General features: G+C 45.3%; 114 protein-coding genes, 1 pseudogene and 1 other annotated feature (2 of these 116 cut by a window edge). Of the genes and pseudogenes, 3 read left to right on the top strand and 112 right to left on the bottom strand.

Going from position 1 to position 115,343, the window contains the following annotated elements; translation table 11 throughout:
- The 54 genes and pseudogenes from M3N64_RS02685 to M3N64_RS02950 all read right to left on the bottom strand — a co-directional run.
- Nucleotides 1-441: the beginning of a PolC-type DNA polymerase III gene (locus M3N64_RS02685; protein ID WP_249097081.1), read on the bottom strand. The gene continues 3,873 nt to the left of window position 1, outside the view; the window shows 441 of its 4,314 coding nt (coding positions 1-441); its start codon is at nucleotides 439-441; its stop codon lies off the left edge, out of view.
- Between the two features lie 409 nt (nucleotides 442-850).
- On the bottom strand, nucleotides 851-2,494 hold the full coding sequence (locus M3N64_RS02690; RefSeq protein WP_249097082.1) for a proline--tRNA ligase: 1,644 nt from the start codon (nucleotides 2,492-2,494) through the stop codon (nucleotides 851-853).
- A 40-nt stretch (nucleotides 2,495-2,534) separates the two neighbouring features.
- Nucleotides 2,535-3,797, bottom strand: a complete 1,263-nt coding sequence (gene rseP, locus M3N64_RS02695; protein WP_249097092.1) for an RIP metalloprotease RseP — start codon at nucleotides 3,795-3,797, stop codon at nucleotides 2,535-2,537.
- 21 nt (nucleotides 3,798-3,818) lie between these two features.
- Nucleotides 3,819-4,967 (bottom strand): 1-deoxy-D-xylulose-5-phosphate reductoisomerase, encoded by a 1,149-nt coding sequence (locus tag M3N64_RS02700; RefSeq protein WP_249097095.1) that lies wholly within the window; start codon nucleotides 4,965-4,967, stop codon nucleotides 3,819-3,821.
- Between the two features lie 11 nt (nucleotides 4,968-4,978).
- The gene (locus M3N64_RS02705) at nucleotides 4,979-5,770 is read right to left on the bottom strand and encodes a phosphatidate cytidylyltransferase (protein WP_249097097.1); all 792 of its coding nucleotides are present in this window, start codon (nucleotides 5,768-5,770) and stop codon (nucleotides 4,979-4,981) included.
- Entirely contained in the window at nucleotides 5,767-6,552 is a 786-nt protein-coding gene (gene uppS, locus M3N64_RS02710) for an undecaprenyl pyrophosphate synthase (protein WP_249097098.1), read from the bottom strand. The genes M3N64_RS02705 and uppS overlap by 4 nt, the downstream gene beginning before the upstream one ends.
- A gap of 88 nt (nucleotides 6,553-6,640) precedes the next feature.
- Entirely contained in the window at nucleotides 6,641-7,201 is a 561-nt protein-coding gene (gene frr / locus M3N64_RS02715) for a ribosome recycling factor (protein ID WP_249097100.1), read from the bottom strand.
- Between the two features lie 3 nt (nucleotides 7,202-7,204).
- Complete coding sequence (pyrH, locus tag M3N64_RS02720; protein WP_249097107.1) at nucleotides 7,205-7,930, bottom strand: UMP kinase; 726 nt, start codon at nucleotides 7,928-7,930, stop codon at nucleotides 7,205-7,207.
- Between the two features lie 161 nt (nucleotides 7,931-8,091).
- Entirely contained in the window at nucleotides 8,092-8,973 is an 882-nt protein-coding gene (gene tsf, locus M3N64_RS02725; RefSeq protein WP_368389885.1) for a translation elongation factor Ts, read from the bottom strand.
- A 90-nt stretch (nucleotides 8,974-9,063) separates the two neighbouring features.
- A complete protein-coding gene (gene rpsB / locus M3N64_RS02730; RefSeq protein WP_249097109.1) occupies nucleotides 9,064-9,831 on the bottom strand; it encodes a 30S ribosomal protein S2 in 768 nt (255 codons plus the stop codon).
- Between the two features lie 150 nt (nucleotides 9,832-9,981).
- Nucleotides 9,982-10,554, bottom strand: a complete 573-nt coding sequence (locus tag M3N64_RS02735; protein ID WP_249097111.1) for a DUF2802 domain-containing protein — start codon at nucleotides 10,552-10,554, stop codon at nucleotides 9,982-9,984.
- Nucleotides 10,555-10,572: 18 nt separating this feature from the next.
- Entirely contained in the window at nucleotides 10,573-11,343 is a 771-nt protein-coding gene (locus M3N64_RS02740) for a FliA/WhiG family RNA polymerase sigma factor (RefSeq protein ID WP_249097112.1), read from the bottom strand.
- Between the two features lie 24 nt (nucleotides 11,344-11,367).
- Nucleotides 11,368-11,850 carry a chemotaxis protein CheD gene (locus M3N64_RS02745; protein WP_249097113.1) on the bottom strand — a complete coding sequence of 161 codons (483 nt, stop codon included), beginning with the start codon at nucleotides 11,848-11,850 and terminating at the stop codon, nucleotides 11,368-11,370.
- Complete coding sequence (locus M3N64_RS02750; RefSeq protein ID WP_249097114.1) at nucleotides 11,847-12,461, bottom strand: chemotaxis protein CheC; 615 nt, start codon at nucleotides 12,459-12,461, stop codon at nucleotides 11,847-11,849. Before M3N64_RS02750 ends, M3N64_RS02745 begins: the two co-directional genes overlap by 4 nt.
- A 3-nt stretch (nucleotides 12,462-12,464) precedes the next feature.
- Nucleotides 12,465-12,935, bottom strand: coding sequence for a chemotaxis protein CheW (locus M3N64_RS02755; protein WP_249097115.1), 471 nt, complete (start codon nucleotides 12,933-12,935; stop codon nucleotides 12,465-12,467).
- Nucleotides 12,936-12,948: 13 nt separating this feature from the next.
- The gene (locus M3N64_RS02760; protein ID WP_249097118.1) at nucleotides 12,949-15,015 is read right to left on the bottom strand and encodes a chemotaxis protein CheA; all 2,067 of its coding nucleotides are present in this window, start codon (nucleotides 15,013-15,015) and stop codon (nucleotides 12,949-12,951) included.
- Nucleotides 15,016-15,017: 2 nt separating this feature from the next.
- On the bottom strand, nucleotides 15,018-16,103 hold the full coding sequence (locus tag M3N64_RS02765) for a protein-glutamate methylesterase/protein-glutamine glutaminase (RefSeq protein WP_249097120.1): 1,086 nt from the start codon (nucleotides 16,101-16,103) through the stop codon (nucleotides 15,018-15,020).
- Nucleotides 16,100-16,987 (bottom strand): AAA family ATPase, encoded by an 888-nt coding sequence (locus M3N64_RS02770; protein WP_249097121.1) that lies wholly within the window; start codon nucleotides 16,985-16,987, stop codon nucleotides 16,100-16,102. Before M3N64_RS02770 ends, M3N64_RS02765 begins: the two co-directional genes overlap by 4 nt.
- Nucleotides 16,968-18,083 carry a flagellar biosynthesis protein FlhF gene (locus M3N64_RS02775; protein WP_249097122.1) on the bottom strand — a complete coding sequence of 372 codons (1,116 nt, stop codon included), beginning with the start codon at nucleotides 18,081-18,083 and terminating at the stop codon, nucleotides 16,968-16,970. Before M3N64_RS02775 ends, M3N64_RS02770 begins: the two co-directional genes overlap by 20 nt.
- Nucleotides 18,080-20,113, bottom strand: coding sequence for a flagellar biosynthesis protein FlhA (gene flhA / locus M3N64_RS02780; RefSeq protein ID WP_249098542.1), 2,034 nt, complete (start codon nucleotides 20,111-20,113; stop codon nucleotides 18,080-18,082). The genes M3N64_RS02775 and flhA overlap by 4 nt, the downstream gene beginning before the upstream one ends.
- Before the next feature lie 21 nt (nucleotides 20,114-20,134).
- Nucleotides 20,135-21,223, bottom strand: coding sequence for a flagellar biosynthesis protein FlhB (gene flhB, locus M3N64_RS02785; RefSeq protein ID WP_249097130.1), 1,089 nt, complete (start codon nucleotides 21,221-21,223; stop codon nucleotides 20,135-20,137).
- Nucleotides 21,224-21,227: 4 nt separating this feature from the next.
- Nucleotides 21,228-22,001, bottom strand: a complete 774-nt coding sequence (fliR, locus tag M3N64_RS02790) for a flagellar biosynthetic protein FliR (protein WP_249097132.1) — start codon at nucleotides 21,999-22,001, stop codon at nucleotides 21,228-21,230.
- Between the two features lie 17 nt (nucleotides 22,002-22,018).
- Nucleotides 22,019-22,288, bottom strand: a complete 270-nt coding sequence (gene fliQ, locus M3N64_RS02795) for a flagellar biosynthesis protein FliQ (RefSeq protein ID WP_249097134.1) — start codon at nucleotides 22,286-22,288, stop codon at nucleotides 22,019-22,021.
- 15 nt (nucleotides 22,289-22,303) lie between these two features.
- Complete coding sequence (gene fliP / locus M3N64_RS02800) at nucleotides 22,304-22,978, bottom strand: flagellar type III secretion system pore protein FliP (RefSeq protein ID WP_249097140.1); 675 nt, start codon at nucleotides 22,976-22,978, stop codon at nucleotides 22,304-22,306.
- The gene (locus M3N64_RS14165) at nucleotides 22,971-23,642 is read right to left on the bottom strand and encodes a flagellar biosynthetic protein FliO (RefSeq protein WP_249097142.1); all 672 of its coding nucleotides are present in this window, start codon (nucleotides 23,640-23,642) and stop codon (nucleotides 22,971-22,973) included. Before M3N64_RS14165 ends, fliP begins: the two co-directional genes overlap by 8 nt.
- Before the next feature lie 6 nt (nucleotides 23,643-23,648).
- Nucleotides 23,649-24,011 (bottom strand): response regulator, encoded by a 363-nt coding sequence (locus tag M3N64_RS02810; protein WP_249097146.1) that lies wholly within the window; start codon nucleotides 24,009-24,011, stop codon nucleotides 23,649-23,651.
- Between the two features lie 82 nt (nucleotides 24,012-24,093).
- A complete protein-coding gene (fliY, locus tag M3N64_RS02815) occupies nucleotides 24,094-25,269 on the bottom strand; it encodes a flagellar motor switch phosphatase FliY (protein ID WP_249097153.1) in 1,176 nt (391 codons plus the stop codon).
- Entirely contained in the window at nucleotides 25,262-26,260 is a 999-nt protein-coding gene (gene fliM, locus M3N64_RS02820; RefSeq protein ID WP_249097155.1) for a flagellar motor switch protein FliM, read from the bottom strand. The genes fliY and fliM overlap by 8 nt, the downstream gene beginning before the upstream one ends.
- Nucleotides 26,261-26,290: 30 nt before the next feature.
- On the bottom strand, nucleotides 26,291-26,527 hold the full coding sequence (locus M3N64_RS02825) for a flagellar basal body-associated FliL family protein (RefSeq protein ID WP_368389890.1): 237 nt from the start codon (nucleotides 26,525-26,527) through the stop codon (nucleotides 26,291-26,293).
- Nucleotides 26,528-26,532: 5 nt separating this feature from the next.
- Nucleotides 26,533-26,790 (bottom strand): annotated as a pseudogene (locus tag M3N64_RS02830) (FAD-dependent oxidoreductase); the annotation flags it as partial.
- A 31-nt stretch (nucleotides 26,791-26,821) separates the two neighbouring features.
- On the bottom strand, nucleotides 26,822-28,903 hold the full coding sequence (gene topA / locus M3N64_RS02835) for a type I DNA topoisomerase (RefSeq protein WP_249097162.1): 2,082 nt from the start codon (nucleotides 28,901-28,903) through the stop codon (nucleotides 26,822-26,824).
- 381 nt (nucleotides 28,904-29,284) lie between these two features.
- Nucleotides 29,285-30,157: a DNA-processing protein DprA gene (dprA, locus tag M3N64_RS02840; protein ID WP_249097164.1), complete on the bottom strand. Its 873-nt coding sequence runs from the start codon at nucleotides 30,155-30,157 to the stop codon at nucleotides 29,285-29,287.
- A 205-nt stretch (nucleotides 30,158-30,362) separates the two neighbouring features.
- Nucleotides 30,363-30,647, bottom strand: a complete 285-nt coding sequence (locus M3N64_RS02845; RefSeq protein WP_249097166.1) for an EscU/YscU/HrcU family type III secretion system export apparatus switch protein — start codon at nucleotides 30,645-30,647, stop codon at nucleotides 30,363-30,365.
- A 2-nt stretch (nucleotides 30,648-30,649) separates the two neighbouring features.
- Nucleotides 30,650-32,185, bottom strand: coding sequence for a hypothetical protein (locus M3N64_RS02850; protein WP_249097168.1), 1,536 nt, complete (start codon nucleotides 32,183-32,185; stop codon nucleotides 30,650-30,652).
- 12 nt (nucleotides 32,186-32,197) lie between these two features.
- The gene (rnhB, locus tag M3N64_RS02855; protein WP_249097170.1) at nucleotides 32,198-32,971 is read right to left on the bottom strand and encodes a ribonuclease HII; all 774 of its coding nucleotides are present in this window, start codon (nucleotides 32,969-32,971) and stop codon (nucleotides 32,198-32,200) included.
- Between the two features lie 53 nt (nucleotides 32,972-33,024).
- A complete protein-coding gene (ylqF, locus tag M3N64_RS02860; protein ID WP_249097177.1) occupies nucleotides 33,025-33,906 on the bottom strand; it encodes a ribosome biogenesis GTPase YlqF in 882 nt (293 codons plus the stop codon).
- A 147-nt stretch (nucleotides 33,907-34,053) separates the two neighbouring features.
- A complete protein-coding gene (gene rplS / locus M3N64_RS02865; protein ID WP_249097179.1) occupies nucleotides 34,054-34,395 on the bottom strand; it encodes a 50S ribosomal protein L19 in 342 nt (113 codons plus the stop codon).
- A 139-nt stretch (nucleotides 34,396-34,534) separates the two neighbouring features.
- A complete protein-coding gene (gene trmD / locus M3N64_RS02870) occupies nucleotides 34,535-35,275 on the bottom strand; it encodes a tRNA (guanosine(37)-N1)-methyltransferase TrmD (RefSeq protein ID WP_249097181.1) in 741 nt (246 codons plus the stop codon).
- Nucleotides 35,265-35,792, bottom strand: a complete 528-nt coding sequence (gene rimM / locus M3N64_RS02875; protein ID WP_249097188.1) for a ribosome maturation factor RimM — start codon at nucleotides 35,790-35,792, stop codon at nucleotides 35,265-35,267. The genes trmD and rimM overlap by 11 nt, the downstream gene beginning before the upstream one ends.
- Before the next feature lie 98 nt (nucleotides 35,793-35,890).
- On the bottom strand, nucleotides 35,891-36,121 hold the full coding sequence (locus M3N64_RS02880; protein WP_249097189.1) for a KH domain-containing protein: 231 nt from the start codon (nucleotides 36,119-36,121) through the stop codon (nucleotides 35,891-35,893).
- 19 nt (nucleotides 36,122-36,140) lie between these two features.
- Nucleotides 36,141-36,413: a 30S ribosomal protein S16 gene (rpsP, locus tag M3N64_RS02885; protein ID WP_249097190.1), complete on the bottom strand. Its 273-nt coding sequence runs from the start codon at nucleotides 36,411-36,413 to the stop codon at nucleotides 36,141-36,143.
- 39 nt (nucleotides 36,414-36,452) lie between these two features.
- Nucleotides 36,453-37,793: a signal recognition particle protein gene (ffh, locus tag M3N64_RS02890; RefSeq protein ID WP_249097191.1), complete on the bottom strand. Its 1,341-nt coding sequence runs from the start codon at nucleotides 37,791-37,793 to the stop codon at nucleotides 36,453-36,455.
- Nucleotides 37,794-37,805: 12 nt separating this feature from the next.
- A complete protein-coding gene (locus M3N64_RS02895) occupies nucleotides 37,806-38,141 on the bottom strand; it encodes a putative DNA-binding protein (protein ID WP_249097192.1) in 336 nt (111 codons plus the stop codon).
- Between the two features lie 99 nt (nucleotides 38,142-38,240).
- Entirely contained in the window at nucleotides 38,241-39,248 is a 1,008-nt protein-coding gene (gene ftsY, locus M3N64_RS02900; RefSeq protein WP_249097201.1) for a signal recognition particle-docking protein FtsY, read from the bottom strand.
- Between the two features lie 138 nt (nucleotides 39,249-39,386).
- Complete coding sequence (smc, locus tag M3N64_RS02905) at nucleotides 39,387-42,959, bottom strand: chromosome segregation protein SMC (RefSeq protein ID WP_249097202.1); 3,573 nt, start codon at nucleotides 42,957-42,959, stop codon at nucleotides 39,387-39,389.
- A gap of 99 nt (nucleotides 42,960-43,058) precedes the next feature.
- The gene (gene rnc / locus M3N64_RS02910) at nucleotides 43,059-43,787 is read right to left on the bottom strand and encodes a ribonuclease III (RefSeq protein ID WP_438270988.1); all 729 of its coding nucleotides are present in this window, start codon (nucleotides 43,785-43,787) and stop codon (nucleotides 43,059-43,061) included.
- Between the two features lie 513 nt (nucleotides 43,788-44,300).
- Nucleotides 44,301-44,543 (bottom strand): acyl carrier protein, encoded by a 243-nt coding sequence (gene acpP, locus M3N64_RS02915; RefSeq protein ID WP_249097203.1) that lies wholly within the window; start codon nucleotides 44,541-44,543, stop codon nucleotides 44,301-44,303.
- A gap of 145 nt (nucleotides 44,544-44,688) precedes the next feature.
- Nucleotides 44,689-45,435, bottom strand: coding sequence for a 3-oxoacyl-[acyl-carrier-protein] reductase (gene fabG / locus M3N64_RS02920; RefSeq protein WP_249097205.1), 747 nt, complete (start codon nucleotides 45,433-45,435; stop codon nucleotides 44,689-44,691).
- 4 nt (nucleotides 45,436-45,439) lie between these two features.
- On the bottom strand, nucleotides 45,440-46,384 hold the full coding sequence (gene fabD, locus M3N64_RS02925) for an ACP S-malonyltransferase (protein WP_249097207.1): 945 nt from the start codon (nucleotides 46,382-46,384) through the stop codon (nucleotides 45,440-45,442).
- A 64-nt stretch (nucleotides 46,385-46,448) separates the two neighbouring features.
- A complete protein-coding gene (fapR, locus tag M3N64_RS02930) occupies nucleotides 46,449-47,015 on the bottom strand; it encodes a transcription factor FapR (protein ID WP_249097209.1) in 567 nt (188 codons plus the stop codon).
- Nucleotides 47,016-47,176: 161 nt separating this feature from the next.
- Nucleotides 47,177-49,225 carry an ATP-dependent DNA helicase RecG gene (gene recG, locus M3N64_RS02935; protein ID WP_249097211.1) on the bottom strand — a complete coding sequence of 683 codons (2,049 nt, stop codon included), beginning with the start codon at nucleotides 49,223-49,225 and terminating at the stop codon, nucleotides 47,177-47,179.
- Nucleotides 49,222-50,124 carry an L-serine ammonia-lyase, iron-sulfur-dependent, subunit alpha gene (sdaAA, locus tag M3N64_RS02940; protein WP_249097213.1) on the bottom strand — a complete coding sequence of 301 codons (903 nt, stop codon included), beginning with the start codon at nucleotides 50,122-50,124 and terminating at the stop codon, nucleotides 49,222-49,224. The genes recG and sdaAA overlap by 4 nt, the downstream gene beginning before the upstream one ends.
- 30 nt (nucleotides 50,125-50,154) lie before the next feature.
- Nucleotides 50,155-50,817 (bottom strand): L-serine ammonia-lyase, iron-sulfur-dependent subunit beta, encoded by a 663-nt coding sequence (sdaAB, locus tag M3N64_RS02945; RefSeq protein ID WP_249097216.1) that lies wholly within the window; start codon nucleotides 50,815-50,817, stop codon nucleotides 50,155-50,157.
- Nucleotides 50,818-50,832: 15 nt separating this feature from the next.
- Nucleotides 50,833-51,219, bottom strand: coding sequence for an Asp23/Gls24 family envelope stress response protein (locus M3N64_RS02950; RefSeq protein WP_249097217.1), 387 nt, complete (start codon nucleotides 51,217-51,219; stop codon nucleotides 50,833-50,835).
- 240 nt (nucleotides 51,220-51,459) lie between these two features.
- Between M3N64_RS02950 and rpmB the strand changes: the two genes are divergently transcribed.
- Nucleotides 51,460-51,648: a 50S ribosomal protein L28 gene (rpmB, locus tag M3N64_RS02955; RefSeq protein ID WP_249097218.1), complete on the top strand. Its 189-nt coding sequence runs from the start codon at nucleotides 51,460-51,462 to the stop codon at nucleotides 51,646-51,648.
- Nucleotides 51,649-51,787: 139 nt separating this feature from the next.
- On the opposite strand, the gene spoVM is transcribed toward rpmB, so the two are convergent.
- The 55 genes from spoVM to M3N64_RS03225 form a co-directional block, all read right to left on the bottom strand.
- Complete coding sequence (gene spoVM / locus M3N64_RS02960) at nucleotides 51,788-51,868, bottom strand: stage V sporulation protein SpoVM (protein ID WP_010023251.1); 81 nt, start codon at nucleotides 51,866-51,868, stop codon at nucleotides 51,788-51,790.
- A gap of 89 nt (nucleotides 51,869-51,957) precedes the next feature.
- Entirely contained in the window at nucleotides 51,958-52,605 is a 648-nt protein-coding gene (locus M3N64_RS02965) for a thiamine diphosphokinase (RefSeq protein ID WP_249098549.1), read from the bottom strand.
- 124 nt (nucleotides 52,606-52,729) lie between these two features.
- On the bottom strand, nucleotides 52,730-53,617 hold the full coding sequence (gene rsgA / locus M3N64_RS02970) for a ribosome small subunit-dependent GTPase A (protein ID WP_249097223.1): 888 nt from the start codon (nucleotides 53,615-53,617) through the stop codon (nucleotides 52,730-52,732).
- A 24-nt stretch (nucleotides 53,618-53,641) separates the two neighbouring features.
- On the bottom strand, nucleotides 53,642-55,624 hold the full coding sequence (gene pknB, locus M3N64_RS02975) for a Stk1 family PASTA domain-containing Ser/Thr kinase (protein ID WP_249097224.1): 1,983 nt from the start codon (nucleotides 55,622-55,624) through the stop codon (nucleotides 53,642-53,644).
- A complete protein-coding gene (locus M3N64_RS02980) occupies nucleotides 55,621-56,370 on the bottom strand; it encodes a Stp1/IreP family PP2C-type Ser/Thr phosphatase (RefSeq protein WP_249097225.1) in 750 nt (249 codons plus the stop codon). The genes pknB and M3N64_RS02980 overlap by 4 nt, the downstream gene beginning before the upstream one ends.
- Before the next feature lie 19 nt (nucleotides 56,371-56,389).
- Nucleotides 56,390-57,733 carry a 16S rRNA (cytosine(967)-C(5))-methyltransferase RsmB gene (gene rsmB / locus M3N64_RS02985; protein WP_249097230.1) on the bottom strand — a complete coding sequence of 448 codons (1,344 nt, stop codon included), beginning with the start codon at nucleotides 57,731-57,733 and terminating at the stop codon, nucleotides 56,390-56,392.
- Nucleotides 57,730-58,674 (bottom strand): methionyl-tRNA formyltransferase, encoded by a 945-nt coding sequence (gene fmt / locus M3N64_RS02990; protein ID WP_249097231.1) that lies wholly within the window; start codon nucleotides 58,672-58,674, stop codon nucleotides 57,730-57,732. Before fmt ends, rsmB begins: the two co-directional genes overlap by 4 nt.
- Before the next feature lie 64 nt (nucleotides 58,675-58,738).
- Complete coding sequence (gene priA, locus M3N64_RS02995) at nucleotides 58,739-61,159, bottom strand: primosomal protein N' (RefSeq protein WP_249097233.1); 2,421 nt, start codon at nucleotides 61,157-61,159, stop codon at nucleotides 58,739-58,741.
- A complete protein-coding gene (coaBC, locus tag M3N64_RS03000; RefSeq protein WP_249097235.1) occupies nucleotides 61,156-62,352 on the bottom strand; it encodes a bifunctional phosphopantothenoylcysteine decarboxylase/phosphopantothenate--cysteine ligase CoaBC in 1,197 nt (398 codons plus the stop codon). The genes priA and coaBC overlap by 4 nt, the downstream gene beginning before the upstream one ends.
- 112 nt (nucleotides 62,353-62,464) lie before the next feature.
- A complete protein-coding gene (gene rpoZ, locus M3N64_RS03005) occupies nucleotides 62,465-62,659 on the bottom strand; it encodes a DNA-directed RNA polymerase subunit omega (RefSeq protein ID WP_249098552.1) in 195 nt (64 codons plus the stop codon).
- Nucleotides 62,659-63,282: a guanylate kinase gene (gene gmk, locus M3N64_RS03010; protein ID WP_249097238.1), complete on the bottom strand. Its 624-nt coding sequence runs from the start codon at nucleotides 63,280-63,282 to the stop codon at nucleotides 62,659-62,661. The genes rpoZ and gmk overlap by 1 nt, the downstream gene beginning before the upstream one ends.
- 36 nt (nucleotides 63,283-63,318) lie before the next feature.
- Nucleotides 63,319-64,203, bottom strand: a complete 885-nt coding sequence (locus M3N64_RS03015; RefSeq protein WP_249097239.1) for a YicC/YloC family endoribonuclease — start codon at nucleotides 64,201-64,203, stop codon at nucleotides 63,319-63,321.
- A gap of 80 nt (nucleotides 64,204-64,283) precedes the next feature.
- Nucleotides 64,284-66,011 (bottom strand): Rqc2 family fibronectin-binding protein, encoded by a 1,728-nt coding sequence (locus M3N64_RS03020; RefSeq protein WP_249097240.1) that lies wholly within the window; start codon nucleotides 66,009-66,011, stop codon nucleotides 64,284-64,286.
- A gap of 336 nt (nucleotides 66,012-66,347) precedes the next feature.
- Nucleotides 66,348-67,055, bottom strand: a complete 708-nt coding sequence (locus M3N64_RS03025) for a VanZ family protein (RefSeq protein ID WP_249097242.1) — start codon at nucleotides 67,053-67,055, stop codon at nucleotides 66,348-66,350.
- On the bottom strand, nucleotides 67,039-67,161 hold the full coding sequence (locus M3N64_RS14080) for a hypothetical protein (protein ID WP_283163280.1): 123 nt from the start codon (nucleotides 67,159-67,161) through the stop codon (nucleotides 67,039-67,041). Before M3N64_RS14080 ends, M3N64_RS03025 begins: the two co-directional genes overlap by 17 nt.
- Nucleotides 67,162-67,273: 112 nt before the next feature.
- Nucleotides 67,274-67,948: a DUF3139 domain-containing protein gene (locus tag M3N64_RS03030; protein WP_249097243.1), complete on the bottom strand. Its 675-nt coding sequence runs from the start codon at nucleotides 67,946-67,948 to the stop codon at nucleotides 67,274-67,276.
- A gap of 171 nt (nucleotides 67,949-68,119) precedes the next feature.
- Nucleotides 68,120-68,764: an orotate phosphoribosyltransferase gene (gene pyrE / locus M3N64_RS03035; protein ID WP_249097244.1), complete on the bottom strand. Its 645-nt coding sequence runs from the start codon at nucleotides 68,762-68,764 to the stop codon at nucleotides 68,120-68,122.
- Nucleotides 68,746-69,474, bottom strand: a complete 729-nt coding sequence (gene pyrF, locus M3N64_RS03040; RefSeq protein ID WP_249097245.1) for an orotidine-5'-phosphate decarboxylase — start codon at nucleotides 69,472-69,474, stop codon at nucleotides 68,746-68,748. The genes pyrE and pyrF overlap by 19 nt, the downstream gene beginning before the upstream one ends.
- Complete coding sequence (locus M3N64_RS03045) at nucleotides 69,471-70,379, bottom strand: dihydroorotate dehydrogenase (RefSeq protein WP_249097247.1); 909 nt, start codon at nucleotides 70,377-70,379, stop codon at nucleotides 69,471-69,473. Before M3N64_RS03045 ends, pyrF begins: the two co-directional genes overlap by 4 nt.
- Nucleotides 70,373-71,155: a dihydroorotate dehydrogenase electron transfer subunit gene (locus M3N64_RS03050; RefSeq protein WP_249097248.1), complete on the bottom strand. Its 783-nt coding sequence runs from the start codon at nucleotides 71,153-71,155 to the stop codon at nucleotides 70,373-70,375. Before M3N64_RS03050 ends, M3N64_RS03045 begins: the two co-directional genes overlap by 7 nt.
- On the bottom strand, nucleotides 71,152-74,391 hold the full coding sequence (carB, locus tag M3N64_RS03055) for a carbamoyl-phosphate synthase large subunit (RefSeq protein ID WP_249097256.1): 3,240 nt from the start codon (nucleotides 74,389-74,391) through the stop codon (nucleotides 71,152-71,154). The genes M3N64_RS03050 and carB overlap by 4 nt, the downstream gene beginning before the upstream one ends.
- Nucleotides 74,384-75,475 (bottom strand): glutamine-hydrolyzing carbamoyl-phosphate synthase small subunit, encoded by a 1,092-nt coding sequence (carA, locus tag M3N64_RS03060; RefSeq protein ID WP_249097266.1) that lies wholly within the window; start codon nucleotides 75,473-75,475, stop codon nucleotides 74,384-74,386. Before carA ends, carB begins: the two co-directional genes overlap by 8 nt.
- 20 nt (nucleotides 75,476-75,495) lie before the next feature.
- Entirely contained in the window at nucleotides 75,496-76,431 is a 936-nt protein-coding gene (locus tag M3N64_RS03065) for an aspartate carbamoyltransferase catalytic subunit (protein WP_249097268.1), read from the bottom strand.
- A 208-nt stretch (nucleotides 76,432-76,639) separates the two neighbouring features.
- Entirely contained in the window at nucleotides 76,640-77,197 is a 558-nt protein-coding gene (gene pyrR, locus M3N64_RS03070) for a bifunctional pyr operon transcriptional regulator/uracil phosphoribosyltransferase PyrR (protein WP_249097271.1), read from the bottom strand.
- A 299-nt stretch (nucleotides 77,198-77,496) separates the two neighbouring features.
- On the bottom strand, nucleotides 77,497-78,417 hold the full coding sequence (locus M3N64_RS03075; RefSeq protein WP_249097272.1) for an RluA family pseudouridine synthase: 921 nt from the start codon (nucleotides 78,415-78,417) through the stop codon (nucleotides 77,497-77,499).
- Nucleotides 78,417-78,872: a signal peptidase II gene (gene lspA / locus M3N64_RS03080; RefSeq protein WP_249097281.1), complete on the bottom strand. Its 456-nt coding sequence runs from the start codon at nucleotides 78,870-78,872 to the stop codon at nucleotides 78,417-78,419. Before lspA ends, M3N64_RS03075 begins: the two co-directional genes overlap by 1 nt.
- A gap of 339 nt (nucleotides 78,873-79,211) precedes the next feature.
- A complete protein-coding gene (locus tag M3N64_RS03085) occupies nucleotides 79,212-79,898 on the bottom strand; it encodes a TraR/DksA C4-type zinc finger protein (RefSeq protein WP_249097283.1) in 687 nt (228 codons plus the stop codon).
- A 113-nt stretch (nucleotides 79,899-80,011) separates the two neighbouring features.
- Nucleotides 80,012-82,783 carry an isoleucine--tRNA ligase gene (ileS, locus tag M3N64_RS03090; protein ID WP_249097304.1) on the bottom strand — a complete coding sequence of 924 codons (2,772 nt, stop codon included), beginning with the start codon at nucleotides 82,781-82,783 and terminating at the stop codon, nucleotides 80,012-80,014.
- A 362-nt stretch (nucleotides 82,784-83,145) separates the two neighbouring features.
- Nucleotides 83,146-83,372: a binding site (T-box leader), on the bottom strand.
- 93 nt (nucleotides 83,373-83,465) lie between these two features.
- Nucleotides 83,466-83,987 (bottom strand): DivIVA domain-containing protein, encoded by a 522-nt coding sequence (locus tag M3N64_RS03095; protein WP_249097307.1) that lies wholly within the window; start codon nucleotides 83,985-83,987, stop codon nucleotides 83,466-83,468.
- A 37-nt stretch (nucleotides 83,988-84,024) separates the two neighbouring features.
- Nucleotides 84,025-84,798 (bottom strand): YlmH family RNA-binding protein, encoded by a 774-nt coding sequence (locus M3N64_RS03100; protein WP_249097324.1) that lies wholly within the window; start codon nucleotides 84,796-84,798, stop codon nucleotides 84,025-84,027.
- Between the two features lie 9 nt (nucleotides 84,799-84,807).
- Nucleotides 84,808-85,071 carry a YggT family protein gene (locus M3N64_RS03105; protein ID WP_249097327.1) on the bottom strand — a complete coding sequence of 88 codons (264 nt, stop codon included), beginning with the start codon at nucleotides 85,069-85,071 and terminating at the stop codon, nucleotides 84,808-84,810.
- A 19-nt stretch (nucleotides 85,072-85,090) separates the two neighbouring features.
- On the bottom strand, nucleotides 85,091-85,516 hold the full coding sequence (locus M3N64_RS03110; RefSeq protein WP_249097332.1) for a cell division protein SepF: 426 nt from the start codon (nucleotides 85,514-85,516) through the stop codon (nucleotides 85,091-85,093).
- Between the two features lie 6 nt (nucleotides 85,517-85,522).
- On the bottom strand, nucleotides 85,523-86,212 hold the full coding sequence (locus M3N64_RS03115; protein ID WP_249097335.1) for a YggS family pyridoxal phosphate-dependent enzyme: 690 nt from the start codon (nucleotides 86,210-86,212) through the stop codon (nucleotides 85,523-85,525).
- A 3-nt stretch (nucleotides 86,213-86,215) separates the two neighbouring features.
- Entirely contained in the window at nucleotides 86,216-87,049 is an 834-nt protein-coding gene (gene pgeF / locus M3N64_RS03120) for a peptidoglycan editing factor PgeF (protein WP_249097353.1), read from the bottom strand.
- Nucleotides 87,050-87,131: 82 nt separating this feature from the next.
- Nucleotides 87,132-87,398: a YlmC/YmxH family sporulation protein gene (locus tag M3N64_RS03125; RefSeq protein ID WP_249097356.1), complete on the bottom strand. Its 267-nt coding sequence runs from the start codon at nucleotides 87,396-87,398 to the stop codon at nucleotides 87,132-87,134.
- A gap of 211 nt (nucleotides 87,399-87,609) precedes the next feature.
- On the bottom strand, nucleotides 87,610-88,389 hold the full coding sequence (gene sigG, locus M3N64_RS03130; RefSeq protein WP_249097360.1) for an RNA polymerase sporulation sigma factor SigG: 780 nt from the start codon (nucleotides 88,387-88,389) through the stop codon (nucleotides 87,610-87,612).
- Nucleotides 88,390-88,556: 167 nt separating this feature from the next.
- The gene (gene sigE, locus M3N64_RS03135; RefSeq protein ID WP_438270989.1) at nucleotides 88,557-89,267 is read right to left on the bottom strand and encodes an RNA polymerase sporulation sigma factor SigE; all 711 of its coding nucleotides are present in this window, start codon (nucleotides 89,265-89,267) and stop codon (nucleotides 88,557-88,559) included.
- A gap of 27 nt (nucleotides 89,268-89,294) precedes the next feature.
- The gene (gene spoIIGA, locus M3N64_RS03140) at nucleotides 89,295-90,218 is read right to left on the bottom strand and encodes a sigma-E processing peptidase SpoIIGA (protein WP_249097377.1); all 924 of its coding nucleotides are present in this window, start codon (nucleotides 90,216-90,218) and stop codon (nucleotides 89,295-89,297) included.
- 415 nt (nucleotides 90,219-90,633) lie between these two features.
- Entirely contained in the window at nucleotides 90,634-91,806 is a 1,173-nt protein-coding gene (ftsZ, locus tag M3N64_RS03145; RefSeq protein ID WP_249097380.1) for a cell division protein FtsZ, read from the bottom strand.
- Between the two features lie 36 nt (nucleotides 91,807-91,842).
- On the bottom strand, nucleotides 91,843-93,129 hold the full coding sequence (gene ftsA, locus M3N64_RS03150; protein ID WP_249097397.1) for a cell division protein FtsA: 1,287 nt from the start codon (nucleotides 93,127-93,129) through the stop codon (nucleotides 91,843-91,845).
- A 392-nt stretch (nucleotides 93,130-93,521) separates the two neighbouring features.
- Complete coding sequence (locus tag M3N64_RS03155) at nucleotides 93,522-94,307, bottom strand: cell division protein FtsQ/DivIB (protein ID WP_249097412.1); 786 nt, start codon at nucleotides 94,305-94,307, stop codon at nucleotides 93,522-93,524.
- Nucleotides 94,308-94,487: 180 nt separating this feature from the next.
- Nucleotides 94,488-95,588, bottom strand: coding sequence for a stage V sporulation protein E (spoVE, locus tag M3N64_RS03160; RefSeq protein WP_249097416.1), 1,101 nt, complete (start codon nucleotides 95,586-95,588; stop codon nucleotides 94,488-94,490).
- Nucleotides 95,589-95,653: 65 nt separating this feature from the next.
- Entirely contained in the window at nucleotides 95,654-97,015 is a 1,362-nt protein-coding gene (murD, locus tag M3N64_RS03165; protein ID WP_249097449.1) for a UDP-N-acetylmuramoyl-L-alanine--D-glutamate ligase, read from the bottom strand.
- A complete protein-coding gene (mraY, locus tag M3N64_RS03170) occupies nucleotides 97,012-97,989 on the bottom strand; it encodes a phospho-N-acetylmuramoyl-pentapeptide-transferase (protein WP_249097452.1) in 978 nt (325 codons plus the stop codon). The genes murD and mraY overlap by 4 nt, the downstream gene beginning before the upstream one ends.
- 73 nt (nucleotides 97,990-98,062) lie before the next feature.
- On the bottom strand, nucleotides 98,063-99,433 hold the full coding sequence (locus M3N64_RS03175; RefSeq protein WP_249097457.1) for a UDP-N-acetylmuramoyl-tripeptide--D-alanyl-D-alanine ligase: 1,371 nt from the start codon (nucleotides 99,431-99,433) through the stop codon (nucleotides 98,063-98,065).
- A 39-nt stretch (nucleotides 99,434-99,472) separates the two neighbouring features.
- A complete protein-coding gene (locus M3N64_RS03180; RefSeq protein WP_249097478.1) occupies nucleotides 99,473-100,933 on the bottom strand; it encodes a UDP-N-acetylmuramoyl-L-alanyl-D-glutamate--2,6-diaminopimelate ligase in 1,461 nt (486 codons plus the stop codon).
- A gap of 173 nt (nucleotides 100,934-101,106) precedes the next feature.
- Nucleotides 101,107-103,047, bottom strand: coding sequence for a stage V sporulation protein D (locus M3N64_RS03185; RefSeq protein ID WP_249097497.1), 1,941 nt, complete (start codon nucleotides 103,045-103,047; stop codon nucleotides 101,107-101,109).
- 134 nt (nucleotides 103,048-103,181) lie between these two features.
- Complete coding sequence (locus M3N64_RS03190) at nucleotides 103,182-105,350, bottom strand: penicillin-binding protein (protein ID WP_249097518.1); 2,169 nt, start codon at nucleotides 105,348-105,350, stop codon at nucleotides 103,182-103,184.
- A 13-nt stretch (nucleotides 105,351-105,363) separates the two neighbouring features.
- A complete protein-coding gene (gene ftsL, locus M3N64_RS03195) occupies nucleotides 105,364-105,720 on the bottom strand; it encodes a cell division protein FtsL (protein WP_249097532.1) in 357 nt (118 codons plus the stop codon).
- Nucleotides 105,717-106,673, bottom strand: a complete 957-nt coding sequence (gene rsmH / locus M3N64_RS03200; protein ID WP_249097551.1) for a 16S rRNA (cytosine(1402)-N(4))-methyltransferase RsmH — start codon at nucleotides 106,671-106,673, stop codon at nucleotides 105,717-105,719. Before rsmH ends, ftsL begins: the two co-directional genes overlap by 4 nt.
- Before the next feature lie 42 nt (nucleotides 106,674-106,715).
- Nucleotides 106,716-107,147 (bottom strand): division/cell wall cluster transcriptional repressor MraZ, encoded by a 432-nt coding sequence (mraZ, locus tag M3N64_RS03205; protein ID WP_249097572.1) that lies wholly within the window; start codon nucleotides 107,145-107,147, stop codon nucleotides 106,716-106,718.
- A 382-nt stretch (nucleotides 107,148-107,529) separates the two neighbouring features.
- Complete coding sequence (locus M3N64_RS03210) at nucleotides 107,530-108,102, bottom strand: hypothetical protein (RefSeq protein WP_249097575.1); 573 nt, start codon at nucleotides 108,100-108,102, stop codon at nucleotides 107,530-107,532.
- Between the two features lie 201 nt (nucleotides 108,103-108,303).
- Nucleotides 108,304-108,477: a 50S ribosomal protein L32 gene (gene rpmF, locus M3N64_RS03215; RefSeq protein ID WP_249097578.1), complete on the bottom strand. Its 174-nt coding sequence runs from the start codon at nucleotides 108,475-108,477 to the stop codon at nucleotides 108,304-108,306.
- A 25-nt stretch (nucleotides 108,478-108,502) separates the two neighbouring features.
- Complete coding sequence (locus M3N64_RS03220) at nucleotides 108,503-109,018, bottom strand: YceD family protein (RefSeq protein ID WP_249097581.1); 516 nt, start codon at nucleotides 109,016-109,018, stop codon at nucleotides 108,503-108,505.
- 232 nt (nucleotides 109,019-109,250) lie between these two features.
- Nucleotides 109,251-110,630 carry an ISLre2 family transposase gene (locus tag M3N64_RS03225; RefSeq protein ID WP_249097585.1) on the bottom strand — a complete coding sequence of 460 codons (1,380 nt, stop codon included), beginning with the start codon at nucleotides 110,628-110,630 and terminating at the stop codon, nucleotides 109,251-109,253.
- Between the two features lie 288 nt (nucleotides 110,631-110,918).
- On the opposite strand from M3N64_RS03225, the gene M3N64_RS03230 reads away from it, so the two are divergent.
- Nucleotides 110,919-112,148 carry a nucleotidyltransferase gene (locus tag M3N64_RS03230; protein WP_249097587.1) on the top strand — a complete coding sequence of 410 codons (1,230 nt, stop codon included), beginning with the start codon at nucleotides 110,919-110,921 and terminating at the stop codon, nucleotides 112,146-112,148.
- 49 nt (nucleotides 112,149-112,197) lie between these two features.
- Here the strand turns inward: M3N64_RS03230 and M3N64_RS03235 are convergent, their stop codons facing one another.
- Entirely contained in the window at nucleotides 112,198-113,211 is a 1,014-nt protein-coding gene (locus M3N64_RS03235; protein WP_249097590.1) for a SepM family pheromone-processing serine protease, read from the bottom strand.
- 203 nt (nucleotides 113,212-113,414) lie between these two features.
- On the opposite strand from M3N64_RS03235, the gene ylbJ reads away from it, so the two are divergent.
- Nucleotides 113,415-114,620 (top strand): sporulation integral membrane protein YlbJ, encoded by a 1,206-nt coding sequence (gene ylbJ, locus M3N64_RS03240; RefSeq protein WP_249097607.1) that lies wholly within the window; start codon nucleotides 113,415-113,417, stop codon nucleotides 114,618-114,620.
- On the opposite strand, the gene coaD is transcribed toward ylbJ, so the two are convergent.
- Together coaD and rsmD are read right to left on the bottom strand one after the other, a co-directional pair.
- Nucleotides 114,605-115,108 (bottom strand): pantetheine-phosphate adenylyltransferase, encoded by a 504-nt coding sequence (gene coaD / locus M3N64_RS03245; protein ID WP_249097625.1) that lies wholly within the window; start codon nucleotides 115,106-115,108, stop codon nucleotides 114,605-114,607. The two genes, ylbJ and coaD, sit on opposite strands and share 16 nt — an antisense overlap.
- A 45-nt stretch (nucleotides 115,109-115,153) precedes the next feature.
- Nucleotides 115,154-115,343: the 3' end of a 16S rRNA (guanine(966)-N(2))-methyltransferase RsmD gene (gene rsmD / locus M3N64_RS03250; RefSeq protein WP_249097646.1), read on the bottom strand. Its footprint extends 380 nt past the window's final position; 190 of the gene's 570 nt are visible here — the last part of the coding sequence; the start codon falls outside the window, past its right edge — the gene reads right to left on this strand; its stop codon occupies nucleotides 115,154-115,156.

Genomic DNA, 115,343 nt, shown 5'->3' on the forward strand with positions numbered 1-115,343 from the left:
AAGTTTGCGTTTTAACAGCCCTGCTTCCGTTTCGCTGCTGGCGTTCAGTACAAGTTGCTGATCATCCAGACTCGGATGCTGCTGCTTGAGACAAAGCTTCAGCGCGGGAAACTCTTCAATCAGCTGCTTGTTTACTACCGACTGCCAATAGTCTGTAAAATATTGATTTTTACTATCGGTATTCTTTGCCTGAATCGAAAAAGTCACCTTGGAAACAACGGATTGAAAATGCTTCTGAAGCGCGGTTTCAAGCCATTCGTATACCTTATAAGGCAGAATATCGGTCATACGCAAATCTAAATGCCATCGCTTTTCCGAACGGTAAACAGTAAGTTTCTCAATTTCACCTTGAGCAAAATACTGTTCAATCCATTCTCGTGGTGCATGGATATGTTCAAGAAGCATTCTGAGTCGCTCCGATTTTGAACTTGCTCTGTCCATCAGGCCTCGTCTCCTTTTTCTATAATTCTACTAAAACTGATCGTGAAATGCATCCGCCTATCAGTTTCAATCTACACCTGATTCCGCCATATGTTAGAAGAGGCTGTCCTAAAGGTACCGAACTTTATACTGTGATCAACATGAACGCTCCGCCAGCGTCCCGCGCCTCCTCTTTGATGCTTTGCAAAGCCACCGTTTTGTTTATTTGGATGCTGGCAGATTTATCATGAGTAAGCTAATCCGTGCGTCAACAAATAACATGAGCCTTTAACATAACCCCTTGTAAAAAAAGAACAACCGGAAAGAATCCGGTCGATTGGAAAATTACTTTTGATTTATTGTCCGAATCACTGGTCCGGCACCTTTTGAAGCAGCCGCATGATCATCGCCGGTTAAAAATAGCATCAAATTAGTCTGCCTGGTCCAGCAATTGAACAATGGATAATGGAAGCTCCTTGATTGATATTTCAATGCGTTCCTTTTCTTTTCGCGAAGCCAGTTCAACGATTTGGTCAGCTGCCTTTTTGCCGACAATCACCTGGACCGGACAGCCAATTAATTCACTGTCAGCAAATTTTACCCCTGGCCGTTCTTTGCGATCATCCCAAAGCACGTCATAACCCTGATCAGTGAATTGCATGTAAAGCTTTTCTGACAGATCGTACTGGTCTTTGTTTTTTGGATTTACAGTAATCAGATGGATGGTAAATGGGGCAAGTGATTTAGGCCAAATCATACCATCTTCATCATGGTACTGTTCACAAATCGCGGATAAAGTTCGGGACACACCGATCCCATAACAACCCATGATCAGTGGCCTTGCCTTTCCCTCAGCGTCTAAATAAGTCGCATTCATGGCTTCGGAATATTTTGTTCCAAGCTTAAAAACCTGTCCGATTTCAATGCCATGTGCAAATTTAATTCGTCCTTTACCGTCTGGAGAAGGATCGCCCTCTTTGATAAAACGCAGATCCTCATACCGTTCAACAGGCAGATCCCGCTTCGGATCAATGAAATTATAAGTCGCAGCCTCAGGTTCAGAATAAAAAGAGGCCTGTGCAATATGTTTTAATCCGTTGTCAGCCAATACACGCACTCCTTTTTCAGGATGGAGGGGGTTGCCTGACTCTGGATTAATGGATTCAATCAAATCCGTCCCCAGTACATTTTTGACTTTGACGTCATTAATCTCATCGGATGATTTTACAAAAACAACCACCGTTTCCTCTCGCGTTTTAAACCAATAGGCACTTATCGAAACAGCACCGGAAGCAATTGCTTTACCTGCCGTTTTCTCAAGCGGCAGAGACTCTCCCTTATCAGTTATATCTGTATCCAAGACAGCAGCCATTTCCAGATTAGCAGCATAGTCGGAGCTGTCCGAATAAGCAATAATGTCCTCACCGATCTCGGCAAGAGCCTGAAACTCATGCGTATCTTTTCCTCCGATAGCTCCCGAATCCGCGAGAACAGCCCGGAACTTCAGCCCGCAGCGTTCAAATATCCGGCAGTAGGCATGATACATTTCCCAGTAGGATTGATCAAGGCTTTCCGCGGAATCATGGAAAGTATAAGCATCCTTCATGATAAATTCTCTTCCGCGCAGCAAGCCAAATCTCGGACGTTTCTCATCCCGATATTTTGTCTGGATCTGATACAGACTCATTGGAAGTTTCTTATATGAATTCAAGTAGTCGCGGACTAAACTTGTAATCACTTCTTCTCCAGTGGCACCTAAAGCAAAAAAACGTCCATGACGGTCTTTCAACCGCATCAGCTCTGGTCCATAGACGTCCCAGCGGCCTGTTTCATGCCAGAGTTCCGCAGGCTGCATTGCAGGAAGCAGCAGCTCCTGCGACCCAATTCGATCCATTTCTTCTCGAATAATGACTTCAATTTTTTTAATAATCTTATAACCGAGCGGCAGATAGGAATAGACACCAGCAGCGACCTGACGGATAAAACCGCCGCGAAGTAACAGCCGATGGCTCGCCGATTCCGCATCTGCAGGCGTTTCTTTCATCGTAGGTATAAACATCTGGCTTTGTTTCACAAAAGGACACCTCAATTCATACTATTCGTTAATTTAACGGTCATCGCGAAAACAAATTTTGCAAGTCATTCCATGTTACGAGCAGCATCAGGAGCATAAGAAAAGCAAAACCAATAAAGTGAACCAGCGCTTCTTTTTGAGGCTCTACCGGTTTGCCTCTGAGCGCTTCAATAATCAGAAACAACAGGCGGCCGCCATCTAGCGCCGGAAGCGGCAACAGGTTGATGACCGCAAGGTTGACACTTAAAAAGGCGGTCCAATTCAGAACAAAAAACAGTCCCTGGGCAACAACTTCCCCGGTCGCATTATAAATGCCGACAGGCCCGGCAAGCTTATTCAGATCAAAGCCGCCGGTAACAAGCATTTTCAGGCCTGTAAGTTCCATTTTTATCCAATAATAAGTCTGGCTGAATCCGGCGCTAACCGATTCGATAAACGAATGACGTGTTGGCTGATAGACACCGATGACGCCTTCAAGTTTCCCGTTCTCTCCCTTGCGCTGACCGGTTACTAAATTGATCTGGCGTTGATTTTCGTCACGTATTACCGTCAATTGAATCTGTTCTTTTGGATGTTTGCTGACATAGGAAACAATATCACGCCAGCTGCCTGTCGTTTTTCCGTCAATGGCCACAATTCGATCGCCCTGCATCAGCCCAGACTTTTCTGCGGGGTAGCCATGAATCACTTTGCCAAGCAGTGGTGCATTTGACGGGACACCCTGAATACTAAAATAGATGACAAAAATGAGCACCGCCAGGACCAGATTCATAAATGGTCCGGCAAAAATGGTCAAAAAACGTGCGGGCAGCGACTGGGACGCAAATTGACGGTCACGCGGTGCAATTTGGAAATCCTGATTGTCCACAACATAGGTTGCATCCCGTTCAATAGCATAGCGAAGCAACGGCCCGTCTTCATCCTCATAACCGGACAGAAAAAGTTGATCTTCGAAATCACACTGTTCAACCGTCATAAAATGCGCATCAGGATATTTCTCCAGATGATCGCTTACAATTCGATACACTCGACCATAATCATTCAGGTAAAAACCGATGCTCTGTCCCGGTTTTATTTCAAAGGATTCAGGATCCTCACCAGCCATACGGACGTATCCTCCAATTGGGAGCAGACGTACCGTATAAACCGTTTCTCCTTTTTTGATGGCAAAGATCTTCGGGCCGAATCCGATCGCATACTCACGGCAAAGTATGCCGGAACGCTTTGCAACGATCAAGTGTCCGAATTCATGGATCGAGACGAGCAGTCCGAATATGATCATAACGATAATCAATGTTTCCATGAGTAAGACACCCACCTCTGCTTAATTTATTAGGTCCGCAACAAAAACTCTTGTTTCTTTATCGACCGCTTCAATTGTTCTCAAGTCAGGATTATGAACAGTCTGATGATGTTCCAAAGCCTTTTCCACGTAACGCTCAATATCCAGAAATGCAATTTTCTTTTTCAAAAAAGCGTGCACTGCAACCTCGTTCGCCGCATTCAGAACAGTCGGCATTGTCCCGCCTTCTTTGCCTGCCTGATAGGCTAATGATACGCTTGGATAACGGCACGTGTCCACTTTTTGGAAGTGAAGGTTTCCAATTTCTGATAAATGCAACGGTTTTGTCAGTCTCGATTTCATTCGGGACGGATAAGATAACGCATATTGAATCGGAACAAGCATACTTGGAAGCCCCATCTGTGCCATAACGCTATGATCAGCATATTCAACAAGTGAGTGGACAATGCTTTCTCTATGTATCAGCGTTTCAATTTTCTCATAAGGCATATGGAACAGCCAGTGGGCTTCAATGACTTCTAATCCTTTATTCATCATTGTTGCCGAATCAATCGTTATTTTTGCACCCATCGACCAATTTGGATGCTTCAGTGCATCATTAACTGTAACTTTCTCCAGATCTTCACGTTTCAGATCTCTGAAACTGCCACCGGATGCCGTAATGATGAGTTTTGAGATTGCCGAGCGGTCCTGCCCCTGAATGGACTGAAAGATTGCTGAGTGTTCACTGTCGATTGGCAGTACAGAAACACCAGATTCTTTTGCACGCTGCATCACAATATGCCCCGCTGTAACCAGTGTTTCTTTATTCGCAAGACCAATCGTTTTGCCGGCCTCTATGGCTGCAAGTGTCGGCTCAAGTCCGATGCTGCCGAGCACAGCATTCACCAGCATATCGGAATCCGTAGCTGATGCCACTTCGATCATGCCTTCAACGCCATATACAAGCTTGATTCCAGAATCTATCTGAATGCGTAACTGATCTGCAACTTGCTTGTTCTTAACCGATACTAATCGGGGCCTGAATTCATGAATGATTGGCAGTGCTGCATCAATATTCTGACCAAATGCCAGCGCCGCAACTGAGAATTGATCCGCGTGTTCGCGTATGACTTCAAGTGTTTGTGTACCAACCGAACCGGTTGCCCCCAGCAAACTTATTTTTTTCAAAATCATTCCCCCTAAGCAATGAAACCCAAAACGTACAGAAGCGGAAGCACGAAAATTAAACTGTCAAATCGATCAAGCAAACCACCATGTCCCGGAAGTATCTTGCCTGAATCCTTAACTCCGTAAAATCGTTTAATTGCGGATTCAACGAGATCTCCAACCTGGCCGAATATGGATATAAGCAAAGCCGCACCCAAAAGCTGCATCCAGGAATCAAACAGCGGTTGCCCGATGATCCACTGAAAGACGAAGGCTGCCGCCAATGCCGCAATCACCGCCCCTGCAGACCCTTCCTGTGTTTTATTAGGACTGATGTATGGAGCGAGTTTATGTCTGCCCAGCCGGCGGCCGATAAAATAAGCACCGCTGTCTGTTGTCCAGATCAGAATCTGTATAAATAAAATCAGAGCAAGGCTTTCCATCCGCACGCGGACAAGTAAATGAAAAGGAATGCCTATGTAAAAAACCGAAAGAAACAGATATGCAGAATGTGCAAATGAAAAACGATTCTTCGTCATAACATTAAACAGAACGAGAAGTAATGCAAGTAAGGTGACTAACCTGGGCCAGACAGGCCCAAGAACGCTCGGTGAAAACAGCGCACTGCATACAATAAACAGAACAGCAACCGCACCAAGAAGGACTTCCGGTGACGTTGCCGACATCTTGTTCATGACTGCAAGCTCGATATAACTGATTACAGCAATAGCTGCTGCCAGAAATGCAAAAGGAAATGAGCCGATCCACAGTAAGGCAAGGTATAAGACACCCGCAAGCAGCCCGGTGATCACTCTCTGTTTCAATTTTCTTCACTTCCTTCCATTAACCCGCCATATCTGCGCTGTCTGGAAGCAAAGATAGATACTGCTTTCTGAAGACTTTGTTCATTAAAATCCGGCCAGTATTCATCCGAAAAATACAGTTCTGTATATGCAAGCTGCCAGAGCATGAAATTACTAAGCCGAACTTCTCCGCCTGTACGAATCAAAAGATCCGGATCTGGGAGCGCAGGACTCATCAAATGCCGGGCAACTACCTCTTCCGTAACAGCTTCAGCATCAAGCCGATTGTCGCCCACTTCCTGAATAATTGCTTTCATTGCACGAACAATCTCAAGATGGCTTCCATAATTCAATGCGAAATTCAAAATCAGGCCGGTATTTTTTTGAGTACGCGCTACCGCATGTTCAACAGCCTGTAATGTATGCGACGGAAGACGCGATAAATCGCCCATTGTCCTTACCTGGACATTCTGTTCAATCAATTCATTCAAATAGGAATTCAGGAATTGCTGCGGCAATTTCATCAGAAAGTCAACTTCAGGCTTCGGACGCTTCCAGTTCTCTGTTGAAAATGCGTAAAGTGTCAGGACTTTGATTCCAAGCCGATCTGCTTCTTTTGTCACTCGTTTTATCGTTTTCATTGCTTCGCGATGGCCAGCAATTCTTGGCAATCCTCTTCTCTTTGCCCATCGTCCGTTACCGTCCATGATAATTGCGACATGCACCGGAATTTTATTGACTTTGTGGCTTGCCAGACTCGGCTCGTCCGTTTTTCCTGTTTTAAAGGAAAATTTTTCGAACATTGATGTTCCCCCAATGCTGATACTGAACATCCTGAATGCAGCAGATCTGCAAAATTGGATATGGTATCCGTTTGGTCATAGTCCTTATTTAAATATCCATCATTTCTTTTTCTTTTTCCGAAGCAATCCGGTCAATGTTTTTTACAGTACTGTCTGTCAGTTTCTGCACGTTGTCTTCTGCTTCACGGACATCATCTTTTGTCAGTTCGTTATTCTTGGCCATTTTTTTAATTTGGTCATTGGTATCACGACGCACATTACGGACAGCAACCTTTGCTTCTTCTGCCATCTTTCGCACCATTTTTACCAGTTCCGCACGTCTTTCCTCTGTCAACGGCGGAATAGCAATTCGGATCACAGAGCCGTCATTCGTTGGTGTAATTCCCAAATCTGATTTCATGATCCCCTTTTCAATGTTTGCAAGCGCGCTGCGATCATAGGGTTGCACGAGCAACAGACGGGCTTCCGGAACCGTAATCGAAGCAACCTGATTAAGCGGCGTCTCTGCGCCGTAGTATTCAACCGTAACTTTATTGAGCAAAGACGGATTTGCGCGTCCGGCACGAACGGTCACCAATTCGCGTTGAAACGCTCTCACCGCCTTTTCCATACGATCTTCAGCATTTTTTAAGAGTTCTGACTGAGCCATCTGTTATCGCCCCTTTACTACTGTACCAATGTTTTCGCCGAGAACGGCACGCCTTATATTTCCTTCTTCAGAGAGCGAGAAAACAATCAGCGGAATATCGTTGTCCATACTGAGTGATGATGCAGTGGAATCCATTACCTGAAGTCCTTCATTCAGAACACGAAGATAGGAAATTTCTTTATATTTCTTCGCAGACTTATCTACTTTCGGGTCTGCCGAATAGACACCATCTACATTATTTTTTGCCATTAAAATGACATCGGCCTCAATTTCAGCTGCGCGCAATGCAGCAGTTGTATCGGTTGAAAAATACGGATTGCCGGTGCCGGCTGCAAAAATAACAACACGTCCTTTTTCGAGATGGCGAATGGCCCGTCTGCGGATATAAGGTTCGGCAACCTGACGCATTTCGATTGAAGTCTGCACACGTGTTTCTACTCCGATGCTCTCCAGGCAATCCTGCAGGGCAAGCGCATTCAGTACTGTGGCCAGCATGCCCATGTAATCCGCCTGTGCACGGTCCATCCCCATTCCACTGCCGGCCTTGCCGCGCCAAATATTACCGGCGCCACAAACGATTGCGATCTCAACACCAAGGTCGACGACTTCCTTCACTTGTTTCACAATTGATCGAATTATACTCGGTTCGATACCGAACCCGCTCTCTCCTGCAAGCGCCTCTCCGCTCAATTTAAGAATGACACGCTTATATTTCGCCTTTGCCGGCATATCTTCATGCACCTCTCAATAGATTGATTTTAAAAAATGGGGCACGTGACCCGTGCCCCATTGGAATTCCTTGCTCTGTTTCATCGGGTGTTGAAAACCGCATAGCGGTCCATGACGGTTTCTGTCGATATCGTCTTTCAACATTCACCTTACAGGCGCTATTATTGTTTCAACTGTGCTTTAACTTCATCAGCAAAGTTTTCTTCTTTTTTCTCAATACCTTCGCCAACCTCAAAACGTACAAAATCAAGAACGTCAGCGTTTTGGCTTTTCAAATATTCTTTTACAGTTACATCGCCGTCTTTGACAAATGGCTGATCTACGAGACAGATTTCCTTAAAGAATTTTTTCAGCCTGCCGATAACCATTTTCTCAACAATATTTGCCGGTTTGCCTTCACTAAGCGCCTCCTGAGTCAGTACTTCTTTCTCATGGGCAACGACATCGGCCGGAATATCATCTTCTTTTAAATATTGCGGCCGGATCGCTGCAACATGCATGGCAATATCCTTGGCAACTGCTTCATCCGAACCGGAGAGCTTGGTGAGCGCAGCAATTCTGCCGCCCATGTGAAGATAGGAGCCGAATACTTCTGCATCTGTTTTTTCAATGATTGAAAAGCGGCGCAGAGAGATTTTTTCACCGATTTTGGAGATGGCAGCGGTGATCGTCTCAGCAACCGTCTCACCGGATTCCATCTTTTGTTCAAGCGCCTGTTCCACATTGTCAGGCTGATTTTCCAGCAGATGATCTGCTATTGTATTAATTAACGCTTTGAATTCAGCGTTCTTTGCAACAAAGTCGGTTTCGGAGTTTACCTCCAGCGCCACCGCCCTGTTCCCTGCGATCTTAATTTCGGCAAGACCTTCGGCAGCGATTCGTCCTGATTTTTTCGCTGCTTTTGCCATACCTTTTTCACGAAGTACATCAATCGCCTTTTTAATGTCGCCATCAGCTTCGGTAAGGGCACGCTTGCAGTCCATAATACCCGCACCTGTCAATTCGCGTAACTCTTTTACTTGTTTTGCATTAATAGCAGCCACTTGGGCATCCTCCTTCTTGTCTTCCAAAATTTCGTGAAAAGAGTGATAAGGGCCAGCCCCTTATCACCCCGTTCCATGCATTGTTTCTTTTTATTCGGCCTTAACCGGTTCTTCAGTTTGCGCAACGGCGGCTTCATCCTGCTGAACCGATTGTGCAGCGGCTTCATCGTTTTCTTCGCCCTGATTGGCCTCCAGCACCGCATCGGCCATTTTCCCGGTCAGCAATTTAACCGCACGGATTGCATCGTCATTACCAGGAATAATGACATCGATTTCATCAGGATCGCAGTTCGTATCAACAATTGCAATGATTGGAATATTGAGCTTATGCGCTTCAGCAATCGCAATTCTTTCTTTGCGTGGATCAATAACGAACAACGCTTGTGGAAGGCTTTCCATATCTTTAATGCCGCCCAGAAACTTTTCAAGACGGGCTAACTCCTTTTTGAGTCCAACCACTTCTTTTTTTGGAAGCACATCAAAAGTTCCGTCTTCCTGCATCTTCTCAATATCTTTCAGTCGTTTAATTCTCTTACGGATGGTTTCAAAGTTGGTCAGCGTACCACCGAGCCAGCGCTGGTTCACATAGTACTGTCCCGAACGCTCCGCTTCAGCTTTAACTGAATCCTGGGCCTGCTTCTTTGTGCCGACAAACAGAATTTTTCCTCCGTCCGCCGCAATATCTCTTACGAAATTGTACGCTTCCTCGACTTTTTTAACGGTCTTTTGCAAATCAATAATATAAATACCGTTTCTTTCCGTAAAAATGTACGGCTTCATTTTTGGATTCCAGCGACGTGTTTGATGACCAAAATGCACGCCAGATTCGAGTAGTTGCTTCATTGAAATAACTGCCATGAAAAAAATTCCTCCTAATTGGTTTTATTCCTCCGTTTGCATCATGTTCACGAGTAACTGATTAAACATTCAGCACCTGCCCGTAAATTAACAAACGTGTGTTATTGACACCATTCGTTAATATACCATACTCCAAACCGTATAGCAAGACTACGATTGAACTTTTCCATGTAATTTAAGCAGCAGTTCAACCTCGCCTTCTCCGCGATTCATTTTTTTAGCGATTTCAGTCAGTGAATAACCTTTCTCCTGCAGTTTGACAGCCTGCAGGTAAGGTGATTGTTCAACCTGATCCTGAATATCATCGATTGGAGGTACCCACTCCTCTTTGTTTTTCAGGTTCTGATTTAATGACTGCTTCTTCTCTTTTTTTTGCAGCTGCTCTTTTTCCGAATCAAGTGTTTCAGCAAATGTAGAAGCCGGTCCGGACTGTGTTCTATTTGTTTCAATTGAATGCTCGGTGTTTTTTCCCGAATGCACAGTCCTATTTTTACTTGACTGCTGACTGTTATATTCAGTAAGCAGTGTGTTCAACTGTTCTAATAATTGCTGGTTTTCAAGGCGGACAGCTTTAATATGCTCTGAAAGAAGCCGGTCCGCATTTACAGCGGGATCATCCGAACGATTTTTTTCAAGAATGCGGATCCTTTGATAGAGGTGCAAGATTAAATAAAATACCAGGAGTAGCATAACAAAATTTAAGGTAATCCAAAATGCTGACAAGGGGGCCACCTCTTTAACTTATGTAGATATTGTTTCATTTGAACTGAGATACTGTCTCAGTTTAAAAAGTGCCTTGCTGTGGATCTGAGAAATGCGTGATGTTGATAAATTTAAAATTTGACCGATTTCCGTCAATGTAAGCTCTTCGAAATAGAAAAGTGAAACAACCAGGCGTTCTTTTTCGTTCAGTTTATCAATTTCTCTCGCCAGCTGTTCACGGTTTTCTTCATCAATCAGCTTCTTTTCAGGCTGTACAGCCTGAATATCTTCAATTGCCGAGGAAGAGAATTCTGCTCCCTTTCCTGAGGAACTGTCATCAAGTGAAAGGAGATTGGAAAGCAGACTCTCTGACAGTACCTGTGACACTTCTTCCGGCTGCATCCCGCAAGCATCCGCAACTTCTTCAAGTGTTGCAGTCCGCATTTTTTGATGTTCGATCTGTTCAGCGGCCTTCTCGATTTTTTTGCTTTTTTCGCGCGTCGATCGCGGCATCCAATCTTCTTTGCGCAATCCATCTAAAATAGCACCACGTACCCGAAAAGATGCATATGTATCAAATTTTAAATCTCTGTGCGGATCAAATTTTTCTAATGCGTCATAGAGACCGAGCATCCCAAAACTCTGCAGCTCGCCGCGGTCAATATTTCTCGGCAGTCCTGAGCTGATACGCTGAACATGATATTGAACAAGGGGCAGATAGATTTCAAGAAGACAATTTGCAGCTTCTGGATCACGGTTCTGAATCCAGCGATCCCAATACTTTGATTCCAAATGTTCTGATTTGCCCAATTGCCTTCCCCTCCTTCTTGACCTTTATATAACTGCGCTCCCTTTAAATATAGCATGAATCGCCAATTCACATGTAGCAGTAAAAAATTCAATGGTGCGTCCATAATCGGCACCCGTATCTTCGGAGACAAGCGGAATTTGAAAAGCAGCTAGCTGCGCTTTCACTGCATAAACGTTTCTTTTACCGATACTTGGTACGAGATGCGCCCGTGTTGTCTTAAACATTTCTGCACCACCTGCTATTTTGGCTTTAAGCTGGAGACGCGAACAACGGAAATCTTCAGTCAGTTTTTTTATCAAAGCAGGAATTGCTGTATCGGCATATTTTCCAAGCGGATAACTTGAAACTCTGGCAAGTTCCGAATCAGGAAGCATCACGTGGGCCATTCCCGCAATTTTACTCTCTTCATGATAAATGACAACGCCGACGCATGATCCGAGTCCAAGCGTTTTTAATGTTTCCGGATTGAGGGCAAATTTTATCTCAGAAAGTCCGACATGGATCAAGGAAACGACTTCCCTTCCGCTTTATCAAAGAAGACATCAAGTGAATCAGGAAATGGCAGAAACAGAAATTCACCGTTCAGCTTGTCTCCCTTTTCACGGTCTGATAATACAGCATCGATAATCAGTGCTGAGTCATCATAAAAAGACAGTTCAATCAACCCTTCACTTAAAATTGCCCCTTCCATATCCACTGCATAGTTCGGCGGAGATTGTGTCAAAGAAATACCGAGAAAACCAGCGAGTGCAGACAAATATGATCCACATAAAATATTGCTGATTTCACAGAAAGCAGAGTTGCCCATCCCGTTATCCAGTACATTGCCGTCTGGAACCAGCTCACTGATCAGAGCATTAGCCTGATGGATGTCAAACATCATGAAAAAGAGTCCATGCAGGCCTCCATCAACCTGTATAAACGATGCTGCAACATTATTTTCCGCATCAGCACCCATTGCTTCCGCGATTGGCAATACACGCACCGATGGAATCTCCATATCAATCGGTTTGTTCAATAACATGGATAACGCTGAAGCTGCATGCGCTGCGCCAATATTTCCCGACTCTTTAAGCAGATCAAGATGCTGCGGCTGCAAATCACTTATCCTATACATCTTTTATACCTCAAGACTTCGCAAGTCATCGACATCTTCATGGCTGAGGACTCGGTCAAGATTCAGAAGCAGAAGCAGCTTGTTTTCATCAATCTGAACCACACCTTTTAAATAACCGGCCGATGGTCCGCCAACCATCGCAGGTGCCGGTTCAATGCTTGATTCCTGAATGTCCGTCACTTCTTTTGACAAGTCCACAAGAAGCCCGACTTTCATCTCGTCAGTATCCACAACAATGATCCGGCTCTCTTCTGTAATTTCAGATTTTCCCATTTGCAAACGGTCCCGAACGTCCACAACCGGAATAATTAAGCCGCGAAGATTCATTACACCTTTAACAAACGAGGCAGCATTTGGAAGTCTTGTAATCGCATCAACCTTTTCAATTGATAGAACCTGATCAACGGGCACTCCATAAGTTTCGTTGTTCATTTCAAATAAAATGACCTTTATACTGTTTTCATGTTCCGCCATGGGTCACGCCTCCTCAAATATTTTCCTTTCGAGATGGGATTGTCTGGTTTTTCATCACTGTTTGACAGTCAATAATTAATGCAACGTTACCGTCTCCAAGTATCGTCGCACCGGAAAATCCGGAGACATTTTTTAAATAGTTTCCAAGAGGCTTGACAACAATATCCTGATAACCGATCAAGTGATCAACGATTAATGCGGCGTATTTACTTCCATGATGGACAATAACGACTGAATGCCCCCGCTCTTCATGATCAGCGTACCCGGGAACTGAGAGATAATCGCCAAGATCAATAATGGGAACAATCTGTTCATGATACTGTGCAACGGTTTGTTCATGAATGTTCATCATTTTAACATGCCGTTTAAGCGCAGTCTCTGCAATCGATGTGATCGGTATGGCATAAATTTCATCACCGCACTGCACGAGGAGTGCATTAATAATCGATAGTGTAAGTGGCAGTTTCACCGTAAACTTTGTTCCCTTCCCTGGTGCGGAATCCACTTCCACAGATCCGCTAAGGGAATGAATTTTGCTTTCAACAACATCAAGCCCCACACCTCGGCCGGAAATATCCGATATTTTATCCGCCGTACTGAATCCTGAAGCAAACAGCAGGTGATATACTTCTTTGTCACTCAATTCACTTGCTGATTCCTCAGGAACAATTTTCTTCTCAACAGCTTTGGCAAGCACTTTTTCGCGATTAATGCCCGCCCCGTCATCTTCAATTTCAACGAAAACATGATTGCCGCTGTAATAAGCGGCCAATGTCAGCGTTCCTTGAGGATCTTTCCCCTTTTCTTTGCGCACATCAGGATGTTCAATGCCATGGTCCATTGAATTTCGAATCATATGCATGATCGGGTCTCCCAGTTCCTCAATGACGGTGCGGTCAAGCTCAGTTTCAGATCCCTTAACGACAAAGTTTACTTTTTTATTCAGTTCTTTGGCTAAATTTCGCACTAATCGCGGGAAGCGGTTGAACACTTGTTCAATTGGTTCCATACGCAGATTCAGAATCGTTTCCTGAAGCTGGTTTGAAACACGCTTGATTGTGCTTACGGTGTCATTCAAAGTTGCATTGCCAATTTCTGAAGCAATTTTTTCCAGACGTCCACGGTCGATGATCAATTCTTCAAAAAGATTCAATAATTGATCAATACGGTTAAGGTTCACGCGGATCGTTTTAGCGACAACGACAGGACGATGTGCCTCCGCCTTTTTGCTCTGTTTTCCTGACTTATCCTGCTGGCTTGTACCATCTTCCCGTGCCGGTTGGCTCTGTTCAGATGATGCTCTGTCTTCTAAACTGTGAATGTGCGTTACTTTGACATTGGCAATTTCAGAAATACTATTAATCGTCTCTTGAATCTGTTCCGCTTCGGAAGTTGATGCAACAATAAATATGAGCCTCTGATTAAATGCTTCCTTCTCAATCTCTTCTGTGGCCGGTCTTGTGCCAATAATGGTTCCCAACTCTTCCAGAGCGTTAGAAACCATTAATGCTCTTGCCGCTTTAAGTACGCAATCTTTATTCAGATCAACCGTTACTTCATAAGCGGTAAGGTTCTGATCCGCCGCCTGTTCAGCAAATAGTTTCTCATAGTCCGTCAGTTTAACTTGCTGGTCACGTTGAGGCAGCTGATCCTTTGTCTCCTGCTGTTTTTTGGACGGATCATCATTCTGTGTCGACTGTTTGCCTGAAGTGATTGCCTGAAGTTTCTTTTTCGTATCCGAAACATCAGATGCATCATTGCCATTCTGTTCAATTTGATCGGCCATGCCTTCAAGATGATCCAGCCCTTCAAAGAGGACATCAATCATCTCTGAATTGACTTGGATCGTATGGTGGCGGAGGGCATCGAATACATTCTCCATAATATGCGTTAATTCCATCATATTCTGAAAGCCCATCTGCCCGGAACTGCCCTTTAAAGTGTGAGCAGATCTGAAAATACTGTTAATCAGTTCTGGGTCATCTGCGTTCTCTTCTAAAATCATTAGCTTATCATTTAAATTCTGTAGATGTTCACGCGCTTCATCAAGGAATACACCCAGATATTGACTCATATCCATGGTCACTCATCTCCCCGTAATCCAAATTGACTGCAGACTGCCTTAGCGACTTGATCCAATGGCTGAACTTCATTCACGTAACCAGTTTCAATAACTGCTTTGGGCATGCCAAAAACGGTGCATGTTTCTTCGGATTCTGCAATGACATGTACGGGCTGCCCGGTATCATACAAGGCACCCACTCCTTTGGCTCCGTCTTTTCCCATTCCTGTTAATATTGAGATGATATAACAATAATCATGCAGTGCGGCAAGCGATTGCAAAGTAACATCAATCGACGGCCGGACCGCATTAACCGGGGGCGCATCGCTCAGTCGAACAATTAATTTCTTTTGTGCATCCTCTTCGACACACAAATGTCTTCCTCCCGGAGCAACGTAGCCTCGCCCGTTCATGAGAAGCTCGCCATCCACTGCCTCTGTTACGGTTATTTCCGACATTCGGTTAAGCCTCTCGGCCAGAGACCTTGTAAATCGTGGTGGCATATGTTGTACTATCAAAATTGGTGCTGGTAACTGACTGCTGAGACTCGGGACAACGGATTGCAATGCCTTGGGGCCACCGGTGGAAGTCCCGATCAGGATGATTGGCTTACAGGTCTTTGAATCATTCTGTGACACCTTATGTTGTGCCGGACTCTGCCAATCATGCTTCTTAAAAATTTCTTTCTCATTAACCGGCCGCCGCTTTGATATCACGGCCTGCTTGATTTTCTGCTGCAATTCATGTTCAATCTCTGCTACGTTATGAAGCTTACCCGATGGTTTGAAAATAAAGTCAAAGGCACCGCTGCTGATTGCCTCAATGACATAGTTTGCATTCTCATCCGATGCTCCGCTGACCATAATTGTCGGCGTTGGCTGCAACTTCATGATTTCATGCAATACATCCAGACCGTCTTGATCACCGGGCAAAATGATGTCCAGTGTGACAACATCCGGTTGAAAACGGAGCAGCTTGTCTATGGCATCTTTGCCATCACGTGCAGTGGCAATGACCTGCAGCATCGGATCTTCTTCAATCATCGCTTTTATGGTCTGTCGCATAAAGGCAGAATCATCAACAACAAGTACCTTGATCGGATTCATTTTTTGTTCCTCCTGATCAAATGCAAATATTTTTTGACTTTATCCGAAAAAGACATATTTTCTTTCGCTTTAAGCTGTTGTCCGCACTGAACGATGAAGGCACGTACAAGGAATCGCATCGTCATACAATACGTTGCCTTTGGCGAATAAAGCATACATGGTCTCTGCTTTCGAACCGACATCACCAAATTCTGATCCCTGGGTAACGAAGCCAGCCATGAAGGTGAAGCACCCAGAAATTTTTCAGCAACCAGAGACAGGCGCTGCCATGCATCCGTACCTTCACGGCGATTGAACGTTTGATTCACGACACATGAAATTTCCAGATCCCGTTTCATTGTATACACTAGTTTCATTAAGGAGTAGCTGTCCGAAATCGCCGTAGGGTCGGGTGTTGTAATCAGGATTAAACGATTCATTGCAAGCATAAAATGCAGCATATCTTCAGATGCACCTGCACCAAAATCAAACAATATAAAATCAAATTCAGATTTGACAGAATCAAGCTGTGTTAAGAATACATGCAGACTACGGTCATCAAGCCGAAACTGTTTTGATAAACCCGTACCGCCTGCAATAAAAGAAAGATTTGGTGATACCTCCGTTTTGATCTCTCGGAAGCTGAACTGATTTTTTAAGGCATCTGCAATATGTTCGGTTGCATGCATTCCGAAAAGCTGCTCAATATTACCCATACCGACATCAAGATCGATAATCAATACTTTTTTGCCCAATTCCCCGAGCGCCAGAGAAAAATTCACACAGAACGCAGATTTCCCAACGCCTCCCTTGCCACTGGCAATGCCGATAACCTGCGCTTGTTTTGCAACATCCTTTTTACGTTCAATGCGTATTCTCAGTTGTTCAGCCTGATCCCTTTCCATTTATATCACCTATCAACAAGTTAATCAGTTCTCTAAGATTGGGTACGGATAAATCATCTGGGACATCCTGCCCATTCGTTATGTATGCAACGTTATATTGCCTGTATTTCAAAAGAATGCTGATAACCGCGCCATAAGACAATGTTTCATCAACTTTTGAGAGAATCAGCCGCTTAATATGCAGCGATTCAAACTGCTGAATCAGTGAATCCATATCCTCAAATTTTGATGTAGCGGATAACACAAGATAGATTCCGATCCGTTTGTCCTGACTGATTAAATGGACCAAATCATTAATGTATTCACCGTTTTGAAAATTTCGGCCTGCCGTATCAATGAACACATGATCATAATGCTCAAATTTTTTTAACAGTTCCTGAAAATCGCGTGCTGTATATGCAGTTTCGATTGGCGCGCTGAGAATATCCGCATACATTCTTAACTGATCGATTGCGGCGATTCGATAGGTGTCCGTCGTAATGAACGCTATTTTCTTTCCTTCATCCAATACGGTTCTCCCCGCCAGTTTGGCCAGTGTCGTAGTCTTGCCGACTCCGGTCGGTCCGGCAAGCATCACGTACTTATCACTGAACATGTTTCCCTGGAAACGTGCGGGATCGAGAGCCTGAATCAATTGCTCCCTGAGCACATGCATCATTTCATTCCGTGTCATCTGTTCATCACTCTGAAACCATTTCTTTACCAGATTGCGGATTAAAAAGCCGACTTCCTGTCTCGCCAGCCCCTGATCCAAAAGCTGTTCTTGAATTTCTTCGATCACATGCGGAGGCGAAACAAGCCTGTCCACCTTTTCATAAACATGTCGAAACGGCATATCCGCATTGTTTACTGGATGATCAATCTGCACAGGCTCCTTAACTAGTTCATCGGATTTTTGGCGCGTTTTATTTAATGGTGCACTAGTCTCCGAATCGCTGGCTGCCAGCACTTCGACCTGCTCTTTTTTAAGAAAGTTAAAGAAACGTCCGGTCGTCACTTTTTTTGTATGAAAAATAACCGCATCATTACCGAGTTCTTGCTTCACTTTCTCAATCGCCATTGCCATAGTTGGCGCAATGATTTTTTTCATTTTCATGCTGCATTCAGCACCCCAATGCTTTGTACTTCAACATTTGATTCCAACTCATTATAAGACAGAACTCGAATTGTCGGAAAATAGCGTTCCGTAAGTTGACGAACATACATGCGCACGGCAGGCGAACAAAGGATAACCGGATCACTCTCCAGATCTGTCCACTTCTCAACAAGAGAGGAAAGATTCTTCAATACAAGCGAAGTCGTCGCTCCATCCATAGCAAGGAAATTGCCATGCTCCGTTTTTTGTACCGAGTCACTGATCTTGCGCTCCAGATCGGGACTGAGTGTTAATACCTTGAGTGTCTCTCCGGGCTTTGTCATTTGTTCCGTAATCTGGCGTGACAGCGCCTGACGGACATATTCAGTTAAAAGCCCGGTTTCTTTCGTCATTTGCCCATAGTCTGCCAGCGTTTCGAAAATAACCGGCAGGTTTCGAATTGACAAACCTTCCTTAAGTAAATTGACCAGAACTTTTTGAACATCGCCAACCGAGAGCGGATCAGGAATCACCGCCTCAACAAGTGCCGGATACTGTTCTTTTAAATGATCGACAAGTTGCTGCGTTTCCTGTCTGCCCACCAGTTCATACGCATGCTTGCGCATCACTTCTGTCAAATGCGTCGATACTACGGAAGGCGGATCAACTACGGTATAACCTGCAAATTCAGCCTGCTCTTTCGTTTGCTCGTCAATCCAAAGCGCCTTCAGACCAAAGGAGGGCTCAACCGTTTCAACGCCCTTGATCGACTCGTCCTCCACTCCAGGACTCATTGCTAAATAGCGATCTGGCATTAATTCACCTTTTGCAACTTCGCTTCCATTGATTTTTATACGATAACTGTTCGGCTCAAGCTGTATATTGTCACGTATGCGAACAACCGGAAGAACAAAACCGAGTTCCAGTGCAAGCTGTCTCCGAATCATGATAATTCGATCCAGAAGGTCGCCGCCCTGAGAGCTGTCAGCTAGCGGAACAAGCGCGTAACCGAATTCAAACTCAACTGGATCCATATGTAGTAAATTCATGACATTTTCCTGACGCTTAAATGTATCTTCCGCTTTCTTGTCCTCCTCCTTCGCTACATCTTTCTCCTTCGCCTGATTCCTTCTGCGAATAAGCAGGCCCGAAATAATGAGAACCAAAGCCATCGGAAGAGTCGGGAGAAGGCCAATCGGTGTTAAGCCGAGAACGAAAATGACACAGCCAGCAATAATCAGCAGAATCGGGTAAGAGAGAAGCTGGCTTGATACCTCTTTCCCCATATTGTTTTCCGATGACGAGCGCGTCACGATAATGCCTGTCGCCGTTGAAATGAGCAGTGCGGGAATTTGGCTCACAATGCCGTCACCAACTGAAAGAAGGCTGAAATTCTGCGCAGCATCAGCAAAACTCATTCCTTGTTGAAGTACACCGATAATCATTCCTACGATTAAGTTAATCGCAACAATAATCATACTGGCAATAGCGTCACCTTTGACAAACTTGCTTGCACCATCCATTGCACCGTAAAAATCTGCTTCACGAGTGATTTTTTCTCTGCGTTTCTTTGCTTCCTGATCATTGATCAAGCCTGCGTTCATATCTGCATCAATACTCATTTGCTTCCCGGGCATCGCATCCAAAGTAAATCGAGCGGCCACTTCCGCCACACGCTCAGCACCCTTTGTAATCACGATAAATTGGACAATGATTAAAATCAGGAAGACCACTAAGCCAACAATAATATTCCCTTCAACAACGAATTGCCCGAATGCTTCAATCACACGTCCCGCATCGCCTTCTGTAAGGATCAGACGCGTTGTAGAAACATTCAGGGCAATTCTGAATAAAGTCATAATAAGCAGCAAAGACGGGAAAACAGAGAATTCCAGTGATTCTGTCACATTTAGTGTGACAAGAAGGATGACAAGGGCGAGCGAAATATTCATGATAATTAAAAAACTCAGCAGAGAAGCGGGCAGCGGAATGATCAGCATCATAACAATCAGAACAATGCCAATCATGACAATATAATCTCTCGTTTTCATCATTATCATCCTCCTTTCTGATCAGACTTTTCCTTTTAATCGATAAACGTAAGCCAAAATCTCGGCAACGGCCTTAAAAAATTCCTCCGGGATACTCTCGCCAATCTCCAATTGATGATAAAGCGCACGGGCGAGCGGCTTTCTTTCAACAATGATAATTTGATTCTCTTTCGCTATTTCCTTGATACGTAAAGCAATCAGATCCGCACCTTTTGCAATCACTTTCGGCGCACTCATTTTGTCATCATCATATTGTAGAGCGACCGCAAAATGTGTCGGGTTTGTAATTACCACATCTGCATGAGGAACCTCCTGCATCATGCGGCTGAGCGCCATTTGTCTTTGACGTTCCTTAATCTTTGATTTAATTTGCGGATTTCCTTCAATCGTTTTGAACTCATCTTTAATATCCTGCTTCGACATGCGCATGTTCTTTTCGTAATCATATTTCTGATAAAGATAATCAAGTAAAGATAAGGCAATCAGTGCAACAGATGCGGCAATGCCCATGTTCAGCATAATATCGGCCATTACACGCACGCCTTCTGTAACCGGTTCACTTGCCGACTGTGCAATCGCCTGACGATTAAGCCATAAAATTGCAAAAGTGACGATGCCGATGAATATGATTTTCAGCATAGACTTGAGCAGTTCAACTACCGCTCGTAATGAGTAGGTTCGCCTCAACCCCTTCAGCAGGCTAATCCGTTCACCCTTAAATTGCAGCAGCTCAGGCAGAAAAAGAAAACCAACCTGAAAAACCTGTGTTGCAATACCGACAATTAACGCAATGATGAATACAGGAAGTAACAGCTTCATCGACTGAAGTGATAAATCAGCAAACATTTTTTGGACATTGTGCTCCGAGACGGTCATATTTATATTCATCACGTAAAACTGGCTCATAAACTTTGTCAATTGCTGCACGATGCCGCCGCCAGCTAGTCGAAGATAGATAAAGAAGGCAAACATGCTGATTGCGGAACATAGATCGATACTTTTAAATACTTGTCCCTTTTTCCTGCTTTCTTCGCGTTTATGCGGAGTGGCTTTTTCTGTTTTTTCACCCGCAAAAAACTGCAGGTCAACCGAATAGTGCAGATCATTCATTGGCTTAACTCCCTAATAGCCGCATAAAGTCAGAAAAAATAGTGGTCATCGACTCAAAAATAATGCGAAACAGCCCCATAAATGAAGGAAGAACGACAAGTATCACAGCAAATCCGGCAAGCAGCTTCAAAGGGAGCCCGACTACAAAGACATTGATTTGCGGAACAGTTCGCGCAATGAGTCCTACGGCAACATCAACAAGAAACAGACAGCCGACAATGGGAATGGCAATCTGTGCAGCAATCAAAAACAATTGCGCAGTCACTTTTGCAACGAATTCAGCGGTTGAACCTGATGAAAATGAAACACTCAGTTCATTCGCCGGAATTACCTGAAAGCTAAAGAGGATACCGTTGATTAACATGTGATGCGCATTGACGCCAAGGAAAAAAAGCATCTGCAATACGTAAAGAAACTGTCCGGTCAACGGCGATGGAATGCCACTTTCAGGACTGATTACGTTGGCAATCGCAAAGCCAATCTGCATATCAATAAACGCACCTGCAAGCTGCACCGCATAGGTGATGATTCCTGCCACAAACCCCAGCATCAGCCCGACGATCACTTCTTTAATGATCAGAAAAATAAATCGATCATCAATCGGTACCGTCATTCGATTAAGAAAAGTCACATCGACTAACAGAGCAAGCACGGCCGCCAGGCCGATTTTCACCGGAGCCGGTATCGTTCGATAAGAAAATATGGGCATGGTCACAATAAAACTCGTTGTGCGTGCCAGAATTAATAAGAATAAAGGGAGCGCATTAACTAATGACAAGTTCCTCGAGTCCTTTTCTATCGAATGAAGTTCGGCAGATTCGCAAATATGTTCTGGGTAAACGACAGCATTTTAGATAACATCCATGGGCCAAACAGAATCAGGCCAAACAGTACAGCAACAATCTTTGGAATAAATGCCAGCGTCTGCTCCTGAATTTGCGTTGCTGCCTGGAAAATGCTGACAATTAATCCGACTACCAACGATATAATGAGCAAAGGACCGCCGATCATCAAGACTGCCATGACACTTTGATCCGCAATAGATAAAATCATTTCAGAACTCATGGCGCTCTAACCTTTCTAAAAGCTCTTAAGCAGGGATTCGACGATCAGATACCAGCCATCGACCATAATAAAGAGCAGAATTTTAAATGGAAGTGAGATCATGACAGGCGGAAGCATCATCATCCCCATCGCCATCAATATACTTGCAACAACCATATCAATCACGAGAAAGGGAATAAAGATCATAAATCCCATCTGAAACGCCGTCTTTAATTCACTGATTGTAAAGGCAGGAACCAGAGCGGTTAATGGAATATCGCTAATCTTTTTCGGCTGTTTGTATTTCCCGTAATTTAAAAATAACTGCAGATCTTTTTCTCTCGTCTCTTTGGCCATAAATTCTTTAATTGGAATCTGTGCCCTGTTCACTGCCTGTTCCTGGGTGATTTTCTTATCCATATATGGCTGCACTGCCTGGCTGTTGATCTGGCCGTATACAGGTGCCATGACAAAAAAGGTCAGAAACAAAGCAAGTCCAATCAACACTTGATTCGGAGGCATCTGCTGTGTTGAAAGTGACGTTCGAACAAATGAAAGGACAACAATAATTCTTGTGAAACAGGTCATCAGAACCAGAATGGCCGGCGCCAGCGATAATACAGTTAAAACGAGAAGTAATTGAAGTGTCGTCGCAACATCTTGAGGCTGACTCGTGAAAAAATCAGCAGGAATTCCCGGTATACTATTCATTTTTCACGCCCCTCCGTATCAGTGCCTGAAGCTGCTCTGAACGTTCTCTGTTAACTGATTCCAGCTGTTCCCTAAAATCCGTACCCGTTTTCTTCTGACCTGGCACAGGCTGAGCGCCTTTACTGCGAAATGCATGATCCGCCGTCCATTTGAAAGCTTTCATGACATTGTCTTCAATCAAATCCTGTGTATCTGATTTTTTTGTCAATGACTCAATGATTTCCGGGTCACTGATGTTTTTCAGTAACTGCACGTTTTCACCGACGCCCACGATTAATATCTCGCTGCCAACCATAATCATCTGAACAGATCGATTACCGCCAAGTGAAACGCCACCCATATTTTTCAAATTAGCGACCTGCGTGAAACGTCCGGTACGTTTAATGACAAAGTGATAAAGCAAGTAAATCAGGGCCAGAACAACCAAAAGGGCAGCAAATAATTTGACCGATGTAACCAACAAATTTGTTCCTTGATCTGATGAAGAAACCGCCTTTTTTGATTGATCTGACGATGGCGCTTTTTGTTCCTTCTGACTATTTTCGAGCCAATCCTTTACCGTACCACTCTCATCGTCTGCATAGGAGACAAGGCTTTGACTGAAGAAAACAAGCACGGCAGCAAGCAGCACAGCTATTATTTTCAGCCATTTTGTTTTCTTCACTGAAACTCATCCAATCGCTTTTTTTATCGCTTCAATAACACGGTCAGGCTGAAAAGGTTTAACAATAAAATCCTTTGCGCCTGCTTGAATAGCGTCAATAACCATTGACTGCTGCCCCATAGCCGAGCACATGATCACCCTGCAATTCGGATCAATGCTTTTTATTTTCTTCAGCGCATTAATACCATCCAATTCCGGCATGGTGATATCCAAAGTCACCAAATCCGGTTTGTATTCTTCATACTTGGCAACGGCTTCGTTTCCGTTTGCACCTTCACCGCAAACTTCATATCCGTTTTTCGTTAAAATGTCCTTCAGCATCATGCGCATAAAAGCTGCGTCATCAACAACAAGTATACGTCCTGCCATGTAGATCCCTCCAAATTCAGTGGTTAAACAAAGATACGATCAAACAGTAAGATCGATTAAAGCACCTTCCGCTGAACATCACTTATAATTTTTTTAAACGTTCTTTTTGATCCAGTATTTCAGTGATGCGTATACCAAAATTCTCATCGACAACAACAACTTCACCTTTGGCAATGAATTTGTGATTAATTAAAATGTCGATGGCTTCACCTGCCAGCTTGTCAAGTTCAATAATTGAACCCGGGCCCAGTTCGAGCACTTCTTTGATCGTTTTTTTTGTACGCCCGAGTTCAACGCTGACATCAAGTGGAATATCCATCAGCAAATCCAGATTTCTTGGCATCTTTTTTTGATCAGGCACCTCTTCTTCAAAAGCAGAAAATTGTACTGGATGAACGTCCGATCGCGGCTGTACCTGTTCTGATTCCCGAACGGGTGCATCCGCCGCAAGTGCTGCAGCCGTTTCATGATGGATTGATGCATCAGCCGTTGCCTCATGATGCACATCGGAGTGCTGTTCTTGTTTATCCTTACGTGCTTCTTCCGTTACAGTAACGTGTCCGCCGGTTTCCTGCATAAGAAGAGAAACAAGCTGTTTGCCGAAGTCAATCGGAACAAGCTGCATAATATGAGAATCCACCAGATCGCCAATTTTCAGCTGAAAAGATATTTCAAACATGGTCTCATCTTTGGGCAGATTTTCAATGCCCTGTTCTGATTTTACATCCATGAGACTCAATGTCGGCGGGGATATATCAATCCGGCGGTTAAAAACGGTCGACATGGCCGTAGAGGAGGAGCCCATCATTTGATTCATCGCTTCCTGGACCGCACTCATTTCCATATCATTAATCTGATCCGTTGCTTTTGTACCGTCTCCGCCCATCATTAAATTAGCAATGACGCTTGCATCATGTGTTTTAATAACAAGCATGCATGAGCCTTGAAACCCTTGTGTATAATTCACAAGTACCGAGACGTGCGGAACCGGGAATTCTTCAGAAAGTTTGCTATGGTCGACAAGATGTACTCTCGGCGTCGTGATCTCCACTTTTTTGTTCAATATTGTTGAAAGCGCAGTGGCTGCACTGCCAAAAGAAATATTTCCAATTTCCCCAAGAACATCCTGATCAACATCTGAAACGTTCGCAGGCACTTCGCCCGGCGTATGATTCACTTGCTGAGGTTTTCCTGCTTCGTTCGTTTTTTTACCGAGAAGCGCGTCAATTTCTTCTTGCGAGAGTTGTCCGTCATTCATCGACGTCATCCTCCTCTGATATATTTTTGATGATTTGGACAGCAATCTGCTTTTGACGTCTCCCCGGCTGGGCCAAAAATTTAGGGAGACCGTCGATATTTACGACAATAGGCTGATCTAAATGCTGGTCCAATTTGATGACGTCCCCAGCCCTCAAGTTTAATAATTCACCAATGGTAATCTGTGAATTTCCAAGATTCGCGATCACTTTGATATACGAATGCTCAACACTGTTCTTCAGCGCTTTGTATTCCTCAGTAGTCACGTCATTCTTTTTCTCGTTCATCCAATAATGCATCGATAATTTTGGAATAACGGGTTCCAGAACGACATGTGGCAGACAAAGATTGATCATCCCGCTTGATTTGCCGATCATTGCAGACAGTGAGATAACGATAACCGTTTCATTCGGTGACACGAGCTGAAGAAACTGCGGATTCGTTTCGAGTTCAATCAATGTCGGATTGATCTCGTGTTCAACAGAAGACCAGGCATCCTTTAATGCCTGCAGACCGCCTTCGAACAATCCTTTCATTAAATCCGTCTCGATTTCAGTCAGATTTTCAATTTTGTTCATGCTTTCACCGTTGCCCCCGAGCAGCCGATCCAGCATCGCATAGGCGATATTCGGATTCACTTCGATAATCAGGTGGCCCTCAAGCGGTGGTGCTTCAATAACGTTCAACACAGTTGCAGACGGGATTGAGCGAATGAATTCCTCATAAGGCAGCTGGTCAACAGACGCCACGGATATCTGCACATAAGTTCTTAATTGCGCAGAAAAATATGAGGTTAAGAGACGCGCATAATTTTCATGAATGCGGGTCAGACTTCGGATCTGATCCTTTGAAAAGCGAAGCGCACGTTTAAAATCATAAGTGCGAATCCGCTGCTTCTTCTCTTCATCCTTTAATTCTTCTGCATTCATTTCTCCAGTTGACAATGCGGAGAGCAGCGCATCAATCTCGGATTGTGAAAGTATGTCGGCCATTGTGATCACCCCCTCCACATTTTCTTTTCATCATTGCACAATTTTTTCTGTGGTGTATACGTGGACAACATTTCCGCTTTCAAGAAAACCGTTAATCTTATTTTTCAACATGTTTTCCAGGTTCGAAATGCCCTCCTGATCCTGTACATCATCAGGCTCCATGCCAGAAACCGTATAAATCACTGCATTTTTTACTTGAAAAGACCGTTTTTCAAGTTCTTCTTTTGCGTCTTTATTTGAGACACGGATATTAAAGCTGACTTTAATATAGCTGTATCCGCTGCTTTCATGATCAGTGAATCCAGCCGCCGCATCTCTTCCTTCAGAATACCAACCGCATTCGCCATGCTATTCGATCTTAATGAATTGGTACACACAAGCTCCGCAAACTGGTCGGTATGATGCGCTGCTGTTTGTTTTTTGGGTCTCATTTCATACAGGGTAACCGGCAGGCCTCGTTTGGCAATTTGCCACGCTGCTTCGCTTCCTGCAAGTCCAGCACCGATTACATTTACGTTCAGTACTGCCATAAATATTCCTCATTTCTGATCAGCAAGTGAATCATTGTGGTTCTTCTTTGTAATCACATTTAGGACACTCAACGACTTTTCCATTTTTCGATTTTTTTTCAACAAGGTAGGATGAACACTTCGGACAAATACGCTGAATCGGTTTATCCCACGAAACAAAGTCACATTCCGGATACCGATCACATCCATAAAAAATCCGGTGTTTTTTGCTGCGTCGTTCCACAACTTCCCCTTTGCCACATTTAGGACATGGCACACCTGTCTTTTTTAAGATCGGTTTCGTATTGCGGCATTCAGGAAAATTGGAGCAAGCCAGAAACTTCCCGAAGCGCCCCATTTTATAGACCATTTCATGGCCGCATTTTTCACATTTGATTCCTGCCAGTTCATCTTTAATTGAAACGGACTGCATCTCTTTTTCAGCTTTGGACAGTCTTTTGGCGAAGTCGCTATAAAAACTGTCGATCAGTGCGATCCAATTGCGCTTTCCTTCTTCAATTTCATCAAGGTCCGTTTCCATCTGCGCTGTAAAATCGATATTGATGATCTCAGGAAAGAATTCGACGATCAGATTCAGAACGACTTCACCTAATTCCGTTGGTACAAAGCGTTTTGCATCCATTGAGACATAATTACGCCTTTGAATCGTATCTATCGTCGGCGCGTAGGTAGACGGGCGCCCGATGCCAATTTCCTCCATTGCTTTAACAAGTGTTGCCTCTGTATATCGAGGCGGCGGCTGTGTAAAATGCTGTTTCGGATCGGGTTGTTCCTGAAATGCGGTCATTCCGTCCTTAAGATCGGGAAGCATACTCTCTTTTGATCCATCCGATTTTTTCTGATCGTCGCTTCCTTCAATATATACTTTCATAAATCCCTGAAATTTGACCTTCGATCCCGCAGCTCTGAATATTACGCCATTTTGCTCTAAATCTGCGCGTATGGTATCCAGAATCGCCGGTGCCATCTGACTTGCGACAAATCGTTCCCAGATGAGTTTATAAAGCTTAAACTGATCCCGGTTTAGATAATCTTTAACATCTTTCGGTTGCCGAAATACAGAAGTTGGCCTTACGCCTTCATGGGCATCCTGCGCATTCTCAGACTTTTTTGTCTTTTGCGGCTTATCATTGTAATAACGTTCCCCATAATTTTCAACAATAAAGCTCTTAGCTTCTGTTTTTGCTACTTCCGAAATACGCGTTGAATCCGTTCGCATATATGTTATTAATCCAGTGCTTCCCTGTTTGCCAAGTGTAATTCCTTCATAAAGCTGCTGAGCAACCATCATTGTCTTTCGTGCTCTGAAATTCAGCTTTCTGGCTGCTTCCTGCTGAAGTGAAGAGGTGGTAAATGGTATAACCGGGTTTTTTAACCGTTCTTTTTTTCTGACATTCTGAATATTAAATTGATTACTCTGAATTTTTTCCAGCACAGCTTTAACGTCATCCGCTGTTTTAAGCGTTTGCTTTTTACCGCCAACTCCATAAAATAAGGCATCGAATGATTCATCATTGACGCGAAATTTGCTGCTGATTGTCCAGTATTCTTCCGGAACAAATGCTTTGATTTCTCGCTCACGTTCAATAATCATCCGTAAAGCTACTGACTGGACACGGCCCGCACTCAGACCCTTTTTAACTTTTTTCCATAAAAGCGGACTGATATTGTAGCCTACAAGGCGATCAAGCACACGTCGCGCCTGCTGCGCATCAACAAGATCCATATTTATTTTCCGGGGTGTTTTAAAAGCAGCTTTAATTGCTGGCTTGGTAATTTCATTAAAAACAACGCGACACAATGAATGATCGTCAATATCAAGACTATGTGCCAGATGCCATGCAATTGCTTCTCCCTCACGATCAGGGTCGGCTGCAAGATATACTTTTTTCGCTTTTTTTGCCGCACTTTTTAAATCCTTCAGCACAGGGCCTTTCCCTCTAATTGTGATATACCGAGGCTGAAAATGGTTGTTTATGTCGATACCCATCTGGCTTTTCGGCAGGTCGCGCACATGCCCCATCGACGCTTTTACCTCATACTTGGGACCGAGATAGCGTTTAATTGTTTTTGCTTTAGCGGGAGATTCTACAATGACCAAATAATCATTCATGTTGTGTCTCCCCCTTTCTGTAAATATTCAAATCCTCACTAATATTAATGATTGATGATTGCTTTGTCAAACATTAACAAATACAGTATTCGGACCTGCTCATTGATTTGTGGAAAGGTCTGGAAAGAAAATAAAGAATTCCTTTCTTCAGATCTTCAGAGACTTGCCATTTAAGAAAGCTGTAATCATCTGAGAAAACGTTCGCCAGAAACTCTGATAAGGACAACCTTCCGTTGTCTGCAGAAGATGTATCTCCCGCAGGAAGTGTTTACCTCCGCGCGCTGAGTAGACATTCTATTCATCGTTCCTTCATGTCAACAGGTTAATGCAAGCCGCACGATCATTCCAAAAATTTTATACTTTCCCGAATACAGCAATATATTATGCCCAGTTTAGTTCCTGGACAATGTCCTGCCAGTCACAGACAAGTTTAGCACCTTGCTGTATCAATCGATTCGTCCCTGCGCTCATTACGTTTAAAATAGATCCTGGCACTGCAAAAACTTCACGTCCCTGCTCCAGTGCCTGATCGGCAGTAATTAAAGACCCGCTTCGTTCCCTGGCCTCAACAACCAGTGTACCCAATGCCATCCCGCTTATTATACGGTTTCGTTCCGGAAATCGCCAACGTTCTGGTGGAGCAGAAGGCGGATATTCGCTGATCACCAGCTGCTCTTCACATAATTGCTGAAACAATCGACGATTTTGAGACGGATACGGATGCCACAATCCTGAACCAAGTACAGCGATCGTCCGTCCGTGTAATGCCAGCCGATGCGCCATTCCATCGATTCCTGTCGCCATTCCGCTGATGATCGTCCATCCGTCGCTAATAAGTGGACCGATGAGGCCCCGCAGAACTTTTCCTGCCTCGACACTTGGATAGCGTGTCCCGACGACGCTCAATATTTTTTTATCGTTTAATAAAGCAATATTTCCTTTCGTGTAGAGCAAGTAAGGCGGGTCATAAATATTTTTTAACAACGATGGATAATTGGGATGATGGAAAGGAATAATAGAAATTTCTTCGGCTTGATAAGCTTCGAGCAGCCTGATTAAATCGATATGACTGCGATCTTCCATAAATAACTGGATTTGAGCTTCGGAAAGATGAAAAATTGAGCGCAATTCGGCTCGTGTACACTTGTGGAGATCACACAAACGGGGATTAGCCTGAATCATTTGCCAAACTGTTCTTCGCCCGATTCCTCTGCAATGATTAAGAAACGCGAGCTGATGAGTCAATGTATCCATAGACGCCCTCTCTCCATTTTATTTAATTGGCGATGCAAAGAATGACGGAGTCTCTCATTTTCAAGTGCTAAAAAAAGCACCAATTAGCCCGTTAAACATAAATTTGGAAACAATGAATGTAAAAATTATTGAAGATCATGTGAAATGTGTTAAAGAAGAGAAAATTAGGACGTGTATATCTGTGTCATACGCGGGCCTTAAAAAGCTATTTACGTAGCAATTGTCCTGCTTCTTCATCAATATTATAAATGAAGGCAAAAATTTCAGCAACCGTCTGATAAAGCTCCGGCGGGATCATCTGGTTCAGATCCAGCTCACTCAGCATCGAAACCAGTGCCGGATCTTCCTGAATCGGAATATCATGCTGTTTTGCCTGGGCAATAATACGCTCCGCAATTTTTCCTTTTCCCTTTGCGGAAACACGTGGCGCCTGATCTGTACCATTGATATAGGTCAGCGCAACGGCCTGTTTTTTCTTTTCTGAATCCATGGTCACACCTTCACATCTACTCGATAATTTGTCTCGGCCAGCGGCTGGGTCGCCTTTTTTTTGAGATTCCGGTTAATCTTTTCCGATTGCGAAAGAGAGAGCAGTTCATAGCCTATTTGTTCCAGACGTCCTTTGAGCATCGGTTCATTTTTGGCAAGCAGCGCGCGCAGATCCGCACTGCTGTTTTGAACCGTAATGGCTATGGCATGATTTTGTACATGTATATTGACTAATGTTTCTTTCAAATGTGTCAACTCAAGCCAGAGTAAGATCGTGCACGCATTGGGATCAAGTGCCCCGTTTCTCTGCCTTTTTCCTTCCCAGTATACAGAGACTTCAGTCAATCCGTCTTGATAGGGAACCGGAATCTGCAATGAGAATTGAGCGACATAAGGATCTGCTGATGCTAATTGCAGCTGTTCTCCTGTAATCTTTGCCGCCATTTCCTGTGCCATGTGTCTTAAAGCATGGGGCGCACTCTGATCCTGAACAACCGCAAGCAGACGGCCTTTTAAGGAATTCATCATTTCATCCGTATCCGCCCCTTGATTTAAAGCCTCAGCAATTTGATGTTCATAGCTGAAACCAATCTGTTTAAAAAGATCAAGCAGCAGATTTCGATTGGACAACAAAGGAGCCTCATTGGAATTATTGACAGCACTCTGCTCCCGAACGAAGCTGTTAAACGCTTTAAGCAAAGCCTGTGGTGAACTTTCAATATTCATTTTTTTCATCAATTCAGTGGCTTCTTTCAAGGGCAGAGCGCCGATCAGCCAATCAGCTATCTGTTGCCGGCTGGTTTTGTCAAGATTCGGAAGCTGGGCATTAATAAATGATTTAAGCAGTTCGCCCGTTCGCCCGGCACTCTCCATCTGGGGTTTCGAAGCATTGTTTTTCTCGATTCCCGATTCCATATTCTGTACGGCAAATTTACTTAGAATCTCTTTCAGCCGCGCAACTGATTCACTTTGGCCCCTGGTTTGCTGAATCAATTGGAGGAGCGCATCCGCATGCGTGCTGAGCGGGCCAGAAGTCTTCAAAGTCTGAGCGATATGAAAAAAATGTTCATTCAACGGCAGCTGACGGTTCACCATCCAGCGGATCGTCTGCAGATCACCAGTCACGTCACTGCTCATTCTTAATAAAACTTTAGCATTAAGAATGTTTTCCCGTGATAATGGATCACCGTGATCAAGAAAAGACTGGACGATTTGTTTGCCGAGAGCATCCTCTTTTAATTGAAGCGCGCGAAAAGCATCATCAAGCATTGATTGTTTCAATGGCTGATCCGTCTGTTTCCGCTCGACAAGTTTAGCCGTTAAAGGCAATGTACCCTGCTGAATCTGGAACAAGTACTCCTGGCCGACTTTTAACGGCGGATTTGCCGCGACAACTTTTGCAACCACTTGCTTTGCGCCTAACTGGACAAGTGCTGTTCTGTCTGGCAGAATATCAAGTACCTTTCCTCGCAAAATCTGTTCCGGGGCATAGGTGCCGATTAACTGGCTCTGACTGATCGCGTAGGGTTGGAATCCCAAGAAATCACCTCCTTATGCGTTCTCCAATGTTTTCAGGGGCGCAAAAGTCATACGGTGCTCCGGACAAATGCCCAGTTTTCTGATTGCTTCGAGATGTGCTTTGGTTCCATAGCCTTTATGTGCGGCAAAATTGTAGCCTGGATACACGTGATCCAAATGGCGCATCAAACGATCCCGGGTTACCTTGGCCAGAATGGAGGCTGCTGCAATTGAATTGCTGCGTGCATCACCTTTAATCAATGACCTTTGTTGCACATCAAGCGGGAGCTCCATCGCATCAATAAGCAAATAATCCGGCTGTATCTTCATTTTCTTTACAGCGAGCACCATCGCCTTTTTTGCTGCCTGATAAATATTTATCTCATCAATTTCTCTGGCTGATACAATACCGATTCCAAACGCATCCGCAGACTCACAGATTCGATCAAACAGGTCGTCACGTTTCGCTGATGATAACTGCTTGGAATCATTGATACCCGGTATAACCGCATCATGCCTCAGGATCACACTGGCTGCAACGACCGGGCCCGCGAGCGGTCCCCTGCCCGCTTCATCTATTCCCGCAATGTGCCTCCTGCCTGACAATCGAAGGTCGTCCTCAAACACGTTCATCTGTTGATATTGATTCCTCAATTGCCGAAGCCGATCCTGACGTTTTTCCCATATCTTTAGCAGACGCTGGACACCGACCCGCGTGTCGGTCTGTAAACTGTCCAATTCATTCTCAGACAGATCTTGAGCAACGCTCAGTTTTTCTCTAATTTCAGCTATGGTCATTGGTTTCATGTGATCTTCCCCTATATACACTATATCGGCTGGCCAAATAATTCCTTAAATCTTCACGAATTCATTGAAGGCCACTCCAGTGTCATCGGTCCGAATTTCTGCCCACGGTAGTCACGAATAATCAGCTCCGACACGCGCTCATAATCAATGCGTCCGCCCCCCATCAGGCATCCTCTCTTTCTGCCAATGGCATCGAACAGGGCAATGACTTTCTCCTGATCTTTATCAGATCCATTCAATTCGGGCAGCTCATCCAATTCGTACCGGGTCCTCAATATTTCCGGATAGTGGTCAATCATGATCTTCAAAATAAAAAAAGCAATTTCCTGAAAATCAAACAGTTCCTCTTTAATCGCACCAGTCGCAGCTAAACACAGACCAATGTGCGAATCATCAAATTTTGGCCAGAGTATCCCTGGAGTATCCAATAATTCCATAGACGTACCAACCTTGATCCACTGCTGTGCCGTCGTCACTCCCGGACGATTTCCCGTTTTAGCGATCTTCTTGCCGGCCAGACGATTAATCAATGTCGACTTGCCTACATTGGGGATCCCTAAGATCAACGCACGGTCAGCATGGGGCTGAAACCCTTTATCCTCCAGCTTTTTTCGTCTGGAAGCGGTCAATCGGTGGACGGCCGCAGGCAGTGTGGCTACTCCTTGACCCGTTTGACTATTTACAAGATGGACAGTCAACCCTTCCTGTTCAAAACTTTTTTTCCATAATTGCGTCGCCTGTCGATCCGCCAGGTCAATTTTGTTCATCACTAATAGACGCGGTTTTCCACTCGAAATTTCTTCGACGAGTGGATTTCTTGAAGACGCAGGGCTTCGGCCATCCACAAGTTCAATGACAACATCGATCTGTCTGATTTTTTCAATCATCTGTCTTTTGGCCTTCGCCATATGCCCGGGATACCATTGAATGGTCATCGTGACTCCTCCAGTCAGTGCTGTCTGTTTGTATGGATACTGTATGTATAACGGATATTCTTCCTTCACTTAAAAACAGGAGAGGCCTGGTCATCCCAAGCCCCTCCTTTTCATTACCATGTTCATTTAATTGCGTACTCTGTTTTTTTACCTGCTCTTGATACGTGCTTTCTTGCCGCGTAAAGCGCGCAGATAATAGAGTTTTGCACGACGTACCTTGCCATAGCGTACTACTTCAATTTTGTCGATCTTCGGCGAATTCACAGGGAATGCACGTTCAACACCGACACCATAAGAAATTTTTCTTACCGTAAACGTAGCACTGATGCCACTGCCATGACGTTTAATGACCACGCCTTCGAATACTTGGACACGTTCGTGTGAACCTTCAATAATCTTGACGTGTACTTTCACCGTATCACCGGGTCTGAAATCGGGAATATCCGTACGCAGTTGTTCTTTTGTAATTTCATCGATAATATTGGACATTTAGAATGGCCTCCTTCCGTACAAATGCTCATACCTTCTTTACAAGGGCAGCGGAACATCGTATTCACTGGCAATTGCCACAAAAAATATCATACCATAATTAAAAACAGATAAGCAAGTATTCTCAGGCTGCATTACATTATTTTTCTTTCTGATGTTCAAATTCTGTGAGCCACCGGGATTCCTGATCCGTCAAAATTCGTCCATTCAGTAAATCAGGTCTTCGATTATATGTGCGTCTGAACGATTCCCGATGGCGCCATTCGGCAATTTTTTCGTGATTGCCCGAAAGCAGAATATCCGGAACTTTCAAGCCACGGAAATCTGCCGGCCGTGTATAATGAGGGTGTTCCAGCAATCCTGTGGAAAATGAATCAGTAACTGCTGACGTTTCGTTGCCGAGCACTCCGGGAAGCAGACGGACAATGCTGTCAATCATAGCCATTGCCGCAAGCTCTCCGCCTGTCATCACAAAATCACCGATCGAAAATTCATCGGTTACTAAATGTTGAGGAATGCGCTCATCAAATCCCTCATAATGACCGCATATAAAAATAAGACCGCTTTCTTTTGCAAGATCTTCTGCATCATGCTGTTGAAACGGTTTTCCTTGCGGAGACGTAAGAATAATACGCGGTTTTTGTCTGTGCGTTTGACGCATTGCTTCAACAGCGTCAAAAAGCGGTTGTGGCATCAACACCATCCCCGCACCTCCGCCAAACGGATAATCGTCAACTTTATTGTGCTTGTTTGTCGTAAACGATCGAAAATTCGTGACCTTAAAAGTGACTGCGCCTTTCTCAGAGGCCTTGCCCATGATCGAACTTTTCAGCACACCATCGAACATTTCGGGAAAGAGAGAGAGAATGTCAATCTTCATCGTCAATCAACCCCGGAATCAAGTGTACGGTCACCTTTTTCTCCGCAACGTCAACGTGTTTGACTACATCATTGATATAGGGAATCAGAATGTCCTTTTTCCCTGTGTCAACGACCCACACATCGTTCGCGCCCGGAGACAGAATTTCCCGCACTTTACCAAGCAGGCGATCTGTGTCCGTCACCACTTTGGAACCAATGATCTCATGATAATAGAAATCGCCCTGTGCAAGTTCAGACAATTGTTCTTTTGTTATAAACAGCGTGCTTCCTTTATACTTTTCAACATCATTAATCGAGTTATGTCCTTCAAAGGTTAAACAGTCAAATTGTTTATGCCGGCGATGGGTTCTTACCTTCAGCGGTTCGTACGCACCGCTTTTCATATCGCGCATATACAAAATGGCTCCTTTTGCGTACCGCTCTTCAGGAAAATCGGTACTGCTGACTACACGCACCTCACCCTTGATTCCTTGTGTGTTTACTATTTTACCAACGTAAAGCCATTGATCCGTCATCACTCCGCCTCCTGTTTTTGCGCAAATGGTGTTGAAATTCATTCCTTTGTATATGGAGAAAAAAGAGAAGGGCAACCGAACCCCTTCTCTTTTTCATGTTATTCTCTAACCAGAAATTGCGCTCGGACACCTCTGGTATTTCCTACAGCTTCAACAATTGTTCGCACGGCATCGGCCACTTGCCCATGCCGACCGATCACTTTCCCCATATCCTTCCTGTTTACCGTCAGAACATAGATCGACTGATCAGCTTCTGTCTCATGCTCGATAACCACATGTTCATGATCGTCAATGAGCGGGTTCACAATGGCTTTGATTAACTCTTCCATTCGTTTTCCGCCCAAATCATCATTTTTGCAGTTTAGAAAGGTGGAATTTCTCCATGATGCCTTGTTTGGAGAACAGGTTGCGCACGGTATCTGATGGTTGCGCGCCCTTGGACAGCCAGTCTAAAGCTTTTTCTTCATCGACCGTAAATGTTTTTGGCGTTGCGACCGGATTGTAGGTACCGATTTCTTCAATAAAGCGACCATCACGCGGCGCGCGAGAATCAGCAACCACTACTCTGTAAAACGGACGCTTTTTAGCACCCATGCGTTTGAGACGAATTTTAACTGACATAATCAACAACTCCTGTACTTAATAAATTTCATAAAATTTTCATTGCATAAATGGTAAATTAAAAGGATTGCGCTTTTTGCCTTTGCCCATAAATTGTTTCATCATTTTTTTCATGTCTTTGAACTGCTTCAGCAATCGGTTAACGTCAGCGACCGATGTGCCGCTTCCAAGCGCAATACGCTTTTTGCGACTCGCATTGATAATATCCGGATCCGTTTTTTCACCTGGGGTCATGGAGCGAATGATTGCCTGGATCTGATCAATTTTTTTCTCATCGACCTGCATATTTTTCATGCCCTTGAAGCGATTGGCTCCAGGCATCATCGCCAGCAAATCTTCCAATGGCCCCATGTTGCGGACCTGACCGATTTGTTCGAGAAAATCGTCGAGTGTAAAAGTGACAGAGAGCAGTTTCTGCTGCATGTCGCGCGCCTTTTCTTCATCGATCGTTGCCTGGGCCTTCTCAATCAAAGACAGCACATCACCCATTCCGAGAATCCGGGAAGCCATACGGTCAGGATGGAATGGCTCAAGAGCGTCCATTTTTTCGCCCATTCCGACAAACTTGATCGGTGTTCCTGTAACTGAACGAATCGATAATGCCGCCCCGCCCCGCGTGTCACCATCCAGTTTTGTCATCACAACACCGGTAAGTGACAGGCGATCATTAAAAGCGGTTGCCACATTAACAGCATCCTGTCCAGTCATCGCATCAACAACAAGGAACACTTCATCCGGATGGCTGACTTCTTTAATCTGCTCAAGTTCATCCATAAGTCCCTCATCAATATGAAGACGTCCGGCAGTATCAATGAGTACCAGATCATGATGATTTGCTCTTGCCTGCTCCATTCCCTGGCGAACAATTTCTACCGGGCTGACTTTGTCGCCGAGAGAAAAAACCGGTATGTTCAGCTGCCCGCCTAAGGTTTGCAGCTGCTTGATCGCCGCCGGCCGATAGATATCGGCGGCAATCATCAAAGGATTCTTATTATGGGTTTTGCGAATATAATAAGCAAGCTTGGCTGCGGAGGTTGTCTTGCCTGCACCTTGCAGCCCAACAAACAGCAAGACGGTTGGCGGCTTCAGGGCAAAGTTAATCTTTGTCTGCGTTCCGCCCATCAGATCGGTCAGTTCCTCCTGCACTACTTTAATAACCTGTTGTCCGGGAGTCAGACTTTTTAGAACTTCCTGACCGACAGCGCGCTCCTGAATGCTCTTGACGAATTTTTTAACTACTTTAAAGTTCACATCCGCCTCAAGCAGTGCCAACCGAATCTCACGCGTCATCTGTTTCACATCTGCTTCGCTAACTTTTCCCCTGCCGCGAATTCGCTTCATCGTAGCCTGCAATCGGTCCGAAAGACTTTCGAATGCCATACTTCTCACTTCCTAATCTAAATTCTCTAATTCATAAATAAAAGAATCTAGTTTTTGTTTTTCTTTACTATTTAAACGCCCAGCCAGTTGCTTCATTTTTGAAAGTACAGTAACACGGATTTCATACTTGCGAAAAAGTCCCAGCCGCTGTTCGAAATCTTCAAGTGCGTGCTCAGCTCGTTTCAGATTATCGTAAACGGCCTGCCTTGTCACCTGTTTCCGTTCTGCAATTTCGCCAAGTGAAAAGTCGTTCAGGTAGTAAAGATTAAGATAGTCCTGTTGTTTTGGGGTGAGAAGCGGCTGATAAAAATCATATAGGGCATTAACTCTTAAAACCTTCTCAAGCATAGCAAATCCCCTTAGATGTAAAGGCATTTTACTTTACACGGGAAATCATACAGGTTTTTCTTCCAAATGTCAAGTAACCCTTGGGCACAGAACCGTTCACTAATTAAGTGACTCAGGATCTGCCCCGTCTTCAGATTGAAACCATTCGGAAAAAAGTCCATAAAGAAATGCGTCCGCATCGAATGTCTGGAGATCATTCAGTTGTTCACCTAAGCCGACCAGCTTAACCGGAATATCAAGTTCATTGCGGATAGCCAGCACAATGCCGCCTTTCGCGGTCCCATCGAGTTTAGTCAGCACAATGCCGGTCACTTCAGACGCCTGTCGGAACAACTTTGCCTGGTTCAGCGCATTTTGACCGGTTGTCGCATCCAGCACAAGCAAAACTTCATGGGGAGCGCCAGGGCACTCCCGCGTAATGACACGTTTTATTTTTTCAAGCTCTTTCATCAGGTTAACTTTATTTTGCAGCCTTCCCGCCGTATCACAAAGCAGGACATCGGTTTTGCGTGACTTTGCTGCCTGGAGCGCATCGAAAACAACCGAAGCGGGATCCGAGCCTTCCTGATGTTTAATGACATCAATGCCCGTCCGATCCCCCCAGACCTGTAGCTGATCAATAGCACCGGCTCTGAATGTATCCGCCGCAGCAAGCAGGACGCTTTTGCCTTCGCTTTTCAATCGATTGGCCAGTTTGCCGATTGTCGTTGTCTTCCCTGCTCCATTTACACCAACCAGCAGTATCACACTAAGCCCTGAAGGGTTCAGATTAAGTTCCGTATCTTCCTTGCTTCGGATCAGAAAATCGGAAAGCACTTCAATGATTACGTCTTTAAGTAAAGCAGTCTCTTTAATATTCCGAGTGCGCGCTTCATCTTTCAGCCGATCAACCAAGTCCATGACCGTCGTCATGCCGACATCGGACTCAATCAGTAATTCCTCTAATTCATCAAAGAAATCCTCATCAACTCTGCGATATTTTTTGACCAGATTATTCATCTGCTCCGCCAACGAGTGCCTTGTTTTTGACAATCCGTCTCTGAATTTATCAGTCACCGAATGAGTTCGTCCTGTAAGCCGGTTTTTCATATTATTAAAAAAGCCCATGTCGAACGCTCCTGTCTTTTATCGTTAAGTTCTGTTAACCATTATATTGCTGGTTTTTCGGCTCATTTTTCACCGTTTTGCGCGAATAATAGCTTACTTGAGTTTCAAGTTGAGTTGAGATAAAAAGCGTCTCGAGTCTTACTCTTTTCCCGCAGCAAGTAATTCTTCAGTTTCTTCAAGTTTTACCGATACCATTTTTGATACACCGGATTCCTGCATGGTGATACCATAGAGGACATCTGATTTTTCCATCGTTCCATGTCTGTGTGTGACAACAATAAATTGTGTATCAAAACTGAATTTTTTCAGAAAAGCTGCGTATCGATCAACATTGGCATCGTCAAGAGCCGCCTCGACTTCGTCCAGAACACAGAAAGGTACCGGTCGCACCTTTAGAATGGCAAAAAGCAGGGCGATCGCTGTCAGCGCACGTTCCCCTCCGGATAACAGCGACAGGCGCTGAAGTTTTTTACCGGGAGGCTCAGCAAGAATTTCAACACCGCTTGTCAGCAGCTGGTCAGGATCGATAAGCTGAAGATCGGCTCGCCCGCCACCGAAAAGTTCGCGAAAAACATTTTGAAAATGCGTTCGGATTTTATTAAATGTATCGATAAACCGTTTTTCAACGACTTCATCCATTTCAGACATGACGTGAGCTAAAGTTTCCCGGGCTTTCAGCAGATCTGCTCGCTGCGCGGACAAAAACTGCTGACGTTCGCTCACCGTTTCATATTCTTCAATAGCGCCCAGATTGACCGTGCCTAATTCCTCAATGGCACGTTTAATCAATTTCACTTTTTTTCGCGCATCAGCCACATCCATATTCAGCTTGTGCTGATCCCTTGCTGCTTCAACGGTCAGTCCGTATTCTTCTCTTAATGTGTTTAAAAGGTGATCCAGCTGAACATCTAAGCGGCCAAGAACTACTTTCTTTTCCTGGAGTTCCGTGCTGATTTGCTCCAGTGCACTGCGCTGTCTTGCTATTCGTTGTTCTTCATCGGCAAGTTCCTTCTGTTTCATGCGCCGTGATTCACGCAACTTCGCCAGCTCATTCATCAGACCATCTTTCACCGTTTTCGCTTCGTCAATTAAACCGTCCAGTTTTTCTGCATTGACATGCTGATCTTCTATTTCCGAATCGATTCCCGTTGCCGAGTGACGAAGTAAATGGATTGATTTTTCAAGTTCCTGTACACGTTTTTCCGATTGAGCCGCTTTTTCTTTTTGATGAGCTACGATCTGGCCCTGCTCCGCTATTTTCACCTTGAGCGCTGTAATCTCAGACTGAATATCTCGTTTTAATGAATCAATGTCTTCCCGGCTCTTTGTCAGTTTTTCGATTTGCTCCGTCAGTGCAGCGCCCTTTTTTTCAAAAACGCTCAGATCGATATCTATCTGCTTCAGCCGATCAGAAATTTTCTTTTGTTCAGCATTAAAATCACCATTTTCTCGCGTAAGCAGATGATATTTCTCAAGACAGGCTTTTTCCTCTGCTTCCGCCTCACGCTTCTTGGTTTCAAGCATGCGGTACTGCGTCAGGGCATCCTGAACTGCCTGGCGTGTTTTCTCACACTCAAGTTCATCTGCGGCAATCTGATTTTTCAGCTGCGTAAAATCATTTTGCAGTTGCGTTCTTTTAGTCTGCATTTCTTTGATTTGACGGCTTAATTCATCGATTTCCGTTTTTCGGCCGATTAAACCTGTCTGATGCTGCTTGACGCTGCCGCCGGTCATCGCTCCGCCTGGTGCAACAACATCACCCTCAAGAGTTACGATTCGATAATGATAGTTGACCAGCCTCGCCAGTTCGCTTGCGCCCTCCAGATTTTTGGAAATAATCACCGTTCCCAGCAAAAAGTTTATAACCGGCCGGTAGGTCGGTGCATACGTCAGCACTTCAGAACCTGTACCCATAAAAGCAGGATTTTGACGCAATCGCTGATAATCTGCCGCCGGAACTGCTTTCGGACGAATGGTTGAGAGCGGAAGGAAGGTCGCTCTGCCTGCTTTATTTCGACGCAGAAACTGAATGGCTTCCCTGCCTGTCGCTTCATCGGAAACAACAATGTGCTGGGCTGCCCCGCCGAGTGCCGTTTCAATTGCTGTGCCATACTTTTTCTTCACCTGAATTAATTCGGCGACTGCGCCATGTATGCCTGCAAGTTTTTTACGATTTTTCAATACTGCTTTGACGCCCTGAAAGTAACCTGCATAGTCTTCCTTAAGTGACTTCAGCAAATCTTTTCTTGACTGTGCCTGATCAATATAGCTGCTTATTTTGAGAATCGCGTCTTTTTCTTTCGTATAGTGCTTTTGTTCCTTATCCAGTCGCTGGCGGACCGTGTCAAATTGATTCTGCAGCTGCGTTCCATCAGCGCCTGCCTGATTCAGACGTTCAGCCAAAGCAGCTTTCTTTGTTCCTGCCGCCTCTGCTGCCGCTTTAATATCCGCTGTGTTGGACTGAATACGCACCTTTTTCGATTCGAGTGATTTTACCTGTTCTGATAAATAGCGGTGTTCATTGCGCATTGATGCTTGCTGGTTCAAAATTTCAATATAGTTACTTTTGAGTTTTTCTATCCGTTCATCCAGATTTTGCTCAAGGCCCTGGTATTCGCTCTGCTTGTTTGCAAGATTCTGCCGCAACTCTGCCAGAGCCACCTGCTCCGTCTGATTTTTTTCATGCGTCTGATCAAGCATCTGCCGCTCTTGGACTAACTGCTGCTCCAATCGGATCGTTCGCTCTTTCAATTCCTCAGCATTGCTCTCGGCATGTTTTTTCCGTTCGTTAAGGACCTGTTTCTGGCCAATTAGCTTCTCAAGCTGTTCGCCGGATTGCGCCCATTCCGCCTGTTTTATTTCAATACATTGATCCATTGCTTCAAGCTCGGATCTTCCGGAGCGAAACTGCCGCGCGAGCACTTCCGTTTCATCGGCGTGCTCCGCCTTGACTTGTTGAAGTTGCTGAACTGCTTTCTTTAAGTGCTCCCATTTGCCGTGCACTTCGTTAATGTCATGAGCAAGCAAAGCAATGTCCACTTCTTCTAGTTCACTTTTTTTCTGAAGATATTCTCGAGCAATTGAAGCTTGCTGCTCAAGGGGACTGAGCCGATCATTCAATTCATGCAAAATATCTTCCACACGGTTTAAACTGTCTTCCGATTCGTTCAATTGCTTTTCGGCAGCCTGTTTTCTTAATTTATATTTAAGGACACCTGAGGCTTCCTCAAATATTTTTCGTTTTTCTTCGGCTTTGCTGTTTAAAATCTCGTCAATTTTTCCTTGTCCGATAACCGAGTATGCCTCTTTACCGAGACCGGAATCCATGAACAGATCAACAATGTCTTTCAATCGACAGCTTTGCTTGTTCAACTGGAATTCACTTTCGCCTGAACGAAACACTCGCCGCGTGACGCTGATTTCACTAAAGTCCATAGGAATATATTGATCGCTGTTATCAAGCGTTAGCGTCACTTCAGCCATATTGACGGCTTTTTTTGCATCACTTCCGGAAAAAATGATGTCTTCCATTTTTGATCCTCGAAGCGATTTGGCTGATTGCTCACCAAGAACCCAGCGGATGGCTTCCGTAATATTGCTTTTACCGCTTCCGTTTGGGCCAACAACAGCCGTTACGCCCGGAACAAACTCTACAGATGTTTTATTCGCAAATGATTTAAAACCTGAAACGTCCAGACGTTTGAGGAACATACTGATCCCTCCATTTCCTGCCAATCATTCATCTTAACTTAATCTTTTTAACGCATCCGTTAGGTAACAAAAACAGCCGAGCGTACCCGGCTGCTTTTGTTACCCGGCGAGGTTCTTAAGCGCTTTGCGCGCAGCACTTTGTTCCGAATCTTTCTTGGAATGTCCCTTGCCTACACCAATAATTTCTCCATTCAGCAGTACGTGAGACATAAACTCCCGATGATGCGCAGGTCCTTTTTCAGAAACGAGCGCATAATCAAGTTCGCCAAGATTTTTTCTTTGAATTGTCTCTTGCAGCTGGCTTTTATAATCCATCACATGGGAAAAAGAACCGTCGCTGATTCTTGGGTATACGACTTTTTTCAGGAAACGCTCGACCTCGCCAAGTCCCTGGTCAAGATAAAGCGCGCCGATAAACGCCTCAAAAACATCGGCCAACAATGAAGGGCGCTGCCGTCCTCCGGTCACCTCTTCTCCTCGACCGAGAAAAATTTTATCCTCAAATGAGAGAGAGGACGCGAACTGAACCAATCCCGTTTCACAGACAATGGCCGCACGCAGTTTTGTCATATCTCCTTCTGTCAAATGCGGATAGTTTTTAAACAAATGCTGCGAGATAAGCAGCTCTAAAACCGCATCTCCAAGAAATTCAAGCCGTTCATAATCGGTCTGCGATTTGCGACGATGCTCATTCACATAGGATGAATGAGTAAAAGCTTCTTTCAATAGATCTTCATTATTAAACGTGAAGGAAAATTCATTCAAAAACTGATGCAATCTGTCTGTCGTCTCTTTTTCCTGAACACGTATTTTTTTTGAACCCGACACGTGTATCACCTCCTTAAGGTATCTGTTTTTGTATTATACCCATTCATGGCAGGCTGGCAATGACCTGCTTGGACGCAAATTTCTCTCGTTCTGCTTTTAAGCCGGAGCTGCCTTGCCCCATGGACTTTTCAAATGGCTTTGTTAAAGTCTGCGATTGTTTTTAATCGTCTATTTCCCTGTGCTTACTTAACGCCGTCGCACTTATAATCCGTTGAACTTCAAACCTTCTTAGTAGTATTAGAAAAGCCAGGCTGATTCCAGATCTTTTCCGCTGATCTTGTGCCTGACGGACACTCCAGCTGCTCGCATACCGCGGGCGCACCGCGAGCCTCCCCGGGCAAGCTGTAATCTGCGCGATCTCGCTGGCACGCATCAACTGGGACAATCCCGCAGGCGTCTCACCTTTCGCATCTGGCTTACACTTTTATGCTCAGCTAAAATCTTATACTTTCTTATACAAGAAATCCCGCCTTTATAAACGGGTTTATAAAAACGGGACTCACGGTTAGAATGTCAGGATTTATGGCTCTCTATGTAAGATACGACGTCACCAACGGTCTGAATTTTTTCCGCATCTTCATCGGAGATTTCCAAATTAAATTCATCTTCAAGCTCCATGACAAGTTCTACGATGTCAAGTGAATCGGCGTCCAGATCGTCTTTAAATGAAGCTTCAAGCTTAACATCCGCTTCATCTACGCCTAAGCGATCGACAACGATTTTCTTGACACGTGTCAGAACATCTTCTTCTGCCATGTCGTCACCTCCTCTCGAGGGCATTCACAAATTATTCGGCTCTCCGTCCCGAATATCGGGAGAAAAGGAAATACCCTGAAAGCTTTCTCAGGAGTACATCTGGTACTGACTGATTTTCATTCTTTTTCAGCATGCCTAAATCATTTTATTGCATTGCCATACCGCCGTCAATACTTAATGTCTGTCCCGTCATATAGCTGCCGTCATCAGAAGCAAGAAACGCGACGACACCAGCAACATCTTCTGGAGTTCCAAGCTTGCCGAGCGGAATTTCCTGTTTCATTTTTTCTTTCACGTCTTCAGAAAGCTGATTGGTCATATCGGTGACAATGAAGCCAGGAGCTACGGCATTGACAGTAATTCCTCTTGATGCAACTTCACGGGCAGTCGCCTTTGTTAAACCGATAACGCCTGCCTTAGCTGCAACATAATTGGCCTGTCCCGGATTGCCTAAAATACCAACGACAGAAGCTATATTGATAATTCTTCCCGATTTTTGCCGCATCATCGGTCTCAGCACAGCTTTTGTGACATGAAACACGCCCTTTAAATTCGTATTGATAACGGCATCCCAGTCCTCTTCTTTCAGACGCATCAGCAAGCCATCACGCGTAATTCCAGCGTTATTGACAACGATGTCGATTTTTCCAAAATGCGCAAGAGACTGTTTCACCATCGCCTGTACCGCACTTTCATCCGAAATATCGCATTGACAGATCAATGCATCGCTGCCATAAGCACGAATTTCCGCCGCTGTTTCCTCGGCACGCTCCTGATTTCCGGAATAATTCACAATTATTGATGCACCAAGCCGTGCCAGCCTGAGCGCCACTGCGCGGCCGATTCCTCTGGATGCTCCGGTAACAAGTGCGACCTTGCTTTCAAGACTCATCTTATTATGCACGCTCCTTTAACTTCTCAGACACATCCGTAAGACTTGGGACGTCATGCACTTGATAAACGGTCAGCTTCCTATTGATTTTGCGAATCAGTCCGGAGAGAACCTTGCCGGGCCCGACTTCTACAAATGTATCAACACCTAAGTCAACAAGCCGCTCGACTGACTCAGTCCAACGGACCGGTGAATAAAGTTGCTCAATTAAATGTTCACGGATTTCATCAATTCCTGTTTCCACCTGTGCCGAACTGTTGGCAATTACTGGTATCACCGCATTCTGGATCTTGCAAGTATCCAGAACTGCCCGCATTTTTTCAGCAGCGGGTTTCATCAGAGATGAGTGAAACGGCCCACTGACAGATAAAGGAACGACTCGGCGGGCACCTGCTTCCGTTGCCCGTTCCGATGCTTTTTTTACACCGGCAACGGTCCCGGAAATGACGATTTGTCCGGGACAATTAATATTCGCTGTCTGCACCGGATCGCCTTCCTGTGAAACGTTTGCGCATATTTCCGTCAATTGATCAGCATCCATGCCAAGGACCGCGGCCATTGTTCCCTGCCCCTCGGGGACGGCTGCTTCCATCAGAAGTCCTCTTTTGCGTACTGCCTGGACAGCATCCTCGAAACTGAATACACCAGCAGCATACAGGGCACTGTATTCGCCCAGACTGTGTCCGGCTACATAATCTGGCTTGATGCCACGGTTCCGGAGAAGTGCATGAAGCACAGCACTGACTGTAAGAAGAGCAGGCTGGGTATTTTCTGTTTTTGTTAACTCTCCGGACGGGCCGCTCAGAATAAGATGCGTCAGTTGAAAGTCCAAATACCCGTCTGCTGCTCGAAACATTTCTCTGGCTTCCGAATAACTTTCGATTAAATCGGCTCCCATGCCGACTTCCTGAGAACCCTGCCCAGGAAAAACAAATGCAACTTTACTCAATAGACCAACCTCCGACATAGCTGTGCCCGATCCAATCGGTTCCAATTGTTCATTACGTTTCTGTTCAACCGTTTTTTCCTCCATGTGCGCGGTACATGGTGAACACACCTTTAAAAACATGATCATGCCCTGAGTAACTGTCTACCGCAACAATTGTACGTACACGCTCCTTGCGTGTGACTCTTGCCTTTGCGACAACGCGTTCCCCTGATTTTACAGGTCGGATAAATTGAATGTCCGCCTTGGATGTCAGCGCTAAGTCATCGTTAATTACCGCCACGGCAAGGGAATTAGCCTGTGCAAACAAATGATGTCCGCGCGCAATTCCGGTTCTTGAAAAGACGAATTCAGGCTCTATTTCAAGTATGGAAATCGCGCTGGAATCCAGCTGTAAATCGAGAATATCACCGATGACTTCTTCTTTATGCAGTGCCTTGACGTCGTCAAACTGCCGTTTTGCTACATGTTTAATCCGTTCCCTTAACTCCGGAATCGACAACTCAAGCCGGTCCAGCCGAATGGTCTGCACACTGACTGCAAATTTTTTCGCCAGTTCATCATCAGTAATAAACGGATTGTCATCAATTGTCTGTTTCAATGATGCCTGCCTGTCCTTTTTACTTTTTCTCATTTGCGAGACACCGCCATTTTAGTACTCTCTTGTGAAGGTTCACGTTAAGACTAGGTAATAATAGTTAGTATACCATAACTAACCTGCGGCGGACAGATGGCGCAACGATCCTTATTTTATTTTTCGCATAAACTACGTGATTGCCTCCATTTTGGTTTCATTTAATCTAAATGAACGGTCTGTGTCAGGCCCGATTCAGCTAGCGTTTCTCTGAGAGGTGCGTAACAGTCCGCATGCCAGAATTCATGACTTTTGACCAGTCGCGACGCATCGTCACGAGCAACGGTAAGCGTACGATAATCATGAATCATATCGGCAAGTCTGAAATTTGGAAGCCCGCTTTGTTTTGATCCAAAAAAATCTCCGGGACCACGAAGCTTGAGATCATAGCCGGACAGCTTGAATCCATCCGTTGTTTCTGCCATCAGCCTCATTTTTTCTTTACTCGTTTCAGACTTTGCATCTGCAAGCAGTATACAGTAAGATTGTACATTTCCTCTGCCCACGCGCCCCCGAAGCTGGTGCAGCTGTGACAATCCGAATCGATCTGCATCGTAAATGATCATCAGTGATGCATTGGGCACATTGACACCCACTTCTACAACGGTCGTAGAGACAAGCACCTGTACCTCTTTCTTTTTGAATGCATCCATCGCCGCTTCTTTTTCCTCAGGCGTAAGCCTGCCGTGCATTAATGCCACTTTGAATTCCGGAAGTGCCTGAGAGAGATGTGTGTATACATCAATTGCATTCTGAACATCCAGCTGCTCCGATTCCTCAATCAGAGGACAAATGACATAAGCTTGTCTGCCCTGTTCCAGTTCGTTCCGCATAAAATGGATCACGCGGTCAATAATCTTTTCCTGAACCCAGTACGTCTTAATCTTCTTTCTCCCGCCCGGAAGCTGATCAATGGTCGATACATCCATATCACCAAATACGGACAAAGCAAGCGTACGCGGAATCGGTGTCGCGGTCATGTATAAAATATCCGGCTCTTTTCCCTTAAGACGAAGTGCACCACGCTGGCGGACACCAAAACGATGCTGTTCATCCGTAACGACAAGTCCGAGTTTCCGAAAAATGACTTCCGGTTGAATCAACGCATGCGTTCCGACCAGAACATTGATTTTCCCTTCTGCCAGGCCACGAAGCAATGTGCCCCGTCGTTTACCACGGACACTGCCTGTCAGCAGGCCCGTCGTAATTCCATAAGGCGCAAACAGTCCATCCAGCTGATCGGCATGCTGTTCAGCGAGTATTTCAGTCGGTACCATGAGCGCCCCCTGATAGCCACTGACTGCAGCCGCATAGAGAGCAATGGCTGCCACGATGGTTTTCCCTGATCCGACATCACCCTGCAGCAGCCGGTTCATCGAAAAAGCGGCACCCATGTCAGATAAAATTTCATTGACCACCCTTTCCTGTGCAGCTGTGAGTGCAAATGGAAGTGCCTCAATAAATTTTTGCACAGCAGGACGGTCTATATTCATCTGCACACCATTCTGTGAAACACGTTTTAACTGTTTATAAGCATGCAGTTTTAATTCATACAGCAAAAATTCTTCATAAACAAGCCTTCTTCTCGCCTGACGAAGCTGTTCCTGATCCTCTGGAAAATGGATCGTGCGAACTGCTTCACGTTTACCGGTTAATCGATAGCGTTCAATAAATGCAGCCGGTAAATTTTCTTTTATACAATCGGGGTACTGAATAAATGCCTGTTTTACAAGCGCTCGAAGCTTTCTTACAGATATTCCTGAGCATGCAGTGTACACTGGTGACCATTTTGAGCCTGGATCCGGCTCACCGGCATGAATTTCCGATGCGGTCAGCATTGCCCGATTACGATCCCATTTACCCGTGACAGTCACAACGCTGCCAAGTGTCAATGTTCTCTTTAAAAAGGGTCGATTGAAAAGAACGACCTGAATCAAATATTTGCCGGAAAGGATGCGTACTGTCAACCGAGATTTCTTTTTCCCATAATAGTGAAGTAACGGCTCACTCTGGATTTTTCCAACAATGGTCGTCTGTTCCTGATCATTTACTTCAGCCAGGTCCTTCAACTCATATTCGTCATACCGATAAGGATAGTATGCAAACAGATCATCGATTGTTTTAATGCCCAAGTGTTCTAAATCGCCAGCAAGCCGAGGACCAACACCCTTTAAATAATGAATGGGTATATGTAACCGGGGTGCTTTCATTGCTCCTTAACTCCGGATGATGAAGGCGCACTGCCAAAAATGCGTTTTTTCAATTCGCGACCGGTCTTTGTGTCAGCAAGACCTCCTAATGCTGTTTCTCTTAGAGCAGTCGGCATCATTCTTCCGACACGATACATGGCATCAATCACTTCATCACAAGGAATAATGCTCTTTATTCCTGCCAGAGCCATATCTGCCGCAACGATTGCATTGGACGCACCAATTGCATTGCGCTTGACACAGGGGGCCTCAACCAGTCCGGCAACAGGGTCGCAGATCAGGCCAAGCATATTTCCCAGTGCAATGGCCATTGCATGTGCCGACTGCTCAGGCGTCCCTCCGGCCATTTCCACGGCAGCGGCGGCAGCCATGCCGGTCGCAGAGCCGATTTCAGCCTGACAGCCGCCGGCAGCCCCTGAAATCGACGCATTATTTGCAATAACAAAGCCAAAAGCACCTGCGGTAAAAAGAAAGTTGACCATTGCTTCGTGCGTTGGATTCAGCTTGTTTTTCAATCCGAACAAAACTCCCGGTACGACGCCGGCAGAGCCTGCAGTTGGTGTCGCGCAAATCGTCCCCATTGCCGCGTTCACTTCATTTGTCGCCATCGCATTGCTCACCGCACCAAGCAAAACAGACCCTGACAGCATCTGCCCGCCTTCGATGTAGCGCTTTAAAAGCCGAGCATCCCCGCCTGAGAGGCCTGATCGTGATTTGATGTCTTCATGAATCCCTCGATGAACTGCCTGCTCCATCACCAGCAGCTGATCCGCCATTTTAGACAGAATCGCCTCACGGCTTTTTCCCGTGGTTTCCATTTCCGTTCGAATCATCACTTCAGAAATGCTTAGACGCTGCTCAGAGGCCATTTTGATTAGTTCATCAACGGTTTGAAACATAAGAACACCTCTTTTCTGAAAAATATGACGTTACGATAAAACGGCAACGTTCAATATATTGGGCAGCCCTGAAATTTCAGAAGGAAGTTCTTCGCCAATCTCTTCATCAGTCTGAATGATCATAAGTGCCAGTTGCCCTTTCTCCTGACGTGAAACTTCCATATATGAAATATTCATTTCATGCTGTGCGATCAAGCCGGCAACTTCTGCCACCGCCCCATATTTATCATGGTGAAGCACAAGAAGTGCTGGATTGCTGCCGGACAAGGAGATCGAAAAGCCGTTTACCTCAGTAATTTCGATTTTTCCCCCGCCTATTGAAACACCAACCAGTTCAAGTTGACGTTCTCCGGCCGCAATGCTGATTCTGGCCGTATTAGGCTGGTCTACCGGAGTACGCGTATCTGCTTCAAAACGCACATGCATGCCCACTTGTTCAGCAATTTTCAGTGCCTCCGGAAGCTGCTGACTGCTTTCATCGAAATCAAGCAAACCCGCTGCGATCGCTACATCAGTACCATGCCCTCGATACGTTTCCGCAAAAGAACCGTACAAAGTGACCACAGCCTGTTCGGGTCGAACGCCGAGCAGCTTACGAGCCATTCTCCCAATTTTTGCAGCACCGGCAGTATGCGAACTTGAAGGGCCGACCATGACCGGACCAATAATGTCAAAAACGCTTCGGTACTTCATACATATCCCACCTTTTCAGGAATGTTCTTCAGACGTTTCATCATCGGTAAGGCGGACACCCTGTACGAAAATATTGATCGAAGCTGCATTTAAGCCGAGCGTCTTATTAAGCGTTTCCTTGACCTTAGTCTGTACATTACCCGCTACTTCCGAAATGCGGGTGCCATAGCTGACAATAATATACATATCAATCAATAAATTCTGATTTTCATCGAACCGTACAATGACACCGCGGCTGAAGTTATCTTTCTTCAGCAGCTCTGTGAATCCGTCCTTAATTTGATTTTTTGAAGCCATGCCGACAATACCGTAACAGTCCATTGCCGCACCACCAACAATTTTTGCAATCACATCAATCGATATATCGATTTGTCCATAGCTATTCGTGATGGAAACAGTCATCGATTTCATCTACCTCCCGAATGTATTCTTGTTCCGTATATACGCACCTTTTCCTAAGCAGTTTTCACTTCACTTAACTTTATGCTATTTTACACTAGCTCTCTCTTTTTTTAAAGCTGGTCAGACACAGGCGGGCGAAGCGCGTGGGATTTTTCTATTTGCTGGTTGCACACGTAAATGGCACGTGTTACTATAAAGATATTGCGTAAATTGAATTGCAAGTTCAGGGAGGTTAATTACATGGGACGTCGATGCTTTGTTACCGGCAAAACGACGAAGTTCGGTCAGAACCGTTCATTTGCTGAAAATAAATCAAAAAGAACGTTTAAAGCCAATTTGCAGAAAGTCCGTATCCTTGTTGATGGAAAACCAAAACGCGTGTATGTTTCTACAAAAGCGCTTAAAGCAGGCAAAGTGGAACGCGCTTAAAAACACAGTTATGTGACTTTCCATACGGATCGGCTCATTCGTGAAAAAACAATCATACAGTGATTTGTACAGACTGATTTTTGCCGTAACCAAAAAAGACATCTCCTCTGAGATGTCTTTTTTGATCATGTGAGCCTGCTTACCCCTTCTTAAATGAACCGAGGAGCGCTCTCACAATACTGGCTAAAAAGCGTGGCAGTTTAATCGTATAAAATTTCATCGCACTGCTCCTCCTTGTCTCAAGCGCCGTCATCCTTTATCACGTGCTTCTAGAATATATGAGACAAAAGCCGAAACTATGACCAATCATTAAGTGCCCAGTTGATCCCGGCATCGCATCATTAACAGATAACCCTGATCAAACGCAACGGTAAACACGTCAGACTGCGGTTCATTACTGATACACAAGCTGGAGCCGAGCGGTAAAATTGCGTTTTCAAGCGGGTACTTTACCCCGGATAAATGAAGCCCCTGAACACGTTCTGTCAAAGCAAGGAAAGAAAGATAACGGAAAGACGGATCGTTCTTTATAGCATATGTGCCCGGTGCTAATAAAGTGATCCGATTATTTTTATCAACAATCATTAAATCCGTCTTTCGTTCGACTGATTTCATTAGTAACTGAACTGCAGCCAAGCCATGATCCATTCGTCCTCCTGTTACGCCGCACAGAATACATTGATCGGGATTTTGTTTTAACACCCAGTCAAGTGCCAGTTCAAGATCGGTTTTATCCTTTTCGGGTATATAAGCATGCACTTCAACTTTACTTGCTTCCAGAAAGGCGCGCTCCTCTGGAGAAAGTGAATCAAAATCACCAAATGCACAGATCGGACGGATTTTTTGTTTCATCAACAAAATGGTTCCGTGATCTGCGCCGACCCACAGAATATCTGCAAAATCCGGGCCGGTAAGGTCAGGAATCAGATTTTCCGGGCCGCCAGCGACAATTCCCATTTTCACTTAGATCCTCTCCGATTCTCTGTTCGTTTTGCACCGTTAAACATTGGCTCATTTTTTTCGTGTTGGTTGATTGATGAGAAGCGGCACACCATTTTTACTTGCAATTTAAAATGACATTTTAATATTTATTTCGTTCACGTTCGCTTAATTCATGAAAAAAAAGCCGATAGTGTTCATAGCGTGACTGACTGATTTTCCCCTGAGCGACTGCCTGTTTAACCATGCAATCAGGCTCAGCAAGATGCATGCAGCCTCTGAAACGGCAGCCTTCACGATACTGATCAAATTCGGGAAAACAATCAGCCAGCTGCGAATCAGTCAGCTCAGGCAACGTCAAAGCGCTGAATCCCGGAGTATCAGCGACAAAGCCATGCAGCGAAACTGGCAGTAACTCAACATGTCTGGTCGTATGTTTGCCACGCCCTAGAGCATGTGAAATGGCTTGTGTTTCAATATTCAAAGAAGTATCCAAATGATTGAGAAGAGTTGATTTTCCCACACCGGACTGGCCGGTGACGACACTGATTTTTTCTTGTATCGATGATTTAAGTTTTTCAAGCCCTTCTCCCTGTTTGCACGATGTAAAGATCAAATGATAACCGATCTGTTCATAAACAGCAAACCGGGAGCGAAAGGACACCTGTTCACTCTCAGATAACAAATCCCATTTTGTAAAGCAAATCAACGATTTAATGTTCTGCGTTTCCATTGCAATGAGAAAACGGTCAAGAAGAACACAGTCACAAGCAGGTTCAGCAACAGAAAAAACGAGAACTGCCAGATCCACATTTGCAATCGGCGGACGCTTCAAGGCGTTCTTACGTGCTTTAACTGATAGAATATAACCGTCATTCCCATTTTCAGCTTCATACACGACATGATCACCAACAAGCGGACTGATGCCTTGCTTGCGAAACAGGCCACGCGCGCGGCATTGGATCTGTTTATGACCGTTTTTCACATAATAAAATCCGCTTAACGCTTTGATAATTGTCCCTTCAGGCAATGGGAAAGACTCCTTATAGTTGGTTTAATCCGGATAATCTACCGTTCCTGTTTTTCGTTCGGTCCCGTCAATCAGCACTCTGTATGTTCCCTTTTCATTTGGATTGATCGTGAAAGGGATAGCATACGTTTTTGTCTCGGTTATTTTCTCATCGGCAAACAGTGAATCACTGTGATTTGCGTCTGTGTAATAAATCTGAACATGAATCGGTGTCGGTTCAGACTTACTTGATGGCCCGTTGCCGTTTTGGGACGGGGTATTGCTGCCTGGATAGATCACTTTGATTGGTTGGTCAATCTCTTTCGGCTTAGCCTCGCTCCCTTTGGAAAGGGTCACGGTCACTGAAGCACCGCGTTCCATCAGACTTCCGGCTGCAGGATTCTGATCAAGCACAAGCCCTTTCTCTACTGTGTCCGAGAATTCTGCCTGTGAAAAATCCGCTTTTAAACCGGCATCTTCAAGCAATTTACTGGCCTCACTTTTTGTTTTTTTATCTAAATCGGGAACGGTCACTTGCGGATTACCGGAACTGTATGTAAGTTCCAGGACTGTCTTGGACGGCACTACTTTTTCTCCGGCTTTCGGATTTTGCTTTATGATTTCATCTTCCGGTACGCTGGTGGATTTTTCTTCATGCCAGACAACATCTTTAAATCCGGCATCCTCAAGCACAGAGGAAACGGTTTCCCGGCTGTAACCGACATAATTGTCCACCGAAACGCTTTTTGCCCCTTTGCTGACAACGAGTGCAACCTCGGCTCCGGACTTCACTTCAGCACCCGCTTCCGGGTTCTGGCTGATTATCTTGCCCTTTGCGACCGAATTGCTTACGCGATCCGTTCGTACAACCTTCAGATCTTGATTTTCAAGCATCTTTTTCGCTGATTGGTACGTTTTTCCCGCTACATCTGGTACGCGCACATTAGATACGTAGAATAATCGAGGCAGGAGAGTCATGCCAAGAACCAGGCCTGCTGTTATCAGCAAGAGCAATATACCCGAAGCTGTCAACCATTTCCTGGCTCTCGATTTTTTTTTGCTTTTTTCTGTCGATGGCTGCTTTTTATCCGGTCTGTCTTCTGACGCAGCTGATTTCTTGATTGGTGCCATTTTAATCGTTTTTTCCAGGTCTTCTTCCTGTTCATCGTTCTCCACTGGATCATTCAGTATGAGTCGTAGTTCATGCGCTCTTTCAGGATTAAGAGCCGTTAGAATATCCTGATACATATCGGTGACGTGATTATAACGATCCGATGGATCTTTGGCAAGCGCGCGAATCATTACATTTTCGACTGCCTGCGGGATATCCGCTCGAAAATCACGTGGATACGGCATCGGGGAACTCAGATGCTTCAGCGCGACGGAAACCGGAGAGGTTCCCGGAAATGGCAGTTTTCCGGTCAGCAGTTCGAACATGACAATACCAATCGCGTAAATATCCGATTTTACAGTTGCCTTGCCGCCTTTTGCCTGTTCCGGAGAAAGATAGTGCGCAGAGCCCATAATTGAATGTGTGTAGGTAATGGTTGCTCCGCTGACGGCAAGGGCAATTCCAAAATCTGTAACTTTTACATGCTCCGACTCATCAATCAGTATATTTTGCGGCTTTATATCGCGATGTACAATACCATGTTCGTGCGCATGCGCAATAGCCAGTATAATCTGCTTCATGATGTGAATCGCTTCATCAATCGATACCGGTGAATAGTCTCTGATGAATTCCTTAAGCGTCATGCCTTCAACATATTCCATCACAATATAGTAGCAATCTTCTTCACCGATATCGTAAATCGCAACTATATTCGGATGAGACAGGCTTGTCACCGATTCTGCCTCCCGATGAAATCTGCGAACAAACTCTTCATCATCTGCCAATTCCGGCCTTAGCGTTTTTACGGCTACAAAACGATCTAATATGAGATCCTTTGCTTTATAAACAATCGCCATGCCGCCTTCACCGAGTCGGGATATAATCTGATATCTTCCGCCAACACGTTTTCCAATCATTGTTTCTCACCATCACCATCTTGGGAAATAATGACTACCGAGACATTGTCTTCTCCTCCGGCGCGATTGGCCTCTTGAATCATCATTTCCGTTTTCTCATGCATACTTGCCTGACATTCCATAATTTTACTTAGCTGTCCGTCTGAAAGTTTATTCGTCAATCCATCAGAACATATAAGTATATGTGATCCGCTCCCCCAGTCAATGACAGAGGTGTCCAAAGCAATCGTTGGTTCCGTTCCAAGAGAACGCATTAATATGTGCCGTTTTGGATGGGAGGCTGCCTCTTCCTTCGTGATTTGCCCACTTTTCAGCAGTTCATTAACGAATGTGTGATCTTCGGTAAGCTGTCTGATCGGTTCTCCTTCATGCCATATGTATATCCTGCTATCACCTACTGAAGAAACGGCAATCCACTGATCCGTGCAGAGCGCAACCGCAAAAGTCGTGCCCATGCCGTGACACTCCGCATGATTCTGTGCGTACTCGAACAACTGAAGATTCAAGCTTCGCACCAAGTGATTCAGCCAGGAACTCGCTTCTTTTCTTGTAAAAGTCCCGGCATGTGCTTTCCATCTTTCGGAGGCACAATCAATAGCCATCTTACTTGCCACTTCCCCGGCGGCATGTCCGCCCATCCCGTCAGCAACTATGGCAAGCAGTGCCCCTTCAGCATGAAATACTCCGATGCTGTCTTCATTTTGTTCCCGGATCATTCCGGAATGGGTACTCCACTCAGCTATCACACATATCACCTCTGTTGGATCATCCTTTGCGCCTCAGACAACTGATAAAGAATCCGTCGCTGTGAAACATATACGGCATTACTTGCAGCGTTCCTGCCGGCGAATCCATTTCTTTCCTCGGCATTCGCTCTGAAAACGTCGGTTCCGCCTGAAACTCCGGATGTTTTGCCAGAAAAGCCGAAATCTGCCGTTCATTCTCTTCTTTATGAATTGTGCACGTGCTGTAGATCAGCCAGCCTCCGGGTGTGACAAGTGATGCCGTTTCATCAAGCAGCCTGCGCTGAATGGGGATCAGCCCCTTAATTTCATCGGCGGTTTTACTCCATTTGATCTCAGGTTTCCGCCTGATAACCCCCAACCCTGAACAGGGGACATCAAGAAGCACACGGTCAAAGGTTGCATCAGCGAAATGAGCCCGCGTGCAACGTGCATCCATAGCAAGTGTTTCAATATTGTTCAGACCAAGGCGCGTTGCAGAACGTTCAATGAGCTGCGTTTTATGCGGATGCAAATCAAGTGCAACAACTTTGCCTGTATTTTTCAGTCGTTCAGCCAAATGCGTGGTTTTGCCACCGGGGCCGGCACAGGCATCAAGAATGTGCATTCCCGCTTTTGGCGCTACCGCATCCGCAACAAGCATTGAGCTCTCATCCTGAATGGTGAACAGCCCTTCCTGAAATGCATCCGTACCTGCGGCATGTCCGCCCTTAATGATCAAACCATCACGGGACAGATGCCCGTGAACAGCAGAGACTCCTTCGGCTGCCAACCGTTTCACCAGTTCTTCAGGAGATCCTTTTAATCGATTGACTCTTACGGATACACTTGGCGGAACGTTATCTGCTTCCGCGATGCGCACAGCCACCTCTTGCCCCCACTGCTCTGTCCATAGATGCATCATCCATTCGGGATGGCTATTTTGAATGGCCATGCGTCTTTCTGGTGATTCAATGACCGAGGGATCAGGTAACCCTTCACGCAGCATTTTTCGAAGTACGCCATTGACGAAACCGGCAATTCCCTGATGTCCTCTTTTCTTTGCAATCATTACCGCTTCATTGACCATGGCATGATCCGGTATTCGATCCAGAAAGGCTTTTTGGTAGAAGGACATGTAAAGAAGCATCTCCACCCAGTCATCAATCCTGCGCTTCCGATCAACAAAGTAAGACAAATAGTACGCCAAGGTCAGTTTCCGTTGAAGCACGCCATATACAAGCGTGGTCACCAGAGCTTTGTCACGATCCGAAAGCTGGCCATCATTCAGAGCATCATTCAGCGCGATCTGGCTGTACGCGCCGTCCCTGACAACGGACATCAGTAAATTTAAGGCAGTCTCCCTTGCAGTCTCCCTTCTTTTCATGATCGCTCTCCGAGGACGATGCCCGGTTCTATCTTTGTGCCTCGTAAAAAATCGGCTACAAGCATCCTTTTTTTCCCGGCTGGCTGGCATTCGATCACTTTAAGCGTCTGATCATTGCCCGTCGCAACAACCAATTCATCTTCGGTGCACTGAATTACTGTACCTGGCTTTTCCGTTGTCTTCATGTCTGCCTGTTCTGCCGCAAAAATTTTAAAAATCTGGCCGTTCATTCGTGTGTAAGCCCCGGGGAATGGATTCAAACCACGGATTAAATTGCGAATTGCAATAGCTTCCTTTGTCCAGTCTATCTTTTCGTCTTTATGCTGAATACTTGGTGCAAACGTTGCATCTGCTTCATTCTGAGGCACGGGTTTTAATGAGCCTCCGGCGATTTTCGGAAGTGTATCCATCAATAAATTGCTGCCTGCTATGCTTAATTTATCATGCAGCGTGCCAAACGTATCATTATCATCAATGGGTACACGCACTTGAGACAGGATATCTCCGGCATCAAGCTGCTTGACCATATACATGATCGTCACACCGGTTTCTTTCCGTCCGTCAATGATCGATTGCTGGATCGGTGCTGCTCCCCGATAGGCAGGAAGAAGTGAGGCGTGGACATTCACACAGCCGAGCGTCGGACCTTTGAGCAAAGATTCAGGCAGAATCTGACCATATGCAGCCGTGACAAGAAGCTCCGGCTCATGGGAAAGAATCGCATTGACCGCATCCGAACTTCTTACTTTTTCGGGCTGCAGTACCGGTATCGAGTAACTTTGTGCCAGAACTTTAACAGGCGGTGGCGTTAATTGATGTTTTCTTCCTTTTGGGCGATCTGGCTGGGTCACCACGCAGGCTACCGTATACCTGGGGTCCTCCAGCAGATGCTTCAGGACAGGGACAGCGAAATCTGGTGTGCCCATAAAAACAATTTTCATGAAACCATCCTCTTTTTGTCTTTGATCCCGATGAGAAAAGGCTTTTTTGTGTTGCTTCATTGGATTACATTAAGGCAAGTGGATTCATATCGATCATGACTTGCAATCCGTTCGTTCCGCTCTCCTGAAAATGCTGCATAATTTGCCGCAGAATCGGCAGAAGAGCAGGCTCTCTTTTGTATTTTACCATGCACTGATAGCGATATCTATCTTTTATCTTGGAAACAGACGGTACAACCGGACCCAGAACTTGCGAAGATCCGGATAACTGCTTCTTTAAAATCTGCGTGATCCGTTCTGCAGCGCCGGCAACGTAAGCCGGTTCCGGATGAGACAGACGGATCAATGCCAGGTAAAAAAATGGAGGATAGCCCCATTTCCGGCGCAAGGACATCTCCTGAGTATAAAAACGTTCATAGTTATGTGCAGCGGCATCAGTGACGGCATAGTGCTCAGGAGCATAGCTTTGAATGACGACTTCGCCAGGCAGATCATGTCTGCCTGCCCGTCCGGACACCTGCGTAATGAGCTGGAATGTTTTTTCTGATGCACGAAAATCAGGAAGATGGAGCAGTGAATCTGCAGCAAGCACGCCCACTAACGTTACTTTGGGAAAGTCCAGGCCTTTGGCAATCATCTGGGTGCCAAGCAATATATCCGCCTTTTGTTCACCAAATCGGCGCAGAAGCCGCTCATGACTGCCCTTTTTTCTCGTCGTGTCCACATCCATTCGAATAACACGTGCTTCAGGAATCAGCCGATTTAATTCCGCTTCTACTTTCTGAGTTCCGGTGCCAAAAAAACGCATGGCATCACTGCCGCATGTGGGACAACGTTCCGGAACGCTGCATTCAAAACCGCAATAATGGCATTTTAATCGATTTAAAGTACGGTGGTAGGTCAGTGAAATGTCGCAGTGCGGACAAGTGACCACTGTTCCGCATGAGCGGCACATGACAAAGGTTGAATAGCCGCGCCGATTCAAAAACAGAACAATCTGCTCATTTTTTTGCAGCCGGTCTTTCATCTTTTCAAGAAGCTCCCGTGAAAAAACTGAATGATTGCCCTGCCGCATTTCTTCACGAAGATCGACAATGTGAACAGCTGGGAGCGGCCGATGATTGACACGTTCTTTTAAGCGCAGCAAAGTGTACACTTGCTTTTGCGCACGGGCGAAAGATTCCAAAGAAGGCGTCGCACTGCCAAGCACAACCGGGCAGCAATACTTTTGGGCCCGCCGTATGGCAACATCACGCGTATGATATCGCGGCATATCTTCTTGTTTGTAACTGGACTCGTGTTCCTCGTCAATAATGATGATTCCAAGATTCTGAAACGGCGCAAAAATCGCGGACCTGGCTCCCACGACGACCTGCACCTTTCCTTCACGAATTTTCCGCCACTCATCATATTTTTCTCCCTGACTAAGCCCGCTGTGCAGCACGGCTACCTGAGTGCCAAAACGGCCTTTGAAACGTGAGACCATCTGCGGTGTCAATGAAATTTCCGGGACAAGCACAATTGCTTGTTGCTGCAGAGCCAAAACATGCTGAATCGACTGCAGATAAATTTCCGTTTTTCCGCTCCCTGTCACTCCATGGCACAAGTACACGTGATGCTCCCGGTTCCTGATTGCGCGTACAACTGGGGCTAGCACCTGCTGCTGCTCATCGGTCAGCTTCAGCGGTTCTGTTTGTTTTGCCGATTGTTTATATGGGTCCCGGTATTGTTCGACGCGACGCACCACGAGTACATCTTTTTCGGCCAGAGCAAGGATTGCACTTTTGCTTAAGCCAGCTTGTGTCAATGCCCGCATTTTCGGCTGATATGAAGCAGACTCAGATACATTGATAAAATGCTGCAACACTTTTTTTTGCTGTTTTGCACGGTTATCCAGTTTTTGAAGAACCTCAAGCATACGTACCTTTGAAACACCAGGAACCACCACGGCAATTTTCTTCGTACTTCCCTGACTGCGTACTTGCTGATGAATGGAAAGGTAGCCTTTCCGAAGTGCGTGATTCACGCTGCTCAATGATTCTGGATGCCGTTTCAGAAGATCCGTCCAATTCAGCCTATCAGTCTGGCCAAAAACGTTTGCTAATTCGGGAACGTTTTTTTTCAGGGCTTCCATGTGCTCGACCTGAACAATCTTCCGATAATTCGCTTTCAAAGCAGCCGGAAGCATCGCCTGAAAAGCTGTAACCGTCGGGCACAGCGTCGTATCAGCCAGCCATTTCCCGAGTTCGAGAAGTTCCGGAGTCAGAACCGGGAGATGATCCTCGACAGATTCAATCGTTTTTAAACGCTTGAATTCTGAATGGTCTTTAATTGCCGTAACAAAACCTAAGCGGCGCATGTTGCCGAACGGCACCTTCACACGTACACCAGGAACCAGAATGTCCAAGTACTCGTCCGGTATTTTATAATCAAACGGTCTGTCGACCGGATTTGCCGGAATATCAATGTAAACCTCTGCAATCATTTTGTCTCGCTCGTTTCAAACAGACTGGCTAATGCATTGCAAATTCGTGTTCCAATCTGCTGCTTTGGCATTGTGTCGAACGTTTGTTTTTTTCCGTCTGCATAATAAAACGTTACCTTATTTGTATCCCCGCCAAAACCGTCGGCTGCATGATTGGCAACAAGCATGTCCAAATGTTTTTTCTCAAGTTTTTGCACTGCATAGTCATCCAAATGATCGGTTTCGGCAGCAAAACCAATAAGTAATTGATGCTGCTTCTTCTCTCCGAGCTCCTTTAAAATATCCGGATTCCGAACCATAGTAATCGTCATGGACTCGTCAGTTTTTTTTATTTTTGACCTGCTGATGCGCGCCGGCCGATAATCAGCTACCGCAGCCGCTTTAATTACCGCATCAACACCAGGGTACCAATTCAATACTTCGCGATGCATATCAAGGGCTGTAACAACCTCAATGGTTGTAATGCCAGGGTCTACATTCAATTTTGCGCCTGTGATTAAAATGACTTCGGCACCCGCCCGATAGGCCGCCTCAGCAATCGCGGCCCCCATCTTACCGCTTGAATGATTGCTGAAAAAGCGAATCGGGTCCAGAGCTTCCTTTGTAGGACCGGCGGTCACAAGCACTCTCTTTCCCGCCAGCGATTGGAAAGAAAAATAATCTTCAGCTTCGTGAACAATGTCGCCAGGTTCCGTCATTCTGCCTGCCCCGGTCCATCCGCAGGCAAGGCGCCCTTTCTCCGGACCGATCAAGTGATATCCGTAGCTTTCAAGTATATGCAGATTATGAGAGACCGCGGCATGCGCGTACATATTCACATTCATCGCCGGCGCGATCCAGACAGGCGCATGTGTCGCAAGCACCGAAGCGGTGAGCATGTCATCTGCCATTCCTGAGGCGAGCCTGGCAATCGTATTGGCCGTTGCCGGGGCAATGATGAAAAGATCTGCCTCATCGGCCAAGTCAATATGAGCAATCTGTCCTTCTTTCTCATCGGTAATCACTTGATCATAGACACGGTGCCCGGTGAGCGCCTGAAAAGTTACGGGACCAATAAATTTTTTTGCCGATTCGGTCATCAGTACGTGGACATCGGCACCGCTCTTCACCAAACGACTGGTTAAATCCGCAGCCTTATAAGCAGCAATGCCGCCTGTGATGCCAAGTACTATTTTCTTACCTTTAAGAGCCAACAGAATCACTTCCTCAAACTATTTTCCTTTCGAATGAATCGGAGAGGCACCGCATGCTATACAAAAGGCAACAACCCGCAGAGGTTGTTGCCTTACTGTACAAAAACACGCATCAATATTTATAGGTCAGCAGGCCGGCATTAATCTCTTCAAGTGCCTGGCCAACCTCTTTTACTGAACGCGGATGCTCAACCAATAAATGCGCCGAACCATCCTGAAGCTGACGCGCGCGTTTTGCAGAGAGCGTTACTAACGTATAAGTAGAATTCACCTTTTGCAGCAGATTGTCAATAGACGGGTAAATCATCATGTTTCATCATTTCCTTTCATAACGGTATATTTTTCAATCAGACGATCTACACGGCAATGCTCCGCCAATACAATGGCTTCGATACGATCGCAGGCTTTTTCGACCTGATCGTTCTCCACAACATAATTATAATTTTGCATAAGCTCCATTTCTGATTTTGCAACCATCATTCGGCTTTCAATCAGATCCGCACTTTCTGTGCCGCGCCCGACAATGCGGTGTTTTAATTCCTCTAAATCAGGTGGAGCAAGAAAGATAAAAAGTGCTTCCGGGAACTTTCGCTTCACTTGAAGGGCACCCTGCACTTCAATTTCCAGTATGACATCGTCTCCGGCTTCGATGGATTCGCGCACATAATCAACAGGTGTACCATAACAGTTTCCTACATATTCGGCCCACTCAAGCAGTTTTCCCTGCTCGATCATCTGTTGAAACTGCTCGCGGGTCTTAAAAAAATAGTGAACACCATTCACTTCGCCTTCTCTCGGTTTTCGCGTCGTCGCCGAGATCGAATATTTTAATCGTGTGCCGCGTGTACGCAGCGCTTTGCACACGGTACCCTTTCCAACGCCGGAAGGACCGGAAAGCACGACCAGCAGCCCTTTTTCTTTAAAACTCATCACATTGCCTCCAACTGTTACGAATCCATCTTATTTCTATTCAACATTTTGCACCTGTTCACGCATTTTTTCAATTTCTGTTTTCAGTGAAACAACCGAACGGCTGATCTCAGCGTGATTCCCCTTTGAACCGATTGTATTCACTTCCCGGTTCATTTCCTGTATGAGAAAATCCAACCGGCGGCCTACAGGATCATCTCCGTTTTCCATCAACAGGTTTTCACATTGATTCAGATGACTTTTCATTCGGGTCAATTCTTCGTCCACTGCCGTTTTATTAATAAAAAGTGCGACTTCATTCATCAGGCGCGTCTCATCAATCGACTGGCAGGTCTTCAGAAATTCTTCAATTGAGCGACGAAGTTTTCGTTCATATTGACTTCGAACTTCCGGGATGAATGCTTCCAGTCGGCAAACTTCAGAACGGATAGCCGCAATTTTGGCCAGCAAATCTGTCCGCAAAGTCTGTCCTTCTTTTTCGCGCATCACAACAAGATTTTTGGCGGCGGAATGAACTGCACGAAGTACGGACGTCTCCATCTGTTTAACCGCTTTATAATCCGCTTCACGCAATGAAAAAATGCCAGGCAGTTGAAGAATTGCATTAAGATCCGGCAACGGCAGCCCGCTGCGTACCTGAATGTCTTTAGCCGCATGTACGTACTGATCAACAACTGCCCAGTTGGTTTCCAGCTTCGGCAGAATCACGGAACTTCTGTCTATGGCAAGATTTACTGTAACCGTGCCTCTTTTCATATAGCTGTGAACGGCTTTCCTGATTTTATCTTCCAGGAAAATAAATGGTTTCGGTGCATTAAACGAAAAATCAAAAAAGCGATGATTCACCGATTTAAGTTCGACGCGAATCATGGCTTCACCGGATTGTTCGGCCATGCCGAAACCCGTCATGCTTTTGATCATACGACCACTTCCACTTCTCCATTTTAAACAATTATACCCTGGAGAAGCAAGTGTCTCACTGTGATTACAGGCCGCTCAGCTTATTTTTGTCTGGAAGTCGGTTTTTCCTTCATTTTCAGTACCAGCGATTCATCAGGTGTCACATAGAGTGTGCGCTGATCCGTATAAATGACAAACCCGGGTTTTGCACCGCTCGGTTTTTTTACATATTTAATTTTAGTATAATCCACAGGAACACCGCTGCCCATACGTGATTTACTGAAATAGGCAGCCAGACTGGCCGCTTCCAGAAGGACAGATTCGTTTGGCTCCTGAGCACGGATCACGACATGTGAACCTGGAATATTTTTTGCATGGAGCCAGATTTCTTCGCGATATGCCTCCTTGGTTGTCAAATAATCATTCTGCTTATTGTTTTTGCCAACGAGAATGAGCGTTCCATCCGTAGCGTAATACTGGTCAATGACTGGCTTGCTTTTCTTCTTCCGATCCCTGCCTGAGCGCTTTTTCTTCAAATATCCACCCTCGGCAAGTTCTTCACGCATTTCTTCAATATCCTTTAATGATGCTGATTCGATTTGCTGAGCCAGTCCCTCGAAATAAGCGATTTCGCTCTTGGTCTGTCTCACCTGTTCGGCAACCACCTGCTTTGCTGTTTTGGCTTTATTGTACTTTTTAAAATAAGCCTGCGCATTCTCAGAGGGCGTCCGATTCGGATTAAGTGTGATCGTTACGGTGGTTTGATGAGGATCATAATAATTAATCACATCAACATGCCTGTCTCCACGCTTAAACAGGTGCATGCTCGCAGTGAGCAGTTCACCAGACAGGCGGTATTTGTCCGCATCCTCGGCTTCCTTTAAGGTCTTGGACAACTTTTTAAGTTTCGTCTTGTTTTTCTTCAATTCAAGTGCAATAAAGTGGCCAAGATCGCCTGCCTTTTGCCGGACCGCATCGGTTTGTGCTTTAACCGCGTAAAAACGATCAAGCATTCGATTGATATCGGTAAAAGATTCTGTTTTTCCCTGTTCAAAAGTCAGAGACAGGACATGAAAGTCGTCTTTTCCGTTATCATTAAAATAAATGGCCGGCGCATACAGGTGATGCTCTATTTCCGACTGAATCTCCAGAAAAGCTTTGGCAATTGCTTCCTGATGCGGCAGTTTTGCACGATGCACCATTTCAGATGCAACTTGAGGCGAAAAGCCGCTGATAATATCGACAATTTGTCTGTCGATACGTCCGGCATTCCACTCAATACGGTGGATCAGATCCTGAGCGTCCATCTCTATCGGATCAAGTTTGCCCTGATCAGGCGGTGAAACATAGGTTTCTCCAGGCAGAACGGTACGATAGCGATTGACAGCAGAGGTCAGATGTTTCATGCTGTCAATAATTCGTTTGCTTTCTTTTTCAATTAAAATCACATTGCTGTGCCGCCCCATCAGTTCAATGATCAGCTGCTTTTCCGTTATATCACCGAGCTCGTTACGCGAACGCAGATCAATATGGACAATGCGCTCGAATCCGATTTGTTCAATGCGTTCAATGATGCTTCCCTCCAGATGCTTGCGGAGCAACATGCAGAACATAGGCGGTTCCTGTGGATTGTCCTCTGCCTGTTCCGTCAGATGCATCCGGGCAAACGCCGCATTGATCGAAATGAGTAATTTGCCCCTAGCCTGACGCGAACGCAGATTTAAGATCAGATCCGTCGGTGTCGGCTGATAGATTTTAGCGATCCGCCCGCCGATAAACGCTTGCAGACTTTCAACCGCTGCATGGGTGACAATACCGTCATATGGCATCGCACATCCCTCACTTTCAAAAAAAGCGGGCACCTGGCTGCTCGCTTTTCAACTTCCAATTTAAATACTGGTTTCTATTGTCTCACTACAAATACTGCTGAGTCAAGACAAGTCTCTGCTGTCAATAGGAAGTCTGATACTAAATTAAAGGTAAAAAAGAAGTATCAAAAAATGCGGTTTCTGAATAAACCAGTATGCAAAAATCAGGAAACATAGAATTTCAAATGTTCGTATTGGATATGTAGAACTAAATGTTTTTTCATGCATTTTATATTCCCTGTATCTTCGGTTTCCCCCATCCTTTCCAATTCGCTTTCTATTCAACCGTTGCACGAATCAGTTAGTTTCATTTCTTCGAATGGGCGACTTCTTCTGTACAAAACGGCGACACAGCATCGCTAGTCCAAGATATACCCCGTAGCCTGAAATTCCTAAAGCAGCTCCGGCAGTGTTGAGAATGACGTCATCAATGTCCATTGCGCGGTCTTGGAAAAGGAGCAGGTCGGATAAAAATTGCAGCACTTCGATGGACAATGAATAGAAGAAGATGACGAGAAACACGTGTCTTTTTTTAACACGATTAAAATAGAGTAGAAAAAAACAGAGCGGAGCCAGTACAATTATATTTCCTATGATCTGATGCGTCGCATAATAGGCCGATGGAAAACCGGAAAATTGCGTCACAAGCGTTCGAAAAGGAATCACATTAATCATGAACAGCAGATTTCGATCGAAATGACGCTCAACTAATCCGTACCATAACTGACGTAAATTGATGCCCAGCAACAGAAAAAAGGCAATACACACGTATAACTGAAAAGCCAAGAAAAACAGCATCTGACTGATGCCACGAATCATTATTTTCCTTGTGATGAACAAAAAAGTCAGTGTGAATAGAATAAGATTAAGCAAAATGCTCAGAAATTCAATGACAATGTCACGATCAAATCCCTCTATAAAAATGACAATTGAATAGAACAGGGCAACAGCAACCGAAAAGAAACTGATCACGGTAACGTTTTTCTTTTCAAAATAATTCTTCATCAAAAACTCCTTTCTGGACACCTATTGAGATGAGCCGCTGATTAATTGTACGTTCCGTACCGCGCGTAACCTGAGGGAAAATCAATCCTTTCTTCCAATAGTTCACGCAGATCATCACAATGAATGCAAGCGAAGCAAAATGCCAGTGACAATCTGTAGCATAACATGGGCTATGTACATGAAACGGTCGGTTATGCATAAATTATCTTGTTCTTCGTTCATTCGAGATTCTTAGATCGGTAGAGACCAATGGGATGTTTTTGCGACTCGTGACGTTTTTGCTGTTGAATGTTGCCTGAAACCGGATCTTTTGTCCATTTTCTGTAATCCTTCGCGTCTGTTAGCGAATCCTTCTTTAACTGCATGTACTCTTTTTCATTGTAGACTTCACGAATTTTCGCATCTTTGTAATCTCTGAAATCATTGTCTTTAAAGGCAGTGAAAATCAGAAATTCACGCCCATCAAGATAATAACTGTACGCATATTTGCTGTCCTTTTTAAATTGAACTTCATAATTATATCCGCCCATTTTCAGATCGGGAAAAGCTCTGTATCCGGTGATATCCGCAGTTGAGAGTCCCTGCCTGGCCAGGTAATTTATGAAGGATGGATAGGTTTGAACAGCTGTCCACGGATAAACATACAGCCAGTTCACATAGGGAAGCGCAGAGAAAAGTAAAACGATCAGCCATTTCCAGCATTGCCGTAAGGAACGATAAAAGTAAATCGTCAGGCCGTTAATCAACAAGAAGAGAAGTGTGAAAATAATGGTTGCCGCAAGCATGCTGCTAAAAAGATCAATAAACGAATCCACGCCGATATAATTGTTTAATGTGAAAAAATAAAGGGTGAGCATGAGAAACAGAATGAGAAAGCGTTTTACATGATTCAATTGAAGTACCGTTCCTTCTTTTTCTCTTATTGTAATCTATTTCCCACGATGAAAACCCGCATACTTTATTAAAAAGCCCGCATATTTTCATGCGTGATCACGCATCAACCCGCATGTCAAAAAAAAGAACCTCCTAAATGAAGGCTCTTTTTCGGATCGCTTGAATAAATATTATTGCTTTTGCACGCGCCAGTCTTCTGAAGCCGGATCAGCATACCACTTTTTCAGTTGCTCGAGCTGTGTACCGCTGATTTCCCCCTGCTCTTCAGCCAAATGGATCAGCGTATCAAAGTCTGTCAGTGTAGCTAAAGATACTTTTTCCTTCTCAAAATTAGTGCTTGCCTGAGGTAATTGATATGTAAAAATGGCTGCGACGCCAAGTACTTCAGCCTCAACTGCTTCAACGGCATGAACTGCAGTCAGTACACTGCCCCCGGTCGAAATCAGGTCATCAATGACAACGACTTTTTGTCCGGGATTAATAACGCCTTCAATCTGCTTTTTTCGTCCATGCGATTTTGCAGACGACCGAATATAGGCCATCGGCAAACCCATGCGATCAGCAATCAATGCCGCATGCGGAATGCCTGCCGTTGCTGTTCCGGCAATCACTTCTGCATCCGGATAATTCTTCTTAATGAGTGCGACAAATGCATTGATCACATCAGCACGGACATCAAGATAAGCCAGTGTCAGCCGATTGTCGCAGTATACCGGTGATTTGATTCCTGAAGCCCAAGTAAAAGGATCTTCAGGGCTCAGCACCACTGCATTTATTTTCAAAAGATGTTCTGCGATTAATTTCTTGTAGTCCATGTCTGCTTCCTCCAATCATTAAGTACCCGTTCATAGGCTTGTGCCGGATCAGAAGCAGCCGTGATACTCCTGCCGACAACGATATAGTCACTTCCAAGGCTGCGCGCTTGCGCTGGTGAAGCCACACGTTTCTGATCACCCGCATCGTCATGTAAAAGGCGAATTCCTGGTGTCACTGCCAAAAAATCCTCTGCAGTACAGCTTTTGATCTTTTTTGCTTCCCAGGCAGAGCATACGACACCATCAAGTCCGGATGTATAAGCAAGCGACGCATAGCTGGCAATTGCTTCATCAATCGGTCGGTTAATCAGCAGCTCGTTTTCAAGCATTGCCTGATCCGTACTGGTCAGCTGAGTAACAGCCAGACAAATCGGCCGGTGTGATCTTGCACCTTCACCTAAACCCTGCACAGCTGCCTGCATCATTTCGACGCCCCCCGCCGCATGGACATTGATCATATCAGCGCCAAGCCCTGCAAGCCCCTTCATGGCCCGGTAAACTGTATGCGGAATATCATGCAGTTTCAAATCAAGAAAAACTGAATATCCTTCTGATTTTAAAGCGCGCACAATATCCGCACCCTGCTGCAAATAAAGTTCCATTCCGATCTTGACATAACAGCCGGGACGATTGATCTTGTTCAGCATGTCTAACATTTCGGCCTGCGACGAAACATCAAGAGCCACAATGATCCTATGTTCATCATTCATTTTTTCCAGCTCCTTCCAACCAGGTCATTAATATCCGAAACACCCATTTCGTTCAACTTTTCAGGTAAGGTTTTAATGATCTTCGGGCAGACATACGGATCGACAAAATTAGCGGTACCGACCGCCACCGCGCTTGCACCTGCCAGGAAAAATTCGATCACATCATCCACATTCTGGATGCCGCCCATCCCGATAATTGGGATCTTTACCTTCTGACTGACTTCATAAATCATCCGGATGGCAACCGGTTTAATTGCCGGCCCACTGAGCCCACCTGTTAAATTCGCTAAAATCGGCTTTTGAGTACGAAGATCAATGCGCATGCCAAGCAGTGTATTAATCATCGATAATCCATCTGCGCCAGCGGCTTCAACTGCTTCTGCCATGCCGACAATATCCGTAACATTAGGCGACAGCTTTACATAAACCGGTTTCTTTGATACGGCTTTGACTTTAGCTGTCAGCTCTGCCGCGACTTCAGGCACAGTACCGAATGCAATTCCGCCATGCTTCACGTTCGGGCAGGAAATGTTCAATTCCAATGCATGAACGGCAGACTGTTGCGACATTTTTTCTGCTGTCGTCACGTAATCATCCATCTCGCTGCCGGCAATATTGGCGATGATGGGGACATTTTCTTTTGCTAATCGCGGCAATTCTTTTTTAATAATTTGATCCACACCCGGGTTTTGAAGACCGATCGCATTTAACATGCCGCCAGGAGTCTCCGCAACCCGGGGAGTCGGGTTGCCAAAACGAGGTGCCAAAGTTGCCGCCTTAATCGTTACGGCACCTAAAACATTCAGATCATAAAGCGTGCTGTATTCAGCGCCGAACGCGAAGCAGCCGGATGCGGGCATGATTGGATTTTTCAGATCCAGCCCGGGAAGATGAACCTCTAACATAATTCAACCTCCCTTGCCTTAAATACCGGTCCGTCGCAGCAGACGCGCCGGTAACCTTTACTGTCTTGCGGATCGGTCGTGCGGGCAACACAGGCCATACATGCACCAATCCCGCAGCCCATGCGCTGCTCAAGCGACACAAAGAGCGGCTGCTTAGTAATTCTGCGCTCAAGTGCTCTGAGCATAGGGATCGGGCCGCATGCATAAGCCACGTCAAAAGAAACCCGATCAAGCATATCAGTCACCAGACCCTTTTTGCCGCATGACCCGTCTTCTGTCATGATATACGTTTCACCGTATGCTTCAAAAGCCTGTTGATAAAAAACATCTTTGGCTGAGCGAAAACCGAGAATATGAGTGGTCTGAATACCCCGTGACATTAACGCCTGAGATAAACCGTAAAGTGGCGGCACACCCACTCCCCCGCCAACGAGCAGTGCATTGCCCCCAGCCGGTGCGGCATCAACCGGAAATCCATGTCCAAGCGGGCCAAGTACATCGACCGTCTCGCCGACTGCCGACTCCGACAGAAGATGAGTACCGAGACCACCGCTTCTGTAAATCAGCGTCAATGTACATGCTGCCGAGTCTGCTGAGCTGATACTAATCGGACGCCGGAGCAGCGGGGCAATGGATTGGGAACGTCCGCCGACACGAACATGGACAAACTGCCCCGGTTCACGAATCTGCTCAGCCAGTTGTCCACGTAATTTCAACTTATAAATACCGTCAGCAATTCGCTGATGCTCAAGCACTTGCATGTCTTCCTGTATCATTGCCGGGCACCTGCTTTGCTGCCTTCTTGTATGTCAGATTGACGATCCATCATTTGAGGCATGCATTCCGTCTGAAAAGCAAGTGATTCCAGAACCGTGAGCAGTGCCTCGGTTGTATCCAGCGATGTCAGGCAGACAACGCCGTTTTCGACTGATTCGCGGCGAATACGAAATCCGTCACGAGCCGGTCGCTGCCCTTTTGTCAATGTGTTGACGACAAACTGTGCGCCTCCGTGACGGATAACATCGAGTAAATTCGGTGCTTCTCCGCCGATCTTATTCACGATCGTTACCGGTAGATGACGTTCGGATATCATCGCAGCCGTCCCTTCCGTTGCAAGAATATTGTAGCCAATATCGTAGAATCGTTTCACAAGACGAAGCGCTTCTTCTTTATCTTTATCAGCAATGGTGAACAGTACGGAGCCGTGAGAAGGAATAGTCATTCCGCTTGCCAGAAGGCCTTTATATAATGCCTTTTCAACAGTTACATCCTGCCCCATTACTTCACCGGTTGATTTCATTTCCGGTCCCAGCGTCACATCAACACGTCTGAGCTTGGCAAATGAGAATACCGGTACTTTCACGTAAACATTACGGATCGGTTCCGGATGTATACCTGTTTTATAGCCGAGTCTGTCAAGCTTCTCACCCAGAATAAGCTGAGTCGCTACTTTCGCCATCGGTACACTTGTGATTTTACTGAGAAACGGCACAGTACGGCTTGCCCTCGGGTTTACCTCAATGACATAGACATGATTGTCATGAACGATGAATTGTATGTTCATCATTCCCACCACTTTGAGCCCCCGAGCGATTTTGATCGCTGTATCCACAACTTCCTGCTTCACGGCTTCAGACAGCTTCTGTGCCGGATAAACCGCAATTGAATCGCCTGAATGGACACCGGCGCGTTCAATATGCTCCATGATGCCCGGAATATATACATTTTCCCCGTCGGAAAGCGCGTCAAGTTCAATCTCGGTACCGACCAGATAACGATCGACCAGTACAGGATGATCGGGATTAATCAGCACTGCGTGATCCATATAGTGTTTCAGTGAAGTTTCATTATAGACAATTTCCATTGCCCTCCCTCCGAGCACATAAGAAGGCCGCACAAGTACCGGATAGCCGAGACGATTAGCAATCTTCACGGCTTCATCAGTCGAGAACGCAGTGTCTCCTGCCGGATGGTCAACGTTAAGCCTGAGCAGCAACTGTTCGAAACGGTCACGATCTTCTGCCTGATCCATGGCATCCAAGGTTGTGCCAAGAATCTTAACACCGCGTGCAGCCAGCCCGGAAGCGAGGTTGATTGCCGTTTGTCCGCCAAACTGAACCACGACACCCTTTGGCTTCTCAAGATCGATGACATGCATTACATCTTCAAGGGTCAGCGGCTCAACATAGAGCTTGTCCGAAACGCTGAAGTCGGTTGATACCGTTTCTGGGTTGTTATTAATCATGATTGCTTCATAGCCCTGTTTCTTAATTGCCCATACCGCATGAACGGTTGCATAGTCGAATTCCACACCCTGTCCGATACGAATCGGTCCAGAGCCAAGGACGACAACACTTTCACGTTTGGAGACGACTGATTCGTTTTCATCCTCATAGCTGCTGTAGTAATATGGTGTTTCTGAAGCAAATTCCCCGGCGCACGTATCGACCATTTTATAGACCGGACGGATACCATGCGTTCTGCGCCATTCTGCGACAGCTTTTTCCGTTGTATTCCAGCACTCGGCAATTTTCCAGTCCGAGAAACCGTATTTTTTGGCATGAAGAAGCGATTCTCTATCTTTTGGAGCAGCTTTCAGCGTTTGCTCAACAGCAACGATATGAGCGATTTTACTCAGGAAAAAGCGATCGATTTGTGTACATGCCCATATTTCTTCAATATCTGCACCGCGCCTCATTGCTTCGGCAATTAAGAACAGCCGGCGGTCATCTTTCTTCTTTATAATGTTGAACAAATCTTCCGTACTCATTTTATCTGTTTCTTTGAGTTGCAGATGCATGGTTCCGTTTTCCAGTGAGCGGATGGCTTTCAGTATGGATTCCTCGAAATTACGCCCCATTGCCAGTACTTCTCCGGTTGCCTTCATCTGTGTACCCAGCGTTCGTTTGGCATCATCAAATTTGTCGAATGGCCAGCGCGGGATTTTCGTCACTACGTAGTCCAAAGTTGGTTCAAAGCTTGCATAGGTTGTACCGGTAACCGCATTTTTGATCTCGTCAAGATAATAACCGACAGCAATTTTTGCCGCTACCTTCGCAATCGGATAGCCTGTGGCTTTGGACGCCAGCGCCGACGAACGGCTGACACGCGGATTAACCTCAATGATATAATAGCGATCACTACTTGGATCCTGAGCAAGCTGCACATTGCATCCGCCTTCGATCTTTAACGCACGCACGATTTTCAGCGAGACGCTTCGCAAATGCTGCAGTTCGCGGTCACTTAACGTCTGACATGGTGCGGTAACAATGGAATCGCCGGTATGGATGCCCACAGGATCGACATTTTCCATATGACAGACTGCAATGGCACCGTCGTTGGCATCGCGCATGACTTCAAACTCAATTTCCTTGAATCCAGCAATGCTTTTTTCAATTAAAACCTGGTGAACCGGACTGAGCTTCAATCCATTCTCTGCAATGGTATCCAGCTCTTCCTCAGTTGCAGCAATGCCTCCGCCTGTTCCGCCTAATGTAAACGCAGGCCGAATGATAACCGGAAGCCCGACTTTTTCTACGAACGCGCGTGCTTCAATCAGACTTGTGACAATTTCACTCGGTGGTACCGGTTCACCGAGATCAAGCATCAGACTTCTGAACTTTTCACGGTCTTCCGCCCTTTCAATGCTGTCCAAACCAGTTCCCAAAAACTGGACATTCAATTCATTGAGTATTCCTGACTGACTCAACTGAACAGCCAGGTTCAGTCCCGTTTGGCCGCCAAGCGTCGCCAGCAGTCCGTCAGGATGTTCCTTGCGAATAATTTTACTGAGAAATTCTACCGTCAGCGGTTCGATATATACTCGATCTGCAATGTCGGTATCAGTCATGATCGTTGCCGGATTTGAATTGACAAGAATTACTTCATATCCTTCTTCTCGCAAAGACTGGCAAGCCTGCGTCCCTGAGTAATCAAACTCAGCAGCCTGTCCTATGATGATCGGTCCTGATCCGATAACCAGAATTTTCTTTATATCTGTACGTTTAGGCAAGGGGTGCACCTTCTTTTTTAAAAGTTTCCATCATGTTTAGAAATGCATCAAACAAATCCTGACTGTCATCCGGTCCTGGCGAGGCTTCAGGATGATATTGGACACTGAAGGCAGGATATTTTAAATGGTGCAGGCCTTCGATCGTTCCATCATTGATTGCAACATGTGTTATTTCCAGATCCGTTCCACTTAATGATTTTTTTTCAACGGTAAATCCATGGTTTTGTGAAGTGATGACGAATTTTCCTGATTTCAGATTTTTTACCGGATGATTTACGCCGCGGTGACCAAAACGCATTTTTACTGTATTGGCACCCGAAGCAAGCGCAAACAGCTGGTGGCCGAGACAAATACCGAAAATCGGAACCTTTCCAAGTAAATGGCGTACCGTTTCAATCGCTTCTGGAACAGATTTAGGATCACCCGGTCCGTTGCTTAACAGTACACCGTCCGGATTCAGCTTCATAATGTCTTCTGCTGTTGTTTGGTAGGGCACAATCACAACATCGAAGCGGCGTTTGATGCATTCACGGAGAATGCCCTGCTTTGCACCGAAATCAACAAGTACTACGCGAGGACCGGGACCGGGCGTTACGTAGGTTGACTTTGTTGACACACGGCTGATCTGATCGCTTGGCAACGGCCATACTTTAAGTGTCTCAGCAACACGCTTCGGATCAGCATCCGCAGAAACAATCCTGCCGCGCAGCGTTCCATACTCACGAATCATTTTCGTGAGTCGACGTGTATCAATGCCTTCAATCCCCGGTACATCATATTCTTCCAGCCACTCGTTCAGTGTTTTATCCTTTTGCCAGTGTGACGGCTGCTTTGCGACTTCTTTAACAATCAATCCTGAAATGCTCGGGCGCGCTGATTCGTTATCTGACCGGTTAATCCCGTAGTTACCGATAAGCGGATACGCCATGGTAACGATTTGCCCGCAATAGGATGGATCGGTGATCAGTTCCTGATAGCCGGTCATTCCGGTATTAAATACGACTTCACCATTGACTTCAGAACTGCTTCCGAAACCTTCTCCGATAAATGACGCCCCGTTTTCCAGTACAAGCTGTCTTCTCAATTTCGTGCACTCCTTTTCGATCAGATAGGCGAACTCATTTGCTTTGCTTTTTCGATTTTATTCGCTTCGTATAGACGATGGTCGAGTGCCCATTCAAGCGCGGCCATTCGTGCCAGAACACCGTTTTTGATCTGTTTAAAGTATCGCGAACGTGTACTTTCGACCAACTCGCCGTCCATTTCAACGCCCCGATTAATCGGCCCTGGATGCATGATGATACTTGTTGGTTTCATCCGCAGTGCGCGCTCGGTGGTCAACCCGAATAATCGATGATACGTTTCCTTAGTCATCTGCATTGCATTTTCATGACGTTCATGCTGAATACGAAGCATAATGACAGCATCAGCCGCATCAATGGCATCGTCGACGGATACGTAAGTTCCGGGCAGTTGGCTGTTCTTCCATTCCGGCGGACCGGAGAGCAGCACACGGCACCCAAGCCGACTTAATACTTCCGCATCAGATTTTGCCACCCTGCTGTAACGCAAATCGCCGATAATGGCAACTGTAAGGTCTTCTATATTCATAAATTCCTGCCTCAGCGTTAAGAGATCCAGCAGCGCCTGTGTCGGATGATCTCCGGCACCGTCGCCGGCGTTTAGAACAGGAATATCTATAGATTGCAATTGCTTATAATAACCGGTCTCCTGATGCCGGATCACCACTGCTTCTGCACCAATCGCCTCCATGGTTCGCACTGTATCATAAAGGGACTCACCCTTCAGAGCGCTTGAGGTTGTGCTGCTGAAATTAAGTACTTCATAGCCTAATCGCTTTTCTGCTGTTTCAAAACTGAAGCGTGTGCGCGTACTCGGTTCGTAGAAAAGATTGGCAACAATCGTATGATTCGGTGCGAACCAGCCTTCTTCACCCATAACGCGTATTTGTTCTGCACGATCAAGAATATCGTTAATTTCCCTGATCGAAAGCTCATTCAAGCTAAGCAGGTTTGCCATTGTAACTCCTCCTTAGAATTAGTATGTGCCTTAATGAAACACCTTAAATCTGGTGAAGAGGTCACCCGGATATTTTCTCTCCTGAGTGAAAAAAAGCCTCTTTGCCAGAATCTGACAAAGAGGCTTTGTAAATTGACGAACTGCGTTCATGCCACTCTTTGTCAGTCTCTCTGGACTGCCTTTAAAAGATGTTTGACTGCCGCTTTCTTTACTTTTTTAACGAGCGTATCGTCACTCGATCAGCTCCATCGACTTCACTCAGTTGAACAGCAATTTGTTCTTCTCTGGAAGTCGGCACATTCTTACCTATATAGTCAGGACGAATCGGTAATTCGCGATGACCTCTGTCAATCAGTACAGCCAGTTGAATGCGCTGAGGTCTGCCGACATCCATCAGCGCGTCCATCGCTGCACGAATCGTTCGTCCTGTAAAAAGCACATCATCCACCAGGATCACTGTTTTCGCTTCAATTGGCGTCGGAAGCAGACTGTCCAGCAGCTCCGGATCCCCGGATCTTTGCTTCAGATCATCCCGGTAAAGCGTAATATCCAGTTCACCAACAGCTACTTCTTTCTTCTCAATACCTTTAATGCGCCCTGCAAGCCGATCAGCCAGATAGATACCACGTGTTTTGATGCCAACGAGTACAACGGAATCAACACCCTCATTCCGTTCAATTACCTCATGTGCAAGGCGTGTCAGTGCACGTCCCATTGCTTTTGCATCCATGATTTCTTTTTCTTCCAAAAAAATATCACCTGCCATCACATCACAGCCCGTCACTGATTTTGCTGAGACCACTTATTCAACTGGCTGCCAGGAACCAGGGCCTTGCCAGAAGCAAAGACTCAGTTGCGCTGCTTACGTAAAAAAAAATCTTGCTGTACAGAGCAAGAGACTACAGTGCTGCCAATAGCTTTTGGCATTCATCACCCTTCTTAGTCTCTCAGGACTACCTTAAAGGAACTCATTCAATTTTCATTACTGCAAGTATGCCAAACGCTTCATGATTTGTCAATACTCAAGTCAATAACCTGTACCCGAAAATTCGTTCTATAATCCAATCAGCAATATCGATTCTTTCGCAATCCGTCAAGAAGCTGCTCCATATCCTCTGGAAGCGGTGCTTGAAAAAGCATCACTTGATTCGTCACCGGATGGATAAAACCAAGTTCTGACGCATGCAGTGCCTGTCCATGAATTGGAAGCGTTTTGCGTGGTCCGTATTTAGGATCTCCGGCAAGCGGATGTCCGATATAAGCCATATGAACGCGAATCTGATGTGTACGCCCTGTTTCTAATCGGCATGAAATATATGTGTAATCTTCAAAGCGTTCCAGCACTTTAAAATGAGTAATCGCCGATTTGCTGTTTTTTTCCGTTACTGCCATCTTTTTGCGGTCTTTATCCGAACGTCCGATCGGCGCGTCAATGGTACCCTCATTATGAGACAGACTGCCATGGACGATGGCCAGATATTGCCGCTTCGTTGTTTTTGCTTTCAGCTGTGCCGCAAGTGATCGATGCGCGGCATCTGTTTTTGCAACCATTAACAGGCCCGAAGTTTCTTTATCAATTCGATGAACAATACCAGGGCGCATCACCCCGTTTATTCCCGATAAATCATGGCAATGTCCAAGCAACGCGTTGACCAGCGTCCCGGATAAATGTCCCGGTGCAGGATGAACGACCATTCCTCTTGGTTTGTTCACGACAATAACCGAGGCGTCTTCATAAACGATTGTGAGCGGGCGTTTTTCAGCCGCGATATTGAGTGGCTTCGGATCGGGAATACGCACGCAGACCTGATCATTCATCTTCATCCGGTAACTTGTTTTTACGGCTGATCCGTCAACAAGCACACAGCCACCTTTAATTAACTGCTGAAGGCGACTTCTTGATTCATCCGGAATTTGACTGCTTACCCAGCTGTCAATCCTTTTCCCCTCATCTTCTGCTTCAACTGACAGCGTAATCTCCGGCATTATCGTTCCTTCTTTCCGTCACGAAACAGATACATAATCAGTAAAACGACACCGATAAAGAGAGAAGAATCCGCCAGATTAAACACAGGAAAATGATAACGGAAGATGTAGAATTGAATAAAGTCAACCACTTCACCGCGAAAAAGCCGATCCATAAAATTTCCAAGCGTCCCGCCAATGATCAGCCCCAGAGAAACACCAAGAAACGGCTGCTTTCTTCCCAGCCTCTGCATATAAAAAATGACTACGGCTAAGACGGCAATGGTAATGACAAAGAAAAAAAGCATCTGTCCCTCAAGAATGCTCCATGCGGCCCCATTATTTCGAATCGACGTCAGGTAAAAAAAACTGGGAATGATAGCTATGCTTTGGCCAAGATACATATTATGCACAATCAGCCATTTGGAAAATTGATCAATCAATAAAATAATTACTGCGAGTCCGTAATAAACCATACCCATACCCCTTCAAAAACATATGTTTGTACTTTTTATATGCGTAGCAACTTTTATCTTCAGACATTGTTAAAGCTCATCGCTGTTTGAGGCCATCTGTTTAACATTGCCTATTTTTAAATTTTAGCATATATCCTCTTGCAGAATCATGGTTTTTTTACTGAAGCAGCATCTGACTTTATCCGTTTTTCACAGACAGTCAAAGTTCGTGGAGCTTTTTCTTGATCAGCCGAAACACTTTACAGAAGGTCCACACCTCACACGCATCTTCCACAAAACAAGAAACGAGGGTGTCACGCAGCCAAAAAGCTCTTGAGACACCCTCTGTTTACCCCTTTATTACTCTTCAACCGGATCCTGATTTTCATCTTCATTTTTAGCCGACCAATGATCGTAATGATGATTTTTCAGAACCTGAATTTCATCATCTCCGGAAAACCCGTAAATGTCATTAGCAGCAAATGCCTCAAGTTCTTCAACATACCCGATCCCTTCCTCATCGTCACTGTACGGCGCATTTTCAAAAATGCCTTCCTGGTCATTGTATTGAGAAACAACATCGAATGCATTTTCTTCGTTATACCCGTTGCTTTCGAAATCTGTGATTCCCCGGACTTCAAAATCGCTGATCACAGATTCTTCAACCGGGCGAACCCGATGATCATGCGAGGTATCCGCCTGATGCGCTGCTGTGCGTGCTGTAGGCAGTGCCTTTAATCGGGCGCGAGATATTTTTTCCCCGGTTTTCTCATCGTATCCATACGTTCCATCATCGATTTTTTTCAGCGCATGATTGATTTCTTCAAGTTCGTTCTGCTCCATTTTATGGAAAGCAAGATCCTTCTCCCGTTCATAAAGCTGTGTTGCCGATTCGGCCGGGTGATTATCATAAGCCGACAATTCACCAGAGGCAATATCCGATATGGATCCCCACTCTGCAGCCGTTTCCACATCACTTTTCAGCTTATCTTCAAGCTGCCGTCTCCTCTGCAACAGTCTGTTTCTTATTTTTCTGTAACCCCACATCGATAAAAATCCCCCTTATTACTTCGCACGCATTGATTAGTGTGAAGCAAAGGAGGACTTTTCACTCTGCGTAATCATTACGCATTATGGAAATCATTTTCTTTACTTTTCATTTATTCAAGTGTTACTCCGGCATAATCGTGGCGCACCGTCTCTGCGCAATGTGCGCACAGCGTTGGATGTTCCTTGTCCTCACCGACCGTTGGCAGAACCGCCCAGCAGCGTTCACATTTTAAACCTTCGGCAGGTGACACGGATACCGCCAGATCCGCATAATGATCGGCAGATTCGGGAACCGTATGCTCAGATTCAACCGTAACATGAGAAACAATCAGCAATTTATCGAGGTCATGGCATTCAGTCAGAAAAGCTGTTTGTTTTGTCGTATACAGCACAACTGAGGCTTCAAGCGACTTGCCAATGAGTTTCGCATCACGTGCTTTCTCCAATGACTTGAATACTTCATCGCGAACGTTTATCAGCTTTGCCCACTTCTCTTCAAGCGCATCGGAATCAGTGATCGGCTCTTTTTCCGGCATATCCGTTAACTGAACGTAAGACGATATTTGATCAGCACCGGGAATATGCTGCCAGATCTCCTCAGCCGTATGCGGAATAATCGGAGAAAGTATCTTCGTCAGCGCAACGACTGTTTTGTACAGTACAGTCTGTGCTGACCGGCGGACAAGCGACTCTTTTGGCTGCACATAAAGCGCGTCTTTCGCAATATCCATATAGAAAGCACTTAAATCCAGCGAGCAATAGTTCTGCAATGCCTTATAGACATTCAGGAACTGATAATTTTCGTAATTTTTCAGGCATGTATCAATGAATGTGTTCAGCTTCACAAGCATATATTGTTCCAGTTCCGGCATCTTATTTGTCGGAACCGCTTGATCAGCAGTGAAGTCGCTCAGATTGCCAAGCATAAATCGAACGGTGTTGCGGATCTTCCGGTACACTTCTGCAACCTGAGAAAGAATTTCGTTTGACACGCGCGCGTCAGCCTGATAGTCAACGGAAGCAACCCAGAGACGGATGATATCAGCACCATACTGCTGCATGACTTTCATCGGATCGATGACATTGCCGACGGATTTGCTCATTTTCAATCCCTTACCGTCAAGTGTGAATCCATGACTCAGCACCTGTCTGTACGGTGCATGTCCGGTAACCGCGACGGAGGTTGCAAGCGATGAGTTAAACCAGCCACGATACTGATCCGAGCCTTCCAGATACATGTCTGCCGGACGGCGAAGTCCATCTCGAGTTGTCAGCACGCCTTGATGTGATGAACCTGAATCGAACCAGACATCCATGATATCAGTTTCTTTTCTGAAAACGCCATTCGGACTGTGCTCCGATGTAAATCCTTCTGGAAGCAAATCTTTCGCATCCCATTGAAACCAGATATTTGAACCGTGTTTGCGGAACAGATCAGCAACCTGCTGAATCGTTTCATCCGTAATGATCGGCTCATCGTCTTCGCCATAAAATACCGGAATCGGAACGCCCCATGCACGCTGACGGGAAATACACCAGTCTTCACGATCCTTGATCATATTCGTCATGCGCACATCGCCCCATGCAGGAATCCAGTGCACTTCATGAATGGCACTTAAAATTTCGCTGCGAAAGGCCTTAATGGAAGCGAACCACTGCTTGGTTGCTCTCCAGATTACCGGTTTTTTGGTTCGCCAGTCATGCGGATATGAGTGAGTAAAAGTACCGACCTTGATCAGTGCGCCGACTTCTTTTAACTTCTCAATCACCGGTTCGTTGGTTTTCTCATAAAACATGCCCTCAAATCCTGGTGCTTCATCAGTCATGCAGCCACGGTCATCAACCGGGCTAAGAATATCCAGGCCGTATTTTTTACCGACGTAGAAGTCATCGGCACCAAATCCCGGTGCAGTATGCACACATCCGGTACCAGCGTCTAAAGTGACATGATCGCCAAGGATCATCAATGAAGAACGATCATAAAATGGATGGCGGCATACGACATACTCCAGATCTTTGCCGCTGAAGGAACGCAGGATTTGCGGATTTTCCCATTCAAACGTTGCCGTCAGTTTCTCAACCAGTTCTGATGCAACAACAAATTTCCGTTCTCCCACCTGAACGACACTGTATTCAAACTTTGGATTCACGCAGATAGCCAGGTTCGAAGGCATCGTCCATGGTGTCGTTGTCCAGATGATGACTTCTTCATCTGTATTGAGTACACCTTTTCCGTCTGTAACGTGAAATGCCACATAAATTGAGTACGATTTGACATCCTTATATTCGATTTCTGCTTCTGCCAGCGCAGATTCAGAAGAAGGTGACCAATAAACCGTTTTTTTATCTTTGTAAATGTAACCTTTTTTCGCCATTTCGCCGAAAACTTTAATCTGTTCTGCTTCATATTCTTTGTGAAGCGTCAGGTACGGATGATCCCAGTCCGCACGGACACCCAGTCGTTTGAACTGCTTTTTCTGGTGTTCAACCTGACCAAGCGCATATTCCTTACACTTTTCACGAAGATCGGCAACGGACATTTTTTTTCGATCAATGCCCTGCTTTGCGAGCTGCTGCTCGATCGGAAGTCCATGCGTATCCCAGCCAGGGACATACACGGCCTGATAGCCGGTCATTGATTTGTAGCGATTGATGATATCTTTGAGAACCTTATTTTCAGCATGACCAATGTGAATGTTTCCGTTTGCGTAAGGAGGTCCATCGTGCAGAATGAACGTCGGTTTTCCTTCGTTCACTTTCAGAGATTGTTCATAAATGTGCTCGCGGTCCCACTGTTCCTGCATTTGCGGTTCTTTAGTCGGAAGTCCGCCACGCATTTTAAAATTCGTTTTCGGCATTAACAGTGTTTTTTTGTAATCCATTAAAATACGCCTCCATCAACTTTCTGTTCTTTTTAAATGGCTTTGTTAAAATCTGCTGCTGTTTTTCATCGTTTTGCCCTGCACTTACCCGAACGGTCGGCACGTGCATTGCCGCAGTTCAGAAAAACGACATTAAATTAAAAACACAGCTCTTTAACTAAATGGCTGTATTAAGGACTCATGCTGTGCTTCATCACCGGCTGGCTCATTCATGAGAAGGCCTTGCTGAAGGATTCCCCGGTTTGCCGAATTTATGAAAACAAGGTCCATCTTGCATATCAGCAAATCAATAAAGAATAAGTTGAAAAAGCAACAGTCCGTTTAATAACAGCACCATATAAAATAAAAAGGTTCTTTCACCCATAAGGGACGAAAGAACCGCGGTACCACCCTAATAGCAGAAAAAACCTGCCACTCATTAGCTTCTTAACGCGAATACACGCTGAATCTTACTTGTACCGGACAAGCCGATCGTTCAGATCCAAACTCGAGGGTGATTTTCATCGCTGCTGCCTGTGCCGGGCTTGCACCATCCCCCGGTTCGCTGATCAGGCATTGCAGCCATTACTCTCCCTGTCATTGAGTTGAAATTATACTTCTTGATCAACAAAAAATCGTGCTGTGCAAGCAGCCAGGCACTTTACTTTATGTAAGCACAGTATATGCAAATGAACGCCTTACGTCAAGCCTGAGAAGAAATAATGCCGTCTTTTTCCTCGTTGTCCGCATCATCATTATTATGATCCGGAGACAGGCTCTTCCAGTCATCACTTTTCAGTAATTCAAGCTGCGCCTCGATCAGCATTTGAAAACGTGTTCGGTACACGTTGGCCTCTTTCTTGAGTTCTTCGATATTAAGCGTCACTTTACGGGATTTCTCAAGTGCCTCATTGATGATTCGGTCTGCATTTTTTTTCGCTTCCATCACAATCAGCTTGGCTTCTTTATTCGCATTTTGCTTTACTTCTTCAGCTGTTTCCTGGGCAACAAGAATACTTTTGTTCAGTGTTGTTTCAATATTGGAAAAATGGCTCAACTTTTCATTTGAATTCTTGATCTGCTGCTCAAGATCCTTTTTTTCTCGAATTAACGCCTCATAATCTTTGATGATCTGATCAAGAAAATCGTTGACTTCATCTTCATCGTAGCCGCGAAATCCTCGTGAAAACGATTTATTATGAATATCCAGGGGTGTCAGTGGCATCCCGGTCACCTCCATATCAATTTACAAAACCAGTAATTTATTTAAGTTTACCATATTGTATACGGATTTTGTTCTTTTTTGTCAACCCGTCGCATGATATTATTTTGCTGCGGCCAAATCCACGCAAAGACAGACAGTCACCTGCATGGACATCAAAATCACGCTTGTCCACAATCTCCCAGTTCACTTTTGCCCGTTCATGCGCTATGGCTTCCGATGCTTTTGCTCTCGGAAGACGATAGATTTCCGAAAGCACGGTATCAAGACGAAGTGAAGACACGGTACCTTCAAATTCCTGCCATTTATTCTCACTGTGCAGTAAATCTTCACTTTTAATCGAGATGCAGGATACACGCATTTTGCCAACGGAAGTCAGATTCAGCGCGAAATAAGAGGCCAGCTCCTGCGTACAGATAAACTGGACTTTTCCGCTTTCAAGCAGTAAATCACCGATTTTATCTCGTGAAACACCCATCCCCGTCAGTGAACCGAGCAATTCCGGATGCGTGATCGATCCGAATCTGTCCGGATAGTGAACTTCAAGATACGCGAGCCGAAATAATTCGCCTTGTTCCTCGATATAAGGTGGCAGGAGCAGGGCACGCTTACGTTCTGCGTGTTCATAACCGCCACAAAGGGAAAGGCGGATTCCATCTTCGCCGCCGATCAGCGATGTCAGAATCCTCTGCTGTCTCGGGTCAAGAAAATCGGTCAGCCTGGGCGTATACCGTTCAATGACCCGCTCTTTCATGTCTAAAATGTGATCAATGAAAACACGTTCTTCAGGTCTGAAATGTTCATAGACAGTCATGGCATCCACTCAGGCAAAAAGATAAGCTAAATAATAAACGCCGCGTGTCGCAAGGCGCAGCACAAAAAATGCAATGATCGGCGAAATATCAATAACACCGCCAATTGGAGGAATAATCCTTCGGAAAGGAGAAAGGAACGGTTCACATACATTGGCAAAAAGACGCCCGATTGACGACTCTTGTATGCTCGGCACCCATGACATTAAAATATAAATAATTAAAATCCATGAATAAATACTGATGATCTGTGCTAGAAAAGAAGCTATGATCACTCTGTTCACCTCAGCTCAATTAGTCTTCCGGCCAGTTGCTGATCATACCGGATATATCTACCTGTTCGGGTGCAAAGAGAAACGTATTTTTCCCGATTTTACGGATTTGTGCATTCAATGCAAATGCTGTTCCACCCATAAAATCAAGAATTCTCTGTCCCTGTTCTTTGCTTGTCCCCTGAAGGCTGCAAATAATAGTCTGCTTATTCTTTAAGGATCCGACGATGTCTTCAACCTCTTCAAAACGTTTCGGTTCGACAAGCACCACCTTGTTCTGCTGATGTACCTTTTGAATGGCAACCAGCCTCCCGTTTTTTTCCATCTTTCGTTGTTCTTTTTCTAAATGGCTGTGTGCTTCACCATGAGGGGCAGCATCCTGCACCTCCGAGCTTTCCACGGTCTCTTCAAGATCAAAAAAACGTCTGAATGTTCCCTTAAGACCCACGGTGTCCTACCCCTTTCTTTCATCGCCGACCAGTGACGTGCCAATCCTGATATACGTCGCACCCTCTTCGACGGCAAGTTCATAGTCGTGAGACATCCCCATTGAAAGCTCTGTGCAGGGCGCATAGTCAAGATGAAGGTCGCGGATTTTGTCGCGCAGTACTCTCAGGCGCCGGAATATGCTGCGGATCAGATCCCTGTCTTCCGTGTTCGGTGCCATAGTCATCAGACCGACAATGCGGAGATGTTCAAATTCAGCCAAAGCATCAATGAAAGGCACAAGCTGATCCTCAGAAATTCCGTGTTTGGATTCTTCACCGGAAATATTCATTTCGACAAAACAATTCAATGTTCCTTTTTTAATTCGTTTATTCAGTTCATTAGCCAGTTTCAAGCGGTCAAGCGCATGAAAGTAGTCCATTTTGCCAACGACATCTTTGACTTTCCGCGTCTGCAGTGTACCAATCAAATGCCAGGTGACACGCTTGTCTTTGATGAATGCGCGTTTCTCAAGCAAACCTTCTTTTCGGTTCTCTGCAAGATGAAAGATGCCGCTCTCAACAGCTTCCTGTGCACGTTCGTTTGAAACATATTTCGTTACAGCAATCAGCGTAACGTCCGATGGGCTTCTGCCAGAACGCTCGCAGGCGTTTTCGATGACCGATCTGATATGGCTTAGATTCTCCGCGACTCTCACGACTCACTGTCTCCTTTTTTTCATTCCGATATACCCCATCATCCGTCCTGTTCTTCCATGATCGCGCCGATGGGAGAAAAATAACTCCGGATGTGCGAATGTGCTGTATCCGGACACCCTGATCTGCTGTTCAGGTACACCTGCCTCAATGAGAACGCTTCGATTCACCGCCTTCAAGTCGAGCAGGTAATGGCCGTTGACGGTTTCTCTGACAGCATTAGTCCAGCATTCACGCCCCAGTTTTTGAACCTGGTCAATGATCTGCTGATCAACCTCATAAACATCTGCCCCAATTGAAGGACCGATCACCACCTCAAGTGATTGAGGCGGAAAATGAAGATCACTGCACATTCGCCGAACCATGTGTCCGGCACCCCCAGCAACCGTACCGCGCCACCCGGCATGCATGATACCTATTGCATCAGGATTGCGTGTTCCATAATATATTGGGACACAATCCGCAAAACAAAGTGCCAACAAAAGGTCAGGTTCAGTGGTAAACAGCCCATCGACGCCAGGAACTGCGGATTCAAGCGAACGCGCACCTGCTCCTGCCATTTCTGCATCTACACGGGCAATGCGGTTTCCGTGTACTTGCTCTGCACAAACCCACCTGTCCAGAGAGAAGTCAAGTGCTTTTCCGATTAGTTGCCGGTTAGTGCACACATCATCAACAGAATCGCCTACATGGAGCCCTAAATTCATCGATGCATAACATCCTGCACTGACTCCTCCGATTCGAAGTGTCATGCCTGCACAAAATGTGTGGATACTGCTCGCTTTCATCTGCAATGACAATAAGGAGTTACTGTTTTTGACAAAGGGTTCCTCCTCCACCTTTTCCCTTCCTTTCGTCTATGCCACAACTATATTTCTGTTTTTATTTTACCATAATCAGCATGAAAACTCTTTATTTGTTTCATTCATCGCGCTGAATCGCCGAATCATGTCCCTTATAGAAGCGCACAAGAATGACATCAGCACCGATTCTCACGATGTTGCTCCATGGCACGATAATATCCTCATCTCTCCCAAACAGACCCATGATTTTTCCCGATCCCGGAATAACGAGATTCTCAATTTTGCCTGAAGACAGATTTACATCAAGATCGCCGATATGACCAAGCCGTTTGCCGTTCTCTACATTGACCACTTCTTTTGTCTGAAAGTCAGATATTCTGGGCATCATTACTCCTCCTTTTTGCTATCCTAAATATATGGATAAATACATGCATTGAGAAGTAAAAAATGATGGATTCATTGCCTAGGAAATAGTCATTGATTTGTGCATACAAAAAAATCTGACCGTATCAGCAACAGTCAGGTTTAGTAGAGCGCTGTTAATGGTTTTGTGCGGAGCTATCGCCTCAATCTCTTAACATAAAGTTACTGCAGAATCAAGGACCAATCTCCTGGTTCATTTCTTTGATCGCCATTTTTTCAAGTCTTGATACTTGTGCCTGGGAAATACCGATTTCTTCGGCAACTTCCATCTGCGTCTTCCCATAAAAAAAACGCATGGCAACAATTCTCTTCTCTCGATCATGGAGCTTATTCATTGCTTCTTTTAAAGCGATGTTATCTACCCAATCCCGATCCTTATGCTTATCATCGCTGATCTGATCCATAATGAAAATAGGATCGCCGCCATCGCTGTAGATCGGTTCAAACAGCGACACCGGATCCTGTATCGCATCCATTGCAAAAACAACGTCTTCCACCGGCAAATCCAGCATTTTGGCAAGCTCTGCTGTTGTTGGCTCCGTAGAATGCTTTGCCAGGTAACGCTCCTTTGCCTGAAGTGCTTTGTAAGCCATATCTCGCAACGACCGCGAAACGCGGATTGGATTGTTGTCTCTTAAGTATCTGCGGATCTCGCCGATAATCATAGGAACGGCATATGTCGAGAAACGGACATTCTGACCCAGGTCAAAATTGTCAATTGATTTCATTAAGCCGATGCAGCCAACCTGAAACAGGTCATCGCTTGATTCTCCACGGTGATTGAATCGTTGAATCACGCTCAGAACAAGCCGGAGATTCCCGTTCACTAATTTTTCTCTTGCCTCACGCTTGCCTGACTGAAGCTCTGCAAAAAGCTTCCTCATTTCTGCATTCGTCAGAACTGGAAGCTTTGAAGTGTCCACTCCGCAGATTTCCACTTTGTGCCGTGCCATAGAAGCTAACCCCCCATTGTCAAAAAACTGGCGTTAGCGGGCTGATGAACGCCATTCGCTGAATCGAAAGTTTCGCAAATGACCTCAACCTCTGCTATATGGTCAAGTATTTCCGCAGAGAGCCATTTTATGCACGGCAAAATCGGGTAAAAAGGCAACCACCTTTACTACGCCATTTTGCTGAATTCCTTTTTCAATCGTTTAATAATTCTTTTTTCAAGTCGTGAAATATAGGACTGAGAAATGCCCAGTTCATCTGCAACATCTTTTTGTGTTTTTTCTTTGCCGCCTGATAACCCGAATCGAAGCGTCATAATTTCCTTTTCACGATCATTCAGCATAAGCATTGCCTTTTTTAAAAGTGTTCGCTCCACTTTGCGTTCCATGTTTTTCGTTGTGACATCGTTGTCCGTACCGAGCACATCGGATAAAAGAAGTTCATTCCCGTCCCAATCTACATTCAGCGGTTCATCGAGGGAAACTTCCGATCGTGTCCTGCTGTTTCTGCGCAAATACATCAGAATTTCATTTTCGATGCATCGAGAAGCATAAGTGGCCAGTTTAATCTTTTTTTCCGGATTAAATGTATTAACTGCCTTGATTAAGCCAATGGTGCCGATGCTGATCAGATCCTCAATGTTGATTCGTGTATTGTCAAATTTGCGTGCAATATAAACGACCAGGCGAAGATTGCGCTCGATCAGCGTTGCCCGTACCTTTGGATCCCCTGAAGGAAGTTTTCTCATTAATTCAGCTTCCTCTTCTTTTGACAAGGGAGAGGGGAGCCCATCGCTTCCACCGATATAATAAATTTCCTTCGGTTTAATTCCCAGCTTGACAAGTAAACGACGCCACAGAATTAAAAAAATCTTTTTCATCATAAGAACCTCCCGGTAAAATTTAGGTCATGAAGCGGACTTGATCTCTTTTCCCTGAAGCAGCAGATCGGGATTCAGAATACAGTTAAAGTCACCTGCAGAACTCAGTGAGTGACTGACAAATATAACGAACACCTTCGTACATGCCAATTGTTTTCCGTGAATTTGGATAAGCACCTGATCCGCGCGTGCAGCCAGCGCCAATTGATTGGATCCGTCAACTCCCCGATAAGGAATCCAGGCCAGCCGGTTGCGCCACTCTTCAGGAAGATGATCCAGATCCTGCACGGAAGGAAGCACGTCCCCTTTTTGAAAGAGCGCATCAGGCACCACATCTCCGCAAATACACTTCTCAAGAAACATAACAGGTGCATGTGTAATGGGATCCGTAAGTTTATTTCCAGAGTCAATCATCGCTTTTGAATTGAAACAATGATCAAAAAACTGGATCGTTACATGTGTGATCGTTGTGTGGTTCCATTTTCTAATTGCCGTTTGGTCGATCCTTTTTTTTGAAAAGAACCAAAGAACAGGAAAGCCAAGGCATACTGTGATCCAGCTAATCGGATCGCCATAAGTCATAGTGTTTAAAAAACGGCTGCCCGCATAAAATGAAGCATCCTGGAAAAAATAATGAATGGCAAAAAGACCGCCACCAATCGCGAATGCAACAAAATAAAAGGCCGCTATATTTTGGAGAAATACAGATGGACGGCGGAATCCGAAAACAATCAGAATGATGAGCACCGAATAAGCAAATTTCCCAAGCGGATCATCAACAATAAAGGCGGCCGGTGTAAAGAGCAGCAATATAATTGCCGAAGCAGTCAATGCACCGAGCCAGAAACGCAGCCAGGTCGTTTCCCTTTTGAGCATAAGCGCTGTCAGTTTCAGAAGACAGGCATCGATCAGAAGATTCAGAACCCAGACAGCATCCAGATAGACAACCAACCTTCCACCTTCTTTGCATGTTTAGGATTAGTATACGGGCCTTACCTGCGAAAGTCTGTCATTCTGTGGAACGAATTTTACACTTATTTTGGCTGCTTTTGTCGTAAACAGATGGAGTATGAATCAGAAGAGAGATAGAAGTTTTATTGCATTAGAAAGACTGGGCTAGGCCTAATCTTCTGGCGTCTGGCGCTTTCGTATCCAGCTAAAATCTTATACTTTCTTATCGTATGAGAAAGCTTAGCTTTTCCGGATCACTGGCGAAGGCAAAAACACCGTCACACTTATACGATAATCCGCTGAATTTCAAACCTTCTTAGAGTAAAATAAAAAGCCCGTACCAGGGAATGGAGCTTCCCTGCTGCGAGCCTGAGTTGCGTTTTAATTTTAAAGGAGAAAATAAACTCATTTTCAATTATTCATTTCTTCTGCGTCGATTTCGAAGAAATGTTGGGATATCAAGTGTTTCCTCATCATCAACAATACTGTGCGCGCGGTGCGGGTGCTGCACGGTACTTGCAGCTTCTTCACGATGATGATCACGACGGATCGGAGGTTGCTGCATTCCTTCAGTATTCTGTTTTTTGCGAAGGAAGATGGCCTGCTCTGACTTTGGTGCGTCTTCCATCCGATCATGTTCATCAAAGCCGGTTGCAATAACCGTAACTACAATTTCATCATCCAGTTCTTCCCGAATCACTGAACCAAAAATCATATTCACGTCTTCATCCGCAGCAGTGGCCACAATATCAGCCGCCTCGTTCACTTCGTACAGGCTCAGATTCGTACCGCCGGTTATATTCATCAGCACACCTTTGGCACCATCTATTGATTTTTCAAGCAACGGGCTTGAAATTGCCTTCTTTGCCGCTTCGGCAGCACGATTCTCGCCTGAGGCAATGCCGATCGCCATCAGGGCTGAACCGCCTTCCGTCATGATTGTTTTTACATCCGCAAAATCGAGGTTGATTAATCCAGGTACTGAAATGAGATCAGAAATGCCCTGTACACCTTGACGCAGCACATTATCCGCTTCTCTGAACGCGTCCAGCATCGGCGTGTTTTTATCCACAATTTCCAGCAGCCGGTCATTTGGAATAACAATCAGGGTATCCACTTTTTCTTTAAGATTTGCAATTCCGCTCTGCGCCTGCTTTGCACGTTTTCTGCCCTCAAAAGTGAACGGACGCGTGACAACACCAACAGTTAGCGCACCGACTTCCTTAGCGACCTCAGCAATGACAGGTGCCGCACCGGTACCTGTTCCGCCACCCATCCCGGCAGTAACAAAAACCATGTCAGCACCTTTCAGTACCTCTTCAACCTGATCATGGCTTTCTTCCGCAGCCTTCTTTCCAATCTCCGGATTGGCGCCCGCACCTAAACCACGCGTCAGCTTTTCGCCCAGCTGCAGTTTTACGTCCGCCTTCGAAAGCTTCAATGCCTGAGCATCCGTATTCGCACAAACAAACTCAACACCCTGGATACCGCTTTCGATCATTCGGTTTACCGCATTGTTCCCGCCGCCGCCAACGCCAATGACTTTTATTTTGGCAAGATGCTCCATATCCGTATCGTGATCATACATTGTTCATTTCCTCCCATTCAATCATTCCGCGCCCGATCAGTCAAAGAACAGATTAAACCAATTTTTCACTTTGGTTGTAACACCTTCGCGCACATTCGGGGCCTTTTTTGTTTTCTTCTGTTTTTGCTGTTTCTGTACAGCTTCGTAATGCTCATGTTCAGGGGCAATGGCAGCTGCGATTTCCTTCCCCTGTATTTTCACATTGTGGTACGCAAATTGAATCAAGCCGATGCAGGCCGTATATTTAGGCTCCCGTACACCGATATAATCCGGTGAAGCGATACGTACGCTGGAAGCCAGATGATCAAATGCCAGATCAGCAACACCCGGCATGGCAGTCACACCGCCTGTAAGAACAAAGCCGCCGGGAAAATCATAGATTCCAATGCGCTGAAGCTCATCCCGGATGATTTCAAACATTTCTTCCATACGTGCCTGAATAATTTCGGCTAAATCTACCTGATTTACCGTTTGTTTCTTATCGCTCCCGATTTGAGAAACAGTAAATGAATCTTCATCAGATGCTGCGCCCGCATAGGCAACACCATGTTTCACTTTTGCCTGTTCCGCTTCATCCAATGGAATTTTCTGGATAATGGAGATGTCTTTCGTAATATGGTTTCCGCCAATAGGAAGATCAAAGGTAGATATAAGGGAACCCTGGTCGAAGACAGCGACACTTGTTGAACCACCACCGATATCAATCAAAGTGACCCCCAGATTCTTTTCATCTTCTGAGAGCGCAACCGATCCAACAGCCAACGGCTGCAGACAAACGTCTGAAATCGTTAGGCCCGCTCGTTCAACACAGCGCAAAAGATTATGAAGCAGCGTCTTTGAGGCCGTAATCAGTGTACCCTCCATCTCGAGACGCACACCAATCATACCCCTCGGATCATGAATTTCGTCAACGCCATCAACAATGAACTGTTCCGGAATCACATCGACAATTTCTCTTTCCGGAGGAATTGACATGACTTGCGCAGCATCAATAACCCGTGCAATATCCTCATCGCCAATTTCATGTGTATCGCCTGAAACTGCTACGACACCATGGCAGTTTCTGAGTTGAATGTGGTTTCCGGAAATGCCCACAATCACACTTTTAATGCTGATACCCACCATTCGTTCCGCCTGTTCAACCGCATTTTCAATGGAGCGGACTGTGGCATCAATATCTACGATTGCTCCCTTGCGTATCCCGTATGAAACCGCTTCGCCAACGCCAATAACATTAAGCCTTTCCCCTGCCATCTCGCCGATCACGGTTTTAATGCTGGACGTGCCGATATCCAAACTAACATAAACATCTTCACTGTTCATTTTGTGGCACCCCCTTTTTCTTGAATATCTTTGATGATTTCTCTATCAGGGATGATTGGATCGAGCAAGCGACATATGAATAATTGCAGTACTTTTTATAAGACATTATTTTCAACCCAACACTTTCTCTTTTCCTGTAGTTAAAATTCAGCCTACTGATTGTATTCTACAAGACAGAGCATTTCCCTTTTTAAAAATTCTACTTAGTTCATTATTATATCGGCAAATAATCAGGCAAAATAAATAGTTATATCGACTTATTCGTCAGAAAACCTGAAAAAAGTACCTCTAATACTATTAAGTACTAACTAGTTAATAGTCTACACCAAGTTGAATACTTAGAAAAGATTAAATTGCCTCTCAGACAAGATCCGTGACAGGTGACAATCTACTTACTGATTCGTCTGTGTCTGTAGCCCGGTATCCTTTTTTGTCTCTGCCGGGATAAAATAAGATCCGTTGCTTAAATGAACCGTCCCGTGCGCTCCTTTGGGAAGATTCGCCGCAATTTCGGGATACAACTTTATATTCCGGGCAAAAGTACGTGTACTCGCAATAATTTTATTCCCGTCATTCATATATAAGATCAGATCATCGCCGCTTTCTGATTTTCCTACGTAATGAATATCAGAAATGTTATGTGACAATTGTCTTGAGATTCCTGAAAGGCCTTCCGCTACTGCCTTAAGTGGTGCTGCATCCGAAAAACCAAGAAGGACAGGGGCGTCAACAGGAAGTTTGCTGCCTGGAAGCTTGCTCAGCGTTGCTCCATTTTGAAGGATGGGGTAAAAACTGCCGTTTTTTTCTAAGTAAGCCTTACGCGTATACTCAGTCACGGTGATTTTCACTTTATTCGGAAATGTCCTGTCAATGGCTGCAGAGCGAACAGTAGGCAGCTTTTTAACAGCTTGCTCTGCTGATTTTACACGAATATCCCATACATGTGTTTTATTCGTGATCCCGCTTGCTTTTATGACTTGATCTTCACTGACAATCTGCTCTCCTGAAACACTTATTGAGTGCACCCTGCTTAGTGGTGATTGGAAATAGACAACAATGAGTATCAAAAGGAAAAAAAGTGACGCGTAAAAAGCAAAGCGGCGATTCGCCCTTTGCTTTCTTTCTTTTTTCAGTTGTGGCAGGCGATCCTCCAATGCGACAACTTTTTTCTTATCCATATCACCATTCCTCCCAAGCATCAATTCATCAGCCCATTCCATTCTGTTGTCATCATTCTCTTTTACTCGTCAGGTATATGCGTACCCTCATTTTCCTATTTTATTTTTTTTTTTATAAAACAGCAAACCCTGTTTTCAGTCAAACAGGGGCAAATAAAGATGCATCTTAAATTAAGAGGATTATGAATGTACCTGATTGCTGACATTCAGTAAAATGCCGATAGAAACAAGCATCAGTGTGAGCGATGATCCGCCGTAGCTTAAGAATGGCAGTGTAATCCCGGTGACCGGTATAAGTCCGGTAACAACAGCAATATTAATCATGATTTGTATGGCAATCATACCGGTGATACCAACCGCAAGCAAAGAGCCGAATAGATCCGGTGCTTTAATAGCAATTAAAACACCGCGCCAGAGCAGGAGACAGAAAAGTATAAGCACAAACGATGCCCCGATAAACCCAAGCTCCTCTGAGACAATTGAAAAAATGAAATCCGTTTGCGGTTCAGGAAGATATTGATATTTTTGCCTGCTCTGCCCTAATCCGAAGCCAAGAAGTCCACCTGGACCGATTGCAAGCAGAGATTGCGTGATTTGAAATCCGCTGTCTTTCGGATCCTGCCACGGATTCAAAAAACCGGTGAGACGCTTCAGGCGATACGGTGCGGAAATGATGAGTCCCGCAAAACCGACCGTACCCGCGAATCCCAGCAGCACAAAATGCCTGATCCTCGCACCGGCGATAAAAATCATCAAAACACAGGTCAGCACAAGCACCATGCCCGTTCCAAGGTCTGGTTGAAGCATAATCAATCCGAATGCCAGAATCACCGGCAGAAGAGAGGGCACAAGTCCCTTTCGAAAAAATGGAAGGCGCGACTGATGTTCAGACAAATAGCTGGCCAGAAATAAAATTAAGGCAACCTTAACAAATTCTGACGGCTGTATCGAAAAAGCACCGATGCCAAGCCAGCTTCTTGCCCCGCCCCTGGCAAGTCCAACTCCCGGAATCAGCACAAGAACAAGCAGTCCATAACAGGCAGCAAGTCCAAGATTCGCCCACGAACGCCAGAAATGATAATCAATTCGCATCACAGCGAACATTAAAATGAGACCGACTCCGGCAAATAAAAGCTGTCTCTTGAGAAAATACAATGAATCGCCAAATTCACTGGCTGCTTTGACCGCACTGGCACTGTACACCATCAGTAAACCGATGGCCAGCAGTGCCAATGTAACAACAAGCATGACCAGATCCGGCATGCGGCGATACTTGATCATGAGCAACACTCCGTTCAGATCCGGGACACAGATTGTCGGAAGAATTCATGATCCGGCCCGTCCCATTATCTAAACTTATTCACCTCGGCAATAAAAATGTCACCGCGCTGCTCAAAAGATTTATACTGATCCCAGCTGGCGCACGCGGGAGACAGGAGGATAACGTCGCCAGGCTGTGAAAGCGCAAATGCCTCAGGTACGGCAGCTTCAACGTTTTCGACCTCTTTAATGACAGGAACAGTGGCCTTTCTGCATGCATCAAGCAATTTCTTCTTCGTTTCGCCGAATAAAAGCACGGCTTTAATCGGCGCTTTTTTCAATTCAGGAATTAATGCATCAAACGAGTTACCCCGGTCAAGGCCTCCTGCAAGAAGTACAATTTCTTTATTTGGAAAAGCATGAAGCGCTTTAGTCGTCGCAATGATATTCGTTGCTTTGGAATCGTTGTAAATCGTTCGTCCCTGCACGATATCCACGTATTCCAGGCGATGGCGTGCTCCTTTAAAAGATTGCAGCACATTTGCCATATCCTTTGGTGAAACGCCGCATACACCAGCAGCAGCCACCGCAGCGAGCGCATTGATCAGATTATGCTCGCCCGGTATGCCCATTTCACCAACAGGCATGATCCGATTTTCTTTGAAGAAAATAAAGCCACCAGAAACATAAGCGCCACTCGTTTCTTTTTTGTTCAATGAAAAAGGCACTTTTTTCGCCTGTGATCTTTCTGCTATATATGAAACCACGCGGGTGCTGTCGGCATTATAGACCAGATAATCGTCTTTCGTCTGATTGGCGGTAATTCGTGCCTTGGCACTGGCATAATTCTCTACAGTACCATGGTAGTCCAGATGGTGGTCAAAAATATTTAATACAACGGCGACATGAGGGTGGAAGCTGCGTGTGCCCATGAGCTGAAAGCTTGAAAGTTCAGCAACAATTGCGTTACGCACGGTTGCTTTCTGCACAATCGCAGTGAGCGCGGTTCCGATGTTGCCTGCAACAATCGGTTCAAAAGACGAGTGCTTCATCATTTCGCCGATCAGCATGGTTGTCGTTGTCTTCCCATTGGAACCGGTAATCCCGATCATCGGGGCATCCGACAGAAGTCCCGCAATTTCCACTTCCGTCACAACGGGTATCTCTTGCTCAAGAGCCTTTTTCACCATCGGATTGGTATAGGGAATACCCGGATTTTTGATTAAAAGCGACACATCTTCCAGCAGCTCCAAGGGGTGGCCGCCACCAACAATCTGAACACCATCCCGCCTCAATTCTTTGGCGTGTTCATCCGTACTTAAATCGTTTCGATCATTGACGGTCACATCCGCTCCTAAACTTTTCATCAGTTTTGATGCCGCGTAGCCGCTCTTTCCTAATCCGAGCACAAGTACTTTCTTATTCTCGTACGTATTCAGCGTTTTCAACTGGCCATCCCTACTTTCAAATAGATTCCGATCAACGCAAGCATTAGCCCGACAAGCCAAAAGACTGTAACAACTTTCCATTCGGACCATCCGGACAGTTCAAAATGATGATGAATCGGACTCATTTTAAATATACGGCGTCCCGTAGATTTAAACGAGATGACCTGTATAATAACTGAAAGCGTCTCAATGGCAAAGACGCCCCCGATTACAGCAAGAAGAAGCTCTGTGTTGGTTAAAATGGCCATGCCGGCAAGCGCGCCGCCCAGTGCCAGTGAACCGGTGTCACCCATGAAGACGCGTGCGGGATGTGCATTAAAAATTAAAAATCCGAGCAATGCACCAAGCAGGGTCGTTGCAAAAACAGCCACACCAAGATTCATTGAAAACCAGGCAATAATTGCGTATGCGCCAAAAGCAATGACCGAGAGGCCAGTCAGGAGCCCATCCATGCCATCAGTCAGGTTAGTCGCGTTTGGCACGCCAATGAGCAGAAAAAGAACAAGCAGCGGGTAGAACCATTGAAGATTAATCATGAAATGAGTGCCCGGAAATGACAAGTATGTGGAATAATCATAACGGGTCATAATAAACCAGAAGGCAAGAGCAATAACAATCTGTGCGGCCATTTTCTGTTTTGACGTCAGTCCCATATTGCGTTTCATTGTGATTTTAATAAAATCATCAAGCAGACCGATAAATCCGAATCCGAATGTCACAAAAAGAAGCATGTACGTATCCTGTGTTGTCATGTGATACTTCAATCCCATGACAAGAATACCGGCCAAAAGTCCAACAAGAAAAATCAAACCACCCATCGTCGGTGTACCGTTTTTTTTCTGATGGCTTTTTGGGCCTTCTTCACGAATATATTGTCCAAAGTGCAATCGATGCAAAAGCGGGATAAAAAAAGGTGCAAAAACAAGTGTCACAAGAAAAGAAATAGCTAAACCAAATAATAAAGTCAGTGTCATGAATCCTTTCGCTCCTTTACATGCACGGTTCCTCTTCACAATTAACGAAATATACTTTTAACTGTATCTACGGTTATGCCCGGAATTTATCTGATAATTCTTCAAGCGCGAGCAGACGGGAGGCTTTAAAAAGCATGATTGTCTTCTCATCCAGCAGTGAATCAAGGTAAGTGACTGCTTCCTCTTTCGTCGCATAGGTATGCACTTCAAGTTCGGATTCTGAGTGTCGTTTACGCAGTCCTTCTGCAATCCAGGCGCCTTTGCTGCCAATGGTGACCACATGAGTCAGCGGTTTCGTCAGAACATCGGCAACACTTTCATGCAGCGCCATTTCATTTTCACCCAGCTCATACATGTCGCCAAGAACGGCTACCCTTCGCTCAAAACCCGGCAGCGCCTTCAAAGTTTCCACTGAAGCCTTCATAGAGGTAGGATTCGCATTGTAGCAATCGTTAATTAAAACGGATCCTCTCATCCCTGCCACTTTTTCAAATCGCATTTTGGTCAGCCTGAGGCGTTCCAGACCATGACGAATCATTTCCATGTCTGCACCAAGAAGACGGGCAACCGCGAAACTATAAACAGCGTTTTTAACGTTATGTTTACCAAGTACCGGCACAGAAAACCGCTCCTGCTTTCCGTTCAAAGAGAAGGATGCTCCGTCTACGGACTCATTGGCCTCCGTTATCTGCCATTCATTCTGCATGCCATATCCGCAACGGACAATTTGGAATGCGTGCGAATGAATATTAGCCAGAAGTGGTTCATCTCCATCAATAATCAGGGTCCCTTTTTTCCTCAGTCCTTTGACAATTTCGAGCTTGGCTTTTGCAATTCCTTCCCGACTTCCCAAATACTCAATATGCGATTCGCCGATATTAGTAATGACAGCAATTTTCGGTTTCGCCAGCTGGCTGAGAAAAGTCAGTTCTCCAAAGTGGTTCATGCCCATCTCCAGAACAAGTATTTGCGTGTCTTCGGGCATAGATAATATGGTCAATGGAACGCCGATGTGATTATTTAAATTGCCCTGTGTTTTGTACACCTTGAATGTCTGTGAGAGAATGCTGTGGATCATGTCCTTAGTTGTTGTCTTACCGTTCGAACCCGTAACCGCAATAATTTTCGGATTCACTTGATTCAGGTAACTCTTGGCCATACTTTGCAACGCAACAAGTGTATCACGGACAAAAAAAACAGGGAAACCCTCGGGAACATTTTCAGGAAGCGGTTCTCTCTCCATCCAGACTGCAGCAACCGCCCCATTCTGAATCGCCTGTTCTAAAAATTGATGACCGTTAAAACGTTCACCCTTTAACGGGACAAAAAGACCATTTTCTACCATGTTGCGGCTGTCTGTCATAACCGTTAATCGCTGTTCATGGCTCAGGGCTCCAATCGACTGAATCGCCTGGCCCCTGACTATATCTATTCCAATACTCATCCGTTACGCTCCCTTAAATATGAACTTTATCTTTCCGATTTACTCTCGTTCGAGAATCGCTGCACGTGCTTCTTCACGATCATCAAAATGATACTTTGTCGTGCCGATGATCTGGTAATCCTCATGTCCTTTTCCCGCAATCAGAATAATATCTCCCGATTCAGCGCTCTCAACTGCATACTTAATCGCGTCACGTCGATTGATGATCTTTTTGTACGTACTTCCCTGAATTCCAGCTTCCATTTCCTCCAGAATTGCGGCTGGATCTTCCGTACGCGGATTGTCCGACGTCAGTACGGCAAGGTCACTTTTGTTCACCGCAATACGCGCCATAATTGGTCTTTTGCCGCGCTCCCGGTCACCACCGCAGCCAACGACAGCGATAATACGTTTCTGCGCAAATTCGCGAATCGTATCCAGCGCGTTTTCAAGACTGTCAGGCGTATGTGAATAATCAACAATGACAGTGAAATCCTGACCTGCATCGACAGGTTCAAATCGGCCGGAAACGCCCTTAATTCGCTCCACCGCATGAATCATTCCAGCAAGATCCAAACCCTGAATCGAGCAGGCTGCCAGCGCTGCCAGTACATTATACACACTGAATTTACCAATCAGTTTCATCGACACGGAGTAAGAGCGACTTCCCGTCTCCAGAATGAAGTCAGTGCCTGCCGGCCTGATTTGAATAGATTTCGCACGGAAGTCCGCACCTTTGTCAATGCCATACGTCATGACTTGCGCGGCTGTCATATGCCGGTACACTTCAGAAGCCGGATCGTCTGCATTCAGAACGGCCACCTTCTTCCCGGATCCATAACTGTTTCCAAGCTGAGAGAACAGCAGACTCTTTGCATACATGTAATCTTTCATTGTCCCATGAAGATCCAAATGATCTTCCGTAAGATTTGTAAATATACCGACATTGAAATCACAGCCATGCACTCTGCCATCGTAAAGCGCATTTGACGAAGTCTCCATCACCACTGAAACCGCACCCTGCGCCTTCATTTTTGCAAGATTTTTATGAATCAGATGTACTTCGGGTGTCGTGTTCTCCACAGGGAGCCACTCATCCTTGTAACGGATGCCCATTGTTCCAATCAAACCGGTATTCATTCCTGCAGCTTCCTGAATGGACTGAATGAGATAAGTAATTGTTGTCTTGCCATTCGTTCCTGTAACACCAATCATATGAAGATCGCGGCTCGGATGTCCATAAAATTGATCGGAAATCATCGCCAGCGCCTTATGAGTATCATTAACGTAGATAACCGGAATGGACACATCTACCGGATCCTGTGCAATCATAGCGACAGCACCATTTTTCTCAGCTTGAGCAGCAAAAAGGTGTCCATCAACATGATGTCCTTTGATGCAAAAAAACAAAGTTCCCGGCTTTACGAGTCTTGAATCAATAACCAAATCATTTATTTCCGGATTTCCAGTTCTTTCCTGGCGGAAAAAAGCAAGTGCCTTAAGGCAATCCGCAAATTTCATTAATTGACACGTCCCTCATCAGATTGATTTCAACCGCACCTCAATGGATCACGCGGCTTGGACAGGGAAAGGTCCGGGTTACTTCTTTCAATGCCCGGATCTTCTCTGAATCGTTTATGTATGCACAGGAGCCGGCATCTGGAACACCGGCTCCCCTGCGTCCATTGCTTATTTTAATCGTCTGCTTTCTTTTTGTCACCTAAGTATATCATTATTGTTGAACCTTGTTTGACCTTAATTCCAGGTTTCGGTGACTGCATTGTAACCACATCGCCTTTTCCTTCTGTCTTCAATTTTAAGTCAAACAGTGCCTGGCGCAGATCATTTTTGTCCATACCGACAAGATTTGGAATTTTAATCAACGGCTGATCGGGCCAGCGCAATTTCTTTTCCAGTCCTCCCGTCTGTTTCTTTATGCCCATAGCACTTAGACTGTCACCAATAATGCGCCCGGCAATGGGTGCGGAAACAGTACCACCGAACTGAACGGTTCCTTTTGGATTGTCAATAGCAACATAGACCACAATTTTAGGATTATTTGCCGGTGCAAACCCCATAAAAGAAACGATATAATTGTTGCTCATATACTTTCCTGTCTTAGGATCGACTTTTTGCGCTGTGCCGGTTTTCCCGCCAATTCGATAGCCCTGAACATAAGCATTGCGTCCCGTGCCTTGCGCAACAACACTTTCGAGTGTATCACGTACTTCTTTGGATGTTTGCCCGGAAATGACACGTCGTTTCATTACGGGTTCCATTCGGCTGATTGTTTTCCCCGTATCAGAATCGACCCATGCTTTGGCAAGCTGAGGTTGATAAAGATAACCGCCATTCACCGCGGCAGAAACTGCAGCAATCTGCTGAATCGGTGTTACAGAAACTCCTTGTCCAAACGCGGTTGTTGCTGTTTCAAGCGGCCCGATTTTATCCGCGTCAAACAAGATTCCCCTGGCTTCTCCCTGCAAGTCAATGCCAGTTTTCTCGCCAAATCCAAATTTGTGAATATAGGAAAACAGTTTGTCTTTGCCGAGACGTTCGCCGAGTGCGACAAAGCCTGGGTTGCATGAATTCTGAACAACTTCGAGAAAGCTTTCGGATCCGTGCCCGCCCTTTTTCCAGCAGTGCAGTGTCGTTCCTGCAACTTCAATGCCGCCCGGATCGTAGAAACGATCCTTTTTCAGGTCGACAGCCTTCTCCTGAAGAGCCGCTGCGAGCGTAATGACCTTAAATGTAGACCCCGGTTCATAGGTTTTCCAAATTGGCAGGTTATGATCATAGACCTCCGGTTTGACTTTCTTATAATTCTCCGGATTATAATCGGGTTTTGATGACATTCCGAGAATTGCTCCTGTATTCGGATCCATAGCAATTGCCATCGCACTGTCGGGATGATATTGGGCAGTCGCATTATTTAACTCGCGCTCGATGATTGACTGTACACGTGAATCAATCGTCAGCATCAGGCTGGATCCACTGGTTGGAGGGACGTACGTGTCTTTAAGATCCGACATTCGGTTACCGTTGACATCGGAAAAGAAGGCTACATGGCCATCTTCTCCTTCTAATCCCTCATTGTAATACGATTCAAGGCCTGTTAATCCTTGATTGTCAATACCGGCAAAACCCAGAACATGGGCGAGGTAGTTTCCCTTCGGATAATCGCGTTTAAAATCTTCTGCAACAAATACACCGGGAATGCCTAAAGACTTTACCTGTGCCGCTTTCTCATTCGAAATTTTTCTCCCTTCCGGTGTGATACGGACAATAGATTCTTTCTTTGTTATTTTTTCATAGGCCTTTTTTTCGCTCATATTAAGTGCAGCCGCCAGTTCTTTAGCTGCTTTCTTCTTGTCCTTTACCTGTCTCGGTACAACAAGTACAGATGGACTGCTTACATTCGTCGCCAGTATTTTCCCACGACTGTCTAAAATGCGCCCGCGTTCAGCTTCATAAGGAATCTCTCTGCTCCAGGAATGAAGCGCATAATTCATCAGCCAACTGTTTTTAAAGATCTGCAAATAGGCTAATCGGACAATAAATAATGCGAAAACTATCATTCCAACGGACAAAAAAAACAGCAATCGTTTTTTTACAGTCACTTTCGAAACGCGCAAAATAAGCCCCTCCCATCTTTCCTTGTCCTACCCATATGTGCAAGAAAGAAAAAATAGAACGAGCTTATTTTATTTGCCTGGCTCTGTAAAACTTTTCTGACCTGTGAAAAACGGCTATTTAAAGCAATCATGGCTTATTGATTGTTATTATCTGAATCAGACTGCGTTTTCTCGTTTTCCATCGTAATGGTCAAGCGACTTCCCGGCTTTATCTCCGAACCCTTGGCAATGCTTTGATCTGAGACAAACCCCTCACCCTTAATACTCAGTTTCAGTTGTTCCATATCCGCCAATTTCATGACATCAGCCAGTGTCCAGCCGGTTACGTCCGGCATTTTCTTTGATCCGTTGGCTGATAAGATCACTCTGTTTCCTGCAAAAAGCTTTTCACCAGGATAGGGGCGTTGTTTTTGCACAATTCCCGATCCAAGAATGACGGGATTAATTCCTTTATTTTTCAACGCTTGTTCCGTCTGAGCGCTCTCTGTTCCGGTGTAATCTTCAACAGTCAGAGAAGGGAGCTCATGTTGATCTGCTGATGCTGTTTCTTTTTTCGATACTTGAAGATATTGAAGCGCACTGGTCATCACCGGGCGCACGATCTTGGTCACAGGTTCAGGCCCAAGCTCGGTTGTCTTCAATTCCGGCTGCTTCACTGCGACATAGACAATCAGCCTCGGATTTTTTTGCGGCGCCATACCAAGAAACGAGTAAACATAATTGTTTTTTCCAATCAAGTATTGGCCATTTGATGAAATCTGAGCAGTCCCTGTTTTACCGATGACATCATAGCCCGGAAGATCATAGGAAAGACCCGTTGCTCCCGATCCATTCACGACTTTTTTATCAGTAACCACTTTGCGCATCAATGCGCGCGTTTGTTCAGCCGCCGATGCAGAAATCGGTTGTCCGGCAACCACCGGATGATGTTTAAGAATGACCTTGTCCGTTTTCGGATCAACTACCTTGTCAACGATATAGGGGCGCATCATTTTTCCATTATTCCCTATGGCTGTGGCGGCCTGAACAATTTGAATGGCAGTAAAAGCAGATGCCTGACCAAATGAGGCCTCCAATTTATCAAGTTTCCATTGCCAGTTCACAATTCCGGGACGTTCACCGGGAAGATCAATGCCTGTCTTCTGCATAAAACCAAATTTTCGCAAATAGTCGCGAAGCTTGTCTGCACCAAGATATTTATCCGTCAAGACAGACATGCCGACATTTGATGACAATTCAAAACCCTGGTCAAAGGTAATTGTCCCCCATCCCTGGCGTCTCCAGTCATGGATCGTGCCTCCGCTCGTTCTGTATTCTCCTGATTGATAGGTTGCTGATCCATTGTAAACCCCCGCATCTATTGCAGAAGCCACAGTAAAGGCCTTCATGACCGATCCGGGTTCGTACGGTTCCGAAATGGCCGCATTACTGAATTTTTTAATATCACGTTGATTAGGATTAAAATCCGGTCTGGAAGACATCGCAAGAATTTTACCGGTCTTTGGGTCTGCGACAATCCCAATCATGCTTTCAGGCTTGTACTCCTCTTTAACACGAGACATCGCCTGATCCAGAACAGTCTGAATGCTTGTGTTCAAGGTTAGATATACATTTTTCCCCGGTTTTGATTTCTGTATTTCCTGTTTCTCATCCGGAATGGGAACATTTGACAGACTGCGGTAGTAACGAACCGTTCCGTCTTTTTCGGTCAAATATTGATCCAGAGATTGCTCAATGCCAAAAACACCTTTCTGCTGGCTGTTTTCCGGATTAGATTGTGTAAACCCGAGCGTGTAGGCCGCACTTGTCTGTTCCGGATAATAGCGTTTTGATTCGGTCAGATAACCAATTCCAGGCAGATGCAGTTTATCGATCTGCTTCTTTTTGGCATAAGTAAGCATTTTCCCTTTCGAACCAAACTCAACTTGATAGGCATTACGATTCAGGATTCTCAGAAGTTCCGATTCTTTCATATCTAAAATCGGAGCCAGCGCCTGAGCCGTCTTTTTCTTGTCTTTGACGTAATGATCACTTTTCGGACTGAGAATTGCGTAAAGTGTATACGCAGGAACATCTTCAGCTAAAATACGCCCATTAGCCGAATAGATTGTTCCACGCTTTTCATCCACAATTTTATACTGTGACCATTGTTTCTTACCGACTTCCAGTAAATTATGGTGATCAATTTCTTTTCCCTGTGCTATGTAAACAAATCGGCCGATAATGATTAAAAAAATCAGCATAAAAAACCCGCCGACTAAGCCTGCCCAGAAATTGATTAATCTTCTTTTTCGCTGGAACATGGGATAAACCACCTTATGGGAGTATCTTGATGTTCTCAATATCTAATTTCAGGCCCAGTTCCTTTTCTGCAAAACGAACGATTCGATCCGGAGAGCTCAGACGATCAGCGTCTGCCTTCAGCTGCTGCGTCACTTTTGACTGATCCTCTATCTGTGATTGAAGTGAGGTTAATTCTTGAGAAGCAAAGTACAGTTTTGCCTGATTGGCGACGACACAGAGAGCAAGTGCAAAAAGAACTGTTCCTGCCAAAATCCAGAGGCATTTCTCTCCTTTTGTGACTCGGCGGGTAATAACAATTTGCTCTTTTCTCGGTACCTGCTGCACATACTCCTGTCTCTGTACTTGAAAAGCTTGCTGGCTCTGACTCATTGCTCCTCATCCTCCTTAATTTCCCTGATTTTTTCCACAATTCTCAGTTTTGCCGAACGTGCACGATTGTTAACCTTGATTTCTTCGTCAGAAGGTACAATCGGTTTCCTTCCAATTTTCTTAAGTACAGGTGAAAAAGAATCTGGTATTACCGGTAATCCCGGCGGCAACTCTGGCATTTCACTATATGTTTTGAAAAACTGTTTACACAGCTTGTCTTCTAAGGATTGAAAAGTGATGACAGCGATTCTCCCGCCAATCGTAAGGAGATGAAGCGACTGAACCAATGCTTCGTCAAAACTGCCTAATTCATCATTAACGGCAATGCGCAGCGCCTGAAACACGCGTTTGGCCGGATGCCCGCCCTTTCTTCTCGCTGGAGCAGGAATCGCCTCTTTAATCAGTGCCGCCAAAGTTCCCGTTGTGGTTATTTTCTGATGCTCACGGTACTCGATGATTTTTCTGGCAATCGATTTTGAAAACCGTTCCTCCCCGTACATGAAGAAGATGCGTGCCAGCTGCTCTGAAGTCCACTCATTAACTATATCCGCGGCCGTTTGCGATTGCTGACGATCCATACGCATGTCCAAAGGCCCGTCATGCTGATAGCTGAACCCACGCTCTGCATGATCAAATTGTGGTGAAGAAACACCGAGATCGAAAAGAATACCGTCAGCCTCTGAAATATCTCGATTACGAAGCTCGCGCTCTAAATATCTGAAGTTGGACTTGATTAGAGTGATTTTATCGGCGTATGCCCTTAAACGGACCGAAGCAGCCTCCAGCGCTTCATCATCCTGATCAAATGCATATAAATGACCATTGACAAGCTGTCTGGCAATGGCCTCACTGTGGCCGCCTCCACCGAGTGTACAGTCGACATAGATGCCGTTTGGATTAACGTTCAGTCCATTGATTGCTTCTTTTTTCAAAACAGAAACATGTTCAAACAAAAGCAACGACCCCTGTCATAAAAAGCTCAACTTCCATTCAGATTACAGATCAAGATCGAGCAGGCTCTCCGAAATATCGTTAAAGGATTCTTCAGATTGTGCAAAATATTGATTCCATATTTCCTGATCCCATATCTCCAGCCGCGTAGACACGCCAATAACGACACAATCTTTCGTTAATTTGGCGTAATTACGAAGGCCTGCGCCGATTGACACACGGCCCTGTTTATCAAGACTGCATTCACTTGCTCCTGAAAAAAAGAATCGCGTGAAGGCACGAGCGTCCTTTTTTGTAAAAGGAAGTGCTTTCAGTTTTTCTTCTATTCTGTGCCATTCGTTCATTGGATAAACGAAAAGACATTGGTCTAAGCCGCGGGTCATGATGAACACATCGCCAAGATTTTCACGGAATTTGGATGGAATGATGAGACGTCCTTTAGTGTCTACGCTGTGATTAAATTCGCCCATAAACATAAAAGACGCCCCCTGTTTGTTTTTACTTTACCACAATCCACCACTTTCCACCACTTTATTTTTAAATTCGTTGTTCAAAAAATTTTTCCTGCAATTTAAAGCTTTATTTATGCAATTTATTCTTAAATGATCGCAATGACCGGGATATTGCCGCAGGTAAAAATGCTTATAAAAATTGAAGGAATAAACCACACATTTTGCGGCACATTTTCATAATTGACTGATCCGTGGGGGAGAGTGGGGAACAACATGAAATAAGAAAAAACCGGGCAGAATGTGCCCGGTCAATGTCTTCACAGAATTTGATTCGCGTTGCCTGCAGAGCGATGCGTACTTAACGAAAACTCCATCTAATCATGAGTTGTTGTTCTAAATTGCATCATTACCGTGGCTGCTCCTTTCCCGGATCAATTTCGTTTCTCACTTCATCCACTGCCTGAAAAGCATGGAGCAGCGATTCGTAGTTATTTTTAATACTTGTATACTCCTTCTGAAGCTTAAGATAAGCTTCATCAAGAAGTTTCTTTTCAATCTCCAGCCTTTTCAATTGTTCGTCCGCTTGCTTTCCGTTACCTGTCAGATCTGCCACTGACTTCAATTGATGGAGAAAACGGATCATACGGTCAATATCCGTACTTGAAATGGTTTCTGCTGAAGATGGGGCCGGCGACACCTCAGCCGGATGGGTTCGACTAAAATCCTGCATTTTCAATTTCTGCCTGTTTTTCTTATTTTTTTTCCGAGCAGCCTTCGCCTCCTGCAAAGCCTGTGCATTGATTTTCCGTATCGCTGAATTCCAGCGAAATCCGCAGGCGGCCGGCGTACGCGATAAGCATTTCCCTGCCTCCGCGAACCCTTCTAATTGTGTGCTGCCTTCTTTGATATGCCGAAGAATAATTTCAGCAAGCTTGCTGTCTTCTTCCTGTGACCAGGCATCCTGCCTTGTTGCTGGCATTTTCCTCCCTCTTTTCTCTTAAAGCTGATTGAGTGTACTCTCGATTTATACTTTATGCTGCTGATAGGATCAGTAGAATAAAACCAATCATCTTATTAAGAGAGAGACAATCTGTAGTGAAAAACACAGATCGTTTAGCAGCGCCGAGAGAAAAAAGGCAAAAAAAAGAGAGGCAACTAAGCCTCCTGAACACCGCAAACATTAATGTTCGATAACTGCTTCACCCTTGTATGATCCGCATGACGGGCACACTCTGTGAGCTAGTTTATATTCACCACAGTTGTCACATTTCACCATCCCTGGAACGTTCAGTTTGAAATGTGTACGCCGCTTGTTTTTACGAGTAGTTGACGTTCTTCTTTTCGGTACTGCCATTACTTGACACCTCCTCGATCACTCATTAATCATCAAAAAACTTTTTCAGTTTTTCCAACCTTGGGTCAATCTGCTGCTTCGACGTTTCCTCATTTACAAGCGTCCAGCCTTTCCCAGAGAGATGAGCTTGGGCGCGCGCTTTTTCACTGACTACACGCATTGGCTTCTCTACCATGATCGCTTCAACGAGGCAGGGGATTAAATCGATCCGATCACCCTCAACGTGATGTACCAGTTCACCCTCAGCCCCATCTTCAGCTTCCGCTGACAGCGAAAAGGTCTCAGCGGTATTGATCTGAAAAGGATATTCGACATCTTCCAATGTAATGGCACATGGAAGAATCATCTTGCCTGATATTTGCAAATGAAAGGTCAGCAATCGCTTTGAAAACTCCACGATCCCTCTAACGTTAACAGGTAATAGGCTTCGTATTTCAGGATCCGCTCGAAACAATTCCAGAGGCAATACAACTTCTTCGTTAAAACTCAGCCCGTCTTCCCTGAATTGCATCAGTTCGGGCACTGACCATGCTAAAGACATACTGAACCACCTCTAGGACAACAAGAAATATTATAAGCCCCGCTAAACGGATTGTCAATCCGGTGCTTTGTTTCGGGTAAGTCAAGTGATTGTGGGTGTCCCCCTGAATACAAAATGAGATTGTCTCTTTGCTTTCAGTTTTTCTCGTTTCACTCACTCATGCGTGTCCTGGCTGGCTACCTCAGCGATCAGGGCGCAGACGCCCTCTACGGGTCTCGACCAGGAAAGACTATTAGTATCCAGCTAAGCCTTTTAAGGCCGAGCAGATAGGCGCCGCGGCAGACTGTTTAAGATAGGGCAGGTTTTCGTGCAGTGTGTCCACTGCCGCCTTTTCGCAGCTCTTTTTCGGCAGCACCTGGGCAGCGGACAGCGGGGACTGCACCTCGTCTTGATCCAAGCGGAACACCCGCTGCTCGCCCGGCAGCACGACCTTTAAACCGTTAACTTTCGCGATGACCAACTCCTGCAGATGATCATAGCCTGCATCGCTCCAGCTCCGGTGGTACTTCATCCGCCTTGCCATAAGACTCATCACCGACTCAGAGGCACCCAACGTGGCCATGTCCTTTGTGTCATGGCCGTGGGCCTCAAGCCAGGACTTAAAGTTGGAAAAGGCCGTCTTTTTCTCATCAATCCGTTGGCTCAGCTCCCCCAGCCGGGCCTCCTGTTCCTCTGTCTCCATGGTGCCTGCGGCACTGTTCAGTTCCAGAAGCAGCTGATCCGGCTGGCCTTGCTTCAGGGCCTGCACCATTTTCGGATAACGGGGATGGTGCTTCATCAGCTGCCTGAGATCCCGTGTGATGTGAAACGTATCATGATGATAGAGGGTATGTTTCGGACCCAGGACCTCTTCTCCGGCAGCGATCCATGACGCGCCGTCTCCGCTGATCACAAAATCAGTTTGGGTGTAATCCAGATCATAAGTCTCTTCCAGGAAGTGCTGAACGCCCTCCCAAAAGGGCTCTTTTCCGTTGTGATAATAGATGCAGGGGGTCACCAGTCGAGATTCGCCCGAGTGGGGGGCCTTCTTCCATCCGGAATGCACACAGACCATCTTGGCTTCCTTCCCCGGACGGGGCTGGACGGCTCCTTTCGCTTTCTGGCGGCTGGAAAACAAACCGTCTGTTTCCAGAAACAGCACTTTGGGCGCGGGCAGTTGCTTCTGCGGTGGAAGGATTTCGGTTTCCAGCACCTGCTGGCGGATCGTTTCATGGCTGATGGCCCGATAGCCGAGAAAGCGCTCAATCTGAGCGGCCGCCTTCCGATAGGACGAACTGTCCACAGCTTCCTCCAGAGCCCATTGTTCAAATGCCGGGCTGAAATGTTTCGGCCCCGCAAAGGAGAGAAAACGGTCAAGCAGATAGACATACTGTCCAGATTGTCGATCCCGGTAATAGTTGCGGCGCAGTGTGACCGCCCCGAGCGTCGTCTCCAAAGACGTGGCCCGTTTATCATGAAGCACAAACCGTTTCTTATCCCGGTTGTCGGCCAGACGCTGGTCCAGATTCGTCAGAAGCTGAAGAAGTATCCGGTGGAACGTCTGTTGCAGGGCATGAAATAAAACATGTTCGATCTCTTTTAAAGAGGTGTGATTTTCATTATACTGATCCATAGGGAGTCCCTTCCTTTTCAATAGACTTAGACAACTCTATTGTACTCAAAGGAGGGCTCCTTTTTTGCGAACCGATTTAAAAACACGGAAAATTTTGGCATGAGGAGGGGTCCGCCGGGCCCGGCGGACCCCTCCTCATTTTCCCCTGCCACCCACATACATTTTACTTACCCCTTTGTTTCTACATTAAAGATTAGCACAGGCAAAGAAGGATTGGCAATTTCTCCATCTCATAAAGGTATGATAAAATGGTTTCATTCATGATTTTGAAAAAAGGAGTTATGTGTCATGATTATTGCCGGAATCGTTGCGGAATATAACCCACTGCACAATGGCCATCTTTATCAATTGGACACGTTGCGCAAACAGCTGAATCCGGATGTCACCATTGCCGTGATGAGCGGCAATTTTCTTCAGCGCGGCGAACCCTCACTTGTGTCAAAATGGATACGGACACGCATGGCACTGGAAGCAGGCATTGATTTAGTGCTCGAACTTCCCTACGTTTTTGCAGTCGGAAAAGCTGATGTGTTCGCTCGCGGTGCTGTCACTATTCTTGATCGTATAGGGGCAAACCGTCTCATTTTCGGCAGTGAATGCGGCCGAATCGAACCTTTCTATAATAGTCTTTCGTTAATTCATGAAAATAAACCGATCTACAATGCACATCTGATTGAGGCAATGGCTCAGGGCGTAAGCTATCCAAACGCGCATGCTGCCGCTTATCGTTTTATTGCCCAAAATTGCAAGAAAGAACTCGTCGATCTGACACAACCTAACAACAATCTTGGTTTTCAATATGTCAATGCGATTGATCAGCTGGGAAGTACAATGATTCCGGTGACAGTCAGGCGAAAACAGACAGAACACAATGACCTGTCTCTTGATCCTGATGCATCAATCGCCAGTGCAACCAGCATCCGCACTCACCTGCTCAGCGGCCGTCCACTGAAGCGCATCAGCAATAAACTCCCTGTATATACAGTTGCAGCCCTTCAGGATGCTGAAAAAACAAATGGCTATGCCAGCTGGGAACGATTCTTTCCTTTTTTAAAATATGCACTGCTCTCATCCAGCAAAGAACGACTATTATCTATTTACGAGATGGAGGAAGGGATCGAACATCGACTCTTAGACTGTATCCGTACGGCAAACTCTTTTCATGAATTCATATCCAGGGTTAAGACAAAGCGCTATACATGGGCACGGCTGCAGCGACTGTGCGTACATATTCTGACTGGAGCCTCAAAACACGATGCGAAACCGCTTGCTCTTTACGGAGATCCGGATTCGGCGCGTCTGCTCGGGATGAGCCAGAAAGGACAGGCATACCTGTCGTCGATCCGAAAAAACTCTGCCTTTACCATAATATCCAAAATCAGAAATTATCGCTCGCCCATGCTCGAACTCGACATCAAAGCAGCGCAAATTTATGACTATCTGGCTGCTAACCGGAATGCAACCAGAACAGAAACTGGTCACCCGCCACTTCGTTATGATCAGAAAAATTATGAATGATATTGAACCTGAACACGCAGAATGCTCATTTACAGTAACTACTGTGCATTCATTGGGTCAAATAATCGACCGCATCTTGAAACGTATGAACAGGAACAATCTTCATGCTGCTGTTTATTTCCTTTGCTGTTTTTTTCGCAGCATCTGCTTCATGACTTGCAACAGGGGCAAAAAAAACATCCACTCCCGACTTGCTTGCCCCAACTACTTTTTCAGCAATGCCACCGATTGGACCGACCTCACCATTCGTTGCTATTGTTCCAGTTCCGGCTATGGTTCTCCCCTTCGCCAGATTCTGTGGATTCAGCTGGTCATAGATTTCAAGGGACATCATTAAGCCAGCGGACGGACCACCAATATTTTTGATATCAAACACCACTTTCGGATGGACATTAACCTTAACATAGTTATCCTGAAATATGCCGATTCCCCAGCCCCTGCCGGATTGTGCATACGCCTTAGGAAACTTAGCGATTTGAACGGTTACTTTTTTTATCTGGTTCTTTCTGATGATGGTCAGGGGAAAACGTTCACCAAGTTTTTTATTCTTTACAAACCGATTCAAATCCTCCATATCAGAGATCTTATGATTATCTACACCAATTATAAGATCACCTGTCTGAAGCAGACTGCTGTTGGGCATGTTTTTCATGACGCCATAGATCAGCACTCCTTCTTCCATTAATTTCGGATGCTTTCCGGACGCCTTATAGGCAACATAAGCTGCTGCCTGCTGCGCACTGTTCATATAATTTTTCTGACGGAGATTATAGTCCTGATCATTTTCATCCGGCATCTTCACCTGACTGGCTTTAACAATCGTCGTATATTTGTTTCCGTCAAACTTTGCCCACAGATATTGATAGATCGTTGCCTGTCCTAAATATATGTACACAAGCCGATAGTCCCCATCGATTCGGTCCGCCCCTTTAACATTCACCATTTTCGACATTGACTCAGCATTGCCTGGACGCTGAACATAATAAGGTGTCCGAATGAAATTTAAAGCAATTAATACAAACAGAATAACGGCAAGCAACCACCGAAACGCTTTTCTTTTCACTTTGCTGCCATCCTCCTCCACTTAAATAACCTTGAGTTGCTTTCATCGGTTTGGCGAAAATGCTCTGATTTTTTAAAAGGGTCTTCTGATTATATGTAACCTGCACTTATTTATTTCGCACGAAGGTCTAACAGTCACCGCCCTTTCGTATAGTGAATGTAACGGACAAGTTTTTGCATCCAGAAAGTGCAGGTGATCTGTTTATGAGTCGCTCAAAAATTCTAACTTATGCGTTTGCCGGATGCTCCGTCATCGCAGCATATCTGATGATCCGTTACCCGCAAATTGCAGTCGGTGGTACTGTCGAAGGACTCAAAATATGGTGGGCAAATGTGTTTCCCGCGCTATTTCCCTTTTTTGTACTTACTGAGCTCATGATCGGATTTGGCGTTGTCAATTTTGCCGGCGTTTTAATGGAACCTGTGATGCGCGCTGTCTTTCGTTTACCCGGCGTTAGCGGATTCGTATTCATGATGGGCATGGTTTCCGGATTTCCTGCCGGAGCACGCATAACCGCCCAACTTTACAAAGAGAAGAAAATATCAAAAGAGGAGGCTGAACGCATGGCAAGCTTTACAAACTTCAGCAACCCTCTTTTTCTGTTCGGAGTAACGGCAGCCGGTTTTTTCGATCTTCCTTCACTTGGCGTCATCTTTGCCCTCTCGCATTATATCGGAAATATTTGTGTGGGACTGATTATGCGATTTGCAGGCAGTGGCCGAAGCAGTGAACGGGAAAAAGCACGGTTATCTTTACGTATTTTCTCTCAGGCCTTAAACAGTATGCATCAGGAACGTTTGCGACGTCGGCAGCCATTTGGTAAAAAAATGGGTGATGCTGTCATTGCTTCTGTTAATACACTTCTTGCCATAGGCGGCTTTATTGCGCTTTTTTCCATGATTTATCATCTGTTGCTGCGTGTCGGCGCCATCCACCTTTTAAGCAGCAGCTTAAGTGCTGCCTTTCGAACACTCGGTCTGACACCTGCACTTGGACCAGCGGTTATTCCCGGGTTATTCGAGTTGACGATCGGTGACCACAAAGTCGCTGAAACTGCTGCGCCATTAATTGAGAGAGTCATCACCGTCAGCGGATTGCTTGGTTTTTGCGGCTTTTCAATCCAGGCCCAGGCAGCTGCCATCCTTTCTCAGGCAGGACTCAGTGCACGACTTTTTTTTATTGGAAGGCTTATCCAGATGTTCTGTTCATCTGCAGCTGCCTATGTACTCTTTCATTTTTTTCAGCCCGGGCGCGCTTCGGAGCGACCCGCCATTTTTGTCTTTGAACAGCCCTTTGATCAGTTTGTTCATCAGACGGCCTCATCAGGATCATTAATCACAGTGGCTGTTCTACTCACTTTTATCGCCATTTTAATCAAAAGGCTTCATGACCATCAGTCAGACGGGTGATGTTTACTGCTGAATTTTTGTTTTAACGCTTGCTCAACGGGTAAGGGTACAAGCTCATGAACGGAACCACCGTACATGGCCGCTTCTTTCACCATGCTGGAACTGAGAAAAGAATAGTGGTTGCTGGTCATCATAAAGCACGTCTCAATCGTTGGATTCAAGTTTTTGTTGATCGCTGCAATCTGCAATTCATATTCAAAATCAGAAATTGCCCGCAGCCCCCTGAGAACAACACTAACGTTTTTCTTCTTTGCATAATCAACAAGAAGCCCTTCAAAAGAATCAACCGTTACCGCTCCCAAATGGGCCGTCGATTTCTTGAGCAGCGCAACACGTTCTTCAACGGTAAAAAGCGGATGTTTTGACGAATTATTAAGTACAGCAATAATAATATGGTCAAAAACAGACAGGCCACGCTGAAGAATATCTAAATGCCCAAAAGTTACAGGATCGAAACTTCCGGGATAAACAGCGATCCGTTCACTCAATCGAACCACTCCTCCATTTTAAAATGATGCCGATGAAGAACAGCATTATTCTTTCACATCGTCAAAATGATAAACAGATACAGCAGTATAGCCTTGGTACGTGCGATATTTTTTTCGGACCAGTTTTCCTTCCCATGTATCGGGAAGCTGCACGTCTTCGTCATGTTCAACAACGACCACAGCATTTGGCCTCAGCAATCTCCGTTTCACTAATGTATCCAGATCGTTAAGAATA

This window comes from Sporolactobacillus mangiferae (assembly GCF_023336505.1).
GTDB lineage: Bacteria > Bacillota > Bacilli > Bacillales > Sporolactobacillaceae > Sporolactobacillus > Sporolactobacillus mangiferae.

Bases quoted from the DNA above. Each gene is read 5' to 3' on its own strand.
- M3N64_RS02965 (WP_249098549.1), bottom strand. From the start codon at position 52,605: ATGGGAATTGTCGCTGGCGGCCCGGAAAATCTGATTCCTGACCTTACC.
- rnhB (WP_249097170.1), bottom strand. From the start codon at position 32,971: ATGAAACCAATGACCATAGCTGAAATTAGAGAAAAACTGAGCGTTGCT.
- rseP (WP_249097092.1), bottom strand. From the start codon at position 3,797: ATGGAAACATTGATTATCGTTATGATCATATTCGGACTGCTCGTCTCG.
- M3N64_RS03155 (WP_249097412.1), bottom strand. From the start codon at position 94,307: ATGGATAAGAAAAAAGTTGTCGCATTGGAGGATCGCCTGCCACAACTG.
- M3N64_RS02750 (WP_249097114.1), bottom strand. From the start codon at position 12,461: ATGTATAGGATAAGTGATTTGCAGCCGCAGCATCTTGATCTGCTTAAA.
- rimM (WP_249097188.1), bottom strand. From the start codon at position 35,792: ATGACGGATCAATGGCTTTACGTTGGTAAAATAGTAAACACACAAGGA.
- M3N64_RS03180 (WP_249097478.1), bottom strand. From the start codon at position 100,933: ATGAAATTTGCGGATTGCCTTAAGGCACTTGCTTTTTTCCGCCAGGAA.
- fmt (WP_249097231.1), bottom strand. From the start codon at position 58,674: ATGAAAATTGTTTTTATGGGCACACCAGATTTCGCTGTCCCTGTCCTG.
- gmk (WP_249097238.1), bottom strand. From the start codon at position 63,282: ATGAGTTTTAAAGAAAAAGGGCTGCTGGTCGTGCTTTCCGGTCCTTCC.
- M3N64_RS03075 (WP_249097272.1), bottom strand. From the start codon at position 78,417: ATGCCGGAGATTACGCTGTCAGTTGAAGCAGAAGATGAGGGGAAAAGG.
- spoVM (WP_010023251.1), bottom strand. From the start codon at position 51,868: ATGAAATTTTATACGATTAAACTGCCACGCTTTTTAGCCAGTATTGTG.
- dprA (WP_249097164.1), bottom strand. From the start codon at position 30,157: ATGGATACATTGACTCATCAGCTCGCGTTTCTTAATCATTGCAGAGGA.
- M3N64_RS03100 (WP_249097324.1), bottom strand. From the start codon at position 84,798: ATGACTGTCTATGAACATTTCAGACCTGAAGAACGTGTTTTCATTGAT.
- fliM (WP_249097155.1), bottom strand. From the start codon at position 26,260: ATGGCCGACATACTTTCACAATCCGAGATTGATGCGCTGCTCTCCGCA.
- flhA (WP_249098542.1), bottom strand. From the start codon at position 20,113: ATGAAAACGAGAGATTATATTGTCATGATTGGCATTGTTCTGATTGTT.
- fliP (WP_249097140.1), bottom strand. From the start codon at position 22,978: ATGAATAGTATACCGGGAATTCCTGCTGATTTTTTCACGAGTCAGCCT.
- rpsP (WP_249097190.1), bottom strand. From the start codon at position 36,413: ATGTCAGTTAAAATTCGTCTCAAACGCATGGGTGCTAAAAAGCGTCCG.
- priA (WP_249097233.1), bottom strand. From the start codon at position 61,159: ATGATTGCAGAGGTTTACATTGATATTCCGGCAAATCCGGTCGACAGA.
- M3N64_RS02895 (WP_249097192.1), bottom strand. From the start codon at position 38,141: ATGCTTGAGAAGGTTTTAAGAGTTAATGCCCTATATGATTTTTATCAG.
- fapR (WP_249097209.1), bottom strand. From the start codon at position 47,015: ATGAGAAAAAGTAAAAAGGACAGGCAGGCATCATTGAAACAGACAATT.
- ftsY (WP_249097201.1), bottom strand. From the start codon at position 39,248: ATGGGCTTTTTTAATAATATGAAAAACCGGCTTACAGGACGAACTCAT.
- M3N64_RS02845 (WP_249097166.1), bottom strand. From the start codon at position 30,647: ATGGATTCAGAAAAGAAAAAACAGGCCGTTGCGCTGACCTATATCAAT.
- sdaAB (WP_249097216.1), bottom strand. From the start codon at position 50,817: ATGAAGTACCGAAGCGTTTTTGACATTATTGGTCCGGTCATGGTCGGC.
- mraY (WP_249097452.1), bottom strand. From the start codon at position 97,989: ATGACACTGACTTTATTATTTGGTTTAGCTATTTCTTTTCTTGTGACA.
- ftsA (WP_249097397.1), bottom strand. From the start codon at position 93,129: ATGAACAGTGAAGATGTTTATGTTAGTTTGGATATCGGCACGTCCAGC.
- uppS (WP_249097098.1), bottom strand. From the start codon at position 6,552: ATGTTCGAAAAATTTTCCTTTAAAACAGGAAAAACGGACGAGCCGAGT.
- ffh (WP_249097191.1), bottom strand. From the start codon at position 37,793: ATGGCATTCGAAAGTCTTTCGGACCGATTGCAGGCTACGATGAAGCGA.
- sigG (WP_249097360.1), bottom strand. From the start codon at position 88,389: ATGGCACGGCACAAAGTGGAAATCTGCGGAGTGGACACTTCAAAGCTT.
- spoVE (WP_249097416.1), bottom strand. From the start codon at position 95,588: ATGATCAAGTATCGCCGCATGCCGGATCTGGTCATGCTTGTTGTTACA.
- mraZ (WP_249097572.1), bottom strand. From the start codon at position 107,147: ATGTTTATGGGCGAATTTAATCACAGCGTAGACACTAAAGGACGTCTC.
- rpmB (WP_249097218.1), top strand. From the start codon at position 51,460: ATGGGACGTCGATGCTTTGTTACCGGCAAAACGACGAAGTTCGGTCAG.
- M3N64_RS03095 (WP_249097307.1), bottom strand. From the start codon at position 83,987: ATGCCACTGACACCCCTGGATATTCATAATAAATCGTTTTCACGAGGA.
- ftsZ (WP_249097380.1), bottom strand. From the start codon at position 91,806: ATGTATGATCACGATACGGATATGGAGCATCTTGCCAAAATAAAAGTC.
- rpoZ (WP_249098552.1), bottom strand. From the start codon at position 62,659: ATGATTTACCCGTCTATTGACAATCTGCTGCAAAAGGTGAATTCTACT.
- ftsL (WP_249097532.1), bottom strand. From the start codon at position 105,720: ATGAGTCAGAGCCAGCAAGCTTTTCAAGTACAGAGACAGGAGTATGTG.
- frr (WP_249097100.1), bottom strand. From the start codon at position 7,201: ATGGCTCAGTCAGAACTCTTAAAAAATGCTGAAGATCGTATGGAAAAG.
- rsmB (WP_249097230.1), bottom strand. From the start codon at position 57,733: ATGAAAAGAAGGGAGACTGCAAGGGAGACTGCCTTAAATTTACTGATG.
- M3N64_RS02770 (WP_249097121.1), bottom strand. From the start codon at position 16,987: ATGGAAAGGGATCAGGCTGAACAACTGAGAATACGCATTGAACGTAAA.
- M3N64_RS03225 (WP_249097585.1), bottom strand. From the start codon at position 110,630: ATGGATCAGTATAATGAAAATCACACCTCTTTAAAAGAGATCGAACAT.
- M3N64_RS02760 (WP_249097118.1), bottom strand. From the start codon at position 15,015: ATGGATATGAGTCAATATCTGGGTGTATTCCTTGATGAAGCGCGTGAA.
- M3N64_RS02765 (WP_249097120.1), bottom strand. From the start codon at position 16,103: ATGAATCCGATCAAGGTACTTGTTGTTGATGATTCTGCCTTTATGCGA.
- recG (WP_249097211.1), bottom strand. From the start codon at position 49,225: ATGAAAGCACCCCGGTTACATATACCCATTCATTATTTAAAGGGTGTT.
- smc (WP_249097202.1), bottom strand. From the start codon at position 42,959: ATGTTCCTCAAACGTCTGGACGTTTCAGGTTTTAAATCATTTGCGAAT.
- M3N64_RS02810 (WP_249097146.1), bottom strand. From the start codon at position 24,011: ATGGCAGGACGTATACTTGTTGTTGATGACGCAGCTTTTATGCGCATG.
- pyrH (WP_249097107.1), bottom strand. From the start codon at position 7,930: ATGCCGGCAAAGGCGAAATATAAGCGTGTCATTCTTAAATTGAGCGGA.
- M3N64_RS02880 (WP_249097189.1), bottom strand. From the start codon at position 36,121: ATGGAAGAGTTAATCAAAGCCATTGTGAACCCGCTCATTGACGATCAT.
- M3N64_RS03015 (WP_249097239.1), bottom strand. From the start codon at position 64,203: ATGATCAAAAGCATGACGGGTTTCGGCATGGCCGAACAATCCGGTGAA.
- acpP (WP_249097203.1), bottom strand. From the start codon at position 44,543: ATGGCAGAAGAAGATGTTCTGACACGTGTCAAGAAAATCGTTGTCGAT.
- M3N64_RS03020 (WP_249097240.1), bottom strand. From the start codon at position 66,011: ATGCCATATGACGGTATTGTCACCCATGCAGCGGTTGAAAGTCTGCAA.
- sdaAA (WP_249097213.1), bottom strand. From the start codon at position 50,124: ATGTTTCAAACCGTTGATGAACTAATCAAAATGGCCTCTGAGCAGCGT.
- M3N64_RS03025 (WP_249097242.1), bottom strand. From the start codon at position 67,055: ATGAAGAATTATTTTGAAAAGAAAAACGTTACCGTGATCAGTTTCTTT.
- rplS (WP_249097179.1), bottom strand. From the start codon at position 34,395: ATGTCCAATATTATCGATGAAATTACAAAAGAACAACTGCGTACGGAT.
- M3N64_RS02950 (WP_249097217.1), bottom strand. From the start codon at position 51,219: ATGACTGTTTCCATCACGAATAGCTATGGACAAATCGATATATCGATT.
- sigE (WP_438270989.1), bottom strand. From the start codon at position 89,267: ATGAAAAAGATTTTTTTAATTCTGTGGCGTCGTTTACTTGTCAAGCTG.
- fliQ (WP_249097134.1), bottom strand. From the start codon at position 22,288: ATGAGTTCTGAAATGATTTTATCTATTGCGGATCAAAGTGTCATGGCA.
- M3N64_RS03210 (WP_249097575.1), bottom strand. From the start codon at position 108,102: ATGCCAGCAACAAGGCAGGATGCCTGGTCACAGGAAGAAGACAGCAAG.
- ylbJ (WP_249097607.1), top strand. From the start codon at position 113,415: ATGAGTCGCTCAAAAATTCTAACTTATGCGTTTGCCGGATGCTCCGTC.
- fabG (WP_249097205.1), bottom strand. From the start codon at position 45,435: ATGAGTCTTGAAAGCAAGGTCGCACTTGTTACCGGAGCATCCAGAGGA.
- M3N64_RS03190 (WP_249097518.1), bottom strand. From the start codon at position 105,350: ATGTTCCAGCGAAAAAGAAGATTAATCAATTTCTGGGCAGGCTTAGTC.
- rpsB (WP_249097109.1), bottom strand. From the start codon at position 9,831: ATGGCAGTTATTTCAATGAAGCAACTACTCGAATCTGGCGTGCATTTT.
- M3N64_RS03050 (WP_249097248.1), bottom strand. From the start codon at position 71,155: ATGATACAGGAAGACATGCAAGTGCTTGAGCATCAGCGAATTGCTGAC.
- ileS (WP_249097304.1), bottom strand. From the start codon at position 82,783: ATGGATTACAAAAAAACACTGTTAATGCCGAAAACGAATTTTAAAATG.
- flhB (WP_249097130.1), bottom strand. From the start codon at position 21,223: ATGAATGATCTGCACTATTCGGTTGACCTGCAGTTTTTTGCGGGTGAA.
- trmD (WP_249097181.1), bottom strand. From the start codon at position 35,275: ATGAAGATTGACATTCTCTCTCTCTTTCCCGAAATGTTCGATGGTGTG.
- M3N64_RS02775 (WP_249097122.1), bottom strand. From the start codon at position 18,083: ATGAAAATGAAAAAAATCATTGCGCCAACTATGGCAATGGCGATTGAG.
- ylqF (WP_249097177.1), bottom strand. From the start codon at position 33,906: ATGACCATTCAATGGTATCCCGGGCATATGGCGAAGGCCAAAAGACAG.
- M3N64_RS03065 (WP_249097268.1), bottom strand. From the start codon at position 76,431: ATGGCAAACCTGCTTAGCTTGAATGAGCTTTCGATCAGGGAAATTAAC.
- pyrF (WP_249097245.1), bottom strand. From the start codon at position 69,474: ATGAATGATGAACATAGGATCATTGTGGCTCTTGATGTTTCGTCGCAG.
- M3N64_RS03230 (WP_249097587.1), top strand. From the start codon at position 110,919: ATGATTATTGCCGGAATCGTTGCGGAATATAACCCACTGCACAATGGC.
- pknB (WP_249097224.1), bottom strand. From the start codon at position 55,624: ATGATTGGAAAACGTGTTGGCGGAAGATATCAGATTATATCCCGACTC.
- fliY (WP_249097153.1), bottom strand. From the start codon at position 25,269: ATGAATGACGGACAACTCTCGCAAGAAGAAATTGACGCGCTTCTCGGT.
- lspA (WP_249097281.1), bottom strand. From the start codon at position 78,872: ATGGTTTATTACGGACTCGCAGTAATTATTTTATTGATTGATCAATTT.
- rpmF (WP_249097578.1), bottom strand. From the start codon at position 108,477: ATGGCAGTACCGAAAAGAAGAACGTCAACTACTCGTAAAAACAAGCGG.
- pyrE (WP_249097244.1), bottom strand. From the start codon at position 68,764: ATGGACTACAAGAAATTAATCGCAGAACATCTTTTGAAAATAAATGCA.
- M3N64_RS03125 (WP_249097356.1), bottom strand. From the start codon at position 87,398: ATGCCCAGAATATCTGACTTTCAGACAAAAGAAGTGGTCAATGTAGAG.
- M3N64_RS03045 (WP_249097247.1), bottom strand. From the start codon at position 70,379: ATGTTAGAGGTTCATCTTCCCGGGCTGGATCTGAAAAATCCAATCATG.
- M3N64_RS03175 (WP_249097457.1), bottom strand. From the start codon at position 99,433: ATGAGTATTGGAATAGATATAGTCAGGGGCCAGGCGATTCAGTCGATT.
- topA (WP_249097162.1), bottom strand. From the start codon at position 28,903: ATGAATGATTATTTGGTCATTGTAGAATCTCCCGCTAAAGCAAAAACA.
- M3N64_RS03220 (WP_249097581.1), bottom strand. From the start codon at position 109,018: ATGTCTTTAGCATGGTCAGTGCCCGAACTGATGCAATTCAGGGAAGAC.
- M3N64_RS02755 (WP_249097115.1), bottom strand. From the start codon at position 12,935: ATGGCGGAACATGAAAACAGTATAAAGGTCATTTTATTTGAAATGAAC.
- M3N64_RS03085 (WP_249097283.1), bottom strand. From the start codon at position 79,898: ATGTGGGGTTACAGAAAAATAAGAAACAGACTGTTGCAGAGGAGACGG.
- pyrR (WP_249097271.1), bottom strand. From the start codon at position 77,197: ATGGCAGGTGATATTTTTTTGGAAGAAAAAGAAATCATGGATGCAAAA.